Genomic DNA, 115,343 nt, shown 5'->3' with positions numbered 1-115,343 from the left:
GATTTTAGAAAAAAGAATTTGTGAAGATAATGCTAATTTTTTAAATCCGCGAGATTTAGAAATTAGCATTTATAATCCACTTACTAATCAAAAAATAGATACTAAATTAATTAATAGCTTTTTAAAAATGCAGGACTTTACCAATAAGAATTGATATAACGAATATAAAATTAATAAGAATGGTAAGGGTGCATATTTTATTTTTGCTAATAATTCAAAACTTAATTTTATTACTATTGATTTTTACAATGACCAATATGATGAATTAGGTAATTTAGTATCTTGCACTTTTGATTATGACCCTTTTCTTAAAAATGACCAAAGTATTTTTATTACTGAAAAATTAGAAATTGATTATGTAACTAAACAAGTAAAAGTTATTAGAAAGTTAAAAACACAATTATATAGTACTATTACCGACTTATATATTGATGATACTAAATGAAATAACTATACAACATTACAAAGAGAAGAAATATTGCCACTTAATTTTATTCCGATTGAAATTATTCCTAATAACCCTAATTTTGAACCTTCTGCTCGTTATGGTAAACAATTTGCTAGTATTTTAGATATTATTGCTGAAAAGATAATGTTAGACCCATTATTAAATAGTGGTAAATTTACCATTAATACTAATGGAGTTACTGGTGTTGTTGACCAAGAAATTAGTAAAATGTTGGCTTCATTTATTGAAAATGACTTGTTATTAGTTGAAGGAGACCCTGATAGTAATTTTCAACCAGTAGACTATATTGCGGGTAATTTTAAAGGTGAACAATTAACAAAAATATATGATTGATTACTAACTAATTACTATAAAATAAATCGCCATCATGTTCCCGCAATTGCTAAGGGAGCACAACAAACCCAAGCAGAAGTTGCGGGTGTAAATATTCAAACAAACGCATCATACGAACAAATGATATATATTAGAGAGATTAAATTAACTGAATTTATTATTAAGTTAATTAAATATGATAATGCAATTTTAAATAGTAGAACATTTAATATTAAAAATATTGATGAGTTAATTGTTGATGTTAGATTACCCGTAAATGCTACTTTAAACAGACAACTAAGAAACAATGAAAATATTATCAATATATCTAATGAAGAAGGAGAAAAAAAATAATGTTAAAACCATCTGAAAAAATGTTTGCACAATTAGCAGAAAATGATGAACCAATTGACTATTCAATTGATAGTATTCCGTTGGATTTTGCTAATCAATCACAATATAGCGACCTCGACTTAGAACAATTATTTACTGAAGACCGCGCAAGAACCTTATATATTTATAAAATTAATAATCTTGTTAAGACAAAGCAAAAACCAATCTTAAATTACTCTCAAAATAGCGTTAAAATAGGTTTTATTGACAAAGATGAATATATTAAAATAACTGGTTATGAAATTAGTGATTTTAACTTTAAATTACAAATTCAACAAAATACCACAGTCCAAGATAATAGCACAAGTTATGTAATGATTGATGAAAAAGATATTTTAATTAATGATATTTCAAAAAAAGACAAAGAATTTTTAGAATCCTATGACTTAAAAATAGTATCTATTAACGAAACAATTAGTGAAGATAACAAAAATGAATGTTATATCATTGAAGAATACAAACGCCCTTATTCACCCGATGGTGTTAATATTATTAAATCTATGCATTTAGTTAAAATAACTGATTTTAAATGAAAAAACCAAAATAGTATTCATTTAGTATTACAAAAATCATTATCCGAAGACACAGTATTTATTGGGATTGAAATTAAATACCCTAAATCAATGTTATTTGGAAATATTAAGTGTTGAGGCAATGTTAATGGTGTTTATTCTTATCCATCATCAATAGTTGAAAACGCTAGTTTAGTACCTTTACTATCAATGCCCATTGAAACAAACCCTAATGTAAGAATATTTCAGTATTGATTTACTGAAAGTTTTTTACCATGAAGTATAGCCAAAAACTATATTCAAGGAAAAGATATTTTAGATTTGGTAAATAAAAATGGTTTAGAAAAAGTTTTATTAAATTATTTAACATATCGTTATAATTATGACCATAAATTTCAAGGAGCAAAATACGATGAAAAAGGTAATCCTACCAATAAAGCGGCTGAACTGCGCCAAAAATTTGAAGGACAAAAACCAGAAGATGTAATTGATGGTTTATTTGAAAATTGAAAATTAGATAATTCCACATCTCTTAATGAAAATGTTGTCAAAAGATTTAAACAAATTATTTATATGTTATCAAATTATACATATAGCAAGTATGCAATTAATAAAGGCTATAATGATGATATTAAGTTATTTGCTCCTTATTATTTCAAACTAATTTCAAAATCAAATAGATTAGAAGAAGGATATTTTTATTTTTCAGATTGTCAAGTACAAATATATTCATTATATTTTGATTTTATTGGTTCTAATCCACCAATTCCAGTAAATTATTGAAAAGAAATTAAAGCACAAGAAAAACCATTTAATCAAGTGGATAATAAATGATATTTTGCTATATGGAAACCTAATAATTCTATTTATTGAAAAATATCAAAATTTAAACACGATACAAATAAAGGAAAAAAATTGAGGCTTGAGATCCATTAAAACCATATTATATTGATCTCTTTTTATGGGTTTTTGAAACAAAAGAACAAGATTTATTAATAGATGATCAATCAGAAGGTAAAATAGAACGAATTTTTTGAAATGAAGATAAGGGACAAAATTTTAAAGCAGTTTATCGTTGAAATGGTGGTGGTGAACCTCTTAAACCTTTAATTGATTCAAGTACTGGAAAAATTATTGATTGAAATTTAAAACAACAACCAAATGTTAATAATAACAAAGATAATGAAATTAAAGTAAATGTTAAAAACAAAGATATTTCAGAAAATCCTATTTATCAATTAGAAGCAAATTTTTTTAATTGATTATCATTAACAAATGAATTAGAAACAAATAACATTCCTTCTCTTGTTCCATCAGAAATTAAATTATCTGATGGTGAATATGGTAAATATTTAACTAATTTAATTGTTTCTAATGACAAAATAGAAGACTATTTAAATTATTTTTCTGAATGATATAAATTACTTTATTTTAAAATAGATTGAATTAGTATAATAGAAGATTTAATTGATTATAGTATTAAAATAACTTTTGATAAAAAACTATTTATTTTAAATAAAATTGAAATATCAGGTATATGAGGTTATGGTAATTATGAAATTACAATTTTTACCGAAAAAGAACAAATTAATATTAATAATTTGCAACTATTTAATAAAAATAATGAAAAATTATCATTAATTATATTAGAAATATAAAAAGTCATTTTAATAAATGACTTTTTATTATTCATTAACTTTTACATTACCGGTTTTATCAATAATTAAATTAGGTACATTAGTATCTTCTAAATTTCAACGATAAACTGCTTTAAAATTTTGTCTCTTATCTTCATTTCAAAAAATTCGTTCTATTTTACCTTCTGATTGATCATCTATTAATAAATCTTGTTCTTTTGTTTCAAAAACCCATAAAAAGAGATCAATATAATATGGTTTTAATGGATCTCAAGCTTCAATTTTTTTTCCTTTATTTGTATCGTGTTTAAATTTTGATATTTTTCAATAAATAGAATTATTAGGTTTCCATATAGCAAAATATCATTTATTATCCACTTGATTAAATGGTTTTTCTTGTGGTGCTATTCATTCTAAAATACCATCTTTTGTATTTATTTTATTCTTTTCTTTTAGTTCTTTTAATTGTTCTTCGGTGTATTGTAGTGCTATAATATTTGTATTACAAGCAACTAAACTGGTTGTACTTGTTCCAATTAAAGTGATTGTACATAAAAAAGTTAATATATTTTTCATTTTTATAAATTAACTATTTTTGTTTCACTGCTAGAATCTTGTTCAAAACCACAAGTATATTTTGTTACAATTTTTCCTGTTCACGTAATTGAATTATCTTGATTATTTATAGTAATTTCTTTTGGCAAAAGATCATTTTCTTTCAATAAAATCATAATTTCTTTAATAGAAATATTTAATGTTTCATAATTATTATTTTTATTAATTAATGCACTAATTGAACCATTAATTTTTTTTGTTAAATTTCAAACATCTTCACAATTATACTTATAAATTTTACTATTATAAATAAGTTTTTTATTAGGGGCAATTGAAATTTGTTGAGATTTAATTGTTTTTTTACTAATTCCTTTTTTTTCTTCTTTTCTTATATTTGAAGAATTAAAACTATTTTCTAATGTTATTTCTGTAAAATAAGAACTTTCATTTGAAAAACTATAATCTGTTCTAGTTTCACCAGAAAATCTAAATCCACTTCCAAAAAATTTTGCTTCAGCTTCTAATCCAACAGTTATTCCAAAACTGTCTGTATTTCCTGTTGTTTTAGTTGTTGTTTCTGATTTTCCCTGTGTAATACTTAATCCCTTTTGAATTTCAATTGATTTTGTAATTTCTTCACTTATCTCATCGTCTGGAGAATTATAAATTATTTCCTTTTCTGAGGTATTTAATTTTTCTTCGTGATAATTATGAAAGGGCAATAATATTTTTTGTTGTTGTTTTGAAAGTGTTTTAATTGCTTTTGTTTCGATATAATTTAAATTATCTAAATTTATACTAGAAATATTTTTAATATTAGAGTTAATATTTTGTTTTTTATAATATATATATGATCCTATTCTTATTTGTTCTTGCAAATTAATAATATCAGACTCAATTAATTCTAATGGATCATATTCATAAACATTATTATCGTCAGAACCAAAGTACACTTTATTATTTAAGACAACACCAGAAGAATAAACACCCCCATTTGTATTAATAACTATTTTTTGTTGTCCGGTTGCTGGATCATATTCATAAACATTATTATCTCATGAACCAAAGTACACTTTATTATTTAAGACAACACCAGAAGAAACAACACCCTCATTTGTATTAATAACTATTTTTTGTTGTCCGGTTGCTGGATCATATTCATAAACATTATTATCTCATGAACCAAAGTACACTTTATTATTTAAGACAACACCAGAAGAAACAACACCCTCATTTGTATTAATAACTATTTTTTGTTGTCCGGTTGCTGGATCATATTCATAAACATTATTATCGTCAGAACCAAAGTACACTTTATTATTTAAGACAACACCAGAAGAATAAACACCCCCATTTGTATTAATAACTATTTTTTGTTGTCCGGTTGCTGGATCATATTCATAAACATTATTATCGTCAAAACCAAAGTACACTTTATTATTTAAGACAACACCAGAAGAATAAACACCCTCATTTGTATTAATAACTATTTTTTGTTGTCCGGTTGCTGGATCATATTCATAGACTTTATTATCGTCAGAACCAAAGTACACTTTATTATTTAAGACAACACCAGAAGAAACAACACCCCCATTTGTATTAATAACTATTTTTTGTTGTCCGGTTGCTGGATCATATTCATAAACATTATTATCTCATGAACCAAAGTACACTTTATTATTTAAGACAACACCAGAAGAATAAACACCCCCATTTGTATTAATAACTATTTTTTGTTGTCCGGTTGCTGGATCATATTCATAGACTTTATTATCGTCAGAACCAAAGTACACTTTATTATTTAAGACAACACCAGAAGAAACAACACCCCCATTTGTTGTAATTACAATTTTTGTTATTCCAGTAATTTTATTTTCATTATTTTGTCTTTTATTTCTAATTATTAAATTTTCTAAATTATTTTCTTTTTTTTGATAAGGATTAGCGGCAATTGTTGTGGGTACAGTACTTACGCTAATTGTAAATACACTTAATAAACTTAAAAGTTTTTTCAATTTTTATAATTTCCTTTCTTATCTTGAAACTTTTTTATCAAGATCCATTGTCATTATATATATATATATATATATATATACAAGAACTTTTTTAAAATATATTTTAGAAAGGAGGTTAAATATGATTATTATCCTAGTTATATTACACTAATCTGGGCTCGCGGTGATTTTCATAAGTTTGTGAAAAATTCCTTAAAGTTTAAAAAAACTTTTGCTGCACTTTTCAAAATACTTGGGAAAAATTCTAAGCGTTAAGCAAAGAATTTTATAAAGGTTCCCAAATTTGTTTGAAAGAATCTCAAAAACTTTTTTAACTTGTAAGTCATTTTATCACAAAAATTTAAGAAAATCAACCGCTCGCCCAATAGCAATTATGATAAAATTAAAATAGAGAATATTTTGCTCCAATTTATCAATTAATTATTTGAGGGGGCAATTTTATAATAATAAAACTATATTTTGCTCTCTTTTTAAAAATGGGGGGTGAAATTATGTCAAAGTGTAAAGTAAAAGTTAAATCTTATACTCGTTCATGTCCTAAAACTAAGAAAAAACAAAAAATCTGCTATACAGATTTAATAATAGATAAAAGTCAAACAAAATATTCTCTAATTTTATTTCAATAATATTATAATATATTTTAATTGATTGAAAAATAGTTTTTTTAAAATTATTAAATAAATTTTAAAAAAACTATTTTATATTCCCATTTTAAAACGATATGGATACGAACCATAAAATAAAGCGTCATATGGGTCATGGTACATTTTACTATCGGGTGTGTTTGTTTTGGTGTCACTAAATTTTAATTCACTAATGCACTTATCTAAAAATGGGAAGTTATCTAATATGCCATATATTTTGCCTTGAACAAACATTTTTCTTATTCAGGTTACGCGATTGATTATACCTGCTTCTTTATTAAGAGATGTCTGATGTTTTTTGGCTTTAAACATTTTAATTTTATAGCCTAAATAAGGGTAAATATCTTCTTGTAATTTTTGCATAAAGTCGTGGGCATTAATATCATAATGAAATGTAGCATATTCAAAACCATCAAATTTATCAAATGTATTAATTATTCATTGTCCGTAATATTCAACTATTTCATTTAAATTCATTACGTTTTTTGGGGTAACAACATTTTCTTCAATTAAATATTTATCATATTCATTATTTTCATTAATTTTATAACCACTAAATAAAAACACTGTATGGTCTTCACTACCATTAGTATAATCCACACCAATTGAATAACTATCAAATTGATATTGTTTTGTATTTGGATTATAAAAATCTTGTAAATTATATTCTTTAATATATTTACGATAATTTCGTAAAACATAAATACTGGGGTCATTATCGTTATATTCAAATCCGTAGTATTCAAGTTCAAATAAATCAGGCCGTTCTTCTTTGTTTGTTAAAACAAGTTTTTTAGTAATATTAGGTATTTTATTTCAAACAGCACCCATTGTTAATCGTAAATTAAAAATACCCAAACCATTAAATGCTTGTTTGTTTTCTGAATATACTTAATTGTGTTCTTTTAAAATATTTTTAATTCTTTCATTTAAGGGTAAATATGGAGTTACAAATTTTTCATAAAAGACATGGTATTTATCAAAAGGATTAAAAGTAAATTGATTAGAATATGTTTTATGAAAATATGTTGTTACTGTTATGTATTGTTTTGCTATGTTGTCTCATTCTTGAAATGTCCAAGATAATTCTTTTACTGGAATAGTATTATCTAAATTATATTGTTCATTATCATTTTCATCAGCATATTTTTCATAAGATACTTTTAAACTTTTAGAACGAAACATTGAAACTCTTAAATTATTATATCTTTTATCTAGTTCTTTATCAGTTAAAATTTCTTTTTCTTCAGCATGTATCATTTCATCTGTCCATGCTGATATAATACCACTCCCTTTACCAACTTTTCCTATAATTTTATTACCATTAGCATAACCCGTAAAAGCAATGCGAACACCACTAGGAAAAACAATTTCACCACCTTCTTTAACATTTTTAGGTCAAACAATGCCATTTTCATTGTCGGGTCCTATATCAATCCCATATTTATCATATAAATAATTACAGACATTAATTGTATCACCAAATGTGGTATCTTCGTGGGTGTTGGCGTATCTTCGTAAAATATTAGATGAAGCATCGGTAAAATTACAAGCAAAAAATAATTTTTCTGCTAGGTGATTTCATGTCTTATTAGTACCACGCCCCGCTGAGACAAACTTAAAAAAACATGACGAAGTAAAATATCGGGCATAACTATCACCAACAAAATCTTTAAATACTTCTCAATTAAAACCAAAATTATAGTCACTAAAATTTAAATCATATTTTTTATTTAAATGTTCATAACTAGTAATTCGTTTTTTATTATTAATTTTATTAAATTCTTGCATATTTATTGACCTCTTTATTTTATATATAATACATTATAGGAAAAAATAAAAGGAATTTTTATAAAAATGAGAAAATTTAAACATTTAATATTTGATGAACGAGATTTATTTAAGGATTTATTATTATCTGATACTTGCAAAAAGAAAAATGGCACAATTAATTTATCTGAAATATCACGACAAACGGGTCGTGGAGTTAATACTGTTAAAAGAGAAATTAAGCGATTTAAAAATATACAAGATTATAATCCATATCAAGCACAAAAAGATTATAAACAAAAACGTAAAAAATGCATTAAAAAACTACCTAAATTTACAAAAAAGCAGTTAGATTTTATTAAAATAAGATTTAATAAATACCACGATACACCCGAACAATTAATTTATCGTTATTTCTTGGAGTTTGGTGTTAAATTTCCTGCTTGTGTTAAAACGTTGTATAAATGAATTCGCTTAGGTGAATTTGGATTAAAAAAAGAAAATTTACCCCATCGTGGTAAAAAATATAAAACAAAAGGAAAAACTGATAATCGTGGTAAATTAACTAACTTTAAATCAATTTGAGATATTGAAAATAAAGTTTCTAATGTTGGATGATTTGAAATGGATACTGTTGTAGGAAAAGACCATCAATCTAGTAATTTAGTTTTAGTAGAACAATCAAGTAAAAATTATTTTGTAATGAAATTAAAAAATAATACTGCTAATGAAGTTTTAGAAAAATTTAAAGATATTGCTAAAAATAATAATTTAATTGGAAAAATTAAAGGAATAATAACAGATCGTGGAAAAGAATTTAGTAAATGAAAAGAAATGGAAATATTTGCTGAAACACAAGTTTATTTTTGTGACCCCGGTAAACTACAACAAAAACCATTAATTGAGCATATGAACGGTGAATTTAGATATTGACTTTCTAAGGGAATTGATTTTAATAATATTAGTTAAAAAATGATAGATTGAGTAGTTAATGTTATAAATGATAAACTCCGACCATGTTTAAATTGACTAAGTGTAAAGACAATGTTTTTACAAAATTTTAAATAAATTTATTAGTTAAAATTTAATAAATTATTTTTTAGTGTGCTTAAATATGAATAAAATAAGATAAAATTACAAAAATTTAATTTTTTCTGAAAAAGTTGTTGCAATTTATTAAAAATATTTTATTATTAACTTAACAAGATATAAATTTGCCGTTTATATATACACAGCGCCATATAATAATTTAAAAAATTGTTTAATTACGAAAGGAAATTATAAAATGGAATTAAAACAAAATTTATTAGGAAATTATAAAGAAAATAAAAGAATAGAAACAAAAAATGAAACTAAAAATTTCTTGATTGAAAGAGATAATGAGATATTTAAATTATATCAACAAGGACAAATATTACAAGGATATAAGGTTGTATCAAAAATACCAAAAACAATTAGAACAGAAGATGGAGATATACCTTTAAAAAGAAGAAGATATGTTAAATATGATGAAGAAAAAAATGAATATATAAATCGCTATCCTTTGGATCAAGAATTTAGATACTGTTGAAAACGCTAATCTTAGTGAAAGAACAATATCTAATATTTTTAAAAATGCAGATTTAGAAGAAACCTATTACATTAGTAATAAAAATAACAATAAAATTAAAATTCCAAATAATGTTTTATATATTCAAGTTGACGGGGCTTTTGAACCTATGTTAGAAAATAAAAAAAGAGTTGAAAATAAAATATTTCTTTCAACTATGCATGTTGGTGTTGATGAAGAAAAGTCAACAAAAACCAGAAAAAAAATGAAAAAGAAAAAAGGCGTTTTTCAAATGATGAATAAAAATGATAAGGATAAAAATGATAAATCTAATATTGATAATTTTATTGATAAAATTTTTAAATCAATGGATACTTATGATATTAATGAAAATACTAAAATATTAATATTAAGTGATGGTGAAAAACAAATTAAAAAAATTTATAGAGCAGTAAAAGCAAAATATAAAAATAACACTGTATCATATAGTTTAGATAAATTTCATTTATCAAATAGATTTAAACAATTATTCCCAAATCGAAATAGAATCAAAATTCATAAAATAAAATATAAATTAGCAAAAATATATTTCTTTACTGGAAATTATAAATTATTATTAGATTTTTTAATATGTCATTTACCATATGTTATTGATAATAAAAAGAAATTTTTATTAGAGACTATTGAATTAATTAAAAATAATAAAAAAGGAATTGAAAATCAAGCGTTAGAATATAATATTGGTTGTCATGTTGAAGGTGATGTATCACATTATATTAAGGCTGTTAAAGGGCGTGGCGCAAAAATATATTGTAAAGAAACATTTATAAATATGTTAATTGCTTCTATGTTAAAACTTAATAATCAAATTAATGATGAGAAAGTTGATAAAAATAATAAAGAAAAAATTGAATTTAATATATTTAATTTAAATCAATCTCAAAATCAATTTTTATCTTTATAAAAAATAAAAAACCTGTTAAAATTACAATTAAACCAAGATAAAAAAGAAAAAAATGGAGTAGGCTGTAAACCACTGAGCCTATTACTTTTAAAATAGGTACCAACTCCACTTTGATTAATTATAATTATAACATTTTTATTTAATTGGTCAATAAATCATATTAATTGTTTTTTCTGTACTATTTTCAAAAGTATTTTTTAGTGTGTCAAAATTTATAATTTTATAAATTATTTCTTCAAATAAAAATTATGTTTTTAAAAAAAGTTGAATTTTTTATAAATTTTGTTATCATTTAGTCATAAGTGAAACTTAATTTGTTTCTAATTACTTAATTTTATTAAAAACCTCAAAATAATGTATACTACCAATTATTTTAAACCATAATACTTATTTTTTAAAATCATATACGGTTTTTATTCTATAACATTTAATTTAAATTAGCAATAGATTTTAAATTTATCATACTAGTTAAAAATTAAATTATTACTTTATATAAAATAATAATAAATAAAAAACAACTTATAAAAAGTTGTTTTATTGTTTTTATTTTCTTTAAAAATAAGCAAACTTAAATTCGATTAAAACTAAAATTAGATTTATCAAATTTTTGTTTTTTTTGTTTTCATTTTTTATTACCTTGGGTATTAAATTTCTTTTTTGCATTAGATTGGTTCTTTTTATTATCTAAATATGAATACTCATATTTAAAACTATTATTTTTTTGATTAAAAGTTGCTTTTTTATTACTAGAACTAATGTTTTTTGTTCCTTGTGGTTTTTGTTTTAAATCATATGTTGTAATATCTAATAACTCAATTTTTTTCTTTTGATATGTACCCAAATGTTGAATTTCTCTTAAATCATTACGATTTGAAACAATTGATATTGCTACACCAGTAGCACCAGCACGTGCTGTTCTTCCAATCCGATGAATATAACTTTCTCGTTCTATTGGAATATCGTAATTAATAACATAATCAATATTATCAATATCAATTCCTCGTGCCGCAACATCAGTGGCAACCATAACTTGTACTTTACCATCCCGAAATAAACGCATTGCCTGTCCTCGTTCATAACGACTTTTATCACCATTAATGACACAACAAGGAATACCATTATTTGTTAACATTTCAGCAATTTTATTAGTAAAAACTTTTGTATTTGAAAAAATAATACTTCGTTTTGGTTGCAAATTTTTATATAATGCTATTAAAACATCTTCCTTATGATAAGACAATGCATTTACATATTGCTGTCTAATATTATTTTGCTCAATAACATTTTTTGTAACAACAATTTCAACAGGATTATTTTGATAGTTATTAGCAATTTCTAATACTTGTTTTGACATTGTTGCTGAAAATAATAATATTTGATATTGTTTAGGAGCATTTTGAAATACTTTATCAAGATCATTTTTAAATCCCATTTTTAACATTTCATCAGCTTCATCTAAAACAATTGTTTTAATTTTATCTAATCGTAATGTTTTACGATTAATATGATCAGCAATTCGTCCCGGAGTTCCCACAATAATATTGCTTTTTCGTAAAGCATAAATTTGACGTTGCATATGTGAACCACCACAAATTAAGGTTGCATTTACACCTTCCAAATAAGTTGCTAATTTTCGAACCTGGTCAATTATTTGGCTTGCTAATTCATGGGTTGGGCATAAAATAATCGCTTGTGGTTGTTTTAAGTGCGTATTTAAGTTTTGCAAAATTGGCAAAATAAAAGCTACAGTTTTACCAGTTCCCGTATGACTTTTACCAATAATATCTTGATTATTAAGAGCCACTGGAATAGCTTTTTTTTGGATTTCAGTTAGGTTAGTATAACCCATTTTAACAATCATTCGCTGTAATGCTGGGTATAAATTTAATGTATTAAAATTCATTTAGTCTCCTTTAAAATTTAGTATAAATAGTTTAGTTGTTTTTTAACATTACAGCTGTTGAATTTACATATTAATATTATTTTAGATAACAGAATAAATTAAAGTTTAACAACTTATTAATTATATCTTAAAAACTTAATAAAATAAAGCATTTTTCCTAGAAATTAAAAAGAATTTTATTATAATTTTAGAATAACAAGGAAAATTAAAAGGAATGAATCCCATTGAATACAGAAAATCATTCCTATAACTTACTTTCTATATGTCTATTTTTTTAACATATTCATAAATTGTTTTTTTTTATTTATTTTTAGATAAAAATCTTAAAATGGTCATTAAGTTTTTAAAAACTGAACTGTTGAAGATGCAGTATTCTTTGTTGTATCAATCACTGAATTAGCAAAACTTTTCGCTTCATCAGGATGATTGTAAGCATAGTAGCCAACTGCGCCAATGGCTGCTGAACCTAATACTATTCCTATTGATCCTGGCGCAAGTCCAAATAAAGCACATACTAAACCATTAGTAAATTGACCTATTACTTGTCCTAATATTCGTGGTGCTTTTTTTAGCCCTTTATAAGCTAAAACTGCTCCTTTTTTAATTCCTGTCTTAATATTTTTACCGTGAGTTTTTAGAAAAATTTTAAAATTCTTACCCTCTTTTTTGCAAAGGTTTTAACAGCAGTCCCTGTTGTTTTGATCCCTTGTAAGGTATTTTTACCTATTTTTTCAATACTTTTACCCTTTTCTTTTAAAAATGTTTCAGCAGTGTTACCAATATTTTTCATCCGTTGGAATCCACTATTAACAACTTTTTACTTTATTAGTTTTTTTGTAAAGAAGTTTTTAATCCCATGGTTTTTTTTACAATATCTTTAATACCAGTTTCCGATATTTTTTCAACTTTATCTAGCCCTGTTACAATAGCTTTAGGCGGAATAATTTTTTTACCAAGACTTTTAGCATCTGCTTTAAATTCTTTATATGCTTTTTTAGTAAAATTCTGAAATTTTTTCAACATTTTAAAACCAGAATTAGTTTTAACTTTAGATGATTTCTTATCTGAATTTAATAACGAGTAAACATTTGATGGTACTAATTTTGAATTTGATATATCTCCAATAATATCTTTCATAATAAATTCTTGTGATACAGTTTGATTTGAAGGATTTAAAGTAAGAATTGCCATTAATGCCCCACACTTAAGCCACTGCTGCTAAGTTCTAATGTTCCAAAAATAACTATTAGTTTTTTCATATTTAATTATCCTTTCTTATATAAAATTATCGTGTTTTAAAAATTGTTATGTTAAAAAGATAGTCAACTTTTTAAATAGTGTTGATTATTACCATATAAATAAAAACTATCACGAGTATCTGCTGTTTGTACTTTTTGCCCAGAATAAACTAACACTGTTCCTAATGAACCAGTTAAAAGACCACTTTCAATTGTTTCTCCAACGGTAATACTGTCATAACTCGCTTCTGCAAAACCACTTTGAATTGTTTCTGCAATAATATCTTCGCTATCATTTTCACCCATTATTGCATTAAAAATTTCTTGCAAATCATCCATTGAAATTATTGATGATTCTTAATTAAGATCTTCTAATATTTTGCTTGAATTAGTAAGTGAACTATCCATATTATCAAGTTCATTTTTCATATTTTCAATTTGTTCACGGAATGAATCATTTCATAAATTATCACTATTTGATTTTATACTACTTACTTCAACGGTAGTTGGATTTATACTTGTATTAAATGTATTAATTGCAGGTATTGCACTACTAATAGCTCCTAATGTTCCTAAAATAATTGGTGTAACCTTCATTTGTTTTCTATCCTTTCTTAAACATTAAATTAATCAATATAAAATAAGGACTTAAATATTATTTCTTTTTTATTTGAAGTTATATATAAAAAAGGAATGGATAATTAATATTTTTTCTATTTTTTAAAGGAAGTTTTTAAATTTATTATTATTTTTAAAAGTTAGAAATATTATTTAAGTCCAATAGGGACTAATACTTTTTTGTTAGTAAATTTAATTTTATTTCATTACTAAATTTATAATTTTATTTTGTGATAACTTAGTAATAAAACTAAGATGGTTTTAATACCACAATTGCTAAAAATTTACTTGTACCAATTGAATTAGCAACAAAAATAATTAAGAGATAATCGAATTATACAAAGATTAGAAACTTAAATGACTTTCTTTTTTGTTTTAGTATTTAAATCAACTTTTAATAATTTCTAAAATATCATATTTTCTTAATTAACATTTTGATTAGTGCTAACTAGTTATTATATTATTTCGTTTACTTTAAAATTATTGTTTATAGTTTTGTAAAAATAGATAATATAAAAGGAATTACTAACTAGTAATAATTAATAGATTTAAGAAATAATGCTTTCATAGTTTTATCTTCTTTCTTAAATATTTAAAAATAATATTTTTTAAATCAGGGAGTAAAATTATGTGTTATATATTCAGAATAAGAAAATTTGAAAACACGAAAATAATAAACTTCTAATTATCGTTTAACTTCTAGTTAATTGTCTGATTCTTTTAACTATATTATTTAATAAACAAAATTTATAATATTATTTTGATAATTGATATATCCATCTTTTTGATAAAATTTTGGTAAATAAATTTTTATAACAATAGAACTGCTTACTTTATTTATAACTTTTTTTAAGAAAAAAACAAGGACATTTTTTTAAAAAAGTACTAAGGCATAATATGATAAACACTGCATTATTACTTTTAATTAATCTAATTTTTTTAAAACAAATTTACAAAATCTAGATTAATTTAAAAAATACTTTAATTCTTCTTCCAAGATAATTATTATCTTTTTTACTAGAATCGGGCACTATAACAGCATAATTTTTCTTAATATCTTGAAACTTAATTCAATCAATATTTAGCATAAGGTTTTTTTCTTTTAATACTCTACGTAATGTTGTTTCATTATTGTCTGTTAATATTTCCAAATTCGGGGTCTTAATTATTGAATGCAAAATAAAATTATTTGTTTTAAAAGTTACACTTGAATCGTTTTCAATTTTAGAAATGTAATTTGATAGCACTACATTGACTTTGTTTTTTTGAACATTAGTAAAAATAATCCGAATTGGTGCTTTAATACCAAGGTTTATTAAAACTTGATTTAAAGTCGGATTTTTATAATATAGCGCATTACGGATATCATTTATTGAATTAGATGGAATCTCACCTAAATTAGGCTCTTTAATTAAATCTTTCATTGAATATTTATTATTTTTTTCAATAGTATTAGTAGGATCATAAGTTATTGTTTTATTGGGTAAAATAATAGTAATAAAAAAAGAAATAAGCATTGTTGAAATTAAAAGAAATATTTTATTCATAAATTTTCCCTTTCATTGATTTAAAAAATTACTTTATAATTTTACCTAAATAAACTAGTTTTTACATATTATTTATGCATATTTATAAATAAAAGAACAATAAAGTTTACTTTATTGTTCTTAACCTATCATAATTAATATCTTATGATGGTGGATAGACATAGTCTTCTGGTTTAAACGAAATTCGATATTTTTCAATTGGTCAAGGTGTATAATAAATATTATTCGTTGTTTGGTTAATACCAAAACGAAATTTAAGTTCATCATATCATCCATAATGTCAAGTAAATGCACGATCTTTACCAATGTCAACATTAAATTTGTTATGAACTGTAACTCAGAACTTTCCAATATCAGGTAAAATTTTGATTTCAGGTTGTTCCTTAAATTCTCTTAAATAATCATTTCAAATTGTTTGAAGCGATAAAGCAGGATTTTTTGCAAATTGGTTATTTAATGTTTCTCATTTTTTAATTGGTAAGAAAATAACCCCTTCGGTATGGACACAAATATCTCATGTAATTTGGAAATATTTATAAAATGCAGCAATAATTCGTCCAAAGTTCTCAATCTTTTTGATTATTCCTGGTCGTGTTATTCCTACATTAATATAAATTGGTTTATTGTCATTTACTGCAATCCCTGATAACGGCAATCCAGCAACTAAAATTTTTACTAAATTAATTTTAAACTGTCCTAACTGTAATTTTTCACCAGTAGAAGCAGTTAAAATATTCATTTTTTCACCATAAAATTCTAAAAAATTTTCAGGTGTTAATTTGTTTGGAGCATACCCAGTATTAACTCAGGCATATTTTTCATCATATGGCAAGACTGGTGTTACACCGTTTGTATCTGGATTAATAATTGAATTTAATAAAATTAAGATTTTTTCATCACTAGCATAAGTGATATTTTTTCCAAGTTCTTCCAACGTATCATCTTTCTTTAAACCTTCTTCTAATTCTCTTTGGACAATTGCATCTAACATACTGTGATCATAAGCATAATTTAAATCAAAATTATCATAAATACTTTTGAAAGCTTCATGTTTATCAACAATAATATCACCGGACATCTTCTCATTAAAAAATTTAATGATTGAATTTGATATTTGTTCTACTACTGTTTTTAAAATTTTTTGCATTTTATTAATATCATTGGTAATAGTATATTGAATTAAAAATGGTACAACTGTTTCTAATTTTTTAAATTTGATGTTAACATCAAATTTAAAGTCTAAACGAACAGCTTTTAAACCTTCCACATTAATATATGCTAGTTTACCTAATTTTTCAACATCAATAAAATTTAAAATAAAGTTCACACTATCTGGTTCAATATTCAACGGAAAACTATTTGGATAATAGTTTGAATATTTATTAGCAATTTCTCGATTAATATTATCAAAAACTGTCATAAAACCAGTTTTAAGAGTTGCTAAAACTGGCGTAACCTTACCATCTTCTTCCTTTAATACTTCCTTTTGGTGATCATTTCTTACCATTGAAAATAAGTTTTCAAAATCAATATTTGGGTAAAAATTAGTATCAATTAAAGTTTTTTCTGCTGTGTATTTTTGAATTGCATTTGATAGTGCTTTTGTTATATCATTTAAAATTTTTAAATCTCCATTATAATCAATTTCATTTTCATTATTATGGTGATTATTGTTTCAAGCATTTTTACAACTAATAACAGAACCAACACTAACAACATTAAAATTTGCAACTCCCAACATTGCTAATAGTTTTTTCATAGTTTTTAAATCCTTCCTTTTAAAAAATAACTATATCCCAAATATCTTATATATATTTTAATATCCTATATATTTGAAATATCTTTTATGTTATTAAAAAAAAAAAAAAAAATCAAGGGGGTTAATAATTATTTTAAAATATATTTTTTAATCCGAAAGAATTTATAATTTATGGCATAAATTAACTCATATATAAAATTTTAATCCTTAGTTTGAATTAAATATGTATAATTTAATGAAGAGTTTTGTGGAATAATACGAAATAAACGTTTCAAAGAGCGATTTTTTCAACCAATAATTAAATAATTTTTTCTTTTTATTTTTAATGCTTTTGGTAAAGATTTTTTAATAAATCGTTCTAATGACATTAAACCTGGCAATGTTTTATTATTTTTAAAATCAGCATTTTTAAAAAACGCAGTTTGTGTGGCTCCAGGACAAATAGTAACTACTACACGAACTGGTGATTTTGTTTTCTTTAATTCAGTATTAATAGCAACAGATAAACTTAAAATATATGCTTTTGTTGCATAATAAGTTGCCATTCCAGGTCCAGGGAAAAAACAGCTAAGGAAGAAATATTAATAATTCGTCCTTTTTTCTGCTCAATAAAATATTGCGTAAAAAGTTTTGTTAAAATATGGACTGCTTGAATATTTAGATTAATCATTTTTAATTCATCTGCTAAAGGAATTGTTATAAAAAGACCTTTTTTCCCAAAACCAGCATTATTAATAAATAAAACAATATGATACTGTTTTATTTCTTCAAATAAAGCATAACAATTTTCAGGAACAGACAAATCATATGATAAAGCAACAATTGTTTGTTCAGGAAATTGTTGTTGTAATTCTTTTGCTCATTCTGTATGGCGAGATACTCCAATAATATGATAACCTTGCTTCAAGAATCACTTACAATAACCATATCCAATTCCTGATTATGCTCCTGTTACTACAGCAAATTCTTTTTCCATAATATATCATTCTTTTCATTAGCTTAATTCTAAGATTAAGAAAAATAATCTTTTTTTAAATGTAAATTAAATGCACAATAACAAATTTATTAACTAAATAATAGTAATTGTTGCAATTAAATAAATTATTAATTTATTTTATTATACTCCATATTAAACTTTAAAAAAAGGTTAAAAACCTTAAACCTTATTTTCTAATTCCTAATGTTTCAATGATTGCTTTATATTCATTAAAATCAGTTTTGGTTAAATATGCAAGCAAGTGTTTTCTTTGTGCTACTTTTTGCAATAAACTTCTTCTTGATACAATATCTTTTCGATGTACTTTTAAGTGTTCGGTCAAATTGTTAATATCTTCTGTTAAGATTGCAATTTGAACTTTTGTTGAACCAGTATCTTTGGCATTTTGACCAAACTTTGTAACTAATTCTGCTTTTTTTTCTTTTGAAACCATTACTATTTTCTCCCTTCATTTAGTGGCTTATTATGTTAAAACAAAGAATTTAAGAAAGGGTTATCTTAAATCAACGAAATAACAACCTTATTAATATTATGCTTTTTTAGCAAAAAAAGCAAGGGTATTAACTAAATCTTGTTCTAAAAGCGTAACTAATTCTGCTAAATTATTAATTTTAATATTTTCTCGAAGATATTTTTTAAAATAAACAATGATTTCCTGACCATATAAATCCAAATTAACATTTAGCAAATATGTTTCAACAACTTCTTTCCCTTCAAATAACCGATAAGATGTGATTGAAGGATAAAGTTTACCTTGTGCTAATGTTTCTGTTACATAAACACCATAGGGTAAAATTACTTTTTGTGGCAAATAAACATTTGCCGTTGGAAAATTAATTGTTCGTCCTAATTGTTTTCCTGGTTTTACTTCTCCACGTAAATTATAATCTTCATACAATAATCTATTTGCTGATGCTAAATCATATTCTAATAAAAAATTTCGAATTGTTGTTGAAGAAAACAAATTATCTTGGCGAGTAATTAAATAAACATTTTCTTGACCAAAAAAAGAAATAATATCATTAAAATCCCCTTCACGATTTTTTCCAAACCGAAAATCAGAACCAATGACAATTTTTATAACATTAAATTGTTTTTTTAAAATTGTTAAAAATTGTTGTGCAAATAAATTTATAAATGCAGTACTAAGCGGCACTTCTAAATAATAATCAAATCCTAATTTTTCAACAATTTGTTGTTTTGAATGATTATCTACTATTTTTGTATTTGTTTGTTGTAAAAAATCACTGACACTTTGTGACATAGTAAAAAATAATGTTGCAAGATTATACTGTTTTTTAATCTCCATTAAACGTGTAATTAATTTTAAATGACCTTGATGAAACCCATCAAACAAACCTAAACAAGCAACTTTTGGTTTCTTATCACTTGACTTATTTCATACTAAAGTTTTCATTAATAATGATCATCCTTCTCTCTGTCATCTTGGTTTTTAGGTTCAATATGTCCTCATAGTCCACGTTGACAGGCATAAACATGTTTTCCAATATGTTTATAAATTGCTAAAACATTTTTATTTTTATCAATAATAAAAATAATTGGGTCAGTATGATTAATAATAACAATAGGTTTTCCTTGCCGAATTTCTTTATCATGATGATAAAGTAATAATTGTTGATTATTAATAAATAAAGCATCATACATCGATATTAACTCATTAAAATTTACTTCTTCAGGGCTAATTGTTTTAGATAGCATAAAATTTCCTGATTGCGTACGGCATAAAGCTGTAACAGTAGCAATAGTATTTAATTTTGCCGCAATATCAGTCACTAAACTTCTAATATATGTTCCTTTAGTACATAACACACTAAATTTAATTGTATGATTATGTGGTGCATCATATTTTTTTAATTTAATTGCCTTAATTGTAACAGTTCGTGGTCTAATTTTTACTTCTTTATCTTGGCGTGCATATTCGTAAAGTTTTTTACCATTAACTTTAATAGCAGAATATTTTGGTGGATATTGTTCATACATAAATCCATTAAATTCATTAAAGATTTTTTTTAATATTTTCTTTTGAATCTTAAATGGTGCTGTTTCATTAAGCACATTCCCAGTAATATCACCAGTATCTGTCTCAACAAATAATCGCATTTCAACATCATACGCTTTATCTGCTGTTAACAAATATTCACTCATTTTCGTAGCATTATTCACTAAAACAACTAACAATCCTGTTGCTAACGGGTCTAATGTTCCTGCGTGACCAATTTTATTAATCTGCAATTTTTGTTTAATTTCTTGAATAACCTGATTACTTGTTTTTCCTGTTGGTTTATTGATTAAAAAAATACCGTCATGCATAAATAAGCACCCCACTTCCTGAAATATTATATCACTTTTTAATATATTCCTAACACTGATTAAAAAAGTACCTTATTTTTATCGTATTTTTGGTAGTCAGAAAAAAGCTTAGGTTTTATAAAAATTATAAATAAAGTAATTAAATACAAATTAAAGTAATCGCTTATTAGAACGATTTTTTTATTTGCATTATTCATTAGATAGTATCCTTAAAATTAAAAATTAACCTATTTTGCCCTACAAACTAGTTAATTTTTATAATTTCCTTTCTGTGATTTATTATATTTTTTCGGTTTAACAACTAATAATATCATTTTTAATAAAGGTACTATCTGATGAATAATGCAATACTAAAACTTAATATTTTGATGCTTAAAGATGGATAACTCATCTATGGCACGAAGTCTTAAAGAAAGTGTGAAAGCGATTGGATTTACTCTCCTATTTATTTCTTTAATTCTCGGCAAGATTAATCACTTGTGAAATGTCAGAGCATGTGTTTTTTGGCTTGTTTTCATAAAAAAGTGCTGTTAAACCAAAAAACAATATCGGACACTAAAAAAACAAGAGGGTTGGAACTCCAAAAGGTTATTTTCTTTGTATAAAGTTGTCTAGGAATAGATGAAGCGTAATTAATAACTGGGTAAACTGTTTTTTTATTTCCGTATGGGGGTAAACTCTATCAAAATATCCTATCCGCCCCCGCTCACTCCCCAAAGTGAAGCGGGCGGCGAAGTAATTAAATACTAAAATAAATTACAAGAATTAATGATATGTGCTTATCCAGTAACTGCAAATAATATTAATGATGAAATTTAATCAACAAATAAAAAAATTAAGGAGTATATATAATGACAGAATATAAAAGTTTGTATATTAATAAAACTTGAAATGAAATAACAACATCTTTTGATTGAATTAATTGTCAACCTATTAATTGTCGTATTTCACATCATAAAAAGCATTATGATTTGCAATGTTTAGAATGAGCAAAAATGTACTTAATTTTATTTGAAAACAAGTGAAATATTATTGCTTCTTATATGCAACATTACAAAATTAACGATATTTTAGATTTAGCATCCGATGGATGAAAAATATTACAAATTGACAAAAAAATAAAACAAATAAATTAAAATATATTATTGCAATTGAGCCTGCTGGAATTGGACAAACTGGTATTATTATTTATAATGTTTTACAAAAGAAAATAATTAATAATATTACTTTTAATTCTAAAAATGAATAAGAAGCAATAAATAATATTTATTTAATATTAAATCAATTTAAAAATAAAATTTGTTCTTATTTAAATAAAGTTATTGTAATAATTGAAGATTATCAACTTCATAGGGGTTTAAAAATAAAAAATCCATTATCTACTCCTAAATTCATTGGTGGTTTAAAAGTTTTATGCAAATATCTATTTAATTTAAATTATGTTTTACAATCGCCAGTTGTTAAGAAAAATTATATTTATAAAGGAAATATTAAAATGTCAGAGCACGAACACGATGCTTGAAAACATTTACAGTATTTTTTAGCAAAAGGAGTTGATAAAAATGGCACAAACAAAAAGTAATTTACCTAAAAAATCAATAACCAATAAACCTAAAATAAAAAATAAAAAAGTTAATAAATTAGAATTAACTGTTAGATTACATGAAAATCCGATTTAAACTAAAATTAAGGCTCTTTTTGCTGCTGGTGTTGAAGTTGATGCTTGTTCGGCTAAATGTCAATAAGACGGATTAAATTACTCAACATTATCAATATATAACCCATCTATTTTAACTGAGTTTTTGAAATTAAAAAAAGATGATGAAATAAAAATTAAAGACTCAGTATTTAATCAGTTAAATATAAAAACTAAACGCTATTTTTTTTCTTTTCGAGTCGATAGTTTCGAAATTATACAAAAAGCGATTAGAAAAAGAACAAATACAAATATTAAAAAATAGGAGGAAAAACGATGGCATTAAAAAATGTAAAATATGTTCTTATTAATGAAAATAATGAACCCACTAAAAACGAAGATGATAGTTTAGATATTAAAACTGCTGAAATTATTTTAGAAAATAATGCTGAAGTTGAAGAATTTAATGCAATTAATTTATAAAATAGTAATCAACAAATCAACGAACTACAAACAAAAAATACTGAATTAACTTCACAAATTGAACAACAAACAATTCAATTAAAAAAAATTGAAGTAATTGACTTTATTAATTCTTTAACTGATAATGAAGACTTTAAAAATGTTTTATTAAAGTCTTATGATATTACTGATGATATTGAAATCATTAAAACACAATTGCAAAGTGTTTATGATGAATTAATTAAGGTACAAACAGTTAACACTGGCGGCGTACCAAAAGTAGAAAACAAAGAAAACAATATTTTAGATACAGACAATGTATTTAATAAATAGAAAAAAGGAAGTAAATTATGGCACAAAACCCACAAAGAATATTTTGCGATATTGCTAATCAAACAACACAAAGAGACCGAGAAACATTTGAACAATGATATTTACAAACTTATCAACAAAAATTTAGTTGAGAAGCTTTATTTGCGTGAAAAGAAGCAAATAAATTTGGTTTAACATATAAAAGAAAGAAAAATATTAAATATAATGAAGGTTTGGGAAAAGATGGACAAGTATTTAATACCGATGATAATCTTCTAAAATATTCAACAGTAGAATTTAAAGATGGAGTTGTTGAATTAGATACAATTTTAACTTTTGCTCGTAAATTAGATCCTGTAGAAAATGATTTTAATCCTAATCTTTGGGCTGCCGATATTGAGCAAGCAATGAATACTGAGGTTGCTTATAAACGCAATAAAATTTTAGAAATTATTAATAAAGGAACAGTTACAACTATTCAAGGCAAAAAAGCAGATGATACAAATGCTTTACAAATTCATGATGAAATTATGGATAAAATATATGAAAACGGTTTTACTCCATCAGAAACAATTGTTTTAGGTTCGGCTGATTTTATTCGTGGAATTCGTAATAAATTACAGTTACAACTTGGAGCAAACGACCAAATAAATAGTGTAATCACAACAAGTAGAGCAATGAAAACTGTTGAAGGAACAACATACTATATGGTTCCTAAAAAATTACCAATTATTAATAAAAATGGTTCAGAAGGAACAATTGAATTATTACCAAATGGAGTTAATGCAATTGCCTTTAAGTTTAGCAAAAAATATGACCCTCTTATTTTACGCAAAAAAGACCATACTCCGTTAAGAGTTGGTGCTGCTGCGTTAGGCACTGGAATGGGTAATACTTTGATTATGGAAAGAGTTTTATATTTAGGTGGAGCAGTAGTTGAACCTAAGGGAATTATTAAACATATTGTTGCAAAAATTGATATTAGTAAAATTAATAAAATAGATAAACCAACTATACATGTTACAGACCCAACAAAAGCAACAGCCGAACAGTTAAAACCACAATTTAAAGATGTTGTTTTAAAAACAGTAAAAGCAGTAAATAGTTCTTTAACTGAAAGTGATTTTGATTACTTTATTGAAAGTGCTGGTGTTGATTGACCAATAAATATTACAAATGATACCAAGGTTTTTGTCCAAATTAAAGGTAAAAACAACGCTACTGGTCAAACAAATCCGATTGATGTTAAAATTAAAAATTCTTAATAGTACTAAAAAATAGTACTTTTTCGTTTGATAAATGATATGCCAATTGGAACATCTAAAACAGCCCTTATTTATGCTGTTAAAAAAATCCAACTAGATTGTCAATCCAACAACAAGAAAAAAGTTTTGGTTTACAGTTATTAAAATTTTTAGGAATTCAAGTTTTAGCTCTTGGTTTATCAGTTTTAACTGGTGGTATTGCTTCGGCTGTTGGTCTTGGTGCGGGATTATCTAATTTTGCCGCAGCATTTATCTCGTTTGGAGTAGAAACAGCAACCGATTTTGCCGTAAATCAAATATATGATAAATTAACAGCAGAAGTAACAGCAAAAAGTACTGCCTTAAATTTGTTACCAGCAATTGGTGGAATTGGTAAATTAACGCGTGCTGTTCGAATAACTAGAATTTTAAAATTAGCAAAAGAAACTAAACTACTTGAAAAATTAGGTGTAATAACTGCTAATAATTTAAAAGATGTTGTAAGGCAAGTTACAGGTAAAAAGATTTTATCTGATAAATTAATATTTGATTTTACAAAGCAGGCTAATAATGAAACTTTATTATATACAATTGGAAAATTAGCCCGAAATGATTTTTATAAAGGTTTTAAAGTTTCTAATTTAGAAACAATTAATAATTTATTAAAAATTGAGAAAAATATTCAAAAAATAAGTCCTAAATTAGTTCAAAAAATACCACGCGTGAATGAAAAAAATGCTAATAAATGATTGTCTGAATATGGATTAAATATTGATAAAATAAGTAAAATTAATACTAATGAGTGATATAAAATTATGACTAATCTTCATAAAAAAGGTGTTGGTAAAAATCTACTATTAAATGCTAATTTAATGCGGGGCAGTAAAATATATAATAATAAATTATTAAATATTTTTCATCAAACACCAATTAAATTAAATAAAATTTTAAATCATTTAAACCCAAATTTTTATATTCAAAAAGTAACTAAAAAATTATTAGCCCCAATTGAAAAACAAATAATTACTATTAAACAAAAAGTAATTAGTAAAATTACTGATAAAACTAAAAAAATATTATCTAAATTTGAAACTAAGGCTATTAAAAAGGTCAATTATTGCCTTTTGCTTATGGTTCTGATGTTTTTTTAGCAGTTAAAATTGTTCCTTTATCAGTTGCGGGTAAAGTTGCTTTAACAATATATTATAAAAAGGTCGCATGTAAAAAAGAAGGGTTTTAACAAATACATAGAAATTGAATAAAAATAATAAACCATTTACTAAAATGGTTTTTTTATTTGTAAAACCAAAATTATTAATTGATTCAGAGAAAGGACAGCATCTTAAATTCTTAAAATAGAAACTTTTTATTACAACTTTTTGATACCCTCTTTAAGTTGTTTACACATTTATTAAATATCTTAGAAATCTTTATAAAGTGTACCTGTGTTTTTTCTCCAATTTTAAGGTGTTGTCCTTTCTCTGTTTCAGTTAATTAATTTGCTAATAAAAAAACTTAATAAAGGAAGGAGTAGGTAATGAAAATTAATAAGCAACAAACAATATGTGATGTTGATAATTGCTATAAAGCAATATCATTCATTACCGAAGAATTTTTATCAAATAAAGTTTTATGAACTTGTGAAAAACATAAAGATTTATTGAATAAAGTAAAAGATAAAACACAAAAGCGGTTTTATAAACGCCTAGAAAATTCAAAAATTATCTTTGATTATGAAACTGGTTTATTAAAACTTAAATTTTATAAAACAACTTAATGCAGAGCGAAACGGTTATTTTAAATAACTAAGTGTTTTTATTCCACAGCCGGCCGAGGCAAGTACTGAAATAGTGTATGAGGAAAAATGTAAATCGGCGCTGGTTCATTAGAACTAAGCGATAGTCGTGATAAGTCCAAGGTTAATATCAAACGACAATAAAAATAGAGATAGTGACTTTACAATTAAATTTGCGAAAAGTGTGGTTGGTTGGAGTTTTATAGCATTTGGTCCTTTAAAATGCGAGTGAATTTTTAATTTAAAAACTGAACGTCAAATCCCAGAGCAAAAGCACAAATGGGCACGGATAAAGGAAGACATATATATGTCTGGCGTCAATATTAAAAAAACAACTGTGGATTATTAAACATTCAAACAATTAACATATCGCCACCGCTCACCCCCAGTGAGGCGGATGGCGTAGTAAGTAAATAGATAAATACTTATATAACTAATTCTCGCTTGGCACTTTCACTTGGGAGTGAGTGCCAGCGAGTTAAAACTAGGAGGAAAAAATAAATGACAGAATATAAAAGTAAATATATTAATAAAACTTGAAATGAAATAACAACATCATTTTATTGAGTTAATTGTCAACCTATTAATTGTCGTATTTCACATCATAAAAAACATTATGATTTGCAATGTTTAGAATGAGCCAAAATGTACTTAAATTTATTTAAAGATAAATGAGATGTTATTGCTTCTTATATGCAATATTACAAAATTAACGATATTTTAGATTTAGCTTCTGATGGTTGAAAAATATTACAAATTGACCAAAAAATCAAAGGAATAATTTAGGAGGTTTATATGAAAAAGTTAAATAAAATTTGTCTTAAAAAAAGATATTGAGGTTATTGCTTTAAATGTAATCAAGAAAATAAATTAAATGAATTAATGCTTAAAAGTTATTCAGTATCATTTGAAGATATGACTGATGAACATTGAGCATTAGGAAAACAAAATTAGGAGGAAATAAAAAATGATATGTAATAAAGCATTAAAAATTACCAATAAAGATATTATTTATGCACAAATTGATAGTGATTATTCAGATAATTTAGAGTTAAATTTATATCTTAAATTTGGTGATGAGGAACGACATGTGGGTAATATTTCATTGCCAACAAATTTTGACTTAAATTGCAAATGATATGAAATTGATGAAGTTAAAAGTTTAATTAGTGATTATTTAGCAGATGAAGAAGCAGATTATGAGGTGATAAATTATGAATAAAAGATATTTATTAATATCAAAAATGGAATTTGTATTAGGTAATTTTAATAATGTAACTTCACAGTTATTTTATACATTAGAAGAAGCAAAAATTACTGCTAATATTGACAATAAAAAAGGATGATTAACAACAATTATTGATTTAGAAGATAAAAAAATGACAAGGATGTGAATAATATGTGAAAAGATGAAGATAACAATGTTTATACCGAAGATGATTTATTTAATATGGCATTAGAAAAATGTCATTCAGAAGAAAGTGCTTATGACTATATCGATAATTTAATTAATGAAATGGAATTGGAGGAAATTTAATAATGAATAAATTTATTGGAATTGGTAGAATAACAAAAGATATTGAAATTAAAAAAACAAGTAATGGAAAAGAATATGTCATATTTCAATTAGCAATAACTCGGCCATATTCTACTCAAAAAGAAACTGATTTTATACCTTGTCAAGTTTGAAATAAACAAGCAATTACTTTACAAAAATATTGTCAAAAAGGTAGTCAAATAGCAATTACTGGTGTTTTACAATCTTTTAAAGATAAGGATAATAAAATACATTGAATAGTTCAAGTATCTAATTATGAATTTTTACATACAAATAATGATTTAAAAAAATCTGATAAACCACAAGAAAAAATAGAATTTAATTCATCTGAGACAAAAGAATTATTTAATAATGATAATCAAAATATTGGTAATGATGAAACAATTTTATGAGATTAGATTTAAAACCTTTATATATTTTTAATGATGAATTACATAAGTATAGTATTTTAATACCTAGTGTAAGTAAAATTGTTAATATTTTAGTGCCAAAAGATTTTTCACAAATTGATGAGAATATTTTAAAATTAGCACAAAATCGTGGAATATGTTTACATAATATGATTGATGTTTGAATAAAAAATAATTTTGATGATGAATTTATTGAATTTATTGATTGTGAAATAAAATCACATCGTGAATTATTTAAAAATTTTAGAAAACTATATCAAGAAACTTTTAAAGATATTAAATTTAAATATTATGAAACTGAAAAAACACTTTATAGTCCTTTAATGTGTGGGACAACTGATTTTATTGGAATAACAACTGATAATGAATATATAATATGTGATTGAAAAATTACTAGTTCTAATGAGAAAACAGATGTTGAACGCTATATTTGGCAGTTAAAACTTTATTATTTATTAGAAAAAGACTTTTGTATAGATAATAAAAAAATATTAATGATAATTATAAATCCAAAATTAAAAATAGTAATTAAAGAAAAAGTTGATATTACTAAACAAAATTTAGAACAAATTAAAGAAGCAATTTTAATATGACAAGAAAGAGAGGAATGAGAAAATGCCACAAGAAACTAAAAAAACATTAATAGCAAGTATTGGTGAAATACAACACGATTTATCATTATATTTAGAAAAAAACCAAACAATGCAAATGAATGGTAGAACAATTTATAACTATTTTGGTGAAGCACAAGTATTAGAATTAGTTAAAAAAGAATTTAAAAAGCATCATATTACATATATTTGGAGTTATGTGAAAGATACTTTAAAAGTAATTAATGATATACCATATTTTGAAATGGAATTAACTTTATGTAAAGAAACAGAAGAAATTAAAACTTATTGACCTTTTACAGGGAAAAATACTGACCCCGCTAAAAGTATTGGGTCAGCATTAACTTATGGAGTTAAATATGTTTTAAGTAAATTATTAGGTTTACCAACCGAAGAATTAGACCCAGATAATAGTGAAATAAGTAAAATTAATTCTAAGCAAGAAAAAGAACAAACAGAAATTATTAACAATTCAAATCCAAATTGAATGAGTGAACAGCATTTTAATAATATTAAAAATTTTATTACAAATACAAAAATAGAACAAGATATTATTTCAAAAGGTAAAAATTGATTAAAAGAAGAATTAAATGTTAAAAAATTAACACCAGTTCTGATTAGAAAACAAAGCGAAGATTTTTATAATCAATTTAAAGAAAGATTTTTAAGATAATAATAAAAATTGGTATTGACCCATCAGGAACTGGTACTACGGCTATTGCTTTTTTTAAAGATAATAAATTAATTGAAAAATTAGAATTTACAAATAAAGATTGAATTAATCATACAAATGAAATTCGGAGATATAAATTTATTAGTTTATTTAATCCAGACGAATATATGTTTAATATTGAAGATTGTTTATATACATCTGCTAATGCTAGTAAGGATAGAGATGATTTATTACGATTATTAGGTGCAATAGAAAATAAATTAAATGAATTACAAATTAAATTTAATTGAGTATCACCAAAACATACTAAATCTGTTGTTAAAAATATGGAAAATTTAAGTAAATATAATGATAGTTGTATTCAAGAATTTAGTAAAGATCAAAATTTAACTTATGAATATGGCAAAGGTTGATTTTATAATAATGAAAAAATAAGTAATCATTTACGCGATGCAATTATTATTGCTCATTATTAAGGGTTAATATTATGAAACATTCATATAATCAAAAAACAGGAAAATATTATTCTTGCAAAATTCGGAATGTTAATATTTACTTAAATGAAAACCAAGAAAAAGTTTGAAATGAATTTAATGACTTTACTTATTCACAACGAATTGAACATCTTATTAATTTTTATATAAAACACAATAAAGAAAAATAAAAAATAACCAATTAAGGTTATTTTTTTAAATACTATTTGTTAGTTGTCTAATAGCATCTTTTTGCTCTTGTTTTTTGTTGTTTACTTTAACTTGCTTTTTAACATTTTTAATTTGACCTGTTTTTAATGCTAATTCTGTTGCATATTCAGATCCTCGTAAATGTTTTTCATGAGAAATAACAGCAGTTCTTAATTCTCTAATTTCTGCTTTATATTTTTTAATTTTTTTAGCAGATAATCCTAGAATACCAAGACTACCCATTCCGCCCGCACCCGCTAACACAAGTAAAGTAATCATTAATGTATCATTTAACATTTTTTAATTCCTTTCTTATCCCTACTCAAACAGTGGCCATCTATCCTTTCAGAACAAAATAATTTATAAATTAAACTATATAACCACCCAAAAATATCAACCACCCCTATATATAGTCTATTTTAAATTTAATTCTTTGTTATTTTCTTCTTGTTTTTGTTTTTAAATATTTTCATTTTGTATATTTTTTAATTTTTCTTCTGTTATGCCATCTAAATCATTTCATTGTTTTGCTATTCGCGGTTGAATGACACGCGGATTAATACGGCAGTTCAAACAATGTCGTAAATGGTCTTTTTTTCATTTTGATTTATCAATTCAAATTATAATTAAAGAAATTATTAAAGTAATTAAAGGTAATATTGTAAATACTAATCCTACTTTAGATATTTTTAATCGTGGGATATCAATTTTCATATCAACTTTTGGTTTACTACTAGCAACAAATATACCTTGAATTCCGTGTGTAAATAAAGGTGTTAGTAAAATAGCAATTCCATTACCTCAATATTGTCCATAATTATACCAATTAATTTGGTCTTTAATGCCATTAATTATCCCATATTCTAATCAACAATTTAATGCTAAAAATATAAATGTATAAAAACTAACTACTCAACTACGAATTTTATATTTTCTTTCTCATTCTCTAATATCTTTATGAGTTCAATTATAAGTCGGAATAGGGTCTTTTTTAAATCAATTTCAAGGTAAGGCACCCTTTAATCAAGTTGTTTTATCTTGTTTCATAATTATTTACCTCATTTAATTTTTTATTCATTTTTATTTAATTCTAATCATTTTTTATTGAATAATTCTTTAATATCATTTCTATTATTTGAAATAATTCTTCATATTGGATGTTTTTCAAATAAATTTAATTCATTAATAGTTGTTGCACTCTTTATTTTTCTTATCACTATATCATAAGAATCCGATGTTTCTTTTGAAAAATCAGTATCCATATCACGCTTATAAATAGAATGCGGTTCATCAGTCATTAATTCTGTATTATTTGAATAATTTATTTTTTTCGTTGAATATATAATGCCATTAATTTATTTTCAGAACTTATTTCGCCATTTTTTTTAAGTTTTATACTATTAAAGGCAGCAAATAAATTAAATTCATAATGATTTTTATATGTTTCAAACATAATATTAATAATATCTCCGTCATTTTGATTAACACCAATTCATAGTTTATATATATATTTTGTAGAATCATAATTTCTAATTTGATATTTTTTGTCAGAAAAAGATACAAAATCACTAGTATTAACAACTTCTCAATCATTGCCACCACTAATATGTATATCACCACTACCTAATAATGAATTACCATTAATAGTTTTAATATTTGTGCCACTTACTAATTTATCTTGTTTAAGATTAATATCTTGTGATGTTTTTACAATATATTTACCATCAACTTTTTCAATATAATTTTTATTAAAATCACTATCTTTAATAACATCCGATGGAATTTCACCACTTTGTTTTGCTTTTCAAACACCATTTTCTTCATAAATAGTATCATTATCAAATGGAACAATAATTTTAATATATTTGTTATAATCAATTTTAGAAAAATCATTAATAGTTGGATAAAAAATATTTATTGAATTATCTGTTTGTAATCGTTCTTTTAATCAAAATAATAATGTTGAATAAAAAGTTTTTTTACTAATATGCTTATATTCTTCTTCTCATGGATGAGCATAATTATCTAAATTATAATTATAAGGTCTAGATACTGTTTTACTAGATATAATATCAATTATTTCACCTGCTAATTTTAAAGCATTTTTAACATCACGAGTAATATTTTCATTTGCTTCGGGGTCATTAGTTTGTGAATAAGCAACTCCACCTTGTGAAAATGATGCACTACCAGTTAAATCATTAACTCCTTTGGGTAAATATCAATTTATAACTGCTAATAAACAAGCAGATTGAATATAACTTAATCATTTATCATATTCAATTAAACCAGTATTATCTTTTTTTACTCATGGAAATAAATTGTTTTTATTGATTTTATCTGAAATTGTCCCGCCTGATAATCTATCCATTCATAAACTAGTTTTTAAAATAGCATTATAAATTAAATTATCATTATAAGCATATTGTTTTTTATCATTAATAGGTTGTCAAAGTTTACTTTCTTTAACATCTTCAACTGTTATAAATAATAAATTACTTAAATTATTTTCCATATAATACACCTCTTAATTGATTACGATATTTATTTTTTAAATTACTTGGCTTATAACTATTAACTCTTGCTTTTGCTTTCTTAATTTTTTGAATAGTTTGATTAGTTTTATAAAACATATTTTTAACTGATGTTTTATATAAATTCTTAATATTTTTAACATCACTTCGGCGTTCACGATACCATTTTTTATTATTAATTTCACCAGCAAAATTAAAATTAAAATGTCCAATCTTTAAATTATTAATAAACTTTTTAATTTGTTGTAATTTTTGAACTGTTGGTAATGTTAATTTAGTAGTTCCTTTGGGATATTTTTCTTTTAATGCTTGTGGTAATCGTTTTTTAATATAATTTCTTAAATGACTAGGTAATCATTTTCTTAATCAATAACGCCAAAATAAAGTCCCTGCATTAGATACAGCATTACTTAATAATTTTCATATTTCAACTGGAACACTAGGATAAACATATGGACCATAAAATTTCGGATGTTTTGCTGTTTTTGTATATATTAAAATAGTTAAATTACCTGTTAAAGTTAACTTATTTGTAATATTAAACATACCACTATCAAGTCAACTACTATTTAAAGGTTGTCAATTAGTATTTAAATAATTTTCATTTTTAAATTGTTCTTTATTTTTAATATTATTATCTTTTTCTAATTGACTTAATATTTGTTGTATTTCTTTTTTATGACCTTTTTTAATTAAATCTAAATAAGTAAATGGATTTAATCACTGATAAATATCTTCAACTTTATTTGTAATTTTATTATATTTATCACTAATATAATTAATTGGCTTTAATATTTTATTTTTAACTTGATTAACTCTATTAATTAAATTTACAAATTTACTTATTAAAGGTTTATTTTCTAAATTAGATACTAATAAAGTTAAAACGCGTAATATTAGTAAATTCATTTTATATTAACCTTGATTATTTGGTTTTGATTCTGGTTTTGATGCTGAAATTAGATAATCAACTGGAACTCTAAAAGTTTTATTTAGATTACTTTTAGCGGCAGTAATTTCATCTTGGCTTGGTTGTTTTTCCAAAATAATTTTACATGTTTTTGGATATAAAATTGTTGGTGTTGCATACTGTACTTTACCAATTCATTTAGGGTTAGCAGTATCATTATCTAAAACTTGTTGAATAGTATCCATATTAATTGGATATGCTCATACTTGTTTATTTAATAATAAACCATTTACATTATTAAAATTATAACCTTTATCACGGTTAACTTGTCCTTTTGTATATGTTTTTTCTAAATGAAAACTTTTAGATACTGGAATACCCATTGCTGTATTTTCATATAATTCACCATTAACCATTGCTTTTAATTGAGCTTGTGAACCAATTACTTTTAAATAAGCAGGTGTTAATCCTAAATATGCTCTTCGTCCTAAAACCATAAACATTTTATCGGTTGGCAAACCAAAATATAAATTACTAATTTGATTTGTTAATTCAATCAAAGTTTCATTTAATGTAAAGAATGCTTTATTTGCATCATCAGCATTTTCAGCTGTATAACTACGAAATGGAATTACTTCATATTGACCATCTGCTAAACAATAATCATAAATAGCCTGAATTAATTCACATTCTAAATTAACAAATTTATTCTGTACAACACTAGAAATAGCATCAGCAATAACACCATTTTTAATATTTTGTTCTATTAATGCTAAATCAAAAGCTTCATTCATTAATTTTAAATTAAATCTTTTATCAATAGGAACTGGAATTCTTGTTAATCCCATTGTTTGAGTTGTCCCACCATTTGGTAATGAATAATCATTTTGTCATACCACACGATGAGTTAAATTATATAATGCTTGTCCAGCATTAGGTAATCAAGCAACTTGTTCTGCGGTTGCTGTTGCATACTGCATAATACTTGCATATTCATTATATAAAGGTCCACGCAATAATGCATTAACCATATCAACATAGGCTTTTGCCCTGTTGTATTACCTTGTAATGTAAAAGGTACTTGTGGCAAATTAATTGTTGCCATAATTTCACTCCCTTATTATCTAAGGTTTTTAAGTGTATAATCAGTTAATTTTTTAATTTCTTCCGGAGTATATGCTCCTTTTTCTTTAATAGCTTCAATTTCATCATTCTTATTTTCAGTAGACTTTTCAATCATTTCTTTAATAATATTAGTTGGTGAAACTGATAGTTGTTCTTCAACAAATAAATCAGGTTTTAATTCTTTTAAAGTTTGCATTTTTTCAGATAAAGAACTACCACTAACTTTATTTAAATTAGTTTTAATATCTTCAATTTTAGTAGATGGAACATCTTTAAATGCTTTTAATTCATCTAATTCATTAGATAATTTAATAAAGTCTTCTTTTGAAATAACATCTTCTCGTTTTTGCACACTTTCTCTAATTTGCTTTGCTTCATTATTAAACTGATTTAAGATATTTTCAGCAATCTCTTCACTTAAACCTTGTTCTATTAATTGTTCTTTTGTAAGTGCCATTTTATAAACCTCTCTTTTTTTATTCTTGTCCGATTAACAAGTCGGCATAACTCTTTTTGATACAAAAAGATTAAAATATAATTTAATTATATACTATTGTTTTACCAATACAATACTTTTTATATATAAATTTTTTTATACTAAACTTAATATCTTTGATTGCTAATTTAGCCCTTAAAACGCGTAATAAAGGTATTTTAAAATAACTAATTCACCCTTGATTTTATATATATATATATATATAATGCAGCTAAATCTTGGTAAAAAGTTTCAAGATAAAGAAAAGGAGAAAAACAAGTATGAAAAAATTACTTAATTTATTAAGTGTATTAATTGGCGGAACTACTGCACCAGCAGTAATTGCTAATAGTAACTTTCAAAAATATGAAGAAATTAAAACTAATGACTTTAAAACAAATAAATTAAACAGAATAAAAAGACAGACAAAATTTTTTAATGAAAATGGACAAATAACTTTTGATATAGGTAGTATTTATCCAAATAGAAATATTTTGGTTAATAAGCCCTCGAGTTGGGGAATTACAGGAAATAATCCACCAAGCAATTGAGAAATAATTAGTGGATTAAGGGTGGCAAATTCTTTTTCAAATTTAAGTTTAAATAATAACGATGTGGGATTTCATTCTATTAGAAATCAAAATATACTTTATACTGGTGATTTTTTAAATGTTAGTTATGCATCTAGAAACAGCGCTTATATTAGTGCAAAACAAAATACTCCATTTAGAGGTGGATTTTGAATATATTATTAAATAATTTTAAATAAGTAAAAAGGAGACATATACATATGAAAAAATTATTAATTATCATTAGTACAATATCATTAGTGGGAACAAGCACAACAAGTTTAGTTAGTTGTAATAAAACACAAGAATATACACCCGAAGAATTAGCAAAATTAAAAGAAGAAAACAAAATTAAAACAAATAACCAAGAAATCAGAGACAATTTAGAATGAATAGCACCACAAGAAAAACCATTTAATGAGATTGATAATAAATGATATTATGTAGTATGGCGTGGTGATGAAAATGATAGTTGATATTTAACTAAATTTAATAATAATACATACGATACAATAATTATTAGAGGTTATAAAGATGATTATAGTTTAATGTATAGGGTTAATGGGTATTTTGGAATACATAGTAAAAAAAATAATTTTGAAGGAAAAGAGTCTTATTTCCATTATTGAAAAAATAAAAATGATAATTATTTTAAATCAGTTTATCGTTGAAATTTAAATATACAAGAACCTAATTTAATTATTGATAATTATGGGAATGTAAAAGTTAATGGTAAATAAAAAAAGAGAATTATTTCTCTTTTTTTATTTATCTCGGTTTAATTGTTATTCTAACAGAATTATTGCTTTTATTTCTAATTCCTAATACATTTGGATTATAAACATCTAATACAATATCTTTAACATTACCCCAATACTTTGGTTTTGCATAAAAATCAACATAAAAACATTGTAAGATAGGTAATAGTACTTTTGTAAATCTAATTTTTAATTTTAAATCATTAGTATAATATGCTTGTAGATATGTTTCTTTAATTTTATCTTTATCAGTAAAAACTAATTTTGTTATTTGTAAAAAAAATCTTACACCGAAAATATTATCCAATGTATGATATACATTAAGATAATTTTCAGTTGGTGTTCCATTAGCAACACCAGTAGCATATTTTGTTTTAGTATCATTTATTTTTATATTATCAGTATATAAACTTATTGTATTATCAAAATTAATTTTATCAGTTTGTGATAAACCAATGTTTTTTAAAGTTATATTTTTTAATGAAAATAAATTATTGCTACAATCATCAGTTCCGCCAAATATATTAATATTTCTATTAGGAATAAAATTTTCTATATTTGGTAATCCACATTCAACTTGCAAATTATTAAGATTACTTATTTCTATTGTTTTATAAGAACTAATAAATTTTTCTATACTTTGAATTGTGGGGTCAATTTGTCTTAAATTAATTTCAGTTTCATAATAAGCATCATTAAACTCATCAAAAAATAAATTAACTAAACGACTGCCTGTTTTTTTACACTGTGGTTGCGCTGTAATTCTAGTTAATAATGGTTGTACTACATCAGAAGGCATAATATCTTTTGTATATTGTGGATAATTATATGGTACTGGTGGTAATACATATTGTGGGTAATTAAATGTTGCTATTTCATAGTCATGAGGCAATAAGAAACTAGTTTTATAATTAGTTGTCATATCGCGCAAATAATTATTTAATACACTTTTTGTTTTACCACGAAAACTCCATACTGATAAGCGCAAATAATCTTCTTCATTATTGGCATATGGGTTATCAGCATAAAAGATAATTTCAAAATTACCTTTATATAATGCTTGGATTGAAAACATATCAATAATATAACTACAATTTGTACCATCTGGTGTTTGTAAGAATTCGCAATCATTATCTTTTTCACTATCACTAACTGGTGTTTGAGCATCAACTGCTCTTACTAATTCATTAATTAAATAAATACAATTAGTTTTAGGGTTTAATTGTTTTAAATTATAAGTTGAATAAGTTATTCGTTCTGTTGGTTTACCATCTTTTTCAAAAACATTGCCTTGTATTTTATCAGTTAATAAAGTAGTAAAACTAAAACTAGTAGCATTAGCACCAATCATAGCACCAATTTTATCATTTCCTTGTTCTCTAAATATTTCAAATGGTAAATAACCTTTACCAGCAGCCTTATCACCTCAAAAGGCATCATTATAAAAACTATAAACATTAGCACTCATAAAGCCATTAAGTCATGGGAAATTAGGTCATTTATCATCTTGGGTAATTGTTAAATTACCAATTCAGTCCCAAGGAATACCAAACGAAACAAAGTTTAAAAACTTTCCAATAGCAGGTATAGTAAAAGGATTAAACACTAATTTTTGCGTATAGTTTAAAGGTAATACGGTAATTTGGCGATTAATAAAATTATTCATATTTAAAATATCTCAAACATTACATTTACCCATTTTATTATATTCAATTTGAACATTACCAACTGTATTACCAAATTCATCTTTTCTTCTAAAATATGATGAGGCTTGGATACTAATAATATTATTAATAGTTCCACTATTTACTTTTACTTTATCAGGTGGAGTAATCATTCAATTTTTAGACCAATAAGGCTTAGAATTTGAATTTTCTTCCTTAATAGTTGTTCCAACAGTTGGATTAGTTGCTGTTGAACTTGCTTTATCTGTTATTACCATACCCTCATTATTTTTTTCAATTCAAAAATCAGACATTGATTGAATATGTTCTTTTCAATCTTTATAACCAGTAATAATAGTTGGTTGTATCCCTTGAATGTTATATCAACTTACTTCGGGTGATGCATAAGTATTTATTTTATCAGGTGGTGCAGGAAACATGTTATACATTAATAAATCTCTTGAATTCATTACTTTTTTATTAAATTGACCTTTAATAATTGGTCGGCCAATAACTGGCATATCAAAAAAGATAGGATTACCATAAAATTTAACTGCGATTGCTCTAACCCCTGGGTCTTTTAATAAAATCTCATCTAATTCAACAATACCTTTATTTAGTTTTTCATCATAAGTTATTTTAGGAAAACAATAACCCTCACCTGGGGCACTTGTTTGAATAAATTGTCGTACTGATAAACCACTATTACTAATTTTGTCATTAATACTTGAAAAGGTAATTTCTTGTCATAAAAAACTACCATCATAAGGTGAATAATAATTAATAACATTTGATGGATATAATCATTGTCTATCTTGGGGTGCAGAATTAATATCACCACCACCAATATTTAAACCACGGTCATTAAATACAGTATAAAAATTATAATAATCATTAATATTTAATTTATCAGCATCTTCATCTAAAATTAATAAAGTATATTGTCTTTCAGTTGATTGTTGAGTAAATACTTGTTCAAATTTTGCTTCACCAAATTGAATTGAACTTCTATCATCAATCATATAAGCATCTCAATATTTACCAACTTTAACCTCTTTTGTATAAAAGTTATCTGCTTTATTATCATTATTAATAAAATAATTTAATTTATATTGGTTTAAGTATTCCAACATTCTATTAATATCATAAATATTTTCACCATCAATCAATTTTCAATAAACATTATTATTTTCATCTTTTAATTTAATAGCAAAAGGTGTTTCATTATTTGCTCATATTGTTGAATTAATAGGTTGTTTATTAAAATCATCAATCGTTAAGATAGTAATTTCTTCACCTTTATATTTTTGGACTATTTTTAAACTACCTTGTCATTGTGCAATAGTACTTTCCATATTATCAAATATTCGTGAATAACTACCATAGTCACTTGGTTTTGCATTATTAGGTTTTCAACCTGTTTCAGTATCAGGGATATATGAACTATAAACATTAAAAGGAAATACCATTCAATGTCTGTTATCTCTTATATTTTCTCTGATATCTATTAAAGTATCATGGGCTTGTCTTCTTAATTCTTCCATAACACCTGGGTTAATTCTACTCATTTATTAATTCTCCTTAATTTCTGTTCTACCTTGTAAGGCATTTTGATTATTACCAGTTTCATCATATTCTAGTAATTTATTATTATGTTCTATTTCTTTGGCTTGCATTTTATCTTGTCATGCTTCTACTTTTTCAAAATATTTGGTTGCTTCTAATTCATCAATATTATCATATTCAGTAATTGCTCTTATTGGTTCCATTGTACCATTATCTAATCTAGCAGTAATTAATTCATTTTGTCGAATTTGATCTACTAAACTAGCACTAACAAAATCAAATCCATAAGGGCGTTCACCATTTCCATCTCATAAACCATAATATTTTAAAACTGTATCAAACATTTTAGTATAATATTGTTTACGATATGATTGTAAATATGCTTGTTTTTCTAAATCTTTGGTTTTAGTTAATAATGACTGTGTTTTATTTTGGTCATTATCTGATTTATCACCAAATGGACTAGAAAAATGACAGGCTAAATATACTTGTTCAATAATTGCTTTTTGGTCTTCGGTATATGTTTCTAAGGTTGGTGTCCCTTGTACTACTTGTAAAGATTGTGATGATGTTCCATCTGCTGCTGTTTGACCAGATTGAATAAAAATATCATCAAAAATATCTTGATATACTTTTTTATTACCTTTATTGTAAGCAGCAAGTAAACTATCATCTAATTGACCATATCAATGTGTACGATTTGCTCATCGTTCTTTTGATTTAATGTTAAAGTTATCTTCTAAATCGAATTGTAATTTATAACAATTTGCCATTGTAGGTCAAGGATTTAATGTAGTTGATGTTGATAAGAACAACGAATTAGGTTCATTTATCATTTCTCAAAAGGGAACTATACCTAATTTATTTTTAAATTCTTGTACTAAAACAGGTCTAACATCATCTTTAATTTGTGTTTTACTTTGACCAACAACTACTTCATTATTTTTGGGTCAACCTTTAATGACTATTTTATCTTTGGTACAAATTAAATTTAAAATAAAACCACTATCTGATTGATGATAATTTAATCAAATATCAGCACCGTGTTCAATTTCATTTATTTTACTTACACGAGATGTAAAGTTAAAAGGGTTAATTCATAAATCAATATTGCCATCACTAGTTTCTAATAAACCAAAGATAGTTTTACCCATTAAACTTGCTGTTAATTCATTCTTATCTAATTTTTCTTTTATTTTATAAGTTTCATATCATCAATTTAATTTTTCTAAAATGTCTTTACGATGCGACTTAAATAAAATATCTTTACCATTTATTAATCGCATTTGATGGCGAGCAATAATATTTGTTAAATTAATAGTTCAATCATAATTATAAAATTTTAAAACACTATTAATATCATTTAAGTTTGGTAAAGATGGATAGGTATTATTCATGGTTATTTTGCTCCTTTAAATTTAAAATAAGTGCATAATTAATTATATTTACTGTTAATAAACTAGGTTCATTTGCTAAAACTTGTATACATACTTTAACTTTTTGATATTTTTTAATATATTCGTTATATAAATTTAATTTACACATTGCTATATTATCTTTTTTTAATTCTTGACAAAGTCTTTTTTTAACTTGTCCACAAACAGACATATAAGGTCTTTTTGCATTTATTACACGCTCATCATGTATTACATAAATATCTTTTTTCATTAATTTATTCACTCCCTTTCTTGTCATAATTTATAATCTGCTGAACTATTATGCTTAACCATTGGTATTAATTCAAAATGTAAAGCATAAAAATCACTATCAAATGTATCATTAAGTCTAATACTTTTTCTTCTCTTGCTTCAGGCTTATCTTCTCATTGTATTAATTCATATTGGGTTTTACTTACAGGACATTTTTCTCATAATCATTTTAATTGATTAGTATTTATTAACATTGTGAATGCCTCTACACGATGTCTTACTTTAAATTTTTGTTTTTGTGCTGGTTTAAATGTCATATATTGACCAAAAGAATAATTATATTTTTCTCGGTTTAAACTTTGCAATGTTGAATAAGCACTATCATCAACATTAATTGATATTCCTTGTTGTATTAAATTAAAGTATTGATTTAATTGATTGTTATAAAAATCTAAAATATCTTTAACTTGTTCTAATTCAGTTTTAAATTGTTGTGTAGCATTTGAATGAGTATATTCAGCAACTTTATAGGCTTTTTTATCAAATGAGTTATATATTCAAAAACTAGCCGCTGTTGTATGTCCTTTAGGACTAGTAGCATTAGCAATATCAACACCACATAATAATTTAGTTGGTTGAATAATATCTGTTGCTTGCATAATATCAATATATCTATCAAAAATTGACCCACTTGTATTGCCAGGCAATCCTCAACTCCATACTCTTGCTCTTTCAATATCTAACTGTTCTAATCTTAATTGTTCATTAACTTTATCTTGTGGTAATTCATAATTTAATCTTCAACTAGAATAATGAATAATAATTTTCATATTTCATTTTTCAATATATTTAATTTGCTCATATTTACTACGCATTATTTCTTCATTAAAAGGTAATAATTCATTACAATAACCAACAATATATCTTTTTAAACTTTCAGGATTACATGTATTAATTGTTATTTTATTTTGATAACCACGAATAGCAAATTCTAAATCACTTAAATCTTTTTGTTGAAATTGGTCACATTCTTCTCGTCAATCAATAACTAATTTATATTTATTCAAATCAGCAAAGGCTTTTAATTTTTCTTTCCGACTTGGTGAATGCAATCCTTTACAATATATTTTGCTTCCATTTGATAAAGTAAAAGTAAAATTTGATAAATTAATAGTATAAGGTATATTATTTTCATCTAACATATTTCAGATATTTTGAAATACACTATCTTTTAAATCTTTACTCCAATACATACTAGCAATGATACAAATTGGTTCTTATTAATAAACTAATTTTTAATAATTCACCAAACATTTTAATATTTGATATAGTTTTACCACTATATCGCGTCCCAATTTGATTAATTTCATTAACTAATTCATATTTCTTAGCAAATGGATATTTATTACCAATACTACTATTTTGTAACAACCAATAAGGCGTTTCTAACAAATAAGTAAAATGATTAAGCATTATTATCACTTTCTTTTTTAATATCTCTAATATCCGTTTGTAAATTAACTATTATTGGTTCTTGATTATTTAAGTTTAATTCTTGTTCCAACTGTTTTTCTTGCAGTGAATATTTATAATTAAATGCTCGTTGTCAATATAATTTAGCACCATCAGGTGATTTCATCATAAAGTTAATTATTTCACTTTCTATTCTATCAACTTGTTTTTCAAGCAAAGGAACTATCTTTTCGCTCGCATAAGTATCATATCTTCACTTGCGAGAAAGATTGAATTCATTGGTTAAATCGTTCAAAGTATATGGTTTATTAGGTGATTTATTTTGCCAAAATTCATCTATTTTACGATAAAATGTTCGTAAACTTGCTGTTTTTGGATTAAATTCTTTCATTTTTTACTCCTTTATATGATTAAATATAAGTAGAGAAAAACATGTACTGAAGAACTTGACACGGTTCTTTTTTTATTATTTATAATTTTACATCAAAATAAAAAAAAGTAAAGTAATTTACTTTTTTCAGTTAAATTAATTTGCTAATAATTAACAATTAAATTATAACACAATAAATAAAAAATAATATCTTTTTTTGCATTTTTATTATTTTTGTGTTAATGTGTAGAACTAAGGAAAGAGGGTAAAAAAATGATAAATATTGATAACAATTTTTTTAAGAATTTTAATAATTTGTTATATATACAAAGTATTGAAATTATTCAACAAAATTTAGAAGATTGTGATGAATGAATTTTTAAAAATTATAAAATTGATGAAACTTTAAAAAAATTTAAAGATTATAAAGTAAAAGAAATAAAACCAAGAACATTAACTATTTTAAATGGGAAAATAACTTTTAAAAGAAGAAAATATTATAAAATTAATCCAGAAACAGGTAAAGAAGAATATATTTTTCCTTTGGATAAACTTTTAGGAATTGAAAAATGACAAAGAATAAATAATTCTGTTAAAGAAAAAATATTATCATTTATTGGCAAGAAAAAAACATATCAAGATATTTTAGATACTATGGAACATGTAAAAATTTGTATAAAAACAATTTCAAATATTATGAAAAATGCAAAAACTGATAAAGAATATTACCTTAATAAAACTGATAAAAAAATAAAGATACCTCATACTTTATTCATACTGGTTTTGATAAGGCAAAATCAACGAAAAAAAGACCTGTAATTCAAGATAAATTAGGTGTTATAGAGCTAGATAATATTCCAGAATATATTAAAAAAAATAGTAAATTAACTAATTTTGTTAATAAATTACTTACATTAATTACAAGTTATTATGATGTTAATGACAATATTGAATTTATGGTATTAGGAGATGGCGCACTTTGAATTAAAAATATTGTAAAATTTATTCAAGAATATTTTCCTAAAAATAAAGTACATTACACGATAGATAAATTCCACCTTACAAATAGATTTAAAAAATTAAATCCTTATCAAAGTAAAAACAAAGAAAACAGAGAAACATACCATAAAGCAGTCGATTATTTTTTTAATGCTAAATATGAAGAATTATTAGAATGTTTAGAAAACAGTGCTTCTTTTATAAAAGAATCAAAAATGAAATTCTTAAAAGAAACAATTAAATTAATTAAAAATAATGAAGAAGGTGTCAGAAATCAAACATTATGAAATAATATTGGTTGTCATATTGAGGGTGATATATCACATTACTGTAAAGGTGTTTTGGTTAAAAAAGCAACTTATCATGGAAAAACTCTTAAAAATAAATTAAATACTAGTATGATGAATTTTAAAAATAAAATTAATTTATTTAATACTAATGAACCATTAGAAGAAAATAGAATTAATTATTCAGTTAATAATTTTGTAAATAATAATTTACAACCAAACTTATATTTTTATTAATTTTATCTAATAAATTAAATAACTTTAATAAACATATATTTTTGTCATGGAAAAATTTAAAAAATGTTAAAATATTGTTGACAATAAAATTAAAAGTAATATAATTTAAATAAGTAAGTGGTATTTTTATTCCACAATTTCTAAAATATTAATTAAAATCCTTAAATAATACATACAACCTATAAAAATCCTAAATATGTCCCTATTATCGTTATGACAACTTTAATCAAAGCAGAACAGTTTGTTTTGGCTCCTGAACCGTTTAAATTATATATGAACAGTGAGTCGTTTATTGGTTGGAGATTTAAAAAACAAGTTTGTTTAATTTAATTTCTTTTGCCCCACTTGCTTATCAGCAAGTAGTAAAAGATAGTTTTAAAATATATAGGACAATTGCTAAGATATTAAAAATGTAAAAACAATTTAAAAATAACTTTAATAAAGATAAATTGTTAAATACGCTAGAAGATAGTGCAATTACTAGTTTATTGAGTAATGGACTAGTATTTCAAGCATATAAACAACTCAGAACAAAACAAGATTTAAACAAAAAAATTAAAACAAAAACATTACTAAATAGTAAAAAATTTATATTAAAGAAAATATATTCTAAAAAAAGTAAATGATAAGGAGATGATTAAATGTTAAATGAATTATGACAAAATGTTACTTTGGAAAATTATAATAATTTTATTCCAATGACAGGTAAAATTACAAAAGTTCCAGTTGGTTATAATAAGTTCTTTAAAGGTGATGTAGAATTATGATTTAAAACATTTGCTTTAAGAGCCCAAAATATGATTAATTCTTACTTAAACTATCCATTTTCAAAGCTAAAATTTGAAACATTTAAAGACCCATTATTAAAGAAAATTTGTATTAATATGGTGTTTATTACGATTGAACATTGAACATTTAACCGTATTCCAATTGAGTTTTTTACTTCGGCAAATATGAGTGTTGGTGATATTAATTATTTTTCACAAAATGACCCTATGGCAACATGACAAGGTCTATTGCCTACCTATGCAAAATCATTGGCTAATTTAACAACTTTAAAGAAAATGTTTCGTACTTTTCAAGAAGAAGGTATTGATTTAACAATGATTGATTTAGAAGCATATTATACTCAATTAGAAGTTGATGCTTTATTAGATAAACTTGTTATAGAAAAAATTAAAGATGAAAAACTTGCAAAAATAAAAGAAGAAATTTTAGATGAATTAAAAAAATCAATTGTTATACCAAATGTTCCAGATTGAGAAATTGTTGATACTAGTGATTTTAAAGTTGGTCAAAAAGGATATACTATTCCTAATTTTGATAAAGAAAATTATATTTATAGAATTTGAGCCTCAGGATTTAAAGATAACAAAGGAGATTTAAAAAGTCAAGGGATGTTGCAAACAAGGCATAGTTTTAGACAAACAATAGGTGTTATATATGATCAAATAGGTGTTAATAGTGCATGTTTAGCATTATCTATTAATCCTGATGGATTGATTAATATTGGAGTTAATGGTCCAGCAACATTTAGACCTTTGGGATTTGTGTTTATTGAAAGAAAAAAGGTAAATTAGAAAGGAGATGTTATTATGCCAAAAGTAAATATTAAAGATGTAATTATGTTTTTGAAAATCTTTGGAGTTTCATCATTGTTTTTTATCGCAGGAATTATTATTTGTTTTATAGGAGAAAAAACATTAGGTATTTCTTGACCAGCATATGTTATTGTTTCAGCAATTCTTATAGGAGCTGTAATTATAGTTTTGATTATTGAAACAATTAGATTTATCAAAACACATAACAAAAAACAAAAAGAAGATAGTATTGAAGATGTTATTAAAAAAGAAGATACAAAATAAAGAGGTGATATAAATGGGATTATTACCAGCAAAAAAGAAATTAAAAAAAGAATATGATATTGATAGTTATTATCTTAATTTAGCATCAATGATTACTAATCGTAAAAATGTTACTGTTCAAAAACATAATGAGATTTTAGAAAAAAGAATTTGTGAAGATAATGCTAATTTTTTAAATCCGCGAGATTTAGAAATTAGCATTTATAATCCACTTACTAATCAAAAAATAGATACTAAATTAATTAATAGCTTTTTAAAAATGCAGGACTTTACCAATAAGAATTGATATAACGAATATAAAATTAATAAGAATGGTAAAGGTGCATATTTTATTTTTGCTAATAATTCAAAACTTAATTTTATTACTATTGATTTTTACAATGACAAATATGATGAATTAGGTAATTTAGTATCTTGTACTTTTGATTATGACCCTTATATTAAAAATGACCAGAGTATTTTTATTACTGAAAAATTAGAGATTGATGCTGTAACTAAACAAGTTAAAGTTATTAGAAAGTTAAAAACACGATTATATAGTACTATTACCGACTTATATATTGATGATACTAAATGAAATAACTATACAACTTTACAAAGAGAAGAAATATTACCACTTAATTTTATTCCAATTCAAATTATTCCTAATAACCCTAATTTTGAGCCTTCTGCTCGTTATGGTAAACAATTTGCTAGTATTTTAGATATTATTGCTGAAAAGATAATGTTAGATCCATTATTAAATAGTGGTAAATTTACTATTAATACTAATGGAGTTACTGGTGTTGTTGACCAAGAAATTAGTAAAATGCTTGCATCATTTATTGAAAATGACTTGTTATTAGTTGAAGGAGACTCTGATAGTAATTTTCAACCAGTAGACTATATTGCTGGTAATTTTAAAGGTGAGCAATTAACTAAAATATATGATTGATTATTAACAAATTACTATAAAATAAATCGCCATCATGTTCCCGCAATCACCAAGGGAGCCCAACAAACTCAGGCAGAAGTTGTTGGTGTAAATATTCAAACAAACGCATCATACGAACAAATGATATATATTAGAGAAATTAAATTAACTGAATTTATTATTAAGTTAATTAAATATGATAATGCTATTTTAAACAGTAGAACATTCAATATTAAAAATATTGACGAGTAAATTGTTGATGTTCGCTTACCAGTAAATGCTACTTTAAACAAACAATTAAAAAACAACGAAACTATTATCAATATGCCTAATGAAGAAGGAGAACAAGAATAATGTTAAAACCATCTGAAAAAATGTTAGCACAATTAGCAGAAAATGATGAACCAATTGACTATTCAATTGATAGTATTCCGTTAGATTTTGCTAATCAATCACAATATAGCGACCCCGATTTAGAACAATTATTTAGTGAAGACCGTGCTAGAACCTTTATATTTATAAAATTAATAATCTCTTGTTAAGACAAAACAAAAACCAACCTTAAACTACTCTCAAAATAGCGTTAAAATAGGTTTTATTGACAAAGATGAATATATTAAAATAACTGGTTATGAAATTAGTGATTTTAACTTTAAATTACAAATTCAACAAAATACCACAGTCCAAGATAATAGTACAAGTTATGTAATGATTGATGAAAAAGATATTTTAATTAATGATATTTCAAAACAAGACAAAGAATTTTTAGAATCTTATGATTTAAAAATAGTATCTATTAATGAACCAATTAGTGAAGAAAATAAAAATGAATGTTACATCATTGAAGAATATAAACGCCCTTATTCACCTGATGGCGTTGATATTATTAAATCTACCCACTTAATTAAAATAACTGATTTTAAGTGAAAAAATCAGAATAGTATTCATTTAGTTTTACAAAAATCATTGCCATAAGACACAGTATTTACTGGAATTGAAATTAAATACCCTAAATCTATGTTATTTGGAAATATTAAATGTTGAGGAAATGTGAATGGTGTTTATTCTTATCCATCTTCAATTGTTGAAAATGCTAGTTTAGTACCGTTGCTATCTATGCCTATTGAAACAGAACCTAATTTAAGAGTATTTCAATATTGATTTACCGAAAGTTTTTTACCATGAAGTATAGCTAAAAACTATATTTAAGGAAAAGATATTTTAGATTTAATAAATAAGAATGGCTTAGAAAAAGTTTTATTAAATTATTTAACATATCGTTATAATTATGATCGAAAATTTCAAGGTGCAAAATACTATGAAAAAGGTAATCCTAGCAACAAAACGGCTGAACTACGTCAAAAATTTGAAGGACAAAAACCCGAAGATGTTATTGATGGTCTATTTGAAGAATGAAAGTTCAAAAACCCATCTCTTATTAATGATAAAGTTATCAAAATATTTAAACAAATTATTTATATGCTTTCAAATTATACATATAGCAAATATGCAATCAACAAAGGCTATAATGATGATATTAAGTTAATTGCCCCCTATTATTTTGAATTATTATCAATACCTGAACCTGATAAAAAAATGAAAATTATTGAAAATTTAAAAAATGTATAATTGAGTTAAATTCATTGTATTTTAATTTTTCTGGTGGTCCCATTCCACCATCGCCATTAAATTATTGAAAAGAAGTTTATGCAGATAGTAAACCGTTTAATGAAGTTGATAATAAATATTATTTTGTTGTGTGAAAGGGCAAAACACAATGATATACAACAAAGTTTCTTAATAATGAAAAAATAAATCAACATGGCAGAAAAGTATTAAAAGAAAAAGACGGATATGAGATTGGTTTATATTGTTATAGTAATTTTAAATATGAAGTTGATTTATTTAATTATGAACCATCTAAAATGACAAACTGACCTTGAAGAATTGACAAAGGAACTTATTTTAAATCTGTTTATCGTTGTGGAATAAAGGGTGTACCAAATACACCAAGTATTCACCCAACAACAGGGCAAATTATAGAATGAAATTTAAAACATCAGAATAATAACAACAAAAATGATGAAATTAAAGCAATTATAAAAAATAAAGATATTTCAGAAAACTCCATTTATCAATTAGAAGCAAATTATTTTAATTGACTATCAATAACAAGTGAATTAGAAACAAATAACATTCCGTCTTTAATTCCTGCTGAAATTAAACTATCAGATGGAGAATATGGTAAGTATTTAACTAATTTAATTGTTTCTAATGACAAAATAGAAGATTATTTAAATTATTTTTCACAATGATATAAATTGCTTTATTCTAAGGTAGATTGAGGGGGAATAACTAAAAATTTAGTTGTAGATAATATTAAAATAATTTTTGATAAGGATCAAAAACTATTTAATTTAAATCAAATTGAAATATCGGGTATATGGGGGTATGGAAATTATGATATAAATATTTCTGTTGATAAATCAAATGAAAAAACTATTGCAGGAAAATATATAAATTTAGAATTAATTAAAAGTTGTCCTATTGGAACCAAAGTTAGTGATAAAGATAAAAATACATATCTTCAATTAATAGAAGAAGACACCTGATATCTTTGAAAAAATGGTGTTGAAGATAAAAAATCTTATTCAAATAAAGCGGTTGCTTATTTTTAAAAACAATCAAATAATATAATATTTTCTTATCCCCCTATAAAAGAAGAAATTAATATTAATAATTTAGAATTATTTAATAAAAACAATGAAAAACTATCATTAATTACATTAGATATGTAAAAAAGTCATTTATTAAAATGACTTTTTTATTAGTTATTAACTTTTACATTACAGTTTTTATCAATAATTAAATTAGGTAATTTTTGTTCATCATGTAGTATACCACACACATTTTGGAGATTGCAAGAAAACAAGAAAAAATAATAAAATATATAATTTAAAATATAAAAACATCATTAAAAATGATACATATTTAAATAAAAATTCTAAAATTGACACACTAAAAAATAGTTTAAATAAAACTTTATAAATTTAAAATTATTTAGTTAAATTATTTAAAAATTCAAATGGTGTCTGAAAATTCAAAGATTTATGCACTCTTTCAAAATTATAAAAGTAATAATAATCATTTAGTTTATTTTGTAAACCAGCTGCATCCAATATTTTTTTATCAAATACAAATAACTTAGTATAATTTTGATGAAATCTTTCAATTTTACCGTTTGACTGCGGAGAACGAACGAGTGTTGTTTGATGTAAAATATTTTTATCTGTTAAAAATTGAGTAAAATTATTTTCTTTAACAGTACTTTTTGATTATTCCGATGACTATTAATAAATTCAGAACCGTTATCAGTTCTAATTCGTGTTATTTTAATACCAAATATTTTTTTCAAATCACGGATTGCTCTTTTAACAGCATCAATAGCATTCTCAGTGCATAATTTATCATAAATATAACCGAATACTCCTCTGATTCTTTCATCAATAAAATCATAAACATAATACTTTTTATCAACTGGAAATTTACTTGGCATAAAATATTTAGCATCCATTTGTAATAATCCTAATTCTTTAACTTCATATCTTGGGTGTTGTCTTTTAATTTCTTTAATTTTATTTTTTATTTTTAATCAACGTTTATCTTTTTTAAGTCAACGAAAAAATGTTTTTAAATTTTTTGGTGCTTTACTTTTTAATTCTTCGCCGTGAATTCCTTTTTTTAAATTATAAAACAAAGATAAAACACCGACACCGTGTTTATTACAATACTCAAAATATAAATCACATATATTTTTTCGAGTATCTTCACCATATTGATAATTAATATTATTAGGAACTGTTGATTTTAATAATAAATCTTCAAAATTATTATTTGCATATGCAAGTAAAATTTTATTTGCTCAATAATAAAAAGTTGAAAATTTATTTTTAAAATATTTTTTAATTAAATCTTTTAATAACAACTTAGTTTCAAGAAAAAACTCCTTACATAAATTAATATATGCAAATATTTTCTTTTTTATTCTTTTATAATATTTATTTTGACAATTTTTACTTAAAAAATCTTGCAATTTTGCTTGTAAATCACTTAAATTAGAATCATTAATAATATATTTCATTAATTCACCTCATTTTTTTTAAAAAATAATATAGTATAGTTATATCATTTAAAATAATTTTTATAAAACTTCAAACTTTTTTAAACAATCATAATCATAAGTAAGTATCGTTTCTAAAATATATTTAAAAATGCTTGTATATATATACATAATGTCAATAGATCTTGATAAAAAGTTTCAAGATAAAAAAGGGAAAATACAAATAATGAAAAAACTTTTAAATTTATTAAGTATATTAACAATTAATGGAACTGTAATACAAACAACAATTGCTACAAGTACAGCTACAAGTACATATGAAAAGCAAGAAAATAATTTAGAAAATTTAATCAGAAATAAAAGAGAAAACAATAATTTATTTAATGTTAATTTAGAAGATATAAGAATTAACATAAATAATCCTAATTCTTTTAAAAATTGACATAATAAAGTTTTTCGTGCTTTAATACAAGCTGACATACTACGTGTTATATTTAATATAGAGAATGATCAGCCTAGTACAAGTACTGTTATAAATGATAATAGTGAGATTGTTGTCTTAAATAGATTTAAAGTTGAAGATAATACTACACCCAAAATGGGAGATAGATTTAAAGGGTTCAGTAAGAGGTAAACCAACATATAAGTTTGTAGGCACACCCTACAACGGTTTTACTGTTCCTGTTATTATTGAGGAAAATTCACAATCTCAAAGAATTGATTTAGTTTTTAGAACTAGGGATCTTTATTTGGAGGGGTTTACTGTAAAAAATAAATATTATTATTTTTCAGAAGCTGATATAAGACATATAGATTCTATAGATAATATTAATATTAGTAGTTCCACTCCTTTGAAATTTAAAGCTGATTATAGAGATCTTTTCGTTGATGGGAACGGAAATGGAATTAATTTAAATATTAATTGAAGCACAATTGTTAATTCCTTTAAAACATTATCTAACTACCAAGGAGAAATTAATAGAGATATTAGAAATTCTTTAGGGATAATTGCTTTAGTTGTTGCAGAGAATTGACGATTTAGAAAAATAAATAATGAAATTAACAATAAAGTTATTGAAAATAAACAATCTATTGTTTTTGGGAAAGGTGAGCAAACAGAAGAAAATCTTTATAAAATTGCAATGGACTAAAATCAACAAGGTAGCAGTATTTTGAGATTAGCTTGAGAACGTTGAAATTATGGTATTCAAAGCCACCCGTACAGTAATTATTTTGACGAAAATCATCAGCCAATAGGAGTTATTAATAGAAATAATAGAAACACATGAAGAAATTGATTTTATGAACAAGTACTATCTTATACACCAATAAATGTATTTTCAGATGAAATTTATAATTCCCATACTTTAAGAATTTTATTTTTAATAGCTGTTAATTATATAACTACCTCATGCCATCATGGATCAAACCAAAAAGAGATATAAATGATAATTTAAATCAAAAATTTTGTGATTTAGAATCAGATATTGCAAAAATTAAGGGAGATATAATTTCAGTCCAAATTTTAGATAAAAATACTAAGGCTGTAGATAGAGAGGTTAGAGATGCTTATATCAGAACCACTGAGGACTTGTATTTAATCCGTAATAAAAATGGGAATGTTTTAAAATTAGAAAAATTAATGGATTGTGATTATAGATTAATGAGTAGTATTACATTTCCATTACAAAATTATTGTTCAAATGAAAATATTAGAAGTATAAGAGAATCAAGTGGGGTCACACAAAGTGGTAAAGTATATTGGGTTGGTTATAATCTTTTAGATAGAGATGCTTATTTGCTACCAAGTATTCCAGACAATGTTACTTCAATGGCTTTATTACATAAGGATAGTGCTGGTGAATTAAAAACAAACGCAGCTTATTTTGGAACAACAAATGGTGTTTATTATAGAAAAGGCAATGGTAGTGATGAAGTAAAAAAAGTATCTGGCCTAAATGAACCAATTCAATCAATCACTGTTGATAATGATGGTTCTGCCTGAGTTCTTACCGAAATTTTTAAAAATAAAAAACTAAGAGATAGTGGTTTTAATGATAATGGTAGTTTAACTTGTTTACCAATTAGTGATGAAAATCCATATTATGATTCTAAAAATGATTTTTTTAAAATAATTTGAAATTATGGTCATAATGGACTCGTAGTTAAATTATCATTAAATACTTCTCGCGTTATTGAAAAAATTTTCTTTGAAAGAAGTACGTCTGATTTTAAATCATATTTATTTAAATTAATTTCAAAATTACCAATAAGATTTTCAGCCGAAAATATGGAGACGGGGTATATAAATTATATTGTAGATATTATTTACTCAGGATTTTTTGAATTTCATAACGAGGTGATTAACCTAGCAAAAAAGATCATACTCCGTTAAGAGTTGGTGCTGCTGCGTTAGGTACTGGAATGGGTAATACTTTGATTATGGAAAGAGTTTTATATTTAGGTGAAGCAGTGGTTGAACCCAAAGGAATTATTAAACATATTGTTTCAAAAATTGATATTAGTAAAATTAATAAATTAGATAAACCAACTATTCATGTTGCAGACCCAACAAAAGCAACAGCTGAACAGTTAAAACCACAATTTAAAGATGTTGTTTTAAAAGCAGTAAAAGCAGTAAATAGTTTTTTAACTGAAAGTGATTTTGATTACTTTATTGAAAGTGCTGGTGTTGATTGACCAATAAATATTACAAATGATACCAAGGTTTTTGTCCAAATTGAAGGTAAAAACAACGCTACTGGTCAAACAAATCCGATTTATGTTAAAATTAAAAATTCTTAATAGTACTAAAAAATAGTACTTTTTCGTTTGATAAATGATATGCCAATTGGAACATCTAAAACAGCCCTTATTTATGCTGTTAAAAAAATCCAACTAGATTGTCAATCCAACAACAAGAAAAAAGTTTTGGTTTACAGTTATTTATTCAAAGCAGAACAGTTTGTTTTGGCTCCTGAACTGTTTAAATTCTATATGAACAGTGAGTGGTTTATTGGTTGAGAATTTAAAAAAACAAGTTTGTTTAATTTAGTTTCTTTTGCCCCACTTGTTTATCAGCAAGTAGTAAAAGATAGTTTTAAAATATATCGGACAATTGCTAAGATATTAAAAATGCAAGAACAATTTAAAAATAACTTTAATAAAGATAAATTGTTAAATACGCTAGAAGATGGTGCGGTTACTAGTTTGTTAGGTAATGGACTAGTATTTCAAGCATATAAACAACTCAGAACAAAACAAGATTTAAACAAAACAATTAAAACAAAAACATTACTAAATAGTAAAAAATTTATATTAAAGAAAATATATTCTAAAAAAAGTAAATGATAAGGAGATGATTAAATGTTAAATGAATTATGACAAAATGTTACTTTGGAAAATTATAATAATTTTATTCCAATGACAGGTAAAATTACACAAGTTCCAGTTCGTTATAATAAGTTTTTTAAAGGTGATGTAGAATTATGATTTAAAACATTTGCTTTAAGAGCCCAAAATATGATTAATTCTTACTTAAACTATCCATTTTCAAAACTAAAGTTTGAAATATTTAAAGATCCATTATTAAAGAAAATTTGTATTAATATGGTGTTTATTACGATTGAGCATTGAACATTTAACCGCATTCCAATTGAATTTTTTACTTCGGCAAATATGAGTGTTGGTGATATTAATTATTCATCGCAAAATGACCCCATGATTACTTGACAAGGTTTATTGCCTACCTATGCAAAATCATTGGCTAATTTAACAACTTTAAAGAAAATGTTTCGTACTTTTCAAGAAGAAGGTATTGATTTAACAATGATTGATTTAGAAGCATATTATACTCAATTAGAAGTTGATGCTTTATTAGATAAACTTGTTATAGAAAAAATTAAAGATGAAAAACTTGCAAAAATAAAAGAAGAAATTTTAGATGAATTAAAAAAATAAATTATTATACCAAAAGTTCCAGATTTAGAAATTGTTAATACTAATGATTTTAAAGTTGGACAAAAAGGATATACTATTCCTAATTTTGATAAAAAAAATTATATTTATAGAATTTGAGCCTCAGGAAAAGATAGTAAAGGAGATTTAAAAAGTCAAGGGATGTTGCAACAAGGCATAGTTTTAGACAAACAATAGGTGTTATATATGATCAAATAGGTGTTAATAGTGCATGTTTAGCATTATCTATTAATCCTGATGGATTGATTAATATTGGAGTTAATGGTCCAGCAACATTTAGACCTTTGGGATTTGTGTTTATTGAAAGAAAAAAGGTAAATTAGAAAGGAGATGTTATTATGCCAAAAGTAAATATTAAAGATGTAATTATGTTTTTAAAAATCTTTGGAGTTTCATCATTGTTTTTTATCGCAGGAATTATTATTTGTTTTATAGGAGAAAAAACATTAGGTATTTCTTGACCAGCATATGTTATTGTTTCAGCAATGCTTATCGGAGCTGGAATTATAGTTTTGATTATTGAAATAATTAGATTTATCAAAACACATAACAAAAAACAAAAAGAAGATAGTATTGAAGATGTTATTAAAAAAAGAAGAAACAAAATAAAGAGGTGTTATAAATGGGATTGTTGCCAGCAAAAAAGAAATTAAAAAAGAGTTATGATATTGATAGTTATTATCTTAATTTAGCATCAACGATTACTAATCGTAAAAATGTTACTGTTCAAAAACATAATGAAATTTTAGAAAAAAGAATTTGTGAAGATAATGCTATTTTTTTAAATCCACGTGATTTAGAAATTAGCATTTATAATCCAATTAATAGACAGTATTTAGACACTAAATTAATTAATAAATTTTTAAAAATGCAAGACTTTACTAATAAGAATTGATATAACGAATATAAAATTAATAAAAATTGTAAGGGTGCATATTTTATTTTTGCTAATAATTCAAAACTTAATTTTATTACTATTGATTTTTACAATGACCAGTATGATGAATTAGGTAATTTAGTATCTTGCACTTTTGATTATGACCCTTATATTAAAAATGACCAAAGTATTTTTATTACTGAAAAATTAGAGATTGATGCTGTAACTAAACAAGTTAAAGTTATTAGAAAGTTAAAAACACGATTATATAGTACTATTACCGACTTATATATTGATGATGCTAAATGAAATAACTATACAACTTTACAAAGAGAAGAAATATTACCACTTAATTTTATTCCAATTCAAATTATTCCTAATAACCCTAATTTTGAGCCTTCTGCTCATTATGGTAAACAATTTGCTAGTATTTTAGATATTATTGCTGAAAAGATAATGTTAGATCCATTATTAAGCTGAAAAGATAATGTTAGATCCATTATTAAATAGTGGTAAATTTACTATTAATACTAATGGAGTTACTGGTCTGGTTGACCAAGAAATTAGTAAAATGCTGGCATCATTTATTGAAAATGACTTGTTTTTAGTTGAAGGAGACCCTGATAGTAATTTTCAACCAGTAGACTATATTGCTGGTAATTTTAAAGGTGAGCAATTAACTAAAATATATGATTGATTATTAACAAATTACTATAAAATAAATCGACATCATGTTCACGCCATTACTAAGGGAGCACAACAAACTCAGGCAGAAGTTGCTGGTGTAAATCTTCAAACAAACGCATCATACGAACAAATGATATATATTAGAGAAATTAAATTAACTGAATTTATTATTAAGTTAATTAAATATGATAATGCTATTTTAAACAGTAGAACATTCAATATTAAAAATATTGACGAGTTAATTGTTGATGTTCGCTTACCAGTAAATGCTACTTTAAACAGACAACTAAAAAACAACGAAACTATTATCAATATGCCTAATGAAGAAGGAGAACAAGAATAATGTTAAAACCATCTGAAAAAATGTTAGCACAATTAGCAAAAAATGATGAACCAATTAACTATTCAATTGATAGTATTCCGTTAGATTTTGCTAGTCAATCGCAGTACAGCGACCCTGATTTAGAACAATTATTTACAGAAGTCCGTTCAAGAATCTTATATATTTATAAAATTAATAATCTTGTTAAGACAAAACAAAAACCAACCTTAAACTATTCTCAAAATATTGTTAAAATAGGTTTTATTGACAAAGATGAATATATTAAAATAACTGGTTATCAAATTAGTAATTTTAATTTTAAATTACAAATTCAACAAAACACCACAGTCCAAGATAATAGCACAAGTTATGTAATGATTGATGAAAAAGATATTTTAATCAATGATATTTCAAAACAAGATAAAGAATTTTTAGAATCCTATGACTTAAAAATAGTTTCTATTAATGAACCAATTACCGAAAACAATAAAAATGAATCTTATATTATTGAAGAATATAAGCGTCCTTATTCACCTGATGGCATTGATATTATTAAATCTACCCACTTAGTTAAAATAACTGATTTTAAGTGAAAAAATCAGAATAGTATTCATTTAGTTTTACAAAAATCATTGCCAGAAGATACAGTATTTACTGGCATTGAAATTAAATACCCTAAATCAATGTTATTTGGAAATATTAAGTGTTGAGGCAATATCAATGGTGTTTATTCTTATCCATCATCAAATATTGAAAATGCTAGTTTAGTACCATTATTATCAATGCCAATTGAAACAAACCCTAATTTAAGAGTATTTAAATATTGATTTACCGAAAGTTTTTTACCATGAAGTATTGCAAAAAACTATATTCAAGGTAAAGATATTTTAGATTTAATAAATAAAAATGGTTTAGATAAAGTTTTATTGAATTATTTAACATATCGTTATAATTATGACCGTAAATTTCAAGGAACAAAATACGACGAAAAAGGTAATCCCACTAATAAAGCTGCTGAATTACGCCAAAAATTCGAAGGACAAAAACCCGAAGATGTAATTGATGGTTTGTTTGAAAATTGAAAATTAGATAATCCAACCCTTATTAAGGATAAAATTATTAAAATATTTAAAGAAATTATCTATATGCTTTCAAATTACACATATAGCAAATATGCAATTAATAAAGGTTATAATGACGATGTTAAATTATTTTCACCTTATTATTGGAAATTAATATCAGTACCTAATAAAATTAAAGAAAGTTGAGAATTTAAAAATTGTATAGTTGAGTTAAATTCATTATATTTTAATTTTAATGGACATAAACCATTACATAATTATTGGAGAGAAGTTTTTGCAAATGAAAAGCCACTTAATAGTGTTGATAATAGATATTATTTTGTTGTATGGCGTGAACAAAAAGAAGATAATTGATATAGTACTTTATTTATACATAATTCTGACAAAGCTAGAACAATAGACAGATTATTAGCTATTATTAAGGGAGGGGGATTCCTTGATTTATTTGCAGGTGGTCGCGGTGGTGGCATTTTAGAAAGAGCATGAATTAATGATAATGGTACATATTTTAAATCAGTTTATCGTTGAAATGGAAACAGTGAACCAAATAGACCAATTATTGACGCAAAAACAGGACAAATTACAAATTGAAATTTAAAACAACAAAGTAACATTGACAGCAAAAATAATAAAAATAAAGTAACTGTTAAAAACACCGATATTTCAGAAAATCCTATTTATCAATTAGAAGCAAATTATTTTAACTGATTATCAATAACAAATGAATTAGAAACAAACAATATCCCCTCACTTATTCCTGCTGAAATTAAATTATCAGATGGAGAATATGGTAAATATTTAACTAATTTAATTATTTCTAATGACAAAATAGAAGACTATTTAAATTATTTTTCTGAATGATATAAATTACTTTATTCTAAAATAGATTGAATTAGTACAATCGAAGATTTAATTGATTATAGTATTAAAATAACTTTTGATAAAAAACTATTTAATTTAAATCAAATTGAAATATCTGGAATATGAGGATATGGACATTATGAAATTACAATTTTTACCGAAAAAGTACAAATTAATATTAGTAATTTAGAATTATTTAATAAAAACAATGAAAAATTATCATTAATTACATTAGAAATATAAAAAGTCATTTTAATAAATGACTTTTTATATTTCATTAACTTTTACTTCACCAGTTTTTTTATTTATATTCAAATTGGGTATATCTGTATTATTATTTCAACGATAAACTGATTTAAAATATGTACCATTATCATTAATTCATGCTCTTTCTAAAATGCCACCACCGCGACCATCTGCAAATAAATCAAGGAATCCCCCTCCCTTAATAATAGCTAATAATCTGTCTATTGTTCTAGCTTTGTCAGAATTATGTATAAATAAAGTACTATATCAATTATCTTCTTTTTGTTCACGCCATACAACAAAATAATATCTATTATCAATATTATTAAGTGGCTTTTCTTGTGGTGCTAGTCATTCTAAATTATCTTTTATTTGTTGATTTGCTGTCTTTATTTTGTTTTTTTTCTTTAAGTTTTTTTAATTCTTCTTTTGTATATTCAAGTGTTTTAATTTTATTATTAAAATCTTTATTAAAAATATTACAAGCAACTAAACTTGTTGTGCTTGTTCCTATTAGAGTGCTTGTACCTAAAAGACTTAATATCTTTTTCATTATTATAATTCCTTTCGTTAAAATTTTCTTACAATCACAATTATATATATACAAGGGCTATTTAAGAGTTTGAAAGGAAATTATTTAATTTATTTATAGGGAAAGGGTCAATCTGGGCTCGCGGTGATTTTCATAAGTTTTGCGAAAAATTACTTAAAGTTTAAAAATTTTTTGCCGCGCTTTTCAAAATACTTGAGAAAAATTCTAAGCGTTAAGCGAAGAATTTTATAAAGGTTCCCAAATTTGTTTGAAAGAACCTCAAAACTTTTTTAACTTGTAAGTCATTTTATCACAAAAATTTAAGAAAATCAACCGCTCGCCCAATTCCTGCAAATGATTTTTATAGTCTTAATGATATAATTAAAGCATTTAAAGAAAGGAAGTATATTTAATTTTATGTATAAAAAAGGAAATAAAGTTAATGTTAAAATAACAAACATTATACCTTATGGTGCTTTTTGTAGAGCAGAAAAGACTGATGGTTTAATTCATATTAGTGATATTTCATATTACTTTGTTAGAGATATTAGAGTTTTTTTGATGTTGGTGATGAAATTGAAGTTGAGATACTAGATTTTAATTCAGTTAGAAAACATCTTAAATTAAGTTATAAAAATTGTCATCCTGAACTATTGAAAAATGATGATGGTAATAAAATACAAGAAAAATCACCTAGTTTAGAAAAATCATTAAATACTAATTATTTAATAAATAAAAAGTAAATAAAATTTATAAATTTTAGAAGGTTTTTAAAACTTTTTTTATATTCCCATTTTAAAACAATATGGATAAGAACCATAAAACAAAGCATCATATGGGTCATGATACATTTTACTATCGGGTGTGTTTGTTTTGGTATCATTAAATCTTAGTTCACTAATCACTTATCTAAAAATGGGAAGTTATCTAATATGCCATATATTTTACCTTGAACAAACATTTTTCTTATTCATGTTACGCGATTGATTATACCTGCTTCTTTATTAAAAGATGTCTGATGTTTTTTGGTTTTAAACATCTTAATTTTATAGCCTAAATAAGGGTAAATATCTTCTTGTAATTTTTGCATAAAGTCGTGTGCATTAATATCATAATGAAATATAGCATATTCAAAACCATCAAATTTATTAAATGTATTAATTATTCATTGCCCGTAATGTTCAACTATTTCATTTAAATTCATTGCCTTTTTTGGTGTAACAACATTTTCTTCAATTAAATATTTATCATATTCATTATTTTCATTAATTTTATAACCACTAAATAAAAACACCGTGTGGTCTTCACTACCATTAGCATAATCAACACCAATTGAATAACTATCAAATTGATACTGTTTTGTATTGGAATTATAAAAATCTTGTAAATTATACTTTTTAATATATTTACGATAATTTCGTAAAACATAAATACTGGGGTCATTATCGTTATATTCAAATCCGTAGTATTAAAGTTCAAATAAATCAGGTCGCTCTTGTTTATTTGTTAAAACAAGTTTTTTAGTAATATCAGGTATTTTATTTCAAACAGCACCCATTGTTAATCGTAAATTAAAAATACCCAAACCATTAAATGCTTGTTTGTTTTCTGAATATACTTGATTGTGTTCTTTTAAAATATTTTTAATTCTTTCATTTAAGGGTAAATATGGGGTTACAAATTTTTCATAAAAGACATGGTATTTATCAAAAGGATTAAAAGTAAATTGATTAGAATATGTTTTATGAAAATATGTTATTACTGTTATGTTAAGATACTTTTAAGCTTTTTGATCTAAACATGGAAATTCGCAAATTATTATAACGTTTATCTAATTCTTTATCAGTTAAAATTTCTTTTTCTTCAGCATGTATCATTTCATCTGTTCACGCTGATATAATACCACTACCTTTACCAACTTTTCCCATAATTTTATTACCATTAGCATAACTCGCAAAAGCAATTCTCACACCACTAGGAAAAACAATTTCGCCACCTTCTTTAACATTTTTAAGTCAAACAATGCCATTTTCATTGTCGGGTCCTATATTAATCCCATATTTATCTTATAAATAATTACATACATTAATTATATCGCCAAATGTAGTATCTTCATGGGTATTGGCATATCTTCGTAAAATGTTAGATGATGCATCAGTAAAATTACAAGCAAAAAATAATTTTTCTGCTATGTGATTTCATGTCTTATTAGTACCACGCCCCGCTGAAACAAACTTAAAAAAGTTGGTGAAGTAAAATATCGGGCATAACTATTACCAACAAAGTCTTTAAATACTTCTCAATCAAAACCAAAATTATAGTCACTAAAATTCAAATCATATTTTTTATTTAAATATTTATAACTAGTAATCCGTTTTTTGTTATTAATTTTGGTAAAATCCTGCATTTTTAAATAGCCTCTTTTTTTGATAAGATTATGTGAAGTATTGAGTATCATATTTTAAAATAATTTGTTTATATGAAAGGAAATTATAAAATGGAATTAAAAAAAATTTATTAGAAGATTATAAAAAAGATAAAATAATAGAAACAAACAATGAAACTAAAAATTTCTTGATTGAAAGAGATAATAAGATATTTAAATTATATCAACAAGGACAAATATTACAAGGATATAAGGTGATATCAAAATTGCCAAAAACAATTAAAACAGAATATGGAGATATTCCTATTAAAAGAAGATTATATGTTAAATATGATGAAGAAAAAAAGGAAAATATAAATCGTTATCCTTTAGATGAAGAATTAGGTTTAAAAAAATACGAAAGAATTGAAATAAATTTAAAAAATAAATATATGTCTTTTATAGGTGATGGAAAAAGATATAAAGATATTTTACATACAACAAAGAATGCAAATATTAGTGAAAGAACAATATCTAATATTTTTAAAAATGCCGATTTAGAAGAAACCGATTACATTAGTAATAAAAATAACAATAAAATTAAAATTCCAAATAATGTTTTATATATTCAAATTGACCGAGCTTTTGAACCAATGCGAGAAAATAAAAAAATTGAAAACAAAATATTTCTTGCGACTATGCATGTTGGTGTTGATCAAGAAAAGTCAACAAAAACCAGAATAAAAACGAAAAAGAAAAAAGGCGTTTTTCAAATGATGAATAAAAATAATAAGAATAAAAATAATAAATCTAATATTGATAATTTTATTGATAAAATTTTTAAATCAATGGATACTTATGATATTAATCAAAATACTAAAATATTAATATTAAGTGATGGTGAAAAACAAATTAAAAAAATTTATAGAGCAGTAAAAGCAAAATATAAAAATAACACTGTATCATATAGTTTAGATAAATTTAATTTATCAAATAGATTTAAACAATTATTCCCAAATCGAAATAGAATCAAAATTCATAGAATAAAATATAATTAGCAAAAATATATTTCTTTACTGGAAATTATAAATTATTATTAGATTTTTTAATATGTCATTTACCATATGTTAATGGTAATAAAAAAATATTTTTATTAGAAACCATTGAATTAATTAAAAGTAATGAAGAAGATATTGTAAAAATCAATCATTAGAATATAATATTGGTTGTCATGTTGAGGGTGATGTATCGCATTATATTAAGACTGTTAAAGGGCGTGGCGCAAAAATATATTGTAAAGAAACATTTATCAATATGTTAATTGCTTCTATGTTAAGACTTAATAATCAAATTAATGATGAGAAAGTTGATAAAACTAATAAAAATAATAAAGAAAAAATTGAATTTAATATATTTAATTTAAATCAATTTCAAAATCAATTTTTATCTTTATAAAAAAATAAAAACCTTTTAAAATTAGCAATAACTTTAAAAAGTATTTTTTAGTGTGTCAAAATTCATAAATTTATAAATTATTTTTCAACTAAAAATTATATTTTTAAAAAAAGTTGAATTTTTTATAAATTTTGTTATCATTCAATTATAAGCGAAACTTAATTTGTTTCTAATTACTTAATTTTATTAAAAACCTAAGAATAATGAATACTACCGTATTTACAAAATTAATTGATTATTAGAAAAATATAGTTTATGATATTTATGTATGAAAAATAAATATTGTTACATTTATATCTTTCTTAAATTATTTTAGCCTTTCCTTTTATGCTAAAATTTGTATTTTGTGGCAATATTTAAATCTAAAATAATCTTAAAGTTTGTTTTTCATACGTTTTTAAAAATTAATTGAAGTTTCTTATAGGCTGTTCATTTTTCTTCAATTAATTTTTTTTATTTGTCTAAAACAAAAAAAATACTTTTAAAATCTTGCAATTTCAAAAATGTATGTTATTATTAAAAATTTTTTAAGTAGACAAATAAGTAAATCAAAATAAGAAAATTGGACATGTTAGGTAATCTTTATTTTTTAATAAAATAAAGCAACGAACACAGATAAATGTATTAAATACCTAAATAGCCTTTAAAATTAATAAAATATCTCAAAAAATATAAAAAATAGGACTTTAGTCCTATTTTTTATATTAATTTATTATCTTGTAAAATGGCAACTAATCCTTTAAAAAGTAAATCTTTATCATAATGGTAATTAACTAATTTTTTAATGTAAACAGCATTACCTCCTGTTAAAATTACTTGTGGTTTTATTGCTTCAGTTGCAAGTTGGTTAACAAAAGCAGTAATTGTTAATAAATGACCATTTACTAATCCAATATTGATTGCTTGTTTAGTATTTTTTCCTAAAGTCGCATTATCATAAGAAAAATCAAATTTTTGTAATAATTGTGCCCGTTCAAATAAAGCTTCTGCGGCTGTTTCTAAACCTGGCATAATAATTGTTCCTAAGAGAATTCCTTGTTTTAGTAATGAAATTGTTGTTGCTGTTCCCATATTAACTAAAATAACATCTTGTTTAGGAAATAAAACTAATGTTGCATATGAACCAACAATTAAATCAGCACCAAGATTGCGAAGATTAGGAATGTCTGTTTTTAATCGCTCAATAAACAAATTTTTTTTAACTTGATAAAAAGGAATTTTTAAATCTGCAGCTAATTGGTAAAATAAATCATCTCAGATTGGCCGAACAGAAAATAAAGCTAATAATGTAAGATCTGTTAAAACTAATTTTATTGTACTTAAACCAGTTATTATTTTTTGCCGAAAATTCTTTTCAGCAACTAATTCGCGACTAGACATTGTTAAAAAAACAATAATCTTTTTTTGAGAATTAAGAATTGCAAATTTAATCGCTGTATTACCAATATCAATTAATAATTTCATTACTGTGTTCGCTCCTTTATTAATTTACTAATTGCTGCTAAAATTTCTTTTGCAATAATAATTTTGTTTTGACTAGGAATTTGTTGATGCCCTTTTTTTGTTAATAAAATGATTTCATTTTGATCAGTACCCATAACATTAATTTGATTGATAATAATTAAATCTAAATTTTTGTCAATTAACTTTTGACGAGCATAATCTAAATCAAAATTATTTTGAGCACTAAAACCAATTAAAATTTGGTACTGTTTTAACTTACCTAATTCAGATAAGACATCAACATTAGGAAGTAATGATACAGCAAGTTGATTATTTTTTCGCTTGCTAATTTTTCCTTTAATAGGAACCGCAACTTGATAATCATTTAAAGCAGCGCACGCAATAATAATGTCTTGTTCTTTATACGTTTTTAACATTGCTGTTAACATTTCATTGTTTGTGTTTGCTTTAACATGCTCATAATAAATTGGAAAATCACAATCACCAACAATTGTTGTTAAGAAACAGTTTGTTCATGTTAATACAGTATGCAATGCATTTCCCATTTTCCCGCTCGAATTATTTGTCAAATAACGAATATCATCTAAATATGTTTTTGTTCGCCCAAAATTAAGCATAACTTTTTTATCTTTTCACAAGTTTTTTCAAACTAAAAATTGCTTTATTTCCTTTAAAACATCTTCTCATTCTCAGGCACGACCAATCCCAATTATATTGCAAGCAAGCGTCCCTGAACGAGGTTCATAAATTTGATTCCCATCTGTTATTAATTGTGCTAAATTCCGTAAATTAGCTGGTGATAAATACATCTTACTATTCATTGCAGGAAAAATCATTTTATAACTTTGCGTAGCACTATATACTAAACTCGCTAACGTATTTGTAAAACCATGAGCAATCTGAGCAATAAAGTTTTGTGTTGCTGGGTAAACAACAAATAAATCAGCTTGCTCAGCAATTGTAATATGTTCTGATAAGTCTTTTTTATCATAATATTGTTTCATAAAAATTTCGGTTTTTGCTGTTGTTGGTCAATCCTTTAAAAATTTTAAAGCATCTTGTGTTAAAAGCAATTCAACATCATGTTCTTTCTTCAATGCTTCATATAAATGAAGACCCTTATGAGCAGCAATGCTTCCCGTAATAACTAAAATAATTTTTGCCATATTAACACCTCACTCATTGTTATAATTATATAAATAAAAATCGATATATTAACATAAATATATCGATTTTTAATTATTACTTTGTTGTTTTCTTTGCAAAAAACAGCCTGCATTCTTCGTTACGATTCGACAATAATTCCTTCTACTAATTCTTGTCATTGTTGTTGCTCTAAATAACGGCAATAAAAGTTACGAATAATATTTAATCGTTCACCATAACGTTCTTGGGCAAAATATTTTACCTTTTTTAATATTGAGATATAGGCATATTGTAAATCTAATGGTTTTTGATAAATTTTTTGATAAACCTGTGCATATTCTTTAATTAACTCGGTTGCCTTATATTCTAAGGCTTTTGTTCGTTCAATAATCATTCGCTTTAAAATTTCATCTTTTTATATTGTTTCCTCCTAAAGTTGACACTTTTTTACCCCACATAATAAATAGTTTTTAAATCCTTATAAATAGTTTTAATCAAGTACCTTTCTCATAATAATATTATACCGTATATTTATTATTTTTAATTAAAAACTTAATTAGGAAAAGTTCTAATTCATAGTTTTTATCCTTTAATTATCATTACCAATAACATAATCATCATTTTTTAAGTTATCAACAGAAGTCATAATAGCTTGCAATCGCATATAATAATTTGATGATGAAATAATTGGATATTTTTTATCAAAATAAACCTTAATATATGTTAATTTTTTACGATAAGTTGTTAATCATTTATGTGCAATTAAATTTAGTTCCTCCATAATCTCTCATTAATTAACACTTATGGCATCTTTTCCGTTTTGCCGGATCCAGTTTTTTAAATAGACCTGTTGCTTTTTGTTTAAAATTAATTGCGTAATCAATAAAACCAACTACCCCTCAAATTTTAACTGATGTAACATAAATTCCTAAATTATGATTACGGCAGTAATCATACTGAATTCGCGAAAAATTAGTATTTTTAAACTCTGATTGAACATAATTTAAATCATTAAATTCTTTAATATTATAAATTTTAAAATCCACATAATAATCATATGGTGTTAAAAAGCAATTATTGGTATATCAACTATAGCGTGAAATTGATTCAAAAATTTCTTCTTCAATAAATTCAAATTCACGAAAATAATATGTTTCTGTTTTTCAAAACCGTTCTAAAATATAAAAAATTAATTATTCACCATCAATATTATTTAAAAATCAATTTTTTTGAAAATTAATATTACGATACTTCATTAAATCTTGTTTTTCAATCCGCTTACTCATATCAATTTTTTGTAAATAATTATCATATCTTTTTGTAAAATATTCATAAAACCATCGTAAGGTTAAGGTATATAAAATATAATAATATGGAAAATCATCTTTCAAAACATACTTAATCAGTTTTATTAATGTTCGTAATAAATTATTAGAAATCTTATTAGCTTTATTAAAACCTTGGACAACTTGAATAACATTATCATTTTTTTCAATTCCATTTCGTCAAAAAATATATGTTAATTCTCCTTCTGAATTTTTTTGTAACAAAAAGGAATAATTCTTACAATAAAATTAATTTCATCGTTAACTTGATATTCTAAATAACCATCATTTTGACTATCCTTGATAACTGTTCCTTTACTAATATTTTTGCGCATTTCATTCAAAACAACTTGAAACATTTGTTCACGTAAGCCTGTTTTATTTTTAGGATAATACTTAATAATGGCTAATTCTAACTCTAACTTGTCATATTTTGTTAATGTTTTAAAACCATATTCTCCAAGAGCAATTGTTTGATAACCTAATTTTTGAAAACTATTTTTATAAATTCTAAAAATTTCCTGCATTTTTTTCGAATATTAGTTGCTAAATTAAGTTGTTTACTAACAATACTATTTAATTCTAAAAACTTTGCTTTTTTCTGCATTAAGTTCGCCCCTATTTTCTACTTAAAAATATTATAACAAAAATTATTTAATATTTATAATCTCATCATTCACAACATCAATGCTAACAGCATTAGGAACTTTATTTAAACCCGGCATCGTAATAATATCTGCTAAATAAGCAATAAAATATTCTGCTCCTGAATTAATTTTTAAGTCACGAATAATAATTTGATCATTATAAGGATTTTTATTGCCAAAAATTGTTTGATGTTTTTTAGCCATACAAACTGGTCAATGTTGATATTTTGTATTTTGTTGATAAAAATCAATCTTTGTTTGTGCCAAGGGACTAAAAACAATTTTTGTTGTTTGATAAATTTTTGTACAAATTATTTTAATTTTTTCAGTAAGCGATGTTATTGATGGATTAAATAATAATTGATATTGTTGTGATTTTTCAATTTCTTTAAGAATAGTTTTAACCAAAGTTGGATTATCTTTAATTCCGAAATGATATGTATTATTAATTCCAAATGGAATTTTTTATTCTTTTAACCATTCAGTCACAACAGCAATTTCTTCAGGAGTGTCAGTTGCGAATTGATTTAAACAAACAACAAAATTTAAATGGTAATTTTGAATAATTTTAATATGATGTTGTAAATGCTCTAATCCTTTTTTTAAACTACCAAGATCAGCTATTGCTAATGTTGTTTCAACAGCACCACCATGTAATTTTAATGCTCTAATTGTTGCTACTAACACGGTACAATCTGGTGTATATTCCTCGTTTAAATTAATAATATGGCGTCCTGTACAATGAACCGGCAAAAAACAATTTTTGTGAGATTGTTTTTTGCCGGTTCATTGTACAGGACGCCTATCATTAAATTTTTCAAACCCTAAGTCACTCCCAAATCCAACTTCACTAACAACATAATCACTTAATTTTAATGCTAAATTTGTTGCAATTAAAGAATTTGTCCCATGGGAATATTTGCAAATGACCCACAATGGATTAATAATGGTGTACCATATTTTGTTTGTGCTAAATTTGGAAATAAAGCATTTTTATAATAAGGCTAATAATGAACCCATAATTTTTAATTCGTGTAGGTAAACTGGTTCATTATTCAAATTATAAGCAACTATTGCTTGGTCTAAATGACGACGTAAATCATCAAAATCTTTACTTAAACCTAAAATTGCCATAATTTCGCTAGCAGCAGAGTAATTTGGGAATGTTCTGAACGATGTAATTTATCATTAATTTTTATTTCAATATTTGGTAAAGCACGATCATTAACATCCAAACAACGTTGCCAAACAATTTGTTTAGGATCAATTTGCAGTGGATTTCCTCAATAAAGAAGGTTATCAATCATAGCACTGACCATATTATTTGCTGTTGTAATTGCATGAAAATCACCAGTATAATGTAAATTAATTTCATTTTCTGGTTCCATAATGCATTCACCGCCACCGGTTGCTGAACCTTTTAATCCAAACACCGGTCCTAACAATGGTTCTCATAATGCTAAAGTTGTTTGATATCCTAAATGATTCAACATATCAGCAATACCAATTGAACAAGTTGTTTTTCCCTCTCCTGCTTTGGTTGGATTAATTGCTGTCACTAAAATAAACTTTGCTTTTTTAGGTAAATTAATAAAATTAAAGGCTTTTACTTTTGCCATATAATCACCATATTTAATTAAGTCATCATCTTTTAAATTAATTTTTGTTCCAATTGTGATAATTTTTTCCATTTTCTTTTACTCCTTTTAATTAATAATGTCCTATTTTTAGGGAGTGTCAATAATTTTTAAACACGATGCTATTTTAAAAATGCTAAGATTTTGTATTTAATTATTTAACTCTTTGAGATACAATAATTTATATACAGGTATTTTAGCATAGAAAAGAGCGAAAATTTAATGGATAAAACAAAAATAATTGATGGGAAAATGGTTAGTGAATTAATCAAAGTAAAAATAACTAAACAAATTTTAAAAATTAAGGCAAAAAAGCAACGTGTACCTGTCTTAACAATTATTCAAATTGGTAATAATAAAGCCAGTACTACTTATATTAAAAATAAAAAAATTGCTTGTGAAAAAGTTGGTGTTACTTGTAATGTATTAAATTATCCAGATAGTATTGCCGAATCAGTTTTAATAAAAATTATTAATGACTTAAATAATAATTTTAACATTGATGCAATTCTTGTTCAACTTCCATTACCAAGGCATCTCAATAGTAAAAAAATTATTAACACAATAACAACTAAAAAAGATGTTGATGGGTTTACTCCAGAAATATTAGGCAATTTAATGCTTGGACATTATAACTTACTGCCAGGGACGCCAAAAGGAATTATTGCCCTTTTAAAACACTACCAAATTCAATTAGCAGGACAACATGTTGTAATTATTGGCCGTAGTAACATTGTTGGTAAACCCCTTGCTAATCTTTTAATAAATGCCTCAGCAACTGTAACAGTTTGCCATTCACAAACAAAAAATTTATCTGTTTTTACAAAACAAGCTGATATTTTAATTTCTGCCGTGGGGAAATCTAAATTTGTTACATCAGGGATTATTAAAGAAAATGCTATTGTGGTTGATGTTGGAATTAATCGTGATGAAAATAATAACTTATGTGGTGATGTTGACTTTAATAATGTTTTATCAAAAGTAAAAATGATTACCCCTGTTCCTGGCGGAGTTGGGCCAATGACAATTGCCGCATTATTAGAAAACATCTTATACCTTTATCAATTAAATCAAGAAATATAAAAATGTTTCTTTTAACTTTTATATCACCAATATTTTAGTTAAAAGAAATATACTTTGTACTTTGATAAGGTTTCTTATTTTAAATTTTGCAAGATTGCTCCAATATTATTCGCATTATCTAATGAATGATCAAAAACAAATTCTAAATCCGGGCAACGATAAATTTCTAATTTATGTGCTAATTTACTTCGAATTTCATTTTTATAATTCTGAACAATATTGTGAAGTTCTGCCTCTGATTTATTTAATAATGATGAATAATAAACCTTTGCATGACTCAAATCATTTGATAATTTGACAGCATGAATTGATATAGTATTTAAAATTTCATCACGAATTTCTCGTTGCATAATAATTGTTAAATCACGGATAATCAAAGATTGCATTCTTTCAACTTTAATTTTATTTGCCATTATTTCACCTTTTTTCTAACTTACTAGCATTATAACAAAGCATTTTATAAAAAGGAATAATTTTATTAATAAACAAAATTATTTTTAAAAAGAACTAAAAAAGGATTAGATGTCATTAAAAAAACAATTTTTATGTGATAGTATGTAAAATATACCAAGGAGGGACTATGAAACGTTGAAATTATCGGATTTGATACAAAGATTATCTCTGATATTATAAAGTAATAATTACCAGTTTAGCTTTTGGATTTTTAACTTATGGATTTTACATGGATATTTTTAAAGAATTTTGATATGTAAAAGGAACAAAACTTACTAATTTGCAAAATTATGACATCTTATTAAGTTTTTATTCTGTTCAAGTTAATATCATAACTATTACTTGGTTAATATTATCAATTTTTAATCATCATCGTGAACAAAAAAGTTGATTTTTTTCAACTAATGCTAAATTAAGTATTTTAAACTGAAATTTATTAATGTTTTTTATTTTTTGAATTGGAATTATTATTGGTTATAAAAACGGAAAAGTAACAATTTCTGAATATAGTAAAGCACAAATTAGTTGTACTGTTGTTACTCATTTTATTATGCCAATTCTCTTTTTTGGTTATACCTTCTTGTCATTTGGTGATCATCGTCTTAGTTGAAAAAAAGACTTTTTACAAAAAGATTGATGAATTAGTTTAAGTTATCCATTTTTTTATTTAATGTATGTTATTATGCGGGCAGCAGCTTGAAAACGAGATGATAATATTACTTGAGCATATCCTTATCCATTTTTAGACATTGATAATCCAATTATTTCAGGATTATTAAGAGTACAAGCAGCATGTTTTATTGCTTTTATTTTTATTATTGTTTTTACTATTTTTCACATTAGTTTGCATAGTCTTAACAATGGTATGTACCGTGTTTTTAATAAAAATTAAACTAAAAATAAAAAAAGAAAATAGTGATAAATAAAGTTATTTATCACTATTTTCTTTTTGCAGTTGTAATAAAATTTATTATTGCTATTAAATATTCCGTTGAATTATGATATATTCCGCGAACATGATCACAATCAAAAACAATTCGACGACTAATTTTTTGTTTTTCATACTTACGCTTATTCTGGTAAGCCACCCGTCCCATTATATATGGTGTTGCATGATCTTTCTTATTCAAGATATATAACACTGGTAATTTTGATAATGCTTCCAAATTCTCACCAGGATTAATTTGTTCTGGATCATACCCGCGTGTTTCAATCGCATAATGACGAATTGCATAATAATGTTCATAATAATTAACTTTTGTCTTTAACATATAATAACGATATAAAACATTTAAATTACTAATTGTTGAATCTAAAACAGCACTATTAATTAATTTATTTTTATCAAATGCAAATTTTAAATATTCCATAATAACAAAAGTTCCCATTGACCAACCATGAAAATTAAGTTCCTTTAATTTTGGATCAATTTTAGTTTGTAAAAAATCAACTACTGCTGCTAAATCATATTTCTCATAGTAACCCATTGTTGTCATTTTAGTAGTTGATTCGCCATGATTTCGTTGGTCAAAAACAAGAATATTATAACCTAACCGAAGATAAATTAAACCAAAAAAAATTGCACGGAATTTATGTGAATTTAATCCGTGAACAACAATAACTCATTTTTTATTGTTGTCATTTTTTACTCATGAACGAATTGAAACTTCTTTTAACATCACATCTTCATAACCAGGAATATGATATTCCTGAATATCTCATTTTTGTGCTAATTCATCAGAAGTTAATGCCATTTTTTCAAGATGCAAACGCTTGGTTAAATCCATAATATACTTTTTACAATATGTTTCTAAATAATTATCAGTTTTTTTTCATCAAGTATGATGAGTTAATAAAAACCGTTTGTCATGAAAAGCATAAAAGATTTGGCTGTATGTATTATTTAAGGGTTTTAATTAATATCTTAGAAATTGTGGAATAAAAATACCACTTACTTATTTAAATTATATTACTTTTAATTTTATTGTCAACAACATTTTAACATTTTTTAAATTTTTCCACAACAAAAATACATGTTTATTAAAGTTATTTAATTTATTAGATAAAATTAATAAAAATATAAGTTTGGTTGTAAATTATTATTTACAAAATTATTAACTAAATAATTAATTCTATTTTCTTCTAATGGTTCATTAGTATTAAATAAATTAATTTTATTTTTAAAATTCATCATACTAGTATTTAATTTATTTTTAAGAGTTTTTTCATGATAAGTTGCTTTTTTAACCAAAACACCTTTACAGTAATGTGATATATCACCCTCAATATGACAACCAATATTATTTCATAATGTTTGATTTCTGACACCTTCTTCATTATTTTTAATTAATTTAATTGTTTCTTTTAAGAATTTCATTTTTGATTCTTTTATAAAAGAAGCACTGTTTTCTAAACATTCTAATAATTCTTCATATTTAGCATTAAAAAAATAATCGACTGCTTTATGGTATGTTTCTCTGTTTTCTTTGTTTTTACTTTGATAAGGATATAATTTTTTAAATCTATTTGTAAGGTGGAATTTATCTATCGTGTAATGTACTTTATTTTTAGGAAAATATTCTTGAATAAATTTTACAATATTTTTAATTCAAAGTGCGCCATCTCCTAATACCATAAATTCAATATTGTCATTAACATCATAATAACTTGTAATTAATGTAAGTAATTTATTAACAAAATTAGTTAATTTACTATTTTTTTTAATATATTCTGGAATATTATCTAGCTCTATAACACCTAATTTATCTTGAATTACAGGTCTTTTTTTCGTTGATTTTACCTTATCAAAACCAGTATGAACAGTTGAAAATATACTATGTTTTTTTATTTTTTCTTTTCCTTTTTTCTTTTCATTTCACATTTTTAAATAAGTCCCATCAATTTGAATATATAAAGTATGAGGTATCTTTATTTTTTTATCAGTTTTATTAAGGTAATATTCTTTATCAGTTTTTGCATTTTTCATAATATTTGAAATTGTTTTTATACAAATTTTTACATGTTCCATAGTATCTAAAATATCTTGATATGTTTTTTTCTTGCCAATAAATGATAATATTTTTTCTTTAACAGAATTATTTATTCTTTGTCATTTTTCAATTCCTAAAAGTTTATCCAAAGGAAAAATATATTCTTCTTTACCTGTTTCTGGATTAATTTTATAATATTTTCTTCTTTTAAAAGTTATTTTCCCATTTAAAATAGTTAATGTTCTTGGTTTTATTTCTTTTACTTTATAATCTTTAAATTTTTTTAAAGTTTCATCAATTTTATAATTTTTAAAAATTCATTCATCACAATCTTCTAAATTTTGTTGAATAATTTCAATACTTTGTATATATAACAAATTATTAAAATTCTTAAAAAAATTGTTATCAATATTTATCATTTTTTTACCCTCTTTCCTTAGTTCTACACATTAACACAAAAATAATAAAAATGCAAAAAAAGATATTATTTTTTATTTATTGTGTTATAATTTAATTGTTAATTATTAGCAAATTAATTTAACTGAAAAAAGTAAATTACTTTACTTTTTTTTATTTTGATGTAAAATTATAAATAATAAAAAAAGAACCGTGTCAAGTTCTTCAGTACATGTTTTTCTCTACTTATATTTAACCATATAAAGGAGTAAAAAATGAAAGAATTTAATCCAAAAACAGCAAGTTTACGAACATTTTATCGTAAAATAGATGAATTTTGGCAAAATAAATCACCTAATAAACCATATACTTTGAACGATTTAACCAATGAATTCAATCTTTCTCGCAAGTGAAGATATGATACTTATGCGAGCGAAAAGATAGTTCCTTTGCTTGAAAAACAAGTTGATAGAATAGAAAGTGAAATAATTAACTTTATGATGAAATCACCTGATGGTGCTAAATTATATTGACAACGAGCATTTAATTATAAATATTCACTGCAAGAAAAACAGTTGGAACAAGAATTAAACTTAAATAATCAAGAACCAATAATAGTTAATTTACAAACGGATATTAGAGATATTAAAAAAGAAAGTGATAATAATGCTTAATCATTTTACTTATTTGTTAGAAACGCCTTATTGGTTGTTACAAAATAGTAGTATTGGTAATAAATATCCATTTGCTAAGAAATATGAATTAGTTAATGAAATTAATCAAATTGGGACGCGATATAGTGGTAAAACTATATCAAATATTAAAATGTTTGGTGAATTATTAAAAATTAGTTTATTAATTAAAGAACCAATTTGTATCATTGCTAGTATGTATTGGAGTAAAGATTTAAAAGATAGTGTATTTCAAAATATCTGAAATATGTTAGATGAAAATAATATACCTTATACTATTAATTTATCAAATTTTACTTTTACTTTATCAAATGGGAGCAAAATATATTGTAAAGGATTGCATTCACCAAGTCGGAAAGAAAAATTAAAAGCCTTTGCTGATTTGAATAAATATAAATTAGTTATTGATTGACGAGAAGAATGTGACCAATTTCAACAAAAAGATTTAAGTGATTTAGAATTTGCTATTCGTGGTTATCAAAATAAAATAACAATTAATACATGTAATCCTGAAAGTTTAAAAAGATATATTGTTGGTTATTGTAATGAATTATTACCTTTTAATGAAGAAATAATGCGTAGTAAATATGAGCAAATTAAATATATTGAAAAATGAAATATGAAAATTATTATTCATTATTCTAGTTGAAGATTAAATTATGAATTACCACAAGATAAAGTTAATGAACAATTAAGATTAGAACAATTAGATATTGAAAGAGCAAGAGTATGGAGTTGAGGACTTCCTGGCAATACTAGTGGATCAATCTTTGCAAGATATATTGATATTATGAAAGCAACAGATATTATTCAACCAACTAAATTATTAGGTGGTGTTGATATTGCTAATGCTACTAGTCCTAAAGGACATACAACAGCGGCTAGTTTTTGAATATATAACTCATTTGATAAAAAAGCCTATAAAGTTGCTGAATATACTCATTCAAATGCTACACAACAATTTAAAACTGAATTAGAACAAGTTAAAGATATTTTAGATTTTTATAACAATCAATTAAATCAATACTTTAATTTAATACAACAAGGAATATCAATTAATGTTGATGATAGTGCTTATTCAACATTGCAAAGTTTAAACCGAGAAAAATATAATTATTCTTTTGGTCAATATATGACATTTAAACCAGCACAAAAACAAAAATTTAAAGTAAGACATCGTGTAGAGGCATTCACAATGTTAATAAATACTAATCAATTAAAATGATTATGAGAAAAATGTCCTGTAAGTAAAACCCAATATGAATTAATACAATGAGAAGATAAGCCTGAAGCAAGAGAAGAAAAAGTATTAGACTTATATGATGATACATTTGATAGTGATTTTTATGCTTTACATTTTAAATTAATACCAATGGTTAAGCATAATAGTTCAGCAGATTATAAATTATGACAACAAAGGGAGTGAATAAATTAATGAAAAAAGATATTTATGTAATACATGATGAGCGTGTAATAAATGCAAAAAGACCTTATATGTCTGTTTGTGGACAAGTTAAAAAAAGACTTTGTCAAGAATTAAAAAAAGATAATATCGCAATATGTAAATTAAATTTATATAATGAATATATTAAAAAATATCGAAAAGTTAAAGTATGTGTTCAAGTTTTGGCAAATGAACCAAATTTATTAACAGTAAATATTATTAATTATGCACTTATCTTAAAATTAAAGGAGCAAAATAACAATGCATAATACTTTCCCTAGTTTACCAAACTTAAATGATATTAATAGTGTTTTAAAATTTTATAATTATGATTGAACAATTAATTTGGCCAATATTATTGCTCGCCATCAAATGCGATTAGTAAATGGTAAAGATATTTTATTTAAATCTCATCGTAAAGATATTTTAAAAAAATTAAATTGATGATATGAAACTTATAAAATAAAAGAAAAATTAGATAAAAATGAATTAACAGCAAGTTTAATGGGTAAAACTATCTTTGGTTTATTAGAAACTAGTGATGGCAATATTGATTTATGAATTAACCCTTTTAACTTTACATCTCGTGTAAGTAAAATAAATGAAATTGAACAAGGTGCTGATATTTGATTAAATTATCATCAATCAGATAGTGGTTTTATTTTAAATTTAATTTGTACCAAAGATAAAATAGTTATTAAAGGTTGACCTAAAAATAATGAAGTAGTTGTTGGTCAAAGTAAAACACAAATTAAAGATGATGTTAGACCTGTTTTAGTACAAGAATTTAAAAATAAATTAGGTATTGTACCTTTTTGAGAAATGATTAATGAATCTAATCCTTTATTTTTATCAACATCAACAACTTTAAATCCATGACCTACAATGGCAAATTGTTATAAATTACAATTTGATTTAGAAGATAGTTTTAATATTAAATCAAAAGAAAGATATGCAAATCGTACGCATTGATATGGGATACTAAGTGATGATTTAATGACTGCTTATAACAAAGGCAATAAAAAAGTACTACAAGATGTATTTGATGATATTTTTGTTCAATCAAGTTCATCAACAGTAGATGGTCAATTATCCCAATCTTTACAAGTGGTACAAGGTACACCAACCTTAGAAACATATACTGAAGACCAAAAATCTATTATTGAACAAGTATATTTAGCATGTCATTTTTCTAGTCCTTTTGGTGATAAATCAGATAATGATCAAAATAAAACACAGTCATTATTAACTAAAACAAAAGACTTAGAAAAACAAGCATATTTACAGGCATATCGTAAACAATATTATACCAAGATGTTTGATACTGTTTTAAAATATTATGATTTATGAGATGGTAGCGGTGAACGCCCTTATGGATTTGATTTTATTAGTGCTAGTTTAGTTGATCAAATGCGACAAAATGAATTAATTATCGCTAGATTAGATAATGGAACAATGGAACCAATAAGAGCCATAACTGAATATGATAACGTTGACGAATTAGAAGCAACAAAATATTTTGAAAAAGTAGAACAATGACAAGATAAAATGCAAGCTAAAGAAATCGAACATAATAATAAATTACTAGAATATGATGAAACTGGTAATAATCAAAATGCCTTACAAGGGAAAACAGAAATTAAGGAGAATTAAAAAAATGAGTAGAATTAATCCAGGGGTTATGGAAGAATTAAGAAGACAAGCCCATGATACTTTAATAGATATCAGAGAAAACATAAGAGATAATAGACATTGAATGGTATTTCCTTTTAATGTTTATAGTTCATATATACCTGATACTGAAACAGGATGAAAACCTAATAATGCAAAACCAAGTGACTATGGTAGTTATTCACGAATATTTGATAATATGGAAAGTACTATTGCACAATGACAAGGTAGTTTAAAAATAGTCCAAAAATATAAAGGTGAAGAAATTACTATCTTAACGATTGATGATTTTAATAAACAATCTATTAATTCAACAATATGAGCAAATAATGAAACACCTTTTGCAATAAAATTAAAAGATGAAAATAATAATGTTTATTGAAAATTAATTGCTGGTGAAAACATTTATGATATTAATAGAATGTTAGAATACTTAAAGCAATACAAATTAAGTTATTTTGTTAATAATGATAATAAAGCAGATAATTTTTATACAAAAGAAGTTAAAGTTGGTAAATATTGAGATGCTTATATGATTGATGATAGAAGTTCAATCCAATTCGGTGAAGCTAAATTCGAACAAGTATTTACTCAACAATCAACCGAAAGACAATATACTTTATTAATTTTAGATGAAGATGCTGATAAATTAAATATTAATGATTATTATAATTTTTATACAGTATTTAATGATCGTGGTTTAAATATTGGTGGTGGTGATATTAATTCTGCACCCCAAGATAGACAATGATTATATCCATCAAATGTTATTAATTATTATTCACCTTATGATGGTAGTTTTTTATGACAAGAAATTACCTTTTCAAGTATTAATGACAAAATTAGTAATAGTGGTTTATCAGTACGACAATTTATACAAACAAGTGCCCCAGGTGAAGGTTATTGTTTTCCTAAAATAACTTATGATGAAAAACTAAATAAAGGTATTGTTGAATTAGATGAGATTTTATTAAAAGACCCAGGGGTTATAGCAGTGGCAGTTAAATTTTATGGTAATCCTATCTTTTTTGATATGCCAGTTATTGGCCGACCAATTATTAAAGGTCAATTTAATAAAAAAGTAATGAATTCAAGAGATTTATTAATGTATAACATGTTTCCTGCACCACCTGATAAAGTAAATACTTATGCATCACCCGAAGTAAGTTGATATAACATTCAAGGAATACAACCAACAATAATAACTGGTTATAAAGACTGAAAAACAGATATGGAAAGCAGATACGACTTTTGAAAACAGAAAAATAGTGAGGGTATTGTTATAACTGACCCCGCCACTACATCAGCAACTAATTCTACTGTTGGTAGAAATATTCATAAAGAAGATAAAGATTCTAAATTTTACTGGTCTAAAGATTGAAAAATAACACCACCAGCAAAAATAAAAACAAACAGTGGTACAGTTGATAATATTATTACTACCCAGGCATCATCTTATTTTAGAAGAAAAGATGAATTCGGTAATACCGTTGGTCAAGTTCAAATTGAATATAATAAAATGGGCGCATGTAATGTTTGAGATATTTTAAATATGAATAATTTTATTAATCGCCAAATTACAGTATTACCTTTAAACTATACACAAAAATTAGTATTTAATCCTTTTACTATACCGGGTGGTGTTGGTAAATTCTTAAACTTTATTTCATTTGGTATTCCCTGAGGTTGAGTAATTAATCAAAATGAAAAATCATGACCTAATTTCCAATGATTTAATGGTTTTATGAGTGCAAATATTTATAGTTTTTATAATGATGCATTTTGATCTGAAAACTCAAAAGGTAAAGGTTATTTACCATTTGAAATATTTAGAGAACAAGGGAATGATAAAGTTGGTGCTATTTTTGGAGCAAATGCTACTAGTTTGGGTTTTACTACTTTATTAACAGACAAATTAAAAGGTACTGTTTTAACTAAGGATGGTAAATCAACAGAACGAATAACTTATTCAACTTATAATTTAAAACAATTAAATCCTAAAACTAATCGTATCTATTTAATTAACGAATTAGTAAGAGCAGTTGATGCACAAACACCAGTTAGTGATAGTGAAAAAGATAATGATTGTGAATTCTTACAAACACCAGATGGTACAAATTGTAGTTATATAATTGATATGTTTTCAATTCAAGCATTATATAAAGGTAATTTTGAAATTATCTTTTATGCTGATAACCCATATACTAACAATGAAGAAGATTATTTAAAATTATCAGTATGAAGTTTTCGTGGTAAAACAAAAAGTGTATTAAACAACTATTTACGAGATATGACAACTAATTATAAAACTAGTTTCTTATTACCCCATGACTATGAAATACCAACATTTAATTATCCAAAATATGTATTACCACCAGTACCATATAACTATAAACCATATACAATAAATATTATGCGTTCTGATGTAGTATTACCATTATTAACTAGAATTACAGCACCAGCACAATGTAAGCAAGATTCATTTAATAATTTATTTTCTGATTAATTTAATGAAGGCTATTATGAAACTGAAATTGATTTAAAACAAATTGACCCAACAATTCAAAGTATTAGTAAATTCCAAGATGCTTATAAAACTATTGAAATAAGTAATTTAGGTAATTTACAAGTTGAGTGTGCACAAGCAAATATAGAGAATTTTATTCCTAATAGAAATGTTGATATTTTAGGTGGTTTAAATAGTTGCAATAATTCTTATGGTTCATTAGAGAATATAACTTTATATGAATCGGGTTATTCACAAACTGATAAAGTTAATTTTGAAAATACAATAACTTTATATACAGATAATATAAATAATGAAATTAAAACATTTGCTACCGCTTTTACTAATGGTTTACCAAAAAAGAATTATTTTAATATATATAACACACCAAATTATAACTATGATTTAAGATTTTTATTACAAATAACAAAATTATTTAATCACGACAAAGATAAAATTAAAGAAACATATTTACAAGCATACTATACAAATAATATGAAATTAAAAATTAGATTTACAAAAGCATTAATTGCTAAATTAGTATTTATTGAAATAGGATATTTTGGTAATAATAAAGATATAACAATAGATGTTTCTAATCCAAATGTTTTGGGAATTAGAAATAAAGGCGATAGTCCAGTTAAAATTACAATTAAACCAAGATAAAAATAAAAAGAGATGTAAAATCTCTTTTTCTATTCTCCGTTAACTTTTACATTACCATCATTATCAATTATTAAGTCGGGTAATTTTTGTTCTTCACCATTTCAACGATAAACTAATTTAAAATATTTCCTGTTGTCTTCAGACCAATATTTAATTTTAAGTGAATCTCTATAAACAAAATATAATTCTTTTTGTCTTTGTTTTCCGACAATAGAATCACCATAATTAATCAATATTTTATCTTTACCATTATTATTAGGTATTATTTGTTTTGGAAATTCATCATTTTTAAATTTATTTATATTTCATTGATTATTTCCTTTTCATACTACAAAATATCATTTATTATCAATATTATTAAATGGTTTTTCTTGTGGTGTTATTCATTCTAAATTGTCTTTTATTTCTTGCTTATTTGTATTTATTTGATTTTCTTCTTTTAATTTTGCTAATTGTTCTTTTGTATATTCTTGTGTTGTATTACAAGCAACTAAACTTGTTGCACTTGTTCCTACTAATGATATTGTACTAATGATAATTAATAATTTTTTCATATGTATATGTCTCCTTTTTACTTATTTAAAATTATTTAATAATATATTCAAAATCCACCTCTAAATGGAGTATTTTGTTTTGCACTAATATAAGCGCTGTTTCTAGATGCATAACTAACATTTAAAAAATCACCAGTATAAAGTATATTTTGATTTCTAATAGAATGAAATCCCACATCGTTATTATTTAAACTTAAATTTGAAAAAGAATTTGCCACCCTTAATCCACTAATTATTTCTCAATTGCTTGGTGGATTATTTCCTGTAATTCCCCAACTCGAGGGCTTATTAACCAAAATATTTCTATTTGGATAAATACTACCTATATCAAAAGTTATTTGTCCATTTTCATTAAAAAATTTTGTCTGTCTTTTTATTCTGTTTAATTTATTTGTTTTAAAGTCATTAGTTTTAATTTCTTCATATTTTTGAAAGTTACTATTAGCAATTACTGCTGGTGCAGTAGTTCCGCCAATTAATACACTTAATAAATTAAGTAATTTTTTCATACTTGTTTTTCTCCTTTTCTTTATCTTGAAACTTTTTACCAAGATTTAGCTGCATTATATATATATATATATATAAAATCAAGGGTGAATTAGTTATTTTAAAATACCTTTATTACGCGTTTTAAGGGCTAAATTAGCAATCAAAGATATTAAGTTTAATATAAAAAAAATTTATATATAAAAAGTATTATATTGGTAAAACAATAGTATATAATTAAATTATATTTTAATCTTTTTGTATCAAAAAGAGTTATGCCGACTTGTTAATCGGACAAGAATAAAAAAAGAGAGGTTTATAAAATGGCACTTACAAAAGAACAATTAATAGAACAAGGTTTAAGTGAAGAGATTGCTGAAAATATCTTAAATCAGTTTAATAATGAAGCAAAGCAAATTAGAGAAAGTGTGCAAAAACGCGAAGATGTTATATCAAAAGAAGACTTTATTAAATTATCTAATGAATTAGATGAATTAAAAGCATTTAAAGATGTTCCATCTACTAAAATTGAAGATATTAAAACTAATTTAGATAAAGTTAGTGGTAATTCTTTATCTGAAAAAATGCAAACTTTAAAAGAATTAAAACCTGATTTGTTTGTTGAAGAACAACCATCAGTTTCACCAACTAATTTTATTAAAGATATGATTGAAAAATCTAGTGAAAATAAAAATGAAGAAATTGAAACTATTAAAGAAAAAGGAGCATATACTCCTGATGAAATTAAAAAAATAACTGATTATACACTTAAAAACCTTAGATAATAAGGGAGTGAAATATTATGGCAACAATTAACTTGCCACAAGTACCTTTTATATTACAAGGTAATACAACAGACCAAAAAGCGTATGTTGATATGGTTAATGCTTTATTGCGTGGACCTTTATATAATGAATATGCAAGTATTATGCAGTATGCTACTGCAACCGCAGAACAAGTTGCTTGATTACCAAATGCAGGACAAGCACTATATAATTTAACTCATCGTGTGGTATGACAAGATGATTATTCATTACCAAATGGTGGGACAACTCAAACAATGGGATTAACAAGAATTCCAGTTCCTATTGATAAAAGATTTAATTTAAAATTAATGAATGAAGCTTTTGACTTAGCATTAATAGAACAAAATATTAAAAATGGCGTTATTGCTGATGCTATTTCTAGTGTTGTACAGAATAAATTTGTTAATTTAGAATGTGAATTAATTCAGGCTATTTATGATTATTGTTTAGCAGATGGTCAATATGAAGTAATTCCATTTCGTAGTTATACAGCAGAAAATGCAGATGATGCAAATAAAGCATTCTTTACATTAAATGAAACTTTGATTGAATTAACAAATCAAATTAGTAATTTATATTTTGGTTTACCAACAGATAAAATGTTTATGGTTTTAGGTCGAAGATCATATTTAGGATTAACACCTGCTTTTTTAAAAGTAATTGGTTCACAAGCACAACTAAAATCGATGGTTAATGGTGAATTATATGAAAATACAGCAATGGGTATTCCAGTATCAAAAAGCTTTCATTTAGAAAAAACATATACAAAAGGACAAGTTAACCGTGATAAAGGTTATAATTTTACTAATGTAAATGGTTTAATTATTAATAAACAAGTATGAGCTTATCCAATTAATATGGATACTATTCAACAAGTTTTAGATAATGATACTGCTAATCCTAAATGAATTGGTAAAGTTCAATATGCAACACCAACTATTTTATATCCTAAAACATGTAAAATTATTTTGGAAAAACAACCAAGCCAAGATGAAATTACTGCCGCTAAAAGTAATCTAAATAAAACTTTTAGAGTTCCAGTTGATTATCTAATTTCAGCATCAAAACCAGAATCAAAACCAAATAATCAAGGTTAATATAAAATGAATTTACTAATATTACGCGTTTTAACTTTATTAGTATCTAATTTAGAAAATAAACCTTTAATAAGTAAATTTGTAAATTTAATTAATAGAGTTAATCAAGTTAAAAATAAAATATTAAAGCCAATTAATTATATTAGTGATAAATATAATAAAATTACAAATAAAGTTGAAGATATTTATCAGTGATTAAATCCATTTACTTATTTAGATTTAATTAAAAAAGGTCATAAAAAAGAAATTCAACAAATATTAAGTCAATTAGAAAAAGATAATAATATTAAAAATAGAAAACAATTTAAAAATGAAAATTATTTAAATACTAATTGACAACCTTTAAATAGTAGTTGACTTGATAGTGGTATGTTTAATATTACAAATAAATTAACTTTAACAGGTAATTTAACTATTTTAATATATACAAAAACAGCAAAACATCCGAAATTTTATGGACCTTATGTTTATCCTAGTGTTCCAGTTGAAATATGAAAATTATTAAGTAATGCTGTATCTAATGCAGGATCTTTATTTTGGCGTTATTGATTAAGAAAATGATTACCTAATCATTTAAGATATTATATTAAAAAACGATTACCACAAGCATTAAAAGAAAAATATCCCAAAGGAACTACTAAATTAACATTACCAACAGTTCAAAAATTACAACAAATTAAAAAGTTTATTAATAATTTAAAAATTGGACATTTTAATTTTAATTTTGCTGGTGAAATTAATAATAAAAAATGATATCGTGAACGCCGAAGTGATGTTAAAAATATTAAGAATTTATATAAAACACCAGTTAAAAATATTTTTTACAAAACTAATCAAACTATTAAAAAAATTAAGAAAGCAAAAGCAAGAGTTAATAGTTATAAGCCAAGTAATTTAAAAAATAAATATCGTAATAAATTAAGAGGTGTATTATATGAAAAATAATTTAAATAATTTATTATTTATAACAGTTGAAGATGTTAAAGAAAGTAAACTTTGACAACCTATTAATGAAAGAAAACAATCTGCTTATAATGATAATTTAATTTATAATGCTATTTTAAAAACTAGTTTATGAATGGATAGATTATCAGGTGGAACAATTTCCGATAAGATTAATAAAAAAGAATTATTTCCATGAGTAAAAAAAGATAATACTGGTTTAATTGAATATGATAAATGATTAAGTTATATTCAATCTGCTTGTTTATTAGCAGTTATTAATTGATATTTACCAAAAGGAGTAAATGATTTAACTGGTAGTGCATCATTTTCACAAGGTGGAGTTGCTTATTCACAAACTAATGACCCTGAAGCAAATGAAAATATTACCAGAGATGTTAAAAATGCTTTAAAATTAGCAGGTGAAATAATTGATATTATATCTAGTAAAACAGTATCTAGACCATATAATTATAGTTTAGATAATTATGCTCATTCATGAGAAGAAGAATATAAACATATTAGTAAAAAAACTTTTTATCCAACATTATTATTTTGATTAAAAGAACGATTGCAAACAGATAATTCAATAAATATTTTTTATCCAACTGTTAATGATTTTTCTAAAATTGATTATAACGAATATATTAAACTTATTGTTCCATTTGATAATGATAGTATTTATTATGAAAATAATGTCTGAAAAGCAAAACAAAGTGGCGATATTCCAACAGATATTATTAAAGATAGTGATTTAAATAAAAATTATATTGAAAAAGTTGATGGTAAATATATTGTAAAAACATCACAAGATATTAATCTTAAACAAGATAAATTAGTAAGCGGTACAAATATTAAAACTATTAATGGTTCTTCATTATTAGGCAGTGGTGATATATCTATTAGTGGTGGCAATGATTGAGAATTAATTAATTATCCAGAAGCAAACGAAAAATTAACATTTAAAATTCCAAATTATGATTTAACAAAATATTACTATAAAATATCAATTTCAATAACAGATTATGCATCTGCTGATAAATTTGTAACATATTATTTTGAAACAATATCACAAAAATCAATTTTTTTATTTTTAGCAGCTAATTCTTATGAAAGAATAACAATTAAGCAAGATGGCTCAATTTCAAATTACACAAATAATATTGTTATTAAAGATTTAACAATTAAAAGAAAATTAATAAATAATAGCGAATTAATGACTGATGAACCGCATTCTATTTATAAGCGTGATATGGATACTGATTTTTCAAAAGAAACATCGGATTCTTATGATATAGTGATAAGAAAAATAAAGAGTGCAACAACTATTAATGAATTAAATTTATTTGAAAAACATCCAATATGAAGAATTATTTCAAATAATAGAAATGATATTAAAGAATTATTCAATAAAAAATGATTAGAATTAAATAAAAATGAATAAAAAATTAAATGAGGTAAATAATTATGAAACAAGATAAAACAACTTGATTAAAGGGTGCCTTACCTTGAAATTGATTTAAAAAAGACCCTATTCCGACTTATAATTGAACTCATAAAGATATTAGAGAATGAGAAAGGAAATATAAAATTCGTAGTTGAGTAGTTAGTTTTTATACATTGATATTTTTAGCATTAAATTGTTGATTAGAATATGGCATGATTAATGCAATAAAAGATAATATTAATTGATATAATTATGGTCAATATTGAGGTAATGGAATTGCCATATTATTAACCCCTTTATTTACACACGGAATTCAGGGTATATTTGTTGCTAGTAGTAAACCAAAAGTAGATATGAAAATTGATATACCACGATTAAAAATATCTAAAATGGGATTAGTATTTACAATATTACCTTTAATTACTTTAATAATTTCTTTAATTATTATTTGAATTGATAAATCAAAATGAAAAAAAGACCATTTAAGACATTGTTTAGAATGTCGAATTAATCCGCGTGTTATTCAACCAAGAATAGCAAAACAATGAAATAATTTAGATGGTATAACATAAGAAAATAACAAAGAATTAAATTTAAAATAGACTATATATTAGGGGTGGTTGATATTTTTGGGTGGTTATATAGTTTAATTTATAAATTATTTTGTTTTGAAAAAATAGATGGCCACTGTTTGAGTAAGGATAAGAAAGGAAATATTAAAATGGAAATTAGTAATGAAATAGTAATTGCTTTACTTGTATTAGCAGGTGCAGGCGGAATGGGTAGTCTTGGTATTCTTGGATTATCTGCTAAAAAAATTAAAAAATATAAAGCAGAAATTAGAGAATTAAGAACTGCTGTTATTGCCCACGAAAAACATTTACGAGGGCCTGATTATGCAACAGAATTAGCATTAAAAACAGGTCAAATTAAAAATGTTAAAAAACAAGTTAAAGTAAATGACAAAAAACAACAACAAAAAGATGCTATTAGACAACTAACAAATAGCATTTAAAAAATAACCAATTAAGGTTATTTTTTATTTTTCTTTATTGTGTTTTATATAAAAATTAATAAGATGTTCTATTCGTTGTGAATAAGTAAGGCCATTAAATTCATTTCAAACTTTTTCTTCATTTTCATTTAAGTAAATATTAACATTACGAATTAATTTAGAATAATATTTTTCTGTTTTTTGATTATATGAATTTTTCATAATATTAACCTTCATAATTAGCAATAATAATGGCATCTCGTAAATGATTACTTATTTTCTCATTATTATAGAATCAACCTTTACCATATTGATAAGTTAAATTATTATCTTTATCATATTTTCATATACAACTATCATTATATTTACTTAAATTTTCCATATTTTTAACAACTGATTTAGTATGTTTTGGTGATACTCAATTAACATTATTTAATTCGTGTGTATCATATTTAATTACTCCAATTATTTTTAATAAATCATCACGGTCTTTTGAACCATTAGCATTTGTATATAAACAATCTTCAATATTAATAATTGCATCTTGTTTTAACTTATCTAAAATAATATCGGTTTGTGTAATTCAATAATGATTTGTATATTCAGATTTATCAATTAATTTATTATCTTCAAAAATAGCAACGGCCGTAGTGCCAGTTCCTGATGGGTCAATACCTATTTTTATCAAGTCGCTCATTCCTCATCGTTGTTAACTGTTGGTAATACATTTGATATATCTTCTTCTTTTACTACATTATTATCTGTCAATCTTTCATTTGATTCATGTAATAAATTATTATTTGATATATTTTCGTTGCTAATTTGACTCTTATTTATGTTTATATTATTATCATTATCAATATAAATCTTTTCATCATTAGTTGTAATAACTGCTTGGTCTGATTTATAAGCTTGTTGTAATTCGACTGACATAATACCTCATTTTCGCAATAAACTAGTTAATACTGTTTTAAGTGCCATTTCATCAAAACTAGCAATATAAAATGATTTATTTTTAGCATAAGTTTTAGAATATTTCATAAAATGATTTTCCATTTGTTCTTTTGTCATATATAATGTTTTTTCAAAACCATTAACCATTTTAAAATATGCTACATAACCTATAATTGGTAATTTTTCTCTTTCATCTTCATTTTGTATTCAATTAAAACTAGTTCCTTTTAATCTATCATAATTTACTAATTCATTTTCTCTGACGTCTGATACTGACATATCTAAATATTGACCGCTTCTTTGAGCTAATTGAATATAACCTTTATAACCCATTTGAAATTGTGCTTGATTAATTCATTCTTGGATTTCACGACCATTAATAATTCTTGTTATTTTAGTATTATATGGAACGACATAAGCATATCCGAATTGCTTTTCCATAGGTAAATTTAATAAAACACCTTGATAACAAGCGGTCATAATTGTTTTTGGGTCTGCTTTTTGTAATAATTCATTACTGTTTGATATTGAAACTATATTACTCTTAAATCTTGCAATTTCATTTTCATTTGAAAATTTACTTTTTATTCATTCTGTTGCTTTATCTGTTCTTAAAAATTCAACAATATTTGCCATATTATTTTTCTCCTTTATTTATTTTAAAATTAATACCTTTAATACCAATTAAATTAATATCTTTATTACTATCTCATTGTTCTTTAATTTCATTTTTAACAATTTGTTCATCAACAATTAAATAGTTTTTAATAAGATTAATAAGTTCTAATTTATCAGCTTTTTGTAAAAAATCATCATTAATACCTATAACTTCAATATCTTTAACTAATAATTTTTCTTTACGAAAATTACTAGTAATAATTTTTAATTCTTGCATTTGTTTTGCTACACTTTTAATTTCTAAAAATTGTTCTTTTTTGTGATTTTCAATAATTTCATTTTGTTTTTGAAATTGAATATTAATAACACTATTTTTAAAAGAATCATGATTACTTTTAATATTATTTTCTAAATTCAAAATATCTTTTCTAATAAAATTTAATTCATCTTTAAAATTTTTTATTAATTCTAATGGTTCTCTAAAAATATAATCAATTTTTGAAACTACTAGTTTTAAATCTTTTAGTGATTGTGATTTATATTCTCCATTTATTAATCAAGCTTGTTGTCGATATATAAATTCTGCTAATTCTTGCCCATTTTCATCAATTCATTTTTTAATTGTTAATGCTTTTAAACTTAATTCTTTAAAATCATTTCCTTTTAAATAAAATGGATAAGTAATATTTTTAACTTCATTATTTAATTTTAAGTCTTCCATAATTAAATTTCCTCCAAATTCATATTCATAATTAAATTATCAATATACTCATAAGCACCGTCTTCTGAGTGACATTCTTCTAATGCTATATTAAATAAGTCTTCTTCGGTATAAACCTTACCATCTTCATCTTTTCACATATTTACTCACATCCTTGTCATTTAATATTTTTGTTTTCTAAATCAATAATTGTAGTTTTACAATAATTTAAATTTTCAGAATAAATTCTTGCCTCATCAAATGTATAAAAATATGTAGTATTTAAGCTATATTTATCTTTTGTTACTAATAAGTATCTTTTATTCATAATTTATCACCTCATAATCTGCTTCTTCATCTGCTAAATAATCACTAATTAAACTTTTAACTTCATCAATTTCATATCATTTGCAATTTAAGTCAAAATTTGTTGGCAATGAAATATTACCCACATGTCGTTCCTCATCACCAAATTTAAGATATAAATTTAACTCTAAATTATCTGAATAATCACTATCAATTTGTGCATAAATAATATCTTTATTGGTAATTTTTAATGCTTTATTACATATCATTTTTTATTTCCTCCTAATTTTGTTTTCCTAATGCTCAATGTTCATCAGTCATATCTTCAAATGATACTGAATAACTTTTAAGCATTAATTCATTTAATTTATTTTCTTGATTACATTTAAAGCAATAACCTCAATATCTTTTTTTAAGACAAATTTTATTTAACTTTTTCATATAAACCTCCTAAATTATTCCTTTGATTTTTTGGTCAATTTGTAATATTTTTCAACCATCAGAAGCTAAATCTAAAATATCGTTAATTTTGTAATATTGCATATAAGAAGCAATAACATCTCATTTATCTTTAAATAAATTTAAGTACATTTTGGCTCATTCTAAACATTGCAAATCATAATGTTTTTTATGATGTGAAATACGACAATTAATAGGTTGACAATTAACTCAATAAAATGATGTTGTTATTTCATTTCAAGTTTTATTAATATATTTACTTTTATATTCTGTCATTTATTTTTTCCTCCTAGTTTTAACTCGCTGGCACTCACTCCCAAGTGAAAGTGCCAAGCGAGAATTAGTTATATAAGTATTTATCTATTTACTTACTACGCCATCCGCCTCACTGGGGGTGAGCGGTGGCGATATGTTAATTGTTTGAATGTTTAATAATCCACAGTTGTTTTTTTAATATTGACGCCAGACATATATATGTCTTCCTTTATCCGTGCCCATTTGTGCTTTTGCTCTGGGATTTGACGTTCAGTTTTTAAATTAAAAATTCACTCGCATTTTAAAGGACCAAATGCTATAAAACTCCAACCAACCACACTTTTCGCAAATTTAATTGTAAAGTCACTATCTCTATTTTTATTGTCGTTTGATATTAACCTTGGACTTATCACGACTATCGCTTAGTTCTAATGAACCAGCGCCGATTTACATTTTTCCTCATACACTATTTCAGTACTTGCCTCGGCCGGCTGTGGAATAAAAACACTTAGTTATTTAAAATAACCGTTTCGCTCTGCATTAAGTTGTTTTATAAAATTTAAGTTTTAATAAACCAGTTTCATAATCAAAGATAATTTTTGAATTTTCTAGGCGTTTATAAAACCGCTTTTGTGTTTTATCTTTTACTTTATTCAATAAATCTTTATGTTTTTCACAAGTTCATAAAACTTTATTTGATAAAAATTCTTCGGTAATGAATGATATTGCTTTATAGCAATTATCAACATCACATATTGTTTGTTGCTTATTAATTTTCATTACCTACTCCTTCCTTTATTAAGTTTTTTTATTAGCAAATTAATTAACTGAAACAGAGAAAGGACAACACCTTAAAATTGGAGAAAAAACAGGTACACTTTATAAAGATTTCTAAGATATTTAATAAATGTGTAAACAACTTAAAGAGGGTATCAAAAAGTTGTAATAAAAAGTTTCTATTTTAAGAATTTAAGATGCTGTCCTTTCTCTGAATCAATTAATAATTTTGGTTTTACAAATAAAAAAACCATTTTAGTAAATGGTTTATTATTTTTATTCAATTTCTATGTATTTGTTAAAACCCTTCTTTTTTACATGCGACCAAAGATTTTAATATAAATAGCATTATTATGCATATATTCTTGTAATTGATCATCAGGAACAAGACGATAACTATGGTCAGTAACGAAATCTTGTTGAAAATCTTCCTCATCTTTATGTTTCTTGACCATCCTACTGTAAATCCTCCTTCGTGAAGCCATATGGTAGTAAATCTTTAATTGTTAAAACATATGATTCACCTTTTTGATTATAAATTTCAATTGGAATTCGATGATCAACTAATTCTCATAAAAATTGCCGGCATATTCCACAAGGAGAGCCTGCTTGTTTACTGTCAGTATATAAGAAAAATTTTATAATATCTGTTTTACGATAACCTAACGCATAAACCTGAGCTAAAGCTGTCCGTTCTGCGCAAATCGTAGCAGCATATGCTGCATTTTCAACATTAACACCAATAACTTCTGTACCATCTTTTAATAAACAAATTGCACTAACACGAAAATTTGAATATGGTGCATAAGCTTTTTTACTTAATAATTTTAACTTTTCAAAATAAATTGGCATTTCATTAACTCCCCTTTTTAACTAATGTGTAAATATAACTTAATAAGATCCACCAACGGTGGTAACATTATTAATAATCCAATTGCAATTGCCAAAATAGAATTAATTAATGTTGCCGCGGCACAAATATCTTTAATTTTTTTTGCTTTAATATTATATTCAAATGATAATAAATCAACAAAATTTTCAACCATTGTATTAATTAACTCAAAACCAATGACAATTCCAATGGTTAATAATAAAATTGCTTATTGAACATATCTAAACTGGTTAGGAACCATTTTTTGCAATCAAATTCCTAGACCAATAACAACCAATGACACAATAAAATGAATAATTAAACTTGATTCTTCTTTAATTGCTGTATAAATTCCACCAAAAGCATTTGAAAATTTATTCCGTAATTTAAAAAATATTTTTTTCTTGACTGGTGACTCTTTTGCCATTATGTATCCCTTTCTTCTTTCTGTTTTTATTTTATTGGAATTCGGTTAATTTGTAAATCATTTAATACTTTTCGTTGTAAATTAAACATTTTTTTTTCATCAGTCGGAGTTTGATGATCATAACCTAAAATATGTAACATACCATGAGTAAATAAAAAAGCAAATTCACGACGAAGAGAATGGTTATATTCAGCAGCTTGAGCAAGAGCTTTTTCATAGCAAATAAAAATATCCCCTAAACTGCGCAGTCCGGTTAATTGAAATAAATCAATCTTATTTTCTTCTTCTAAAGCAAAGGTAATAACATCAGCAATATAATCTTTGTTACGATATTTTCGATTAAGTTCTAATTGTTCTTGTGCATCAACAATAATTAATGATAATTCTAATGGCTCAGTTATTGCTAATAAAGTTTTAATTTTTTTGAAAATTACATTAAAATCATCTTGATATGGTTTAATATCAAACTTTGTTTCATTGTAAATCACAAAATCATCTTTCATTACATCACCAGACCCTTCTCTTTTTTTATTATAACAAATTAAATCATTATCTTCAGTAAATAATCTAATGTTGTTTGCGAACCAATTTCCATTTTCGCTGATAAATATTAAACATTAATCATAAATTCTGCCTGATTTAAAATAAGATAATAATCATTTTCTCTTTTAACTTGCGTTATAATTATTTGTCATTGTTTCTCTACAAAATATTTTATTTTTACTTGTTGTCCTGGTTTAATAACTCAAGGTGTCTGATGGGGAACAAAAATATAGGTTAACTCAACGTCATTAGTTTTAAGAATTGTTAAATAACCATTATAATATAAACTAATTGGAAAATAAGCAAGTAACAGAACAAACCCAATTAACATTAAACATCATATTCCCATTAAAATTAAACTTTTTTTATTCATTAATAATATTTAACTTTGTTAAATCAATCATAGTCAAGATTACTTAATACTTCATTAAGGAAATAGACCTCACAGCGTTGTAACAATAAATTTAAAAACAAAATAATTTGTCGTTGTCCTTTTGATAAATTTTCACCATTACTATAAAGCATTTGTTCAAATAATAAATAATTTTGCAATAACAATTGATTTATTTCTGGCAACTTTAAAATTTGATAATCACACTGTTGATTAAAATTAATAATATTATCATAAACACTACCCGTAAATAAAAAGTCATCTTGATGAAACAATAAAATTTTACTACGAATGGTTTGTTCAGTAAGAATCGATAAATCAAACTGATCATTAATGATTATTGTACCAGTTGCCCCTAATCGTAATTTAGCAAGAATTTCTAATAATGTTGTTTTCCCAATGCCATTTCGTCCTTTTAAAAAACAATGGTTTTGGAAAGTTAATGTTAAATTTTTTAAAATAAAATTATCATTAATAAGATAATTCAAATTTGTTACTGTTAAAGTTGTAATTGGAGCAAGTAAAGATTGTGCTTGTGAAATATCTTTTTGCTTAGGAAATAATAATGTTACTGTTTGCTGAAAAGCTTTTTCTAATTTTCCTTTTTCAACAATAAAAACTGATAATTGGCTAGTAAAATCATTGATAAAACTAGCTAAAGCACTATAAAACATTAAGTTATCAATAATATTATTTTTTTCAAAATAATATGTTTCATTTAAAAATACCTGTAATTTTTTTATTCATTAATAGTTGTAAATTGTACTATGAAGTGTAGCACCCTAGTTAATTTTATTATAACACCAATAAAATAAATGTTCAATATAATTTATTTTAAAAAAATTTAGTAGTTTTGTTTTAAATTTATGAATTTTGGCACACTGAAAAATAAAATGATTAAAATTTTTATAGGTAATTATATTAAAAATTAAACATTTGTATAAAAACTTCTTTTGAAGATAGTCAATGTAAAGATTTTTTAAGTTTAGAGTTTATTATATTAGCAACTTCTTGATAATAATTTCTTGAATAAATACTTAAATCAATTCCTTTGGAAAATCAATGTCTAAAATAACGAATTGCTCTTTCAACTTTGGGTTTTTGAGTTGGAGTTCCAGCATCACAAAAATATACTTTAGCATTTGTTATTTTTTCAATTTTTTCTCAATCAGCAAATTCTTTGCCTTGATCTGTTATTGTTCCTTTGCATCTATCTTTAAAAAATCTGTTAGAAAAAATTCGTTTTAATGCGTTTGTAACTTCTTTTGTTGTTTTTTCTTTTAATGGTTCAATAATTTTAAATTGGGTTAATTCTTCGATTAAAACTAAACAAACACTATTATTTTTACCAATCATAGTATCCATTTGAAATCAACCAAATTCATTTTTATCATGTTTTGCTTCTTCAATAGTTCTAAAATTTCTTATTTTTCCACGGTTATCAATTCTATTTTTTGTTTTATATTTTCTACCATGAAAATACAAATTATCTTTCTTGAAATTTAAAAATCCCAAATGAATATATTTATATAAAGTTTTAAAACAAACCGGAAATTTAATACCAAACTCTTTTTCATATTTTTTACAGATTTGTTCTGGTGAATCATGAAATTTGTTATATTTTTCATCTAGTCATTCTAAAATATTTAGCAATAATGATGATTTTTTAAAACATTTTTGTCGTTTTTATAAATAATCTTCGTGTGCTAATTTAGCGTCATATTCATTATCTTTTAACCTTTTTATTTCTTGTCTAATTGTATTTCGATTTTTATGCAATATTTTTGCTATTTTAGATATATTCGATTTACCATTTTTTCTTTTTAAAGAATCAAGTTCTAATAAATCTTTTAACATTACTCTTTCTTTAAAAATAAAATGATGCTTTGTTTTATCCATTTTAAAAAATCCTTTCTTTTATATACAAAGCTAATTATATAGTTTTTTGAGGTTTTGGGCAAGCGGTTGATTTTCTTAAATTTTTGTGATATAATAATTTACAAGTTAAAAAAGATTTTGAGGTTCTTTCAAACAAATTTGGGAACCTTTATAAAATTCTTCGCTTAACGCTTAGAATTTTTCCCAAATATTTTAAAAAGCGCGGCAAAAGTTTTTTTAAACTTTAAGGCATTTTTCACAAACTTATGAAAATTCCGCGAGCCCAGATTTAGTACAATATAATCACAATAATAATCATTTGTATAATTTCCTTTCTAAAATATATTTAAAAGTGCTTATATATATAATGTCAATAGATCTTGAAAAAAGTTTCAAGATAAAAGATAGGAAATTATAAAAAATGAAAAAATTACTTAGTTTATTAAGTGTATTAACAATTAGTGGAACTGCTGTACCAACAAAAATTGCCGCTAGTCCTTATCAAAAAGAAGAAACTAAATTAGAAAATAATGAAATTAGTTATTTACAAACAAATAATTTAAAAAATTTAAATAGAGTTAAAAGACAAGAAATAACATATCCAATATTAGAAGATGTGTTAATTGATTTAAGAAAAACTAGCATGAAAAAACCAATGGAATTTCAAATACATGATTGATGATGTGTTATTGCAATTTTAAAAAATATATTTAGTAATAATATTATTAATAATAAAGATCTTAAAGAAATGGAACAAGAAGAAATTGCAAGTTTTTTTCCAAACAATGCAAATGATGGCGCTTCATTATCAAAGGTAATTGAAATATTAAACACAAACCCGATAATTCAGGAAAATTTGGGATTTAATTTAAAGAAAATTGATTTAACTCGATTATTTTGAAATAGATTAAATGATATAGAAAAAAGAATGTGGATAAGACATTTAATATGGGAATCTCTTTCTAGACAATCTCCTATTATGTTTGGTGGTTTATTTGATGACGACGAATATGATGATGAAGGATGTGATAGCTCTTATCATGCTGCATTAATTGTTGGAATCAAACCAAATAAAGAAAATATACTTGAAGATACTTATTATGTTAGAGATCCATGAAGAGACAGTGAAGCTGAATTTATTCCAGATCAAACTACAGAAATTTCAATGACGGGGGAACAAATTTTTAATATTTTATTTAATCAAATAGAAAACGGTATCGTATTAATTCATGAAGATGTTTTTCAATTATTTTGTTAAAAAGCTATTAGTATTTTTTCATCAATTTGAGAAATGGCAGAACCAGAATTAATAGCAGCTATAGTATAGTAGAATTAAAATATGAAAAAAATATTAAGTCTTTTGGGAACAATCACTTTAATTGGAACAAGTACAACAAATTTAGTTGCTTGTAATAAACCACAATATAGCGAAAAAGAATTAGCAGATTTAAAAGAAAAAAATAATATAAAAACAAAAAATGGTATTTTAGAATGAATAGCATATCAAGAAAAACAATTTAATCAAATTGATAATAAATGATATTTTGTAGTATGGCGAAATGATGATAATGGTGATTTAAAAATTAGTAAATTTAAAAATAATGAAATGACTATTAAAATTGATAATTCTAATAATCGGCAATTGCAGAAAACTGATTTAGATATGGGAAGAGATTTATATATTACAAATGATTCAGGGGTTGTTAAATATGTGACACATTGAACAGATGATAATGGTTCTTACTTTAAATCAGTTTATCGTTGAAATAATGATAGCGAATCAAAAATATATGTTGAAAATAAATTAAAAAGTTATTTAGATTTATAAATCTAAATAACTTTTTATATTTCTAATGTAATTAATGATAATTTTTCATTATTTTTATTAAATAATTGTAAATTATTAATATTAATTTGTTCTTTTGTGGGTGGATAGGAAAATATTAAACTATTTGATTGTTTTAAAAAATTAAGAACTGTGATATTTGAATATGAGTTTTCATCTTCAATGCCATTTTTATACAAATATCATTCATTATCTTCGATTAATTGTAAATATGTATTTCTGTCTTTTCCACTGACTTTAGTTCCGATAGGACAATTTTTGATTAATTCTAAGTTAATATCTTTTCCTTCAGTAATTTTTTCATTTATTTTTTCAATAAAAATATTTATATCATAATTCCCATAACATCATATGCCAGATATTTCGATTTGATTTAAATTAAATAGTTTTTCGTATTTTAAAAAAGTTATTTTAATACTGTCCTCAACTAAATTTTTAGTTATACTCACTCAATTTGATTTAGAATAAAGTAATTTATTTCATTGAGAAAAATAGTTTAAATAATCTTTTATTTTGTCATTAGAAACAATTAAATTAGTTAAATATTTGCCATATTCACCATCAGATAGTTTAATTTCAGCAGGAATAAGAGAAGGTATATTATTTGTTTCTAATTCACTTGTTATGGATAATCAATTAAAGTAATTTGCTTCTAATTGATAAATATAGTTTTCTGAAATATCTTTGTTTTTAACAGTTACTTTAATTTCATAATTTTTATTAATATTATTTTGATTTTTTAAATTTCAATCTGTAATTTGTCCTGTTTTAAGTAAAATAAACAGTGTATTTGGTTCGCTATCATTATTTCAACGATAAACTGATTTAAAGTAAGAACCATTATCATCTGTTCAATGTGTCACATATTTAACAACCCCTGAATCATTTGTAATATATAAATCTCTTCCCATACCTAAATCAGTTTTCTGCAATTGCCGATTATTAGAATTATAAATTTTAATAGTCATTTCATTATTTTTAAACTTAATAATACGCCAATCAGCATTTTTATCACCACGCCATACAGCAAAATATCATTTATCATCTTTCTCATTAAATGGTTTGTCATTTGAATAAACCTCTTCTCAATAATTTATTGGTGTTGTTGGAATAGAACCACCAGTAAAATTAAAATATGATGAATTTAATTTAACTTTGCAATGTTCAAACTCTCAATATCCAGTTTCTACCTCTCTTGGATTAGATATTAATTCAAAATAATAAGGGGCAAATAATTTAACATCATCATTATAGCCTTTATTAATTGCATATTTACTATATGTATAATTTGATAATATGTATATCACTTGTTTAATTCTTTTTACATATCTTTTATGTAATTCACTTGGATTGTCTAATTTTCAATTTTCAAATAAACCATCAATAACATCTTCTGGTTTTTGTCCTTCAAATTTTTGACGTAATTCAGCCGCTTTATTAGTGGGATTTCCTTTTTCATCATATTTTGCACCTTGAAATTTTCGATCATAATTATAACGATAAGTTAAATAATTTAATAAAACTTTTTCTAAACCATTATTTTTTATTAAACTTAAAATATCATCTGGTTGAATATATATTTTTGCAATAAACCACGGTAAAAAACTTTCGGTAAATCAATATTGAAATACTCTTAAATTAGGTTTTGTTTCAATAGACATAGATAGCAACGGTACTAAATTAGCATTTTCAACTATTGATGAAGGATAAGAATAAACACCATTAATATTACCTCAACATTTAATATTTCCAAATAACATTGATTTAGGGTATTTAATCTCAATTCCAGTAAATACTGTATCTTCGGGTAATGATTTTTGTAATACTAAATGAATACTATATTTGGTTTTTTCATTTAAAATCAGTCACCTTAACTAAATGAGTAGATTTAATAATATCAACACCATCAGATGAATAAGGTCTTTTATATTCTTCGATAATATAACATTCATTTTTATTGTCTTCGGTAATTCGTTCATTAATAAATACTATTTTTAAGTCATAGGATTCTAAAAATTCTTTGTCTTTTTTGAAATATCATTAATTAAAATATCTTTTTCTTCAATCATTACATAACTTGTGCTATTATCTTGGACTGTGGTATTTTGTTGAATTTGTAATTTAAAATTAAAATCACTAATTTCATAACCAGTTATTTTAATATATTCATCTTTGTCAATAAAACCTATTTTAACGCTATTTTGAGAGTAGTTTAAGATTGGTTTTTGCTTTGTCTTAACAAGAAGATTATTAATTTTATAAATATATAAGGTTCTAGCACGGTCTTCAGTAAATAATTGTTCTAAATCAGGGTCGCTGTACTGCGATTGACTAGCAAAATCTAATGGAATACTATCAATTGAATAGTCAATTGGTTCATCATTTTCTGCTAATTGTGCTAACATTTTTTCAGATGGTTTTAACATTATTCTTGTTCTCCTTCTTCATTAGGCATATTTATAATATTTTCATTGTTATTTAATTGTCTGTTTAAAGTAGCATTTACTGGTAAGCGAACATCAATAATTAAATCATCAATATTTTTAATATTAAATGTTCTACTGTTTAAAATAGCATTATCATATTTAATTAACTTAATAATGAATTCAGTTAATTTAATTTCTCTAATATATATCATTTGTTCGTATGATGCGTTTGTTTGAATATTTATTCCCGCAACTTCTGCTTGTGTTTGTTGGGCTCCCTTGGCGATTGCGAGAACATGATGGCGATTTATTTTATAGTAATTAGTTAATAATCAATCATATATTTTGGTTAATTGTTCACCTTTAAAATTACCAGCAATATAGTTTACTGGTTGAAAATTACTATCAGAGTCTCCTTCAACTAATAACAAGTCATTTTCAATAAATAAAGCCAACATTTTACTAATTTCTTGGTCAACCACACCAGTAACTCCATTAGTATTAATGGAAAATTTACCACTATTTAATAATGGATCTAACATTATCTTTTCAGCAATAATATCTAAAAAATACTAGCAAATTGTTTACCATAACTAGCAGAAGGCTCAAAATTAGGGTTATTAGGAATAATTTCAATTGGTATAAAATTAAGTGGCAATATTTCTTCTCTTTGTAAAGTTGTATAGTTATTTCATTTAGCATCATCAATATATAAGTCGGTAATAGTGCTGTATAATCGTGTTTTTTAACTTTCTAATAACTTTTACTTGTTTAGTTACATAATCAATTTCTAATTTTTCAGTAATAAAAACACTCTGGTCATTTTTAATATAAGGGTCATAATCAAAAGTACAAGATACTAAATTACCTAATTCGTCATATTGGTTATTATAAAAATCAATAGTAATAAAATTAAGTTTTAAATTATTAGCAAAAATAAAATATGCACCTTTACCATTCTTATTAATTTTATATTCGTTATATCAATTCTTATTAGTAAAGTCTTGCATTTTTAAAAAGTTATTAATTAATTTAGTATCTATCTCTTTATTATTAATTGGATTATAAATGCTAATTTCTAAATCTCGTGGATTTAAAAAATTAGCATTATCTTCACAAATTCTTTTTTCTAAAATCTCCTTATGTTTTTGAACAGTAACATTTTTACGATTAGTAATCGTTGATGCTAAATTAAGATAATAACTATCAATATCATATTCTTTTTTTAATTTCTTTTTTGCTAATAATAATCCCATTTATATCACCTCTTTATTTCGTATCTTCTTTTTTAATAACATCTTCAATACTATCTTGTTTTTGTTGTTTGTTATAAGTTTTGATAAATCTAATAGTTTCAATAATTAAAACTATAATTCTTGCTCCAATAAGCATTGCTGAAACAATAACATATGCTGGTCAAGAAATACCCAATGTTTTTTCTCCGATAAAACAAATAATAATTCCGGCAATAAAAAACAATGATGAAACTCCAAAGATTTTCAAAAACATAATCATATCTTTAATAGTTACTTTTGGCATAATACCATCTCCTTCCTAACTTACTTTTTTTCTTTCAATATACAATCCTTTAATTTCAACACTATTTAATATTGATGATAATTTAAACTCACCGTTGGAAAATAATTGAATGGTAATTCAACGACTTGGATTATTTCCATATGATATTCCACTTGCTAATTGACCTTTAAAGTTTATATGCGTAATTATATATAGTTCTATCTCAAGCGTTGTATAACACCATAAACGATAATAATATTCTGACTTATTAAAATTTTTAATTTTATATCCTTTAGAATCTTGAACAAAATCACTAGTATCAACAACTTTTCAATCATTTGATATTTTAGGTAAATCTTTTTTCTGTAAATAAAATTTATCTAAATATTTAGTAGTACCAAATGTATCATCAGTACTTTCAATTCCCGCAACTGTACTATCAATAATCATATAATCAGCAGTATTTTTACCACCTTCAAAACTAGGGTCTCAAATTCTTAATTCCCCGTTTTCAGCATTAAAATCAGCATTAACACGACCACTACTATTAGGTAATAAAGTTATTTTATTTTGTTTTAAATCTGAAACCATTAATTCATCAGCAGTATTTTTAATAATTGTTTTATTATCAATTTTAATATCACTACCGCCACTTTGTTTTGCTTTTCAGACACCATTTTTTTCATAAATAGTATCATTATCAAAGGGAACATTTATTTCATTATTGTTATTTTTAACAATAGTTTTATTGTCAATCTTAGTTTTTTCTTTTTCTATTAAAGCATCAACTTCTAATTGAGTATAATATGATTCTAAATCAATCATTGTTAAATCAATACCTTCTTCTTGAAAAGTACGAAACATTTTCTTTAAAGTTGTTAAATTAGCCAATAATTTTGCATAGGTAGGCAATAGACCTTGTCAAGTAATCATAGGGTCATTTTGCGATGAATAATTAATATCACCAACACTCATATTTACCGAAGTAAAAAATTCAATTGGAATGCGGTTAAATGTTCAATGCTCAATCGTAATAAACACCATATTAATACAAATTTTCTTTAATAATGGATCTTTAAATGTTTCAAACTTTAGTTTTGAAAATGGATAGTTTAAGTAAGAATTAATCATATTTTGGGCTCTTAAGGCAAATGTTTTAAATCATAATTCTACATCACCTTTAAAAAACTTATTATAACGAACTGGAACTTGTGTAATTTTACCTGTCATTGGAATAAAATTATTATAATTTTCCAAAGTAACATTTTGTCATAATTCATTTAACATTTAATCATCTCCTTATCATTTACTTTTTTTAGAATATATTTTCTTTAATATAAATTTTTTACTATTTAGTAATATTTTTGTTTTAATTGTTTTGTTTAAATCTTGTTTTGTTTTGAGTTGTTTATATGCTTGAAATACTAATCCATTACCTAACAAACTAGTAACCGCACTATCTTCTAGCGTATTTAACAATTTATCTTTATTAAAGTTATTTTTAAATTGTTCTTGCATTTTTAATATCTTAGCAATTGTCCGATATATTTTAAAACTATCTTTTACTACTTGCTGATAAACAAGTGGGGCAAAAGAAACTAAATTAAACAAACTTTTTTTAAATCCCCAACCAATAAACCACTCACTGTTCATATAGAATTTAAACGGTTCAGGAGCCAAAACAAACTGTTCTGCTTTGATTAAAGTTGTCATAACGACAATAGGGACATATTTAGGATTTTTATAATATATTGTTAAAGCAACTTCACCCGCAACTGATAATGGAACAATTTTAACTGCTAAAAAACATCAGAACCATAAGCTAAAGGTAATAATTGACCTTTTTTAATAGCCTTAGTTTCAAATTTAGATAATATTTTTTTAGTTTTATCAGTAATTTTACTAATTACTTTTTGTTTAATAGTAATTATTTGTTTTTCAATTGGGGCTAATAATTTTTTAGTTACTTTTTGAATATAAAAATTTGGGTTTAAATGATTTAAAATTTTATTTAATTTAATTGATGTTTGATGAAAAATATTTAATAATTTATTATTATATATTTTACTGCCTCGCATTAAATTAGCATTTAATATTAGGTTTTTACCAACACCTTTTTTATGAAGATTAGTGATTATGTTATATCACTCATTAGTATTAATTTTGCTTATTTTATCAATATTTAATCCATATTCAGACAATCATTTATTAGCATTTATTTCATTTATGCGTGGTATTTTTTGAACTAATGTAGGACTTATTTTTTGAATATTTTTTTCAATTTTTAATAAATTATTAATTGTTTCTAATTTAGAAACTTTAAAAACCTTATAAAAATCATTTCGGGCTAATTTTTCAATTGTATATAATAAAGTTTCATTATTAGCTTGTTTTGTAAAATCAAATATTAATTTATCAGATAAAATCTTTTTACCTCTAACTTGTCTTACAACATCTTCTAAATTATTAGCAGTTATTACACCTAATTTTTCAAGTAGTTTAGTTTCTTTCGCTAATTTTAAAATTTTAGTTGTTCGAACAGCACGCGTTAATTTTCCAATACCACCAATTGCTGGTAGCAAATTTAAGGCAGTACTTTTTGCTGTCACTTCTGATGTTAATTTATCATATATTTGATTTACGGCAAAATCGGTTGCTGTTTCTACTCTAAAAGAGATAAATGCTGCGGCAAAATTAGATAATCCCGCACCAAGACCAACAGCCGAAGCAATACCACCAGTTAAAACTGATAAACCAAGTGCTAAAACTTGAATTCCTAAAAATTCTAATAACTGTAAACCAAAATTTTTTTCTTGTTGTTGGATTGACAATCTAGTTGGATTTTTTTAACAGCATAAATAAGGGCTGTTTTAGATGTTCCAATTGGCATATATATCAAACGAAAAAGTACTATTTTTTAGTACTATTAAGAATTTTTAATTTTAACATCAATCGGATTTGTTTGACCAGTAGCGTTGTTTTTACCTTTAATTTGAACTTCAACAGTTTTATCATTTGTAATATTAATTGGTCAGTCTTCACCTTTACTTTCAATAAAGTAATCAAAATCACTTTCAGTTAAAGAACTATTTACTGCTTTTACTGCTTTTAAAACAACATCTTTAAATTGTGATTTTAACTGTTCGGCTGTTGCTTTTGTTGGGTCTGTAACATGAATATTAGGTTTATCTATTTTATTAATTTTACTAATATCAATTTTTGAAACAATATGTTTAATAATTCCCTTAGGTTCAACTACTGCCCCACCTAAATATAAAACTCTTTCCATAATCAAAGTATTACCCATTCCAGTACCCAGTGCAGCTGTACCAACTCTTAATGGAGTATGGTCTTTTTTACGTAAGATAAGAGGGTCATATTTTTTACTAAATTTAAAGGCAATTGCATTAACACCATCTGGTAATAGAGTAATTGTTCCTTCTGAACCATCTTTATTAATAATTGGTAATTTTTTAGGAACCATATAATATGTTGTTCCTTCAACAGTTTTCATTGCTCCGCTTGTTTCAATTACATTGTTTATTTGGTCATTTGCTCCAAGTTGTAACTGTAATTTATTACGAATTCCACGAATAAAATCAGCCGAACCCAAGACAACTGTTTCTGATGGGGTAAATCCATTTTCATATATTTTATCCATAATTTCATCATGAATTTGTAAAGCATTTGTATCATCTGCTTTTTGGCCTTGAATGGTTGTAACTACTCCTTTATTAATAATTTCTAAAATTTTATTACGTTTATAAGCAACCTCAGTATCCATTGCTTGTTCAATATCAGCAGCCCAAAGATTAGGGTTAAAATCACTTTCTACAGGGTCTAATTTACAAGCAAAAGTTAAAATTGTATCTAATTCAACAATTTCATCATCAAATTCTACTTCTTAATAATTTAATAATTTATCATGATTATTAAATACTTTCCCATCTTTACCAGAACCTTCATTATATTTAATATTTTTCTTTCTTTTATATGCTAAACTAAATTTACTTGCTTCTTTTGACGCAAATAATGCTTCTTAACTAAATTTTTGTTGATAAGTTTATAAATATCATTGTTCAAATGTTTCTCGATCTCGTTTTGTTGCTTGATTAGCAATATCTCCGAAAATTCTTTGTGGGTTTTGTGCCATAATTTACTTCCTTCTTTCTATTTATTAAATATATTGTCTGTATCTAAAATATTGTTTTCTTTGTTTTCTACTTTTGGTACGCCACCAGTATTAACTGTTTGTACCTTAATTAATTCATCATAAACACTTTGCAATTGTGTTTTAATGATTTCAATATCATCAGTAATATCATAAGACTTTAATAAAACATTTTTAAATTCTTCATTATCAGTTAAAGAATTAATAAAGTCAATTACTTCAATTTGTTTTAATTGAATTGTTTGTTGTTCAATTTGTGAAGTTAATTCAGTATTTTTTGTTTATAGTTCGTTGATTTGCTGATTACTATTTTCTAAATTAATTGCATTAAATTCTTCAACTTCAGCAGTATTTTCTAAAATAATTTCAGCAGTTTTAATATCTAAACTACCATCTTCATTTTTAATAGGTTCACTATTTTCATTAATAAGAACATATTTTACATTTTTTAATGCCATTGTTTTTCCTCCTATTTTTTAATATTTGTATTTGTTCTTTTTCTAATCGCTTTTTGTATAATTTCAAAACTGTCTACTCTAAAAGACAAAAAATAGCGTTTAGTTTTTATATTTAACTGATTAAATACTGAGCCTTTAATTTTTATCTCATGATCTTTTTTTAATTTCAAAAACTCAGTTAAAATAGATGGGTTATATATTGATAATGTTGAGTAATTTAATCCTTCTCACTGACATTTAGCCGAACAAGCATAAACTTCAACACCACCACCAACCCCAGTGCCTTAATCTTAGTTTTAATCGGATTTTCATGTAATCTAACAGTTAATTCTAACTTATTAACTTTTTTATTTTTTATTTTAGGTTTATTAGTTATTGATTTTTTAGGTAAATTACTTTTTGTTTGTGCCATTTTTTCAACTCCTTTTGCTAAAAAATACTGTAAATGTTTTCAAGCATCGTGTTCGTGCTCTAAGACATTTTAATATTTCCTTTATAAATATAATTTTTCTTAATGACTGGTGATTGTAAAATATATTTTAAATTAAATAGATATTTGCATAAAACTTTTAAACCACCAATAAATTTAGGAGTAAATAATGGATTTTTTTAAACCCTTATGAAGTTGATAATCTTCAATTATTACAATAACTTTATTTAAATAAGAACAAATTTTATTTTTAAACTCATTTAATATTAAATACATATTATTTATTGCTTCTTCTTCATTTTTGGAATTAAAAGTAATATTATTAATTATTTTCTTTTGCAAAACATTATAAATAATAATACCAGTTTGTCCAATTCCAGCAGGGTCAATTGCAATAATATATTTTAATTTATTTGTTTTATTTTTTTGTCAATTTGTAATATTTTTCATCCATCAAATGCTAAATCTAAAGTATCGTTAATTTTATAATATTGCGTATATGAAACAATAACATCTCACTTGTCTTTAAATAAATTTAAGTACATTTTGGCTCATTCTAAACATTGCAAATTATAATGCTTTTTATGATGTGAAATACGACAATTAATAGGTTGACAATTAACTCAATCAAATGATGTTGTTATTTCATTTCAAGTTTTATTAATATATTTACTTTTATATTCTGTCATTTATCTATACTCCTTAATTCTTTTTATTTGTTGCTCAAATTTCACCATTAATATCATTTACTGTTACCAGATAAGCTTGTATCATTAATTCTTGTAATTTATTTTTAATTTTTTTATTTCATTTTTTCATCAAATATTTTCCTTTCTGTAAAAAAACATAATATTCCTTTATTGGTTAATATTTTGATATTTAGTAAATAATTTATTTTAATATTTAATTACTTCGCCGCTCGCTCCACTTTGAAGGTGGGGGGGCGGATAGGATATTTTGATAGAGTTTACCCCGATAAGGAAATAAACAAAAAACAGTTTACCCAGTTATTAATTACGCTTCATCCATCCCTACACAACTTTATATAAAGAAAATAACCTTTTGGAGTTCCAACCCTCTTGTTTTTTTAGTGTCCGATATTGTTTTTTTCGGTTTAACAACACTCTTTTTATGAAAACAAACCAAAAAACACATGCTCTGACATTTCGCAAGTGATTAATCTTGCCGAGAATTAAAGAAATAAATAGGAGTAGTAAATCCAATCGCTTTCACACTTTCTTTAAGGCTTCGTGCCATAGATGAGTTATCCATCTTTAAGCATCAAAAAATATTAAGTTTTAAAGATTGAATTTTGGATTAATCGTTAGATAGTATCTTTATTTTTTTATTTCATTATCTTTTTTAATTCTTTGTTTATTAAATATATTTTTTAGTAATTATATTTAACAATTAACTAACAACTAAATAAAACAATTATTCAAAATTTTTTAAGAAAAGAAAGGATGGATTTTTCTGAAAAAAAATATTTTATTAAGTGTAAAAGATACTATCTAACGATTAATCCAATAAATATAAGTATTTTTTACAAAATAAAAAGCACTTTATTCTTTTTCAATAAAGTGCTACATTTGCATTTACAATTTACAAGTAAAATAACTTTCTAAATTACGACTTTTTTGAAATTTAAAACTATGATATAACTCTAATCTCATATTTTCAAATTCTAATCCTTCTTGATACCAGCTATTATATCAATTTTTATTAATTTGCGAAAATAAAAAAGACAAGAAAAAAATAAGCACATTTTCAAAGAGAACAATTGCTAAAATTAATCCATTTAAATTAAGTAAAAAAATAATGCTAATAATGATCATTAAAAAACTAAATAATAATTGTGGCAACGTTGTTCCTAAAAAAGTAGCCAAAATTAAAACATCGGTTTGTCGTTTTAACCATTCACCAGTATTAAAACGTTCAAATTCAAAAGTAGAAAGGTTTTTTAAATTAGTCACAAATGTTGTTAGCATTGTTTTGTTAACGCGCCGTTGTAATTTAACCATCATTTTTTGAAAAAAATAATTAAAAAAGAGACGAAAATCATAAACAATGATAAATATAAAAAAAAAAAACTTCTTGGTGAAAACCAGTTGTTAAACGATCAAAATAAACCTTAATAAAACTTTTCCCAAAAATAACTAAAAAGTTAACTAATACACTTAATAACATTGTTCATAATAAAAAATTCTTATGTTCTTTTAAAAAAATAATGTTAAATAAAATGATTTTGTCTTATAAACAAATTGTTTTACTTTTTTTGTAAAAATAATCACAGCTTGAAATTTTTCCATAAATGTATTAATTAAAATTCAACTGTCTTTATTCGCACTAGGGTCAGCAACAAAAAAGGATTTTCCACGACGTTGATAAATGGCAACATAATGATAATAACCCATTGCATTTAAAACATAGGCAATTAATGGTTGCTCAAATGTTTATGTTGGTAATACTTGTTTACTAATTTCAAAAGCAGTTAATCCGATATTGTATTTACTAGCAATTTGACTTAAACTATAAACATTTAATGCTCCTTGATAAGCAGGAAGGTGATTTTTCAATTCATTAATTGTCAATTTTTGGTGATGATAATATTCAATTAACATTGCTAAACAAGCATAACCACAATCATCATTTTGCTCTTTTTTAATAAAAGGATATCACATAAAAACACCTCTTTTTCTAGTTATTGTTAACCAAAAAAAGAGAATATTTCCTAGATAACCAATAATTGATAAGTTGTTCGTAAACTTTTTGTATAATTAACTTTTGGATAACTAATAATTGCATTATCAATTTGATTTTTCATTCCTGACTGAAAATAACTATTTAAATAGCCATATTTTAAAACTTTTGGAGCATTAACTTGATTAATGCTATGATAACTTTGTAATTCAATTTTATCCTCAGTTAATGTTCCTATCTTATCCGTACATAAAACATCAATTGCTCCTAAATTTTGAACTGCATCAAGTTGTTTAATTACAACTTTTTCTTTTGCTAAATTTTTGCTTCTCCGGGTCAACTTAACAGCAACAATTACTGGCAACGATTCGGGAGTTAAACCAACTGCTACAGATAATGCTAAAATTAAAGCTTCTAATCATTGTTCTGTTCGAATGCCATTTAACACTAGCACAATTGGTACCATAATTAAAATAATTAGAATAGTTAAGCGCGTAATTTTTTTAATTCCTAAATTAAAACTATTTTCTGTTGGTACTGCTGCTAATTGTTCATTTAACATTCCTAAATAAGTATTAACACCTGTTTTTAAAACTACCGCAACAGCGCTTCCAGCAACAATACTACTTACCATAAAGCAAAGATTTGATAAATCAAAATTTTGATGTAGTGCAGCATTCGCAACAATTGTTTTAAAAACAGGTGTTGCTTCACCAGTTAAAACAGCTTGGTTAACTGATAAATTTTTAGTATAAATAATTCGAACATCACAAGGAACAATATCACCTGTGGAAAGATAAATTAAATCACCAGGAATTAATGTTTTTGATTCTACTTTAACTGCTTTTGCAACTAAATTCGGTAACATTGTTTCATTAACTGTTGCAAAATGGCATTCCCCTGTTCGAATTACCATTGAAGTTTTTTTTACTAATTGTTGTAATTCTTTTGTTGTTTGAAATGCTTTATAATCTTGTCCTAATGAAATTGTTGCGCTTAAGGTCATCATAATGGCAATAATAATTGCACTAGCCAAAGCTAATAGATCATAAAAATCTTTAACAAAAAAAGTTCCTAATTGAAAACCAAAAATTACAATTAATAATAAATTAAAAGGATTAACAATTGTCAAAAAAATATTTTTCATTCAATTAAATTGTTGTGGTTTAATTGCAGTTTGATCTGCGTGAGCTAAGTATTGTTTAACTTCATCATTATGATAACCAATTTTTTGATTAGGTAAATTTGCAACAATTTCAGGAATGGTTGCTTGGGCAAGTGCTTGATAATCAATAATCAGTAAAAATTTTAGTTTCATTAAATTGTTGGTTCTTTTTTGCCATAATACCAAGCCCTCCATGATTATGGTTTAATAATATTAAAATTTAAAAAACAAATTTGTTAATAAAAACACAAAACAATTGTTTTGTGTTACTTATTTTATGTCATTAAACCAGCTTCGTATAATCGTTTAAAACGTCCTTCAACTTTTTTAGTTCATCAAAGATTCCACTTTGAACAACTCCATTTCCTTTTTCTAAAACTAAAATTTGATCAACATTCTTAATGGTACTTAAACGATGAGCAATAATAATTGTTGTTCTACCTTTCATTAGGTTATCTAATTCCGCTTGAATTTCTTTTTCAACAATATTATCTAAAGCACTTGTTGCTTCATCAAGAATTAAAATTTCAGGATTTCGTAAAAATATTCGCGCAATTACTAATCGTTGCTTTTGCCCTCCTGATAAAATAAAACCACGCTCTCCTAGTAAAGTATTAAACCCTTCTGGTAAGTCAATAATAAAATTATATAATTCTGCTTTTTTTGCTGCTGCTTCACATTCAGCATCAGTTGCCATAAAAGTTCCATAACGAATATTATCGTAAAAACTTCCGTAAATAATTTGTGGTTCTTGTTCAACATAACCAACATGGTCTAAATATGATTTTAAATTATTTTTTTTAAATTTTGATTATTAACAAAAATAATTCCAACAATTAATGCAATTGTATTCATACTAGTCAAGGTTGTTATAACAAAAGCAATTACAATTGATTGGACTTTAATAGCACACATACTAACTTTATAATATTCTTTATGAATTTTATTAAAACGTTCTTTTTCATATTCATTTGTACCTGTTGCTTTAATTAATCGAATTGCATTAATCTGATCATTAACATCACCATTAACATCAGAGACCACTTTTCGTTGTTTATACATTAACCGACGAATAAAAGTAAAACCAAATGAAGTTAATAATAAAATTGCAAATGATATTCCTAAAATAATACCAGCTAATTCCGCAACAGTTGCACTTCCATCAAGATAAACAAAATTACCATCTTGATCAATAACTGGTTCAATCCCGCGTGGCCCATCTTGGTATTGCAAAACACGGTTATCTAAAATAAACATAATCCCAATACTACCAATGAAGGTGAAGAAAGCATTTAAAAAATTTTGTGAAACTTGAAATGCTTGGTCACCTAAAATTTGCCTATCAGAAATTAATTTAGTTAAAATATCACCCATTTTTTATCATGATAATAATTCATATCTAAATCAACTAATTTATTTAAAACTTTAATTCGAATATCAATTTCAATTTTTTGTGAAATTGACCCACCAACTAAACTTTGTAAATATAAAAACATTCCCGAAACAATAAAAGTTCCGACAAAACCAATTGCTCAGTATAGTAATGTTCCTCATGGCATCGCAGGATCATTAATACTTGAACGCTTTAACATTCCCGTTGTCAATTCCATCATAACAATATTTATTAATTTAGGTAAGGCAACTGTAATTCCACAAGTAATAATAATAAATAAGATTAAACATAATCAACGAAATCAAAATTGTTTATAATAAATTGACAATAATTTAAAAAATCCCATTGGGGTGGCTTTTGGATTTTTAATTGGCAACGGTTCTTTTTTTGTATTATTGCCAGTTAAATTTAACCCATCATTTTTTTCTCTCATGATAAACTCCTTTTTGTGCATTTTGTTAAGTATTTAACAAAATAATTATACGAATTCTAAAAAATATTACAAGTTATTTTATTAATATTTGTTAAATATTTAACATTTTTTTAAGATGTAGACCCTTCTTTTTTAGCAATTCAACTATCCTTCCTAAATCAGCTAGTAAAGTTTCATATCGTGGTTTTGATAAAATTTGCATAATGCGTTGATCTAATTGATTTACTAAATTAAAAACAATTGATTTTAATTTTCATCACTTTTCAGTTAAGGTTAAATAAATAATTTTTTTATTATTTTCTGGGCGATTTTTTACAACATAACCCTTTTGTACTAATTTTTTTGAAACAATCGTAATATTTGCCCGTGATTGATTAACAACTTGTGCTAATTCATTCATTGTATAGTCAGGAAACCGTTCAATTAAAATTAATAACCAAATATTAGAAATTTGAAAATCATAATAACCTTGTTTTTGTAGTTCATTTTCAATTTGCTGTGTAAATGCTTTGTTAATAAAACCTAAATAACGAAAAAGTAATCCATCACATATTTCATTTTCTACTTGCATTTTTTCCAGAATAATCCTCCTCCTTCTCATTAATTTTTCTATATTTCTTATCTTTTTTTATCTTAACATAGAATAAATTAATGTTAAGTATTTAACAAAGATAAATAAAAAATGTATTTAAAATAAATACACTTTTTTGCTTTTAACGTTCTAAATCATGAATTGGATTATTATTAGTTAAAAATTCAATTTCAAAAATAATATTTTTGGAAGTTAATTTGCCTTTTTTCTCATCATTTACGCGAAAAGCATAATTTTGATAAACAAATTCTTTAATTTTATTTTCTGATTTTGTTAAATCATATCCTGTTTCCTTAACAAATCATTGATATAATGTTTTACCTGTACTTTCTGGTGGTGCTGCTAAATGCAAATATTTTTGAAATACTTTTTTAATCGAAGTACTACCATGAATTCAAAGCATATGGTGACCAATTTCTTTTACTTGCCCAGTTTCATCATCTTCATCATAAATTTCACCAACTAATTCTTCTAAAATATCTTCCAGTGTAACGATTCCAAGAAAATTATTACTATCTTCATTGGTACTAACAACTGCGATATGAACTTGTTCTTGTTGAAATAATTCTAAAGCATCATCTAATTTTAAATAACAAGAGAAAAAATTGGTTCAGAAACTAAACTTTTGATATCAACTTCTTGATGATCAATAACGGCAATAAAAACATCTTTAATGTTTAAAATTCCAATTACTTTTTCAGTTTCTGGAACTAAAACAGGAATATGCGTAAAACGTTCTTGCTTATAAAACCGTTGTAATTCTCGTCATGAAATATTACTATAAATTGTTTTAACTTTTTCCTTTGCTGTCATAATTGAACCAATTGTTTTTTCATCAAAAGTTATTGCTGATTCAATTAGTTCTTTCTCTTTTTTTCTAAAACACCTTCTGATTTAATTGTTAAAATTAATTCTAACAATTCATTTTCTGTTGTTAAAACACCATTTTTTTGTTTATGAAAGGTTAACAACCAAGTAAAAGGATAAAACAAAATTTTTCAGATTCATAAAATATAAGCTGAAAAAATTGAAAACTTTTCAGGAAAAGCTTTAGCAATTGTTTTTGGTAA

At 24.4% G+C, this 115,343-nt stretch carries 153 protein-coding genes and 5 pseudogenes (2 of these 158 running past the window's edge); 65 read left to right on the top strand and 93 right to left on the bottom strand.

The genetic code is table 4. The annotated features are described in order from the left end of the window. Positions 1-1,135: the 3' portion of a hypothetical protein gene (locus tag ACZ91P_RS03910; RefSeq protein ID WP_465158110.1), read on the top strand. The gene continues 119 nt to the left of window position 1, outside the view; the window shows 1,135 of its 1,254 coding nt (coding positions 120-1,254); the start codon falls outside the window, past its left edge; the stop codon is at positions 1,133-1,135. Continuing rightward, positions 1,135-2,622, top strand: coding sequence for a hypothetical protein (locus tag ACZ91P_RS03905; protein WP_465158109.1), 1,488 nt, complete (start codon positions 1,135-1,137; stop codon positions 2,620-2,622). Before ACZ91P_RS03910 ends, ACZ91P_RS03905 begins: the two co-directional genes overlap by 1 nt. A gap of 295 nt (positions 2,623-2,917) precedes the next feature. Here the strand turns inward: ACZ91P_RS03905 and ACZ91P_RS03900 are convergent, their stop codons facing one another. From ACZ91P_RS03900 to ACZ91P_RS03880, 5 genes are all read right to left on the bottom strand, one after another. Beyond that, positions 2,918-3,067: a hypothetical protein gene (locus tag ACZ91P_RS03900; protein WP_465158108.1), complete on the bottom strand. Its 150-nt coding sequence runs from the start codon at positions 3,065-3,067 to the stop codon at positions 2,918-2,920. A 304-nt stretch (positions 3,068-3,371) separates the two neighbouring features. Then, entirely contained in the window at positions 3,372-3,899 is a 528-nt protein-coding gene (locus ACZ91P_RS03895) for a hypothetical protein (protein ID WP_465158107.1), read from the bottom strand. Positions 3,900-3,901: 2 nt separating this feature from the next. Next, positions 3,902-5,893: an outer membrane protein assembly factor BamB family protein gene (locus ACZ91P_RS03890; protein WP_465158106.1), complete on the bottom strand. Its 1,992-nt coding sequence runs from the start codon at positions 5,891-5,893 to the stop codon at positions 3,902-3,904. 698 nt (positions 5,894-6,591) lie between these two features. Beyond that, the gene (locus ACZ91P_RS03885; RefSeq protein WP_465158105.1) at positions 6,592-7,395 is read right to left on the bottom strand and encodes a hypothetical protein; all 804 of its coding nucleotides are present in this window, start codon (positions 7,393-7,395) and stop codon (positions 6,592-6,594) included. Positions 7,396-7,428: 33 nt separating this feature from the next. Next, complete coding sequence (locus ACZ91P_RS03880; RefSeq protein WP_465158104.1) at positions 7,429-8,328, bottom strand: hypothetical protein; 900 nt, start codon at positions 8,326-8,328, stop codon at positions 7,429-7,431. Positions 8,329-8,394: 66 nt separating this feature from the next. Between ACZ91P_RS03880 and ACZ91P_RS03875 the strand changes: the two are divergent. From ACZ91P_RS03875 to ACZ91P_RS03865, 3 genes and pseudogenes are all read left to right on the top strand, one after another. After that, positions 8,395-9,375: pseudogene (locus ACZ91P_RS03875) on the top strand (IS30 family transposase). Positions 9,376-9,592: 217 nt separating this feature from the next. Next, complete coding sequence (locus tag ACZ91P_RS03870; RefSeq protein ID WP_465158103.1) at positions 9,593-9,886, top strand: hypothetical protein; 294 nt, start codon at positions 9,593-9,595, stop codon at positions 9,884-9,886. Positions 9,887-10,025: 139 nt separating this feature from the next. Next, complete coding sequence (locus ACZ91P_RS03865; protein ID WP_465158102.1) at positions 10,026-10,820, top strand: hypothetical protein; 795 nt, start codon at positions 10,026-10,028, stop codon at positions 10,818-10,820. Positions 10,821-11,388: 568 nt separating this feature from the next. Here ACZ91P_RS03865 and ACZ91P_RS03860 read toward each other — a convergent pair. Further along, entirely contained in the window at positions 11,389-12,723 is a 1,335-nt protein-coding gene (locus ACZ91P_RS03860; protein WP_465158101.1) for a DEAD/DEAH box helicase, read from the bottom strand. Positions 12,724-13,176: 453 nt separating this feature from the next. Here ACZ91P_RS03860 and ACZ91P_RS03855 point away from each other — a divergent pair, with 453 nt between their 5' ends. Continuing rightward, on the top strand, positions 13,177-13,305 hold the full coding sequence (locus tag ACZ91P_RS03855) for a hypothetical protein (RefSeq protein WP_465158100.1): 129 nt from the start codon (positions 13,177-13,179) through the stop codon (positions 13,303-13,305). A 52-nt stretch (positions 13,306-13,357) separates the two neighbouring features. Here the strand turns inward: ACZ91P_RS03855 and ACZ91P_RS03850 are convergent, their stop codons facing one another. The 11 genes from ACZ91P_RS03850 to truB all read right to left on the bottom strand — a co-directional run bounded on the left by ACZ91P_RS03850 (position 13,358) and on the right by truB (position 21,213). Continuing rightward, positions 13,358-13,513 carry a hypothetical protein gene (locus ACZ91P_RS03850; protein ID WP_338989401.1) on the bottom strand — a complete coding sequence of 52 codons (156 nt, stop codon included), beginning with the start codon at positions 13,511-13,513 and terminating at the stop codon, positions 13,358-13,360. A gap of 35 nt (positions 13,514-13,548) precedes the next feature. Beyond that, positions 13,549-13,860, bottom strand: coding sequence for a hypothetical protein (locus ACZ91P_RS03845; RefSeq protein ID WP_465158098.1), 312 nt, complete (start codon positions 13,858-13,860; stop codon positions 13,549-13,551). A 173-nt stretch (positions 13,861-14,033) separates the two neighbouring features. After that, positions 14,034-14,300 (bottom strand): hypothetical protein, encoded by a 267-nt coding sequence (locus ACZ91P_RS03840; protein ID WP_465158097.1) that lies wholly within the window; start codon positions 14,298-14,300, stop codon positions 14,034-14,036. An 18-nt stretch (positions 14,301-14,318) separates the two neighbouring features. Continuing rightward, complete coding sequence (locus tag ACZ91P_RS03835) at positions 14,319-14,558, bottom strand: SNARE domain-containing protein (protein WP_465158096.1); 240 nt, start codon at positions 14,556-14,558, stop codon at positions 14,319-14,321. Positions 14,559-15,538: 980 nt separating this feature from the next. Continuing rightward, complete coding sequence (locus tag ACZ91P_RS03830; protein ID WP_465158095.1) at positions 15,539-16,126, bottom strand: hypothetical protein; 588 nt, start codon at positions 16,124-16,126, stop codon at positions 15,539-15,541. Positions 16,127-16,268: 142 nt separating this feature from the next. Then, positions 16,269-17,885: a hypothetical protein gene (locus ACZ91P_RS03825; protein ID WP_465158094.1), complete on the bottom strand. Its 1,617-nt coding sequence runs from the start codon at positions 17,883-17,885 to the stop codon at positions 16,269-16,271. A gap of 200 nt (positions 17,886-18,085) precedes the next feature. Next, positions 18,086-18,430 (bottom strand): SDR family oxidoreductase, encoded by a 345-nt coding sequence (locus ACZ91P_RS03820; protein WP_465158093.1) that lies wholly within the window; start codon positions 18,428-18,430, stop codon positions 18,086-18,088. After that, positions 18,394-18,792: an SDR family NAD(P)-dependent oxidoreductase gene (locus ACZ91P_RS03815; RefSeq protein WP_465158092.1), complete on the bottom strand. Its 399-nt coding sequence runs from the start codon at positions 18,790-18,792 to the stop codon at positions 18,394-18,396. The genes ACZ91P_RS03820 and ACZ91P_RS03815 overlap by 37 nt, the downstream gene beginning before the upstream one ends. A gap of 256 nt (positions 18,793-19,048) precedes the next feature. After that, positions 19,049-19,315, bottom strand: coding sequence for a 30S ribosomal protein S15 (gene rpsO, locus ACZ91P_RS03810; protein WP_126821232.1), 267 nt, complete (start codon positions 19,313-19,315; stop codon positions 19,049-19,051). 96 nt (positions 19,316-19,411) lie between these two features. After that, entirely contained in the window at positions 19,412-20,299 is an 888-nt protein-coding gene (gene ribF, locus ACZ91P_RS03805; protein WP_465158091.1) for a riboflavin biosynthesis protein RibF, read from the bottom strand. After that, the gene (truB, locus tag ACZ91P_RS03800; protein ID WP_465158090.1) at positions 20,299-21,213 is read right to left on the bottom strand and encodes a tRNA pseudouridine(55) synthase TruB; all 915 of its coding nucleotides are present in this window, start codon (positions 21,211-21,213) and stop codon (positions 20,299-20,301) included. The genes ribF and truB overlap by 1 nt, the downstream gene beginning before the upstream one ends. Before the next feature lie 851 nt (positions 21,214-22,064). On the opposite strand from truB, the gene ACZ91P_RS03795 reads away from it, so the two are divergent. The 17 genes from ACZ91P_RS03795 to ACZ91P_RS03715 all read left to right on the top strand — a co-directional run bounded on the left by ACZ91P_RS03795 (position 22,065) and on the right by ACZ91P_RS03715 (position 30,578). Further along, a complete protein-coding gene (locus ACZ91P_RS03795) occupies positions 22,065-22,349 on the top strand; it encodes a hypothetical protein (protein ID WP_465158089.1) in 285 nt (94 codons plus the stop codon). Further along, positions 22,304-22,462: a hypothetical protein gene (locus ACZ91P_RS03790; protein ID WP_465158088.1), complete on the top strand. Its 159-nt coding sequence runs from the start codon at positions 22,304-22,306 to the stop codon at positions 22,460-22,462. The genes ACZ91P_RS03795 and ACZ91P_RS03790 overlap by 46 nt, the downstream gene beginning before the upstream one ends. 553 nt (positions 22,463-23,015) lie before the next feature. Then, positions 23,016-23,174: a hypothetical protein gene (locus ACZ91P_RS03785; RefSeq protein WP_465158087.1), complete on the top strand. Its 159-nt coding sequence runs from the start codon at positions 23,016-23,018 to the stop codon at positions 23,172-23,174. Between the two features lie 11 nt (positions 23,175-23,185). Continuing rightward, positions 23,186-23,332, top strand: coding sequence for a hypothetical protein (locus ACZ91P_RS03780; protein ID WP_465158086.1), 147 nt, complete (start codon positions 23,186-23,188; stop codon positions 23,330-23,332). A 329-nt stretch (positions 23,333-23,661) separates the two neighbouring features. Beyond that, on the top strand, positions 23,662-24,888 hold the full coding sequence (locus ACZ91P_RS03775; protein ID WP_465158085.1) for a hypothetical protein: 1,227 nt from the start codon (positions 23,662-23,664) through the stop codon (positions 24,886-24,888). A 98-nt stretch (positions 24,889-24,986) separates the two neighbouring features. Then, positions 24,987-26,018 (top strand): hypothetical protein, encoded by a 1,032-nt coding sequence (locus ACZ91P_RS03770; protein ID WP_465158084.1) that lies wholly within the window; start codon positions 24,987-24,989, stop codon positions 26,016-26,018. Next, entirely contained in the window at positions 25,985-26,107 is a 123-nt protein-coding gene (locus tag ACZ91P_RS03765) for a hypothetical protein (protein WP_465158083.1), read from the top strand. Before ACZ91P_RS03770 ends, ACZ91P_RS03765 begins: the two co-directional genes overlap by 34 nt. A 297-nt stretch (positions 26,108-26,404) precedes the next feature. Next, positions 26,405-26,644 carry a hypothetical protein gene (locus ACZ91P_RS03760; RefSeq protein ID WP_338988931.1) on the top strand — a complete coding sequence of 80 codons (240 nt, stop codon included), beginning with the start codon at positions 26,405-26,407 and terminating at the stop codon, positions 26,642-26,644. 519 nt (positions 26,645-27,163) lie between these two features. Continuing rightward, positions 27,164-27,448 (top strand): hypothetical protein, encoded by a 285-nt coding sequence (locus ACZ91P_RS03755; RefSeq protein WP_338991147.1) that lies wholly within the window; start codon positions 27,164-27,166, stop codon positions 27,446-27,448. 9 nt (positions 27,449-27,457) lie between these two features. Continuing rightward, positions 27,458-27,616 (top strand): hypothetical protein, encoded by a 159-nt coding sequence (locus ACZ91P_RS03750; protein ID WP_465155746.1) that lies wholly within the window; start codon positions 27,458-27,460, stop codon positions 27,614-27,616. Positions 27,617-27,629: 13 nt separating this feature from the next. Beyond that, a complete protein-coding gene (locus ACZ91P_RS03745; protein WP_465155631.1) occupies positions 27,630-27,884 on the top strand; it encodes a hypothetical protein in 255 nt (84 codons plus the stop codon). A gap of 177 nt (positions 27,885-28,061) precedes the next feature. Further along, entirely contained in the window at positions 28,062-28,199 is a 138-nt protein-coding gene (locus tag ACZ91P_RS03740; protein ID WP_465157738.1) for a hypothetical protein, read from the top strand. A 2-nt stretch (positions 28,200-28,201) separates the two neighbouring features. Further along, positions 28,202-28,618, top strand: a complete 417-nt coding sequence (locus ACZ91P_RS03735) for a single-stranded DNA-binding protein (protein WP_465158082.1) — start codon at positions 28,202-28,204, stop codon at positions 28,616-28,618. Then, positions 28,609-29,262 (top strand): hypothetical protein, encoded by a 654-nt coding sequence (locus ACZ91P_RS03730; protein ID WP_465158081.1) that lies wholly within the window; start codon positions 28,609-28,611, stop codon positions 29,260-29,262. The genes ACZ91P_RS03735 and ACZ91P_RS03730 overlap by 10 nt, the downstream gene beginning before the upstream one ends. Continuing rightward, positions 29,246-29,914: an ERF family protein gene (locus ACZ91P_RS03725; RefSeq protein WP_465158080.1), complete on the top strand. Its 669-nt coding sequence runs from the start codon at positions 29,246-29,248 to the stop codon at positions 29,912-29,914. Before ACZ91P_RS03730 ends, ACZ91P_RS03725 begins: the two co-directional genes overlap by 17 nt. A 167-nt stretch (positions 29,915-30,081) precedes the next feature. After that, positions 30,082-30,390: a hypothetical protein gene (locus tag ACZ91P_RS03720; RefSeq protein WP_465158079.1), complete on the top strand. Its 309-nt coding sequence runs from the start codon at positions 30,082-30,084 to the stop codon at positions 30,388-30,390. Between the two features lie 11 nt (positions 30,391-30,401). After that, entirely contained in the window at positions 30,402-30,578 is a 177-nt protein-coding gene (locus tag ACZ91P_RS03715) for a hypothetical protein (RefSeq protein WP_465158078.1), read from the top strand. 25 nt (positions 30,579-30,603) lie between these two features. Here the strand turns inward: ACZ91P_RS03715 and ACZ91P_RS03710 are convergent, their stop codons facing one another. The 7 genes from ACZ91P_RS03710 to ACZ91P_RS03680 form a co-directional block, all read right to left on the bottom strand. Then, positions 30,604-30,894, bottom strand: coding sequence for a hypothetical protein (locus ACZ91P_RS03710; RefSeq protein WP_465157511.1), 291 nt, complete (start codon positions 30,892-30,894; stop codon positions 30,604-30,606). Between the two features lie 162 nt (positions 30,895-31,056). Next, positions 31,057-31,644 (bottom strand): hypothetical protein, encoded by a 588-nt coding sequence (locus tag ACZ91P_RS03705; protein WP_465158077.1) that lies wholly within the window; start codon positions 31,642-31,644, stop codon positions 31,057-31,059. Positions 31,645-31,667: 23 nt separating this feature from the next. Next, complete coding sequence (locus tag ACZ91P_RS03700; protein WP_465156845.1) at positions 31,668-31,895, bottom strand: hypothetical protein; 228 nt, start codon at positions 31,893-31,895, stop codon at positions 31,668-31,670. A 23-nt stretch (positions 31,896-31,918) separates the two neighbouring features. Beyond that, complete coding sequence (locus tag ACZ91P_RS03695; protein ID WP_465158076.1) at positions 31,919-33,112, bottom strand: hypothetical protein; 1,194 nt, start codon at positions 33,110-33,112, stop codon at positions 31,919-31,921. After that, on the bottom strand, positions 33,102-34,040 hold the full coding sequence (locus tag ACZ91P_RS03690) for a hypothetical protein (protein WP_465158075.1): 939 nt from the start codon (positions 34,038-34,040) through the stop codon (positions 33,102-33,104). Before ACZ91P_RS03690 ends, ACZ91P_RS03695 begins: the two co-directional genes overlap by 11 nt. Positions 34,041-34,046: 6 nt before the next feature. After that, on the bottom strand, positions 34,047-35,072 hold the full coding sequence (locus tag ACZ91P_RS03685; protein ID WP_465157676.1) for a hypothetical protein: 1,026 nt from the start codon (positions 35,070-35,072) through the stop codon (positions 34,047-34,049). An 89-nt stretch (positions 35,073-35,161) separates the two neighbouring features. Continuing rightward, positions 35,162-35,623 carry a hypothetical protein gene (locus ACZ91P_RS03680; protein ID WP_465157675.1) on the bottom strand — a complete coding sequence of 154 codons (462 nt, stop codon included), beginning with the start codon at positions 35,621-35,623 and terminating at the stop codon, positions 35,162-35,164. 299 nt (positions 35,624-35,922) lie between these two features. On the opposite strand from ACZ91P_RS03680, the gene ACZ91P_RS03675 reads away from it, so the two are divergent. Together ACZ91P_RS03675 and ACZ91P_RS03670 are read left to right on the top strand one after the other, a co-directional pair. Beyond that, positions 35,923-36,396: a hypothetical protein gene (locus ACZ91P_RS03675; protein ID WP_465157079.1), complete on the top strand. Its 474-nt coding sequence runs from the start codon at positions 35,923-35,925 to the stop codon at positions 36,394-36,396. A gap of 35 nt (positions 36,397-36,431) precedes the next feature. Next, entirely contained in the window at positions 36,432-36,950 is a 519-nt protein-coding gene (locus ACZ91P_RS03670) for a lipoprotein (RefSeq protein ID WP_465158074.1), read from the top strand. A 28-nt stretch (positions 36,951-36,978) separates the two neighbouring features. Here the strand turns inward: ACZ91P_RS03670 and ACZ91P_RS03665 are convergent, their stop codons facing one another. The 6 genes from ACZ91P_RS03665 to ACZ91P_RS03640 are packed head-to-tail and all read right to left on the bottom strand — an operon-like array spanning position 36,979 to position 43,711. After that, complete coding sequence (locus ACZ91P_RS03665; protein WP_465158073.1) at positions 36,979-40,200, bottom strand: hypothetical protein; 3,222 nt, start codon at positions 40,198-40,200, stop codon at positions 36,979-36,981. A 3-nt stretch (positions 40,201-40,203) separates the two neighbouring features. Next, the gene (locus ACZ91P_RS03660) at positions 40,204-41,595 is read right to left on the bottom strand and encodes a hypothetical protein (RefSeq protein WP_465158072.1); all 1,392 of its coding nucleotides are present in this window, start codon (positions 41,593-41,595) and stop codon (positions 40,204-40,206) included. After that, entirely contained in the window at positions 41,588-41,893 is a 306-nt protein-coding gene (locus ACZ91P_RS03655; protein WP_465158071.1) for a hypothetical protein, read from the bottom strand. Before ACZ91P_RS03655 ends, ACZ91P_RS03660 begins: the two co-directional genes overlap by 8 nt. A 40-nt stretch (positions 41,894-41,933) precedes the next feature. Then, entirely contained in the window at positions 41,934-43,100 is a 1,167-nt protein-coding gene (locus ACZ91P_RS03650; RefSeq protein ID WP_465158070.1) for a PBSX family phage terminase large subunit, read from the bottom strand. A 1-nt stretch (position 43,101) separates the two neighbouring features. Continuing rightward, entirely contained in the window at positions 43,102-43,320 is a 219-nt protein-coding gene (locus tag ACZ91P_RS03645) for a hypothetical protein (protein ID WP_465158069.1), read from the bottom strand. Beyond that, on the bottom strand, positions 43,313-43,711 hold the full coding sequence (locus tag ACZ91P_RS03640) for a hypothetical protein (protein WP_465157075.1): 399 nt from the start codon (positions 43,709-43,711) through the stop codon (positions 43,313-43,315). The genes ACZ91P_RS03645 and ACZ91P_RS03640 overlap by 8 nt, the downstream gene beginning before the upstream one ends. 252 nt (positions 43,712-43,963) lie before the next feature. Between ACZ91P_RS03640 and ACZ91P_RS03635 the strand changes: the two genes are divergently transcribed. From ACZ91P_RS03635 to ACZ91P_RS03585, 11 genes are all read left to right on the top strand, one after another. Next, on the top strand, positions 43,964-44,509 hold the full coding sequence (locus ACZ91P_RS03635; RefSeq protein ID WP_465158068.1) for a UPF0236 family transposase-like protein: 546 nt from the start codon (positions 43,964-43,966) through the stop codon (positions 44,507-44,509). A gap of 137 nt (positions 44,510-44,646) precedes the next feature. Beyond that, entirely contained in the window at positions 44,647-45,213 is a 567-nt protein-coding gene (locus ACZ91P_RS03630) for a UPF0236 family transposase-like protein (RefSeq protein WP_465158067.1), read from the top strand. A gap of 449 nt (positions 45,214-45,662) precedes the next feature. Beyond that, positions 45,663-45,842, top strand: a complete 180-nt coding sequence (locus ACZ91P_RS03625) for a hypothetical protein (RefSeq protein ID WP_465158066.1) — start codon at positions 45,663-45,665, stop codon at positions 45,840-45,842. A gap of 12 nt (positions 45,843-45,854) precedes the next feature. Further along, complete coding sequence (locus tag ACZ91P_RS03620) at positions 45,855-46,793, top strand: hypothetical protein (protein WP_465158065.1); 939 nt, start codon at positions 45,855-45,857, stop codon at positions 46,791-46,793. 15 nt (positions 46,794-46,808) lie between these two features. Beyond that, the gene (locus ACZ91P_RS03615; RefSeq protein ID WP_465158064.1) at positions 46,809-47,078 is read left to right on the top strand and encodes a hypothetical protein; all 270 of its coding nucleotides are present in this window, start codon (positions 46,809-46,811) and stop codon (positions 47,076-47,078) included. Between the two features lie 13 nt (positions 47,079-47,091). Beyond that, positions 47,092-48,243, top strand: coding sequence for a hypothetical protein (locus ACZ91P_RS03610; protein ID WP_465158063.1), 1,152 nt, complete (start codon positions 47,092-47,094; stop codon positions 48,241-48,243). A gap of 101 nt (positions 48,244-48,344) precedes the next feature. Next, entirely contained in the window at positions 48,345-48,533 is a 189-nt protein-coding gene (locus ACZ91P_RS03605; RefSeq protein ID WP_465158062.1) for a hypothetical protein, read from the top strand. 166 nt (positions 48,534-48,699) lie between these two features. Further along, the gene (locus ACZ91P_RS03600) at positions 48,700-48,966 is read left to right on the top strand and encodes a hypothetical protein (RefSeq protein ID WP_465158061.1); all 267 of its coding nucleotides are present in this window, start codon (positions 48,700-48,702) and stop codon (positions 48,964-48,966) included. A 42-nt stretch (positions 48,967-49,008) separates the two neighbouring features. After that, positions 49,009-49,200 carry a hypothetical protein gene (locus ACZ91P_RS03595; protein WP_465158060.1) on the top strand — a complete coding sequence of 64 codons (192 nt, stop codon included), beginning with the start codon at positions 49,009-49,011 and terminating at the stop codon, positions 49,198-49,200. Positions 49,201-49,470: 270 nt separating this feature from the next. Beyond that, a complete protein-coding gene (locus ACZ91P_RS03590; RefSeq protein ID WP_465158059.1) occupies positions 49,471-49,620 on the top strand; it encodes a hypothetical protein in 150 nt (49 codons plus the stop codon). A 14-nt stretch (positions 49,621-49,634) separates the two neighbouring features. Continuing rightward, positions 49,635-50,669, top strand: a complete 1,035-nt coding sequence (locus tag ACZ91P_RS03585) for a hypothetical protein (RefSeq protein ID WP_465158058.1) — start codon at positions 49,635-49,637, stop codon at positions 50,667-50,669. A gap of 378 nt (positions 50,670-51,047) precedes the next feature. On the opposite strand, the gene ACZ91P_RS03580 is transcribed toward ACZ91P_RS03585, so the two are convergent. Beyond that, positions 51,048-51,224 carry a hypothetical protein gene (locus ACZ91P_RS03580; protein WP_465158950.1) on the bottom strand — a complete coding sequence of 59 codons (177 nt, stop codon included), beginning with the start codon at positions 51,222-51,224 and terminating at the stop codon, positions 51,048-51,050. A 59-nt stretch (positions 51,225-51,283) separates the two neighbouring features. After that, positions 51,284-52,132 carry a DDE-type integrase/transposase/recombinase gene (locus ACZ91P_RS03575; RefSeq protein ID WP_465158057.1) on the bottom strand — a complete coding sequence of 283 codons (849 nt, stop codon included), beginning with the start codon at positions 52,130-52,132 and terminating at the stop codon, positions 51,284-51,286. Positions 52,133-52,337: 205 nt separating this feature from the next. Here ACZ91P_RS03575 and ACZ91P_RS03570 point away from each other — a divergent pair, with 205 nt between their 5' ends. The 10 genes from ACZ91P_RS03570 (at position 52,338) to ACZ91P_RS03525 (ending at position 60,161) form a co-directional block, all read left to right on the top strand. Further along, entirely contained in the window at positions 52,338-52,745 is a 408-nt protein-coding gene (locus tag ACZ91P_RS03570; protein WP_465158056.1) for a hypothetical protein, read from the top strand. Continuing rightward, entirely contained in the window at positions 52,687-53,262 is a 576-nt protein-coding gene (locus tag ACZ91P_RS03565; protein WP_465158055.1) for a ribosome-inactivating family protein, read from the top strand. The genes ACZ91P_RS03570 and ACZ91P_RS03565 overlap by 59 nt, the downstream gene beginning before the upstream one ends. A gap of 260 nt (positions 53,263-53,522) precedes the next feature. Continuing rightward, positions 53,523-54,506: a hypothetical protein gene (locus ACZ91P_RS03560; RefSeq protein WP_465158054.1), complete on the top strand. Its 984-nt coding sequence runs from the start codon at positions 53,523-53,525 to the stop codon at positions 54,504-54,506. Between the two features lie 29 nt (positions 54,507-54,535). Then, entirely contained in the window at positions 54,536-54,916 is a 381-nt protein-coding gene (locus ACZ91P_RS03555) for a hypothetical protein (protein WP_465158053.1), read from the top strand. A gap of 39 nt (positions 54,917-54,955) precedes the next feature. Then, entirely contained in the window at positions 54,956-55,465 is a 510-nt protein-coding gene (locus ACZ91P_RS03550; protein ID WP_465158052.1) for a hypothetical protein, read from the top strand. Between the two features lie 12 nt (positions 55,466-55,477). After that, positions 55,478-56,071: a hypothetical protein gene (locus tag ACZ91P_RS03545; protein WP_465158051.1), complete on the top strand. Its 594-nt coding sequence runs from the start codon at positions 55,478-55,480 to the stop codon at positions 56,069-56,071. Positions 56,072-56,427: 356 nt separating this feature from the next. Then, positions 56,428-56,742, top strand: coding sequence for a hypothetical protein (locus ACZ91P_RS03540; RefSeq protein WP_465158049.1), 315 nt, complete (start codon positions 56,428-56,430; stop codon positions 56,740-56,742). Beyond that, positions 56,712-57,476 carry a hypothetical protein gene (locus ACZ91P_RS03535; protein ID WP_465158048.1) on the top strand — a complete coding sequence of 255 codons (765 nt, stop codon included), beginning with the start codon at positions 56,712-56,714 and terminating at the stop codon, positions 57,474-57,476. The genes ACZ91P_RS03540 and ACZ91P_RS03535 overlap by 31 nt, the downstream gene beginning before the upstream one ends. Next, positions 57,454-57,996, top strand: coding sequence for a hypothetical protein (locus ACZ91P_RS03530; protein WP_465158047.1), 543 nt, complete (start codon positions 57,454-57,456; stop codon positions 57,994-57,996). The genes ACZ91P_RS03535 and ACZ91P_RS03530 overlap by 23 nt, the downstream gene beginning before the upstream one ends. Then, positions 57,996-60,161 (top strand): hypothetical protein, encoded by a 2,166-nt coding sequence (locus tag ACZ91P_RS03525; RefSeq protein ID WP_465158046.1) that lies wholly within the window; start codon positions 57,996-57,998, stop codon positions 60,159-60,161. The genes ACZ91P_RS03530 and ACZ91P_RS03525 overlap by 1 nt, the downstream gene beginning before the upstream one ends. Positions 60,162-60,525: 364 nt before the next feature. Here ACZ91P_RS03525 and ACZ91P_RS03520 read toward each other — a convergent pair whose 3' ends face one another. Then, positions 60,526-60,717 carry a lipoprotein gene (locus ACZ91P_RS03520; RefSeq protein WP_465158045.1) on the bottom strand — a complete coding sequence of 64 codons (192 nt, stop codon included), beginning with the start codon at positions 60,715-60,717 and terminating at the stop codon, positions 60,526-60,528. Between the two features lie 396 nt (positions 60,718-61,113). On the opposite strand from ACZ91P_RS03520, the gene ACZ91P_RS03515 reads away from it, so the two are divergent. Beyond that, entirely contained in the window at positions 61,114-61,290 is a 177-nt protein-coding gene (locus ACZ91P_RS03515) for a S1 RNA-binding domain-containing protein (RefSeq protein WP_465158043.1), read from the top strand. A 188-nt stretch (positions 61,291-61,478) separates the two neighbouring features. Here ACZ91P_RS03515 and ACZ91P_RS03510 read toward each other — a convergent pair whose 3' ends face one another. From ACZ91P_RS03510 to ACZ91P_RS03495, 4 genes are all read right to left on the bottom strand, one after another. Further along, positions 61,479-61,601 carry a hypothetical protein gene (locus tag ACZ91P_RS03510; protein WP_465158042.1) on the bottom strand — a complete coding sequence of 41 codons (123 nt, stop codon included), beginning with the start codon at positions 61,599-61,601 and terminating at the stop codon, positions 61,479-61,481. Then, on the bottom strand, positions 61,586-61,990 hold the full coding sequence (locus ACZ91P_RS03505) for a hypothetical protein (protein WP_465158041.1): 405 nt from the start codon (positions 61,988-61,990) through the stop codon (positions 61,586-61,588). The genes ACZ91P_RS03510 and ACZ91P_RS03505 overlap by 16 nt, the downstream gene beginning before the upstream one ends. Before the next feature lie 475 nt (positions 61,991-62,465). Further along, on the bottom strand, positions 62,466-62,666 hold the full coding sequence (locus ACZ91P_RS03500; protein WP_465158040.1) for a hypothetical protein: 201 nt from the start codon (positions 62,664-62,666) through the stop codon (positions 62,466-62,468). A gap of 218 nt (positions 62,667-62,884) precedes the next feature. Next, positions 62,885-63,103, bottom strand: a complete 219-nt coding sequence (locus tag ACZ91P_RS03495) for a hypothetical protein (RefSeq protein WP_465158039.1) — start codon at positions 63,101-63,103, stop codon at positions 62,885-62,887. 167 nt (positions 63,104-63,270) lie between these two features. Here ACZ91P_RS03495 and ACZ91P_RS03490 point away from each other — a divergent pair, with 167 nt between their 5' ends. After that, positions 63,271-64,119, top strand: coding sequence for a UPF0236 family transposase-like protein (locus ACZ91P_RS03490; RefSeq protein WP_465158038.1), 849 nt, complete (start codon positions 63,271-63,273; stop codon positions 64,117-64,119). A gap of 256 nt (positions 64,120-64,375) precedes the next feature. Continuing rightward, positions 64,376-64,516 carry a hypothetical protein gene (locus tag ACZ91P_RS03485; RefSeq protein WP_465158037.1) on the top strand — a complete coding sequence of 47 codons (141 nt, stop codon included), beginning with the start codon at positions 64,376-64,378 and terminating at the stop codon, positions 64,514-64,516. A gap of 699 nt (positions 64,517-65,215) precedes the next feature. On the opposite strand, the gene ACZ91P_RS03480 is transcribed toward ACZ91P_RS03485, so the two are convergent. The 10 genes and pseudogenes from ACZ91P_RS03480 to ACZ91P_RS03435 all read right to left on the bottom strand — a co-directional run bounded on the left by ACZ91P_RS03480 (position 65,216) and on the right by ACZ91P_RS03435 (position 70,789). Beyond that, positions 65,216-65,980 (bottom strand): type III pantothenate kinase, encoded by a 765-nt coding sequence (locus ACZ91P_RS03480; protein ID WP_465158035.1) that lies wholly within the window; start codon positions 65,978-65,980, stop codon positions 65,216-65,218. Further along, positions 65,980-67,146, bottom strand: a complete 1,167-nt coding sequence (coaBC, locus tag ACZ91P_RS03475; protein ID WP_465158034.1) for a bifunctional phosphopantothenoylcysteine decarboxylase/phosphopantothenate--cysteine ligase CoaBC — start codon at positions 67,144-67,146, stop codon at positions 65,980-65,982. The genes ACZ91P_RS03480 and coaBC overlap by 1 nt, the downstream gene beginning before the upstream one ends. Positions 67,147-67,265: 119 nt before the next feature. After that, positions 67,266-67,520 carry a hypothetical protein gene (locus tag ACZ91P_RS03470; RefSeq protein WP_465158033.1) on the bottom strand — a complete coding sequence of 85 codons (255 nt, stop codon included), beginning with the start codon at positions 67,518-67,520 and terminating at the stop codon, positions 67,266-67,268. Positions 67,521-67,715: 195 nt separating this feature from the next. After that, on the bottom strand, positions 67,716-67,907 hold the full coding sequence (locus ACZ91P_RS03465; RefSeq protein WP_465158032.1) for a hypothetical protein: 192 nt from the start codon (positions 67,905-67,907) through the stop codon (positions 67,716-67,718). Positions 67,908-67,920: 13 nt separating this feature from the next. Beyond that, a complete protein-coding gene (locus ACZ91P_RS03460) occupies positions 67,921-68,172 on the bottom strand; it encodes a hypothetical protein (RefSeq protein ID WP_465158031.1) in 252 nt (83 codons plus the stop codon). A 147-nt stretch (positions 68,173-68,319) separates the two neighbouring features. After that, the gene (locus ACZ91P_RS03455) at positions 68,320-68,676 is read right to left on the bottom strand and encodes a hypothetical protein (protein ID WP_465158030.1); all 357 of its coding nucleotides are present in this window, start codon (positions 68,674-68,676) and stop codon (positions 68,320-68,322) included. Beyond that, positions 68,646-68,978 carry a hypothetical protein gene (locus ACZ91P_RS03450; RefSeq protein ID WP_465158029.1) on the bottom strand — a complete coding sequence of 111 codons (333 nt, stop codon included), beginning with the start codon at positions 68,976-68,978 and terminating at the stop codon, positions 68,646-68,648. The genes ACZ91P_RS03455 and ACZ91P_RS03450 overlap by 31 nt, the downstream gene beginning before the upstream one ends. A gap of 123 nt (positions 68,979-69,101) precedes the next feature. After that, positions 69,102-70,039, bottom strand: a pseudogene (locus ACZ91P_RS03445) (formate--tetrahydrofolate ligase). A gap of 52 nt (positions 70,040-70,091) precedes the next feature. Continuing rightward, positions 70,092-70,232, bottom strand: coding sequence for a formate--tetrahydrofolate ligase (locus ACZ91P_RS03440; protein ID WP_465158028.1), 141 nt, complete (start codon positions 70,230-70,232; stop codon positions 70,092-70,094). Further along, entirely contained in the window at positions 70,220-70,789 is a 570-nt protein-coding gene (locus ACZ91P_RS03435; protein WP_465158027.1) for a formate--tetrahydrofolate ligase, read from the bottom strand. Before ACZ91P_RS03435 ends, ACZ91P_RS03440 begins: the two co-directional genes overlap by 13 nt. 168 nt (positions 70,790-70,957) lie before the next feature. Between ACZ91P_RS03435 and ACZ91P_RS03430 the strand changes: the two genes are divergently transcribed. Then, positions 70,958-71,818 (top strand): bifunctional 5,10-methylenetetrahydrofolate dehydrogenase/5,10-methenyltetrahydrofolate cyclohydrolase, encoded by an 861-nt coding sequence (locus tag ACZ91P_RS03430; protein WP_465158026.1) that lies wholly within the window; start codon positions 70,958-70,960, stop codon positions 71,816-71,818. A gap of 74 nt (positions 71,819-71,892) precedes the next feature. On the opposite strand, the gene rbfA is transcribed toward ACZ91P_RS03430, so the two are convergent. Beyond that, positions 71,893-72,231: a 30S ribosome-binding factor RbfA gene (gene rbfA / locus ACZ91P_RS03425; RefSeq protein ID WP_465158025.1), complete on the bottom strand. Its 339-nt coding sequence runs from the start codon at positions 72,229-72,231 to the stop codon at positions 71,893-71,895. Between the two features lie 167 nt (positions 72,232-72,398). Here rbfA and ACZ91P_RS03420 point away from each other — a divergent pair, with 167 nt between their 5' ends. Continuing rightward, positions 72,399-73,163, top strand: coding sequence for a hypothetical protein (locus tag ACZ91P_RS03420; RefSeq protein WP_465158024.1), 765 nt, complete (start codon positions 72,399-72,401; stop codon positions 73,161-73,163). Between the two features lie 46 nt (positions 73,164-73,209). Here the strand turns inward: ACZ91P_RS03420 and ACZ91P_RS03415 are convergent, their stop codons facing one another. Beyond that, positions 73,210-74,025: an alpha/beta hydrolase gene (locus tag ACZ91P_RS03415; protein ID WP_465158023.1), complete on the bottom strand. Its 816-nt coding sequence runs from the start codon at positions 74,023-74,025 to the stop codon at positions 73,210-73,212. A gap of 314 nt (positions 74,026-74,339) precedes the next feature. After that, positions 74,340-75,680, bottom strand: a complete 1,341-nt coding sequence (locus ACZ91P_RS03410) for an Mbov_0401 family ICE element transposase-like protein (RefSeq protein WP_465156857.1) — start codon at positions 75,678-75,680, stop codon at positions 74,340-74,342. A 252-nt stretch (positions 75,681-75,932) separates the two neighbouring features. Here ACZ91P_RS03410 and ACZ91P_RS03405 point away from each other — a divergent pair, with 252 nt between their 5' ends. The 6 genes from ACZ91P_RS03405 (at position 75,933) to ACZ91P_RS03380 (ending at position 82,636) form a co-directional block, all read left to right on the top strand. After that, a complete protein-coding gene (locus ACZ91P_RS03405; RefSeq protein WP_465157075.1) occupies positions 75,933-76,331 on the top strand; it encodes a hypothetical protein in 399 nt (132 codons plus the stop codon). Next, the gene (locus tag ACZ91P_RS03400; protein ID WP_465155762.1) at positions 76,324-77,784 is read left to right on the top strand and encodes a PBSX family phage terminase large subunit; all 1,461 of its coding nucleotides are present in this window, start codon (positions 76,324-76,326) and stop codon (positions 77,782-77,784) included. Before ACZ91P_RS03405 ends, ACZ91P_RS03400 begins: the two co-directional genes overlap by 8 nt. After that, positions 77,757-78,062, top strand: coding sequence for a hypothetical protein (locus ACZ91P_RS03395; RefSeq protein ID WP_465155665.1), 306 nt, complete (start codon positions 77,757-77,759; stop codon positions 78,060-78,062). The genes ACZ91P_RS03400 and ACZ91P_RS03395 overlap by 28 nt, the downstream gene beginning before the upstream one ends. After that, complete coding sequence (locus ACZ91P_RS03390) at positions 78,055-79,446, top strand: hypothetical protein (protein ID WP_465158022.1); 1,392 nt, start codon at positions 78,055-78,057, stop codon at positions 79,444-79,446. Before ACZ91P_RS03395 ends, ACZ91P_RS03390 begins: the two co-directional genes overlap by 8 nt. A 4-nt stretch (positions 79,447-79,450) precedes the next feature. Beyond that, complete coding sequence (locus tag ACZ91P_RS03385; RefSeq protein ID WP_465158021.1) at positions 79,451-81,970, top strand: hypothetical protein; 2,520 nt, start codon at positions 79,451-79,453, stop codon at positions 81,968-81,970. A 495-nt stretch (positions 81,971-82,465) separates the two neighbouring features. After that, positions 82,466-82,636, top strand: a complete 171-nt coding sequence (locus tag ACZ91P_RS03380) for a hypothetical protein (RefSeq protein WP_465158020.1) — start codon at positions 82,466-82,468, stop codon at positions 82,634-82,636. Between the two features lie 29 nt (positions 82,637-82,665). On the opposite strand, the gene ACZ91P_RS03375 is transcribed toward ACZ91P_RS03380, so the two are convergent. Beyond that, positions 82,666-83,190, bottom strand: coding sequence for a lipoprotein (locus ACZ91P_RS03375; protein ID WP_465157078.1), 525 nt, complete (start codon positions 83,188-83,190; stop codon positions 82,666-82,668). Between the two features lie 35 nt (positions 83,191-83,225). Further along, on the bottom strand, positions 83,226-83,699 hold the full coding sequence (locus ACZ91P_RS03370) for a hypothetical protein (RefSeq protein WP_465157079.1): 474 nt from the start codon (positions 83,697-83,699) through the stop codon (positions 83,226-83,228). Positions 83,700-83,999: 300 nt separating this feature from the next. Between ACZ91P_RS03370 and ACZ91P_RS03365 the strand changes: the two genes are divergently transcribed. The 6 genes from ACZ91P_RS03365 to ACZ91P_RS03340 are packed head-to-tail and all read left to right on the top strand — an operon-like array spanning position 84,000 to position 88,983. Next, entirely contained in the window at positions 84,000-84,461 is a 462-nt protein-coding gene (locus tag ACZ91P_RS03365) for a hypothetical protein (protein ID WP_465155655.1), read from the top strand. Between the two features lie 17 nt (positions 84,462-84,478). Beyond that, positions 84,479-85,579, top strand: coding sequence for a hypothetical protein (locus ACZ91P_RS03360; protein WP_465156865.1), 1,101 nt, complete (start codon positions 84,479-84,481; stop codon positions 85,577-85,579). A gap of 6 nt (positions 85,580-85,585) precedes the next feature. Then, positions 85,586-86,524 carry a hypothetical protein gene (locus ACZ91P_RS03355; RefSeq protein ID WP_465155651.1) on the top strand — a complete coding sequence of 313 codons (939 nt, stop codon included), beginning with the start codon at positions 85,586-85,588 and terminating at the stop codon, positions 86,522-86,524. Then, on the top strand, positions 86,514-87,965 hold the full coding sequence (locus ACZ91P_RS03350; RefSeq protein ID WP_465158019.1) for a hypothetical protein: 1,452 nt from the start codon (positions 86,514-86,516) through the stop codon (positions 87,963-87,965). Before ACZ91P_RS03355 ends, ACZ91P_RS03350 begins: the two co-directional genes overlap by 11 nt. A 23-nt stretch (positions 87,966-87,988) precedes the next feature. Further along, on the top strand, positions 87,989-88,540 hold the full coding sequence (locus tag ACZ91P_RS03345) for a hypothetical protein (protein WP_465156843.1): 552 nt from the start codon (positions 87,989-87,991) through the stop codon (positions 88,538-88,540). 44 nt (positions 88,541-88,584) lie between these two features. Then, on the top strand, positions 88,585-88,983 hold the full coding sequence (locus tag ACZ91P_RS03340) for a hypothetical protein (protein WP_465155645.1): 399 nt from the start codon (positions 88,585-88,587) through the stop codon (positions 88,981-88,983). A 24-nt stretch (positions 88,984-89,007) separates the two neighbouring features. Here ACZ91P_RS03340 and ACZ91P_RS03335 read toward each other — a convergent pair whose 3' ends face one another. The 18 genes and pseudogenes from ACZ91P_RS03335 to ACZ91P_RS03250 form a co-directional block, all read right to left on the bottom strand. Further along, positions 89,008-89,184 (bottom strand): hypothetical protein, encoded by a 177-nt coding sequence (locus tag ACZ91P_RS03335; protein WP_465155643.1) that lies wholly within the window; start codon positions 89,182-89,184, stop codon positions 89,008-89,010. A 4-nt stretch (positions 89,185-89,188) separates the two neighbouring features. Beyond that, positions 89,189-89,659, bottom strand: a complete 471-nt coding sequence (locus ACZ91P_RS03330; protein ID WP_465155641.1) for a hypothetical protein — start codon at positions 89,657-89,659, stop codon at positions 89,189-89,191. Further along, positions 89,644-90,552 carry a recombinase RecT gene (locus ACZ91P_RS03325; protein WP_465155639.1) on the bottom strand — a complete coding sequence of 303 codons (909 nt, stop codon included), beginning with the start codon at positions 90,550-90,552 and terminating at the stop codon, positions 89,644-89,646. The genes ACZ91P_RS03330 and ACZ91P_RS03325 overlap by 16 nt, the downstream gene beginning before the upstream one ends. A gap of 1 nt (position 90,553) precedes the next feature. Beyond that, the gene (locus ACZ91P_RS03320; RefSeq protein ID WP_465155637.1) at positions 90,554-91,255 is read right to left on the bottom strand and encodes a hypothetical protein; all 702 of its coding nucleotides are present in this window, start codon (positions 91,253-91,255) and stop codon (positions 90,554-90,556) included. A 2-nt stretch (positions 91,256-91,257) separates the two neighbouring features. Beyond that, complete coding sequence (locus ACZ91P_RS03315; protein ID WP_465155635.1) at positions 91,258-91,395, bottom strand: hypothetical protein; 138 nt, start codon at positions 91,393-91,395, stop codon at positions 91,258-91,260. 2 nt (positions 91,396-91,397) lie between these two features. After that, entirely contained in the window at positions 91,398-91,562 is a 165-nt protein-coding gene (locus ACZ91P_RS03310; RefSeq protein ID WP_465155633.1) for a hypothetical protein, read from the bottom strand. After that, positions 91,555-91,809, bottom strand: a complete 255-nt coding sequence (locus ACZ91P_RS03305) for a hypothetical protein (RefSeq protein WP_465155631.1) — start codon at positions 91,807-91,809, stop codon at positions 91,555-91,557. The genes ACZ91P_RS03310 and ACZ91P_RS03305 overlap by 8 nt, the downstream gene beginning before the upstream one ends. Positions 91,810-91,822: 13 nt before the next feature. Continuing rightward, complete coding sequence (locus tag ACZ91P_RS03300; protein WP_465155746.1) at positions 91,823-91,981, bottom strand: hypothetical protein; 159 nt, start codon at positions 91,979-91,981, stop codon at positions 91,823-91,825. 9 nt (positions 91,982-91,990) lie between these two features. Continuing rightward, positions 91,991-92,275: a hypothetical protein gene (locus tag ACZ91P_RS03295; RefSeq protein ID WP_338991147.1), complete on the bottom strand. Its 285-nt coding sequence runs from the start codon at positions 92,273-92,275 to the stop codon at positions 91,991-91,993. Positions 92,276-92,794: 519 nt separating this feature from the next. Then, entirely contained in the window at positions 92,795-93,034 is a 240-nt protein-coding gene (locus ACZ91P_RS03290) for a hypothetical protein (RefSeq protein ID WP_338988931.1), read from the bottom strand. A 311-nt stretch (positions 93,035-93,345) separates the two neighbouring features. Continuing rightward, positions 93,346-93,486, bottom strand: coding sequence for a hypothetical protein (locus ACZ91P_RS03285; protein ID WP_465158018.1), 141 nt, complete (start codon positions 93,484-93,486; stop codon positions 93,346-93,348). A 1-nt stretch (position 93,487) separates the two neighbouring features. Next, the gene (cdd, locus tag ACZ91P_RS03280; protein WP_465158017.1) at positions 93,488-93,883 is read right to left on the bottom strand and encodes a cytidine deaminase; all 396 of its coding nucleotides are present in this window, start codon (positions 93,881-93,883) and stop codon (positions 93,488-93,490) included. A 17-nt stretch (positions 93,884-93,900) separates the two neighbouring features. Continuing rightward, entirely contained in the window at positions 93,901-94,119 is a 219-nt protein-coding gene (locus ACZ91P_RS03275; RefSeq protein WP_465158949.1) for a diacylglycerol kinase family protein, read from the bottom strand. Positions 94,120-94,131: 12 nt separating this feature from the next. Continuing rightward, positions 94,132-94,329, bottom strand: coding sequence for a diacylglycerol kinase (locus ACZ91P_RS03270; protein WP_465158016.1), 198 nt, complete (start codon positions 94,327-94,329; stop codon positions 94,132-94,134). Between the two features lie 26 nt (positions 94,330-94,355). Beyond that, entirely contained in the window at positions 94,356-94,832 is a 477-nt protein-coding gene (ybeY, locus tag ACZ91P_RS03265) for an rRNA maturation RNase YbeY (RefSeq protein ID WP_465158015.1), read from the bottom strand. A 107-nt stretch (positions 94,833-94,939) separates the two neighbouring features. Continuing rightward, positions 94,940-95,245, bottom strand: a complete 306-nt coding sequence (locus ACZ91P_RS03260; RefSeq protein ID WP_465158014.1) for a hypothetical protein — start codon at positions 95,243-95,245, stop codon at positions 94,940-94,942. Beyond that, complete coding sequence (locus tag ACZ91P_RS03255) at positions 95,245-95,937, bottom strand: ATP-binding cassette domain-containing protein (RefSeq protein ID WP_465158013.1); 693 nt, start codon at positions 95,935-95,937, stop codon at positions 95,245-95,247. Before ACZ91P_RS03255 ends, ACZ91P_RS03260 begins: the two co-directional genes overlap by 1 nt. 247 nt (positions 95,938-96,184) lie before the next feature. Further along, a pseudogene (locus ACZ91P_RS03250) lies at positions 96,185-97,162 on the bottom strand (IS30 family transposase). Between the two features lie 400 nt (positions 97,163-97,562). Between ACZ91P_RS03250 and ACZ91P_RS03245 the strand changes: the two are divergent. Then, entirely contained in the window at positions 97,563-98,399 is an 837-nt protein-coding gene (locus ACZ91P_RS03245; RefSeq protein WP_465158012.1) for a hypothetical protein, read from the top strand. A gap of 81 nt (positions 98,400-98,480) precedes the next feature. Then, positions 98,481-98,969 carry a lipoprotein gene (locus tag ACZ91P_RS03240; RefSeq protein WP_465158011.1) on the top strand — a complete coding sequence of 163 codons (489 nt, stop codon included), beginning with the start codon at positions 98,481-98,483 and terminating at the stop codon, positions 98,967-98,969. Between the two features lie 14 nt (positions 98,970-98,983). Here the strand turns inward: ACZ91P_RS03240 and ACZ91P_RS03235 are convergent, their stop codons facing one another. The 23 genes and pseudogenes from ACZ91P_RS03235 to ACZ91P_RS03125 form a co-directional block, all read right to left on the bottom strand. Then, positions 98,984-100,747, bottom strand: a complete 1,764-nt coding sequence (locus tag ACZ91P_RS03235) for a hypothetical protein (RefSeq protein ID WP_465158010.1) — start codon at positions 100,745-100,747, stop codon at positions 98,984-98,986. Positions 100,748-100,996: 249 nt separating this feature from the next. Beyond that, complete coding sequence (locus ACZ91P_RS03230; RefSeq protein WP_465158009.1) at positions 100,997-101,413, bottom strand: hypothetical protein; 417 nt, start codon at positions 101,411-101,413, stop codon at positions 100,997-100,999. Beyond that, positions 101,413-101,955, bottom strand: coding sequence for a hypothetical protein (locus tag ACZ91P_RS03225; RefSeq protein ID WP_465158008.1), 543 nt, complete (start codon positions 101,953-101,955; stop codon positions 101,413-101,415). Before ACZ91P_RS03225 ends, ACZ91P_RS03230 begins: the two co-directional genes overlap by 1 nt. A 153-nt stretch (positions 101,956-102,108) precedes the next feature. Next, positions 102,109-102,669, bottom strand: coding sequence for a hypothetical protein (locus ACZ91P_RS03220; RefSeq protein ID WP_465158007.1), 561 nt, complete (start codon positions 102,667-102,669; stop codon positions 102,109-102,111). 13 nt (positions 102,670-102,682) lie between these two features. Further along, positions 102,683-102,952, bottom strand: a complete 270-nt coding sequence (locus ACZ91P_RS03215; RefSeq protein ID WP_465158006.1) for a hypothetical protein — start codon at positions 102,950-102,952, stop codon at positions 102,683-102,685. Positions 102,953-102,967: 15 nt separating this feature from the next. Continuing rightward, positions 102,968-104,218, bottom strand: a complete 1,251-nt coding sequence (locus ACZ91P_RS03210) for a hypothetical protein (protein ID WP_465158005.1) — start codon at positions 104,216-104,218, stop codon at positions 102,968-102,970. A 12-nt stretch (positions 104,219-104,230) separates the two neighbouring features. After that, complete coding sequence (locus tag ACZ91P_RS03205; RefSeq protein ID WP_465158004.1) at positions 104,231-104,644, bottom strand: hypothetical protein; 414 nt, start codon at positions 104,642-104,644, stop codon at positions 104,231-104,233. 86 nt (positions 104,645-104,730) lie between these two features. After that, entirely contained in the window at positions 104,731-105,762 is a 1,032-nt protein-coding gene (locus tag ACZ91P_RS03200; RefSeq protein WP_465158003.1) for a hypothetical protein, read from the bottom strand. A 95-nt stretch (positions 105,763-105,857) separates the two neighbouring features. Further along, positions 105,858-106,715, bottom strand: coding sequence for a hypothetical protein (locus ACZ91P_RS03195; protein WP_465158002.1), 858 nt, complete (start codon positions 106,713-106,715; stop codon positions 105,858-105,860). A gap of 668 nt (positions 106,716-107,383) precedes the next feature. After that, positions 107,384-107,560, bottom strand: coding sequence for a hypothetical protein (locus ACZ91P_RS03190; RefSeq protein ID WP_465158001.1), 177 nt, complete (start codon positions 107,558-107,560; stop codon positions 107,384-107,386). Between the two features lie 11 nt (positions 107,561-107,571). Continuing rightward, positions 107,572-107,730 carry a hypothetical protein gene (locus tag ACZ91P_RS03185; RefSeq protein WP_465158000.1) on the bottom strand — a complete coding sequence of 53 codons (159 nt, stop codon included), beginning with the start codon at positions 107,728-107,730 and terminating at the stop codon, positions 107,572-107,574. Positions 107,731-107,777: 47 nt separating this feature from the next. Further along, positions 107,778-107,972 (bottom strand): hypothetical protein, encoded by a 195-nt coding sequence (locus tag ACZ91P_RS03180; RefSeq protein WP_465157999.1) that lies wholly within the window; start codon positions 107,970-107,972, stop codon positions 107,778-107,780. A 174-nt stretch (positions 107,973-108,146) separates the two neighbouring features. Further along, positions 108,147-108,440, bottom strand: coding sequence for a hypothetical protein (locus ACZ91P_RS03175; RefSeq protein ID WP_465157998.1), 294 nt, complete (start codon positions 108,438-108,440; stop codon positions 108,147-108,149). After that, positions 108,395-108,679: a hypothetical protein gene (locus ACZ91P_RS03170; protein WP_465157997.1), complete on the bottom strand. Its 285-nt coding sequence runs from the start codon at positions 108,677-108,679 to the stop codon at positions 108,395-108,397. Before ACZ91P_RS03170 ends, ACZ91P_RS03175 begins: the two co-directional genes overlap by 46 nt. A 906-nt stretch (positions 108,680-109,585) precedes the next feature. Beyond that, on the bottom strand, positions 109,586-110,059 hold the full coding sequence (locus ACZ91P_RS03165) for a hypothetical protein (RefSeq protein WP_465158947.1): 474 nt from the start codon (positions 110,057-110,059) through the stop codon (positions 109,586-109,588). A gap of 147 nt (positions 110,060-110,206) precedes the next feature. Further along, positions 110,207-110,671: pseudogene (locus ACZ91P_RS03160) on the bottom strand (cysteine peptidase family C39 domain-containing protein). Between the two features lie 50 nt (positions 110,672-110,721). Beyond that, the gene (locus ACZ91P_RS03155) at positions 110,722-112,008 is read right to left on the bottom strand and encodes an HAD-IC family P-type ATPase (RefSeq protein WP_465157996.1); all 1,287 of its coding nucleotides are present in this window, start codon (positions 112,006-112,008) and stop codon (positions 110,722-110,724) included. 122 nt (positions 112,009-112,130) lie between these two features. Then, a pseudogene (locus ACZ91P_RS03150) lies at positions 112,131-113,112 on the bottom strand (ATP-binding cassette domain-containing protein). A 101-nt stretch (positions 113,113-113,213) separates the two neighbouring features. Next, entirely contained in the window at positions 113,214-113,681 is a 468-nt protein-coding gene (locus tag ACZ91P_RS03145; protein ID WP_465157995.1) for an ABC transporter transmembrane domain-containing protein, read from the bottom strand. A 91-nt stretch (positions 113,682-113,772) separates the two neighbouring features. Next, the gene (locus tag ACZ91P_RS03140) at positions 113,773-114,252 is read right to left on the bottom strand and encodes a MarR family winged helix-turn-helix transcriptional regulator (RefSeq protein ID WP_465157994.1); all 480 of its coding nucleotides are present in this window, start codon (positions 114,250-114,252) and stop codon (positions 113,773-113,775) included. Between the two features lie 142 nt (positions 114,253-114,394). Then, entirely contained in the window at positions 114,395-114,676 is a 282-nt protein-coding gene (locus tag ACZ91P_RS03135) for a hypothetical protein (RefSeq protein ID WP_415746286.1), read from the bottom strand. 182 nt (positions 114,677-114,858) lie between these two features. Beyond that, a complete protein-coding gene (locus ACZ91P_RS03130; protein WP_465157993.1) occupies positions 114,859-115,086 on the bottom strand; it encodes a CBS domain-containing protein in 228 nt (75 codons plus the stop codon). A 44-nt stretch (positions 115,087-115,130) separates the two neighbouring features. Next, positions 115,131-115,343, bottom strand: the 3' portion of a protein-coding gene (locus ACZ91P_RS03125) for a CNNM domain-containing protein (RefSeq protein WP_465158946.1). 93 nt of this gene lie beyond the right edge of the window; 213 of the gene's 306 nt are visible here — the last part of the coding sequence; its start codon lies off the right edge, out of view; it ends in the stop codon at positions 115,131-115,133.

It is taken from the genome of Spiroplasma endosymbiont of Halictus nicosiae, from assembly GCF_978018445.1.
The sequence above is the reverse complement of the archived record's forward strand: the minus strand, read 5'-3'. Positions and strand labels throughout refer to the sequence as shown.